Origin of the sequence: Myxococcus sp. CA051A (genome assembly GCF_013336705.1) — a bacterium.
In the GTDB taxonomy this organism is placed as follows: Bacteria; Myxococcota; Myxococcia; order Myxococcales; family Myxococcaceae; genus Myxococcus; species Myxococcus llanfairpwllgwyngyllgogerychwyrndrobwllllantysiliogogogochensis.
The window spans coordinates 1-115,343 of record NZ_JABUMS010000016.1 but is presented as its reverse complement, the minus strand read 5'-3'; the positions used below and the strand labels follow the sequence as shown (position 1 = coordinate 115,343).

88 protein-coding genes and 1 riboswitch (1 of these 89 running past the window's edge) are annotated in these 115,343 nt (G+C 67.8%); of the genes, 37 read left to right on the top strand and 51 right to left on the bottom strand.

The window, feature by feature from the left end; genetic code table 11:
- Nucleotides 1-1,065, top strand: partial view of an NBR1-Ig-like domain-containing protein gene (locus HUA74_RS35190; RefSeq protein ID WP_174458062.1) — the 3' end only. The gene continues 1,125 nt to the left of window position 1, outside the view; 1,065 of the gene's 2,190 nt are visible here — the last part of the coding sequence; its start codon lies off the left edge, out of view; it ends in the stop codon at nt 1,063-1,065.
- 160 nt (nt 1,066-1,225) lie between these two features.
- Here the strand turns inward: HUA74_RS35190 and HUA74_RS35185 are convergent, their stop codons facing one another.
- From HUA74_RS35185 to HUA74_RS35175, 3 genes are all read right to left on the bottom strand, one after another.
- Entirely contained in the window at nt 1,226-4,453 is a 3,228-nt protein-coding gene (locus tag HUA74_RS35185; RefSeq protein ID WP_174458061.1) for an RCC1 repeat-containing protein, read from the bottom strand.
- Between the two features lie 200 nt (nt 4,454-4,653).
- Nucleotides 4,654-5,604, bottom strand: a complete 951-nt coding sequence (locus HUA74_RS35180; RefSeq protein WP_174458060.1) for a hypothetical protein — start codon at nt 5,602-5,604, stop codon at nt 4,654-4,656.
- Nucleotides 5,601-5,939, bottom strand: coding sequence for a PadR family transcriptional regulator (locus HUA74_RS35175; RefSeq protein WP_141645209.1), 339 nt, complete (start codon nt 5,937-5,939; stop codon nt 5,601-5,603). Before HUA74_RS35175 ends, HUA74_RS35180 begins: the two co-directional genes overlap by 4 nt.
- 292 nt (nt 5,940-6,231) lie before the next feature.
- Between HUA74_RS35175 and HUA74_RS35170 the strand changes: the two genes are divergently transcribed.
- Nucleotides 6,232-6,918: an RICIN domain-containing protein gene (locus HUA74_RS35170; protein ID WP_174458059.1), complete on the top strand. Its 687-nt coding sequence runs from the start codon at nt 6,232-6,234 to the stop codon at nt 6,916-6,918.
- Nucleotides 6,919-6,987: 69 nt separating this feature from the next.
- On the opposite strand, the gene HUA74_RS35165 is transcribed toward HUA74_RS35170, so the two are convergent.
- Both HUA74_RS35165 and HUA74_RS35160 read right to left on the bottom strand, forming a co-directional pair.
- Nucleotides 6,988-7,497 (bottom strand): DUF6609 family protein, encoded by a 510-nt coding sequence (locus tag HUA74_RS35165; protein ID WP_174458058.1) that lies wholly within the window; start codon nt 7,495-7,497, stop codon nt 6,988-6,990.
- Nucleotides 7,498-7,593: 96 nt separating this feature from the next.
- Nucleotides 7,594-8,490, bottom strand: a complete 897-nt coding sequence (locus HUA74_RS35160; protein ID WP_174458057.1) for a type VI secretion system accessory protein TagJ — start codon at nt 8,488-8,490, stop codon at nt 7,594-7,596.
- 283 nt (nt 8,491-8,773) lie between these two features.
- On the opposite strand from HUA74_RS35160, the gene HUA74_RS35155 reads away from it, so the two are divergent.
- Nucleotides 8,774-9,415, top strand: a complete 642-nt coding sequence (locus HUA74_RS35155; protein ID WP_254624083.1) for an START domain-containing protein — start codon at nt 8,774-8,776, stop codon at nt 9,413-9,415.
- A gap of 92 nt (nt 9,416-9,507) precedes the next feature.
- Here the strand turns inward: HUA74_RS35155 and HUA74_RS35150 are convergent, their stop codons facing one another.
- The 5 genes from HUA74_RS35150 to HUA74_RS46115 all read right to left on the bottom strand — a co-directional run bounded on the left by HUA74_RS35150 (nt 9,508) and on the right by HUA74_RS46115 (nt 16,858).
- Complete coding sequence (locus tag HUA74_RS35150; protein WP_174458056.1) at nt 9,508-11,085, bottom strand: DUF1501 domain-containing protein; 1,578 nt, start codon at nt 11,083-11,085, stop codon at nt 9,508-9,510.
- A gap of 12 nt (nt 11,086-11,097) precedes the next feature.
- Nucleotides 11,098-12,135 (bottom strand): hypothetical protein, encoded by a 1,038-nt coding sequence (locus tag HUA74_RS35145; RefSeq protein ID WP_174458055.1) that lies wholly within the window; start codon nt 12,133-12,135, stop codon nt 11,098-11,100.
- The gene (locus tag HUA74_RS35140; RefSeq protein WP_254625389.1) at nt 12,135-13,835 is read right to left on the bottom strand and encodes a DUF1549 domain-containing protein; all 1,701 of its coding nucleotides are present in this window, start codon (nt 13,833-13,835) and stop codon (nt 12,135-12,137) included. The genes HUA74_RS35145 and HUA74_RS35140 overlap by 1 nt, the downstream gene beginning before the upstream one ends.
- A gap of 395 nt (nt 13,836-14,230) precedes the next feature.
- The gene (locus HUA74_RS35135; RefSeq protein WP_141645202.1) at nt 14,231-16,183 is read right to left on the bottom strand and encodes a hypothetical protein; all 1,953 of its coding nucleotides are present in this window, start codon (nt 16,181-16,183) and stop codon (nt 14,231-14,233) included.
- A gap of 21 nt (nt 16,184-16,204) precedes the next feature.
- Nucleotides 16,205-16,858 (bottom strand): peptidoglycan-binding domain-containing protein, encoded by a 654-nt coding sequence (locus HUA74_RS46115; protein ID WP_174458053.1) that lies wholly within the window; start codon nt 16,856-16,858, stop codon nt 16,205-16,207.
- A 451-nt stretch (nt 16,859-17,309) separates the two neighbouring features.
- Here HUA74_RS46115 and HUA74_RS35125 point away from each other — a divergent pair, with 451 nt between their 5' ends.
- The gene (locus tag HUA74_RS35125) at nt 17,310-18,425 is read left to right on the top strand and encodes a hypothetical protein (protein ID WP_174458052.1); all 1,116 of its coding nucleotides are present in this window, start codon (nt 17,310-17,312) and stop codon (nt 18,423-18,425) included.
- Nucleotides 18,426-18,512: 87 nt separating this feature from the next.
- Here HUA74_RS35125 and HUA74_RS35120 read toward each other — a convergent pair whose 3' ends face one another.
- The gene (locus HUA74_RS35120) at nt 18,513-21,407 is read right to left on the bottom strand and encodes a hypothetical protein (RefSeq protein ID WP_174458051.1); all 2,895 of its coding nucleotides are present in this window, start codon (nt 21,405-21,407) and stop codon (nt 18,513-18,515) included.
- A gap of 55 nt (nt 21,408-21,462) precedes the next feature.
- The gene (locus tag HUA74_RS35115) at nt 21,463-22,713 is read right to left on the bottom strand and encodes a Tat pathway signal protein (RefSeq protein WP_174458050.1); all 1,251 of its coding nucleotides are present in this window, start codon (nt 22,711-22,713) and stop codon (nt 21,463-21,465) included.
- Between the two features lie 535 nt (nt 22,714-23,248).
- On the opposite strand from HUA74_RS35115, the gene HUA74_RS35110 reads away from it, so the two are divergent.
- Nucleotides 23,249-25,069, top strand: coding sequence for a hypothetical protein (locus HUA74_RS35110; RefSeq protein WP_174458049.1), 1,821 nt, complete (start codon nt 23,249-23,251; stop codon nt 25,067-25,069).
- A 25-nt stretch (nt 25,070-25,094) separates the two neighbouring features.
- Here HUA74_RS35110 and HUA74_RS35105 read toward each other — a convergent pair whose 3' ends face one another.
- Nucleotides 25,095-25,487 (bottom strand): MazG nucleotide pyrophosphohydrolase domain-containing protein, encoded by a 393-nt coding sequence (locus tag HUA74_RS35105; protein WP_246137410.1) that lies wholly within the window; start codon nt 25,485-25,487, stop codon nt 25,095-25,097.
- Between the two features lie 103 nt (nt 25,488-25,590).
- On the opposite strand from HUA74_RS35105, the gene HUA74_RS35100 reads away from it, so the two are divergent.
- On the top strand, nt 25,591-26,124 hold the full coding sequence (locus HUA74_RS35100) for a hypothetical protein (RefSeq protein WP_174458048.1): 534 nt from the start codon (nt 25,591-25,593) through the stop codon (nt 26,122-26,124).
- Between the two features lie 147 nt (nt 26,125-26,271).
- Here the strand turns inward: HUA74_RS35100 and HUA74_RS35095 are convergent, their stop codons facing one another.
- The 5 genes from HUA74_RS35095 to HUA74_RS35075 form a co-directional block, all read right to left on the bottom strand.
- Nucleotides 26,272-27,069 (bottom strand): zinc-dependent metalloprotease, encoded by a 798-nt coding sequence (locus HUA74_RS35095; protein WP_254625388.1) that lies wholly within the window; start codon nt 27,067-27,069, stop codon nt 26,272-26,274.
- 351 nt (nt 27,070-27,420) lie between these two features.
- Nucleotides 27,421-28,077, bottom strand: coding sequence for a DUF2490 domain-containing protein (locus HUA74_RS35090; protein ID WP_254624082.1), 657 nt, complete (start codon nt 28,075-28,077; stop codon nt 27,421-27,423).
- A 207-nt stretch (nt 28,078-28,284) separates the two neighbouring features.
- Nucleotides 28,285-29,802 (bottom strand): kelch repeat-containing protein, encoded by a 1,518-nt coding sequence (locus HUA74_RS35085; protein ID WP_174458046.1) that lies wholly within the window; start codon nt 29,800-29,802, stop codon nt 28,285-28,287.
- A gap of 40 nt (nt 29,803-29,842) precedes the next feature.
- The gene (locus HUA74_RS35080; RefSeq protein ID WP_174458045.1) at nt 29,843-30,709 is read right to left on the bottom strand and encodes a hypothetical protein; all 867 of its coding nucleotides are present in this window, start codon (nt 30,707-30,709) and stop codon (nt 29,843-29,845) included.
- 75 nt (nt 30,710-30,784) lie between these two features.
- Entirely contained in the window at nt 30,785-33,637 is a 2,853-nt protein-coding gene (locus HUA74_RS35075) for an SBBP repeat-containing protein (RefSeq protein ID WP_174458044.1), read from the bottom strand.
- Between the two features lie 517 nt (nt 33,638-34,154).
- Here HUA74_RS35075 and HUA74_RS35070 point away from each other — a divergent pair.
- The gene (locus tag HUA74_RS35070; RefSeq protein WP_254625387.1) at nt 34,155-34,424 is read left to right on the top strand and encodes a hypothetical protein; all 270 of its coding nucleotides are present in this window, start codon (nt 34,155-34,157) and stop codon (nt 34,422-34,424) included.
- Nucleotides 34,425-34,553: 129 nt separating this feature from the next.
- Here the strand turns inward: HUA74_RS35070 and HUA74_RS35065 are convergent, their stop codons facing one another.
- Nucleotides 34,554-35,288 (bottom strand): TetR/AcrR family transcriptional regulator, encoded by a 735-nt coding sequence (locus HUA74_RS35065; protein WP_174458042.1) that lies wholly within the window; start codon nt 35,286-35,288, stop codon nt 34,554-34,556.
- An 81-nt stretch (nt 35,289-35,369) separates the two neighbouring features.
- Nucleotides 35,370-36,794, bottom strand: a complete 1,425-nt coding sequence (locus tag HUA74_RS35060) for an amidohydrolase family protein (protein WP_174458041.1) — start codon at nt 36,792-36,794, stop codon at nt 35,370-35,372.
- 298 nt (nt 36,795-37,092) lie between these two features.
- Between HUA74_RS35060 and HUA74_RS35055 the strand changes: the two genes are divergently transcribed.
- Both HUA74_RS35055 and HUA74_RS35050 read left to right on the top strand, forming a co-directional pair.
- The gene (locus tag HUA74_RS35055; protein ID WP_254614691.1) at nt 37,093-38,556 is read left to right on the top strand and encodes a hypothetical protein; all 1,464 of its coding nucleotides are present in this window, start codon (nt 37,093-37,095) and stop codon (nt 38,554-38,556) included.
- 253 nt (nt 38,557-38,809) lie between these two features.
- The gene (locus tag HUA74_RS35050) at nt 38,810-40,453 is read left to right on the top strand and encodes a serine hydrolase (RefSeq protein ID WP_174458040.1); all 1,644 of its coding nucleotides are present in this window, start codon (nt 38,810-38,812) and stop codon (nt 40,451-40,453) included.
- A gap of 33 nt (nt 40,454-40,486) precedes the next feature.
- On the opposite strand, the gene HUA74_RS35045 is transcribed toward HUA74_RS35050, so the two are convergent.
- From HUA74_RS35045 to HUA74_RS35025, 5 genes are all read right to left on the bottom strand, one after another.
- Complete coding sequence (locus HUA74_RS35045; RefSeq protein WP_174458039.1) at nt 40,487-41,269, bottom strand: hypothetical protein; 783 nt, start codon at nt 41,267-41,269, stop codon at nt 40,487-40,489.
- 69 nt (nt 41,270-41,338) lie between these two features.
- A complete protein-coding gene (locus HUA74_RS35040) occupies nt 41,339-42,292 on the bottom strand; it encodes an Ig-like domain-containing protein (RefSeq protein WP_254625386.1) in 954 nt (317 codons plus the stop codon).
- A 205-nt stretch (nt 42,293-42,497) separates the two neighbouring features.
- The gene (locus HUA74_RS35035) at nt 42,498-43,337 is read right to left on the bottom strand and encodes a hypothetical protein (protein ID WP_174458037.1); all 840 of its coding nucleotides are present in this window, start codon (nt 43,335-43,337) and stop codon (nt 42,498-42,500) included.
- On the bottom strand, nt 43,334-45,928 hold the full coding sequence (locus tag HUA74_RS35030; RefSeq protein WP_174458036.1) for a hypothetical protein: 2,595 nt from the start codon (nt 45,926-45,928) through the stop codon (nt 43,334-43,336). Before HUA74_RS35030 ends, HUA74_RS35035 begins: the two co-directional genes overlap by 4 nt.
- Before the next feature lie 71 nt (nt 45,929-45,999).
- The gene (locus HUA74_RS35025; protein WP_174458035.1) at nt 46,000-47,262 is read right to left on the bottom strand and encodes a DEAD/DEAH box helicase; all 1,263 of its coding nucleotides are present in this window, start codon (nt 47,260-47,262) and stop codon (nt 46,000-46,002) included.
- Between the two features lie 217 nt (nt 47,263-47,479).
- On the opposite strand from HUA74_RS35025, the gene HUA74_RS35020 reads away from it, so the two are divergent.
- From HUA74_RS35020 to HUA74_RS34975, 10 genes are all read left to right on the top strand, one after another.
- Nucleotides 47,480-48,004: an RNA polymerase sigma factor gene (locus HUA74_RS35020; protein WP_174458034.1), complete on the top strand. Its 525-nt coding sequence runs from the start codon at nt 47,480-47,482 to the stop codon at nt 48,002-48,004.
- A 2-nt stretch (nt 48,005-48,006) separates the two neighbouring features.
- The gene (locus tag HUA74_RS35015; protein WP_254624079.1) at nt 48,007-48,690 is read left to right on the top strand and encodes a hypothetical protein; all 684 of its coding nucleotides are present in this window, start codon (nt 48,007-48,009) and stop codon (nt 48,688-48,690) included.
- A 123-nt stretch (nt 48,691-48,813) separates the two neighbouring features.
- Nucleotides 48,814-49,464, top strand: coding sequence for a hypothetical protein (locus HUA74_RS35010; protein WP_174458033.1), 651 nt, complete (start codon nt 48,814-48,816; stop codon nt 49,462-49,464).
- Between the two features lie 140 nt (nt 49,465-49,604).
- Complete coding sequence (locus HUA74_RS35005; protein WP_174458032.1) at nt 49,605-50,678, top strand: hypothetical protein; 1,074 nt, start codon at nt 49,605-49,607, stop codon at nt 50,676-50,678.
- 107 nt (nt 50,679-50,785) lie between these two features.
- Nucleotides 50,786-57,880 (top strand): polymorphic toxin-type HINT domain-containing protein, encoded by a 7,095-nt coding sequence (locus HUA74_RS35000; protein ID WP_174458031.1) that lies wholly within the window; start codon nt 50,786-50,788, stop codon nt 57,878-57,880.
- Complete coding sequence (locus HUA74_RS34995; RefSeq protein WP_174458030.1) at nt 57,873-58,502, top strand: hypothetical protein; 630 nt, start codon at nt 57,873-57,875, stop codon at nt 58,500-58,502. The genes HUA74_RS35000 and HUA74_RS34995 overlap by 8 nt, the downstream gene beginning before the upstream one ends.
- 187 nt (nt 58,503-58,689) lie before the next feature.
- On the top strand, nt 58,690-62,379 hold the full coding sequence (locus HUA74_RS34990) for a hypothetical protein (RefSeq protein WP_174458029.1): 3,690 nt from the start codon (nt 58,690-58,692) through the stop codon (nt 62,377-62,379).
- Nucleotides 62,376-62,915 carry a DUF1318 domain-containing protein gene (locus tag HUA74_RS34985; RefSeq protein ID WP_141641522.1) on the top strand — a complete coding sequence of 180 codons (540 nt, stop codon included), beginning with the start codon at nt 62,376-62,378 and terminating at the stop codon, nt 62,913-62,915. The genes HUA74_RS34990 and HUA74_RS34985 overlap by 4 nt, the downstream gene beginning before the upstream one ends.
- Nucleotides 62,909-66,379, top strand: coding sequence for a PD40 domain-containing protein (locus HUA74_RS34980; RefSeq protein ID WP_174458028.1), 3,471 nt, complete (start codon nt 62,909-62,911; stop codon nt 66,377-66,379). The genes HUA74_RS34985 and HUA74_RS34980 overlap by 7 nt, the downstream gene beginning before the upstream one ends.
- A gap of 96 nt (nt 66,380-66,475) precedes the next feature.
- The gene (locus tag HUA74_RS34975; RefSeq protein ID WP_174458027.1) at nt 66,476-67,717 is read left to right on the top strand and encodes a hypothetical protein; all 1,242 of its coding nucleotides are present in this window, start codon (nt 66,476-66,478) and stop codon (nt 67,715-67,717) included.
- Between the two features lie 46 nt (nt 67,718-67,763).
- Here HUA74_RS34975 and HUA74_RS34970 read toward each other — a convergent pair whose 3' ends face one another.
- Both HUA74_RS34970 and HUA74_RS34965 read right to left on the bottom strand, forming a co-directional pair.
- Nucleotides 67,764-69,377, bottom strand: a complete 1,614-nt coding sequence (locus HUA74_RS34970) for a cell division protein FtsK (RefSeq protein ID WP_371817354.1) — start codon at nt 69,375-69,377, stop codon at nt 67,764-67,766.
- Nucleotides 69,378-69,625: 248 nt separating this feature from the next.
- The gene (locus HUA74_RS34965) at nt 69,626-70,696 is read right to left on the bottom strand and encodes a hypothetical protein (protein WP_254625385.1); all 1,071 of its coding nucleotides are present in this window, start codon (nt 70,694-70,696) and stop codon (nt 69,626-69,628) included.
- A gap of 178 nt (nt 70,697-70,874) precedes the next feature.
- Here HUA74_RS34965 and HUA74_RS34960 point away from each other — a divergent pair, with 178 nt between their 5' ends.
- The 5 genes from HUA74_RS34960 (at nt 70,875) to HUA74_RS34940 (ending at nt 74,911) form a co-directional block, all read left to right on the top strand.
- Nucleotides 70,875-71,651, top strand: coding sequence for a hypothetical protein (locus tag HUA74_RS34960; protein ID WP_174458025.1), 777 nt, complete (start codon nt 70,875-70,877; stop codon nt 71,649-71,651).
- Between the two features lie 20 nt (nt 71,652-71,671).
- A complete protein-coding gene (locus tag HUA74_RS34955) occupies nt 71,672-72,931 on the top strand; it encodes a PKD domain-containing protein (RefSeq protein WP_174458024.1) in 1,260 nt (419 codons plus the stop codon).
- Between the two features lie 193 nt (nt 72,932-73,124).
- Nucleotides 73,125-73,967 carry a hypothetical protein gene (locus HUA74_RS34950; protein WP_174458023.1) on the top strand — a complete coding sequence of 281 codons (843 nt, stop codon included), beginning with the start codon at nt 73,125-73,127 and terminating at the stop codon, nt 73,965-73,967.
- A 56-nt stretch (nt 73,968-74,023) separates the two neighbouring features.
- The gene (locus HUA74_RS34945) at nt 74,024-74,470 is read left to right on the top strand and encodes a lipocalin-like domain-containing protein (RefSeq protein ID WP_174458022.1); all 447 of its coding nucleotides are present in this window, start codon (nt 74,024-74,026) and stop codon (nt 74,468-74,470) included.
- Nucleotides 74,471-74,629: 159 nt separating this feature from the next.
- A complete protein-coding gene (locus tag HUA74_RS34940; protein ID WP_141641531.1) occupies nt 74,630-74,911 on the top strand; it encodes a hypothetical protein in 282 nt (93 codons plus the stop codon).
- Here HUA74_RS34940 and HUA74_RS34935 read toward each other — a convergent pair.
- Nucleotides 74,896-75,036: a hypothetical protein gene (locus tag HUA74_RS34935; RefSeq protein ID WP_174458021.1), complete on the bottom strand. Its 141-nt coding sequence runs from the start codon at nt 75,034-75,036 to the stop codon at nt 74,896-74,898. The genes HUA74_RS34940 and HUA74_RS34935 overlap by 16 nt on opposite strands.
- Nucleotides 75,037-75,069: 33 nt before the next feature.
- Here HUA74_RS34935 and HUA74_RS34930 point away from each other — a divergent pair, with 33 nt between their 5' ends.
- Entirely contained in the window at nt 75,070-75,339 is a 270-nt protein-coding gene (locus tag HUA74_RS34930; RefSeq protein WP_174458020.1) for a hypothetical protein, read from the top strand.
- Nucleotides 75,340-75,409: 70 nt separating this feature from the next.
- The gene (locus tag HUA74_RS34925; RefSeq protein WP_254625384.1) at nt 75,410-76,723 is read left to right on the top strand and encodes a M91 family zinc metallopeptidase; all 1,314 of its coding nucleotides are present in this window, start codon (nt 75,410-75,412) and stop codon (nt 76,721-76,723) included.
- Nucleotides 76,724-76,755: 32 nt separating this feature from the next.
- On the opposite strand, the gene HUA74_RS34920 is transcribed toward HUA74_RS34925, so the two are convergent.
- The 6 genes from HUA74_RS34920 to HUA74_RS34895 all read right to left on the bottom strand — a co-directional run bounded on the left by HUA74_RS34920 (nt 76,756) and on the right by HUA74_RS34895 (nt 81,977).
- Nucleotides 76,756-77,058 carry a hypothetical protein gene (locus HUA74_RS34920; protein ID WP_174458018.1) on the bottom strand — a complete coding sequence of 101 codons (303 nt, stop codon included), beginning with the start codon at nt 77,056-77,058 and terminating at the stop codon, nt 76,756-76,758.
- Nucleotides 77,059-77,322: 264 nt separating this feature from the next.
- Nucleotides 77,323-77,946, bottom strand: coding sequence for a hypothetical protein (locus tag HUA74_RS34915; RefSeq protein WP_174458017.1), 624 nt, complete (start codon nt 77,944-77,946; stop codon nt 77,323-77,325).
- Between the two features lie 68 nt (nt 77,947-78,014).
- Nucleotides 78,015-78,953 carry a helix-turn-helix transcriptional regulator gene (locus tag HUA74_RS34910; protein ID WP_254614687.1) on the bottom strand — a complete coding sequence of 313 codons (939 nt, stop codon included), beginning with the start codon at nt 78,951-78,953 and terminating at the stop codon, nt 78,015-78,017.
- Between the two features lie 34 nt (nt 78,954-78,987).
- Nucleotides 78,988-79,932, bottom strand: coding sequence for a type 1 glutamine amidotransferase domain-containing protein (locus HUA74_RS34905; RefSeq protein WP_254625383.1), 945 nt, complete (start codon nt 79,930-79,932; stop codon nt 78,988-78,990).
- 87 nt (nt 79,933-80,019) lie between these two features.
- Complete coding sequence (locus HUA74_RS34900; RefSeq protein WP_174458015.1) at nt 80,020-81,402, bottom strand: hypothetical protein; 1,383 nt, start codon at nt 81,400-81,402, stop codon at nt 80,020-80,022.
- A 416-nt stretch (nt 81,403-81,818) separates the two neighbouring features.
- Complete coding sequence (locus HUA74_RS34895; RefSeq protein WP_174458014.1) at nt 81,819-81,977, bottom strand: hypothetical protein; 159 nt, start codon at nt 81,975-81,977, stop codon at nt 81,819-81,821.
- A gap of 17 nt (nt 81,978-81,994) precedes the next feature.
- On the opposite strand from HUA74_RS34895, the gene HUA74_RS34890 reads away from it, so the two are divergent.
- Together HUA74_RS34890 and HUA74_RS46110 are read left to right on the top strand one after the other, a co-directional pair.
- Nucleotides 81,995-82,795, top strand: a complete 801-nt coding sequence (locus HUA74_RS34890; protein ID WP_174458013.1) for a hypothetical protein — start codon at nt 81,995-81,997, stop codon at nt 82,793-82,795.
- A 3-nt stretch (nt 82,796-82,798) separates the two neighbouring features.
- Nucleotides 82,799-82,900 (top strand): hypothetical protein, encoded by a 102-nt coding sequence (locus HUA74_RS46110; protein ID WP_141641538.1) that lies wholly within the window; start codon nt 82,799-82,801, stop codon nt 82,898-82,900.
- An 82-nt stretch (nt 82,901-82,982) separates the two neighbouring features.
- Here HUA74_RS46110 and HUA74_RS34880 read toward each other — a convergent pair whose 3' ends face one another.
- The 4 genes from HUA74_RS34880 to ahcY all read right to left on the bottom strand — a co-directional run bounded on the left by HUA74_RS34880 (nt 82,983) and on the right by ahcY (nt 88,625).
- Complete coding sequence (locus HUA74_RS34880; protein WP_174458012.1) at nt 82,983-83,297, bottom strand: hypothetical protein; 315 nt, start codon at nt 83,295-83,297, stop codon at nt 82,983-82,985.
- Nucleotides 83,298-83,377: 80 nt separating this feature from the next.
- Nucleotides 83,378-84,586, bottom strand: a complete 1,209-nt coding sequence (locus HUA74_RS34875; protein WP_174458011.1) for an extracellular solute-binding protein — start codon at nt 84,584-84,586, stop codon at nt 83,378-83,380.
- A 34-nt stretch (nt 84,587-84,620) separates the two neighbouring features.
- A complete protein-coding gene (locus tag HUA74_RS34870; protein WP_254625382.1) occupies nt 84,621-86,978 on the bottom strand; it encodes a patatin-like phospholipase family protein in 2,358 nt (785 codons plus the stop codon).
- 216 nt (nt 86,979-87,194) lie between these two features.
- Entirely contained in the window at nt 87,195-88,625 is a 1,431-nt protein-coding gene (ahcY, locus tag HUA74_RS34865) for an adenosylhomocysteinase (RefSeq protein WP_174458010.1), read from the bottom strand.
- An 87-nt stretch (nt 88,626-88,712) separates the two neighbouring features.
- A riboswitch (S-adenosyl-L-homocysteine riboswitch) is annotated at nt 88,713-88,782 on the bottom strand.
- A gap of 228 nt (nt 88,783-89,010) precedes the next feature.
- On the opposite strand from ahcY, the gene HUA74_RS34860 reads away from it, so the two are divergent.
- The gene (locus HUA74_RS34860; RefSeq protein WP_141641543.1) at nt 89,011-89,550 is read left to right on the top strand and encodes a hypothetical protein; all 540 of its coding nucleotides are present in this window, start codon (nt 89,011-89,013) and stop codon (nt 89,548-89,550) included.
- 62 nt (nt 89,551-89,612) lie between these two features.
- Here HUA74_RS34860 and HUA74_RS34855 read toward each other — a convergent pair whose 3' ends face one another.
- The 10 genes from HUA74_RS34855 to hflX form a co-directional block, all read right to left on the bottom strand.
- Nucleotides 89,613-90,953, bottom strand: coding sequence for a hypothetical protein (locus HUA74_RS34855; RefSeq protein WP_174458009.1), 1,341 nt, complete (start codon nt 90,951-90,953; stop codon nt 89,613-89,615).
- 171 nt (nt 90,954-91,124) lie between these two features.
- Nucleotides 91,125-91,475, bottom strand: a complete 351-nt coding sequence (locus tag HUA74_RS34850; RefSeq protein WP_174458008.1) for a hypothetical protein — start codon at nt 91,473-91,475, stop codon at nt 91,125-91,127.
- Nucleotides 91,476-91,620: 145 nt separating this feature from the next.
- Nucleotides 91,621-93,000 carry a class I adenylate-forming enzyme family protein gene (locus tag HUA74_RS34845; RefSeq protein ID WP_174458007.1) on the bottom strand — a complete coding sequence of 460 codons (1,380 nt, stop codon included), beginning with the start codon at nt 92,998-93,000 and terminating at the stop codon, nt 91,621-91,623.
- An 18-nt stretch (nt 93,001-93,018) separates the two neighbouring features.
- Entirely contained in the window at nt 93,019-94,029 is a 1,011-nt protein-coding gene (locus tag HUA74_RS34840; protein ID WP_174458006.1) for a 3-oxoacyl-ACP synthase III family protein, read from the bottom strand.
- Nucleotides 94,026-94,781, bottom strand: coding sequence for an SDR family NAD(P)-dependent oxidoreductase (locus HUA74_RS34835; protein ID WP_174458005.1), 756 nt, complete (start codon nt 94,779-94,781; stop codon nt 94,026-94,028). The genes HUA74_RS34840 and HUA74_RS34835 overlap by 4 nt, the downstream gene beginning before the upstream one ends.
- The gene (locus tag HUA74_RS34830) at nt 94,778-95,014 is read right to left on the bottom strand and encodes an acyl carrier protein (protein WP_141641549.1); all 237 of its coding nucleotides are present in this window, start codon (nt 95,012-95,014) and stop codon (nt 94,778-94,780) included. The genes HUA74_RS34835 and HUA74_RS34830 overlap by 4 nt, the downstream gene beginning before the upstream one ends.
- A 17-nt stretch (nt 95,015-95,031) precedes the next feature.
- Entirely contained in the window at nt 95,032-96,090 is a 1,059-nt protein-coding gene (locus HUA74_RS34825; RefSeq protein WP_174458004.1) for a 3-oxoacyl-ACP synthase III family protein, read from the bottom strand.
- Entirely contained in the window at nt 96,087-96,878 is a 792-nt protein-coding gene (locus HUA74_RS46930; protein WP_174458003.1) for a DapH/DapD/GlmU-related protein, read from the bottom strand. The genes HUA74_RS34825 and HUA74_RS46930 overlap by 4 nt, the downstream gene beginning before the upstream one ends.
- Entirely contained in the window at nt 96,875-98,074 is a 1,200-nt protein-coding gene (locus HUA74_RS34815; RefSeq protein ID WP_174458002.1) for a zinc-binding dehydrogenase, read from the bottom strand. The genes HUA74_RS46930 and HUA74_RS34815 overlap by 4 nt, the downstream gene beginning before the upstream one ends.
- 372 nt (nt 98,075-98,446) lie before the next feature.
- A complete protein-coding gene (gene hflX, locus HUA74_RS34810; protein WP_174458001.1) occupies nt 98,447-99,937 on the bottom strand; it encodes a GTPase HflX in 1,491 nt (496 codons plus the stop codon).
- 117 nt (nt 99,938-100,054) lie between these two features.
- On the opposite strand from hflX, the gene HUA74_RS34805 reads away from it, so the two are divergent.
- Nucleotides 100,055-101,464, top strand: coding sequence for a hypothetical protein (locus tag HUA74_RS34805; RefSeq protein WP_174458000.1), 1,410 nt, complete (start codon nt 100,055-100,057; stop codon nt 101,462-101,464).
- 55 nt (nt 101,465-101,519) lie between these two features.
- Here the strand turns inward: HUA74_RS34805 and HUA74_RS34800 are convergent, their stop codons facing one another.
- Nucleotides 101,520-103,151: a peptide-N4-asparagine amidase gene (locus tag HUA74_RS34800; RefSeq protein ID WP_174457999.1), complete on the bottom strand. Its 1,632-nt coding sequence runs from the start codon at nt 103,149-103,151 to the stop codon at nt 101,520-101,522.
- Nucleotides 103,152-103,272: 121 nt separating this feature from the next.
- On the bottom strand, nt 103,273-104,310 hold the full coding sequence (locus HUA74_RS34795; protein WP_174457998.1) for a hypothetical protein: 1,038 nt from the start codon (nt 104,308-104,310) through the stop codon (nt 103,273-103,275).
- A 523-nt stretch (nt 104,311-104,833) separates the two neighbouring features.
- Here HUA74_RS34795 and HUA74_RS34790 point away from each other — a divergent pair.
- The 4 genes from HUA74_RS34790 (at nt 104,834) to HUA74_RS34775 (ending at nt 109,888) form a co-directional block, all read left to right on the top strand.
- Entirely contained in the window at nt 104,834-105,649 is an 816-nt protein-coding gene (locus HUA74_RS34790) for a DnaJ family molecular chaperone (protein ID WP_254625381.1), read from the top strand.
- A gap of 182 nt (nt 105,650-105,831) precedes the next feature.
- On the top strand, nt 105,832-107,784 hold the full coding sequence (locus HUA74_RS45235) for a DUF4157 domain-containing protein (protein ID WP_217443642.1): 1,953 nt from the start codon (nt 105,832-105,834) through the stop codon (nt 107,782-107,784).
- A 92-nt stretch (nt 107,785-107,876) separates the two neighbouring features.
- Nucleotides 107,877-108,248 (top strand): hypothetical protein, encoded by a 372-nt coding sequence (locus HUA74_RS34780; RefSeq protein ID WP_174457997.1) that lies wholly within the window; start codon nt 107,877-107,879, stop codon nt 108,246-108,248.
- Between the two features lie 56 nt (nt 108,249-108,304).
- Nucleotides 108,305-109,888 carry a tetratricopeptide repeat protein gene (locus HUA74_RS34775; RefSeq protein WP_174457996.1) on the top strand — a complete coding sequence of 528 codons (1,584 nt, stop codon included), beginning with the start codon at nt 108,305-108,307 and terminating at the stop codon, nt 109,886-109,888.
- Nucleotides 109,889-109,991: 103 nt separating this feature from the next.
- On the opposite strand, the gene HUA74_RS34770 is transcribed toward HUA74_RS34775, so the two are convergent.
- Nucleotides 109,992-112,778, bottom strand: a complete 2,787-nt coding sequence (locus HUA74_RS34770; RefSeq protein WP_254625380.1) for an FG-GAP-like repeat-containing protein — start codon at nt 112,776-112,778, stop codon at nt 109,992-109,994.
- 252 nt (nt 112,779-113,030) lie between these two features.
- Here HUA74_RS34770 and HUA74_RS34765 point away from each other — a divergent pair, with 252 nt between their 5' ends.
- From HUA74_RS34765 to HUA74_RS34755, 3 genes are all read left to right on the top strand, one after another.
- On the top strand, nt 113,031-114,152 hold the full coding sequence (locus HUA74_RS34765; protein ID WP_174457994.1) for an NAD(P)-dependent alcohol dehydrogenase: 1,122 nt from the start codon (nt 113,031-113,033) through the stop codon (nt 114,150-114,152).
- Complete coding sequence (locus HUA74_RS34760; protein ID WP_174457993.1) at nt 114,149-114,652, top strand: DUF4334 domain-containing protein; 504 nt, start codon at nt 114,149-114,151, stop codon at nt 114,650-114,652. Before HUA74_RS34765 ends, HUA74_RS34760 begins: the two co-directional genes overlap by 4 nt.
- 138 nt (nt 114,653-114,790) lie before the next feature.
- On the top strand, nt 114,791-115,343 hold a 553-nt coding region (locus HUA74_RS34755), incomplete at its 3' end, for an alpha/beta hydrolase (protein WP_174457992.1).

The window sequence follows — 115,343 nt, the reverse complement described above, 5'->3', positions numbered from 1 at the left end:
GAGTTCCTCTTCGCTCCTCCCGAAAACCGCTTCGCCACCGCCATCGCCGCGGAGCTCCAGCGCATCGGTAGCCCGCTGAGTCCCGAGCAGGTCGTCTCGCGCGCCCAGGCTCTGTCCTGTGCCGGCTGCCACAACCGCAGCAGCTTCGCGGACCTGGGAGGCGCCATCGGCACCTTCCCCCCCATCCAAACGTCCTTCGTCCACACCAACGAAGTTCCGGACCCGACCGCGCCACCCGACGAGCCGCGCTTCCTCCTCTCCAATCTGCTGACGGGAACCTTCCTCCCTTTCCGCCAACAGATTCTGGGCGGCTTCCTGGACACCCCCGCCCTCGGCGCCCTCCAGCGCGACTCCAACGGAAGGATTCCCACCGTGGTCGCCGGACAGCCCTTCAACGCCTCCGTCTCCGTCACCAACACCGGCACCACGCTCTGGAGCGCGGCCAATGGCACGCACGGCGTCTCGCTCGACGGGACGCAGAGCCTGATGCTCGCTCCAGGTGACGCCATCCTCCTGGGGCAGCACAAGACGTTCACCGTCACGCCCACCGCGCCCCTGACGCCAGGACCCTTCACCTACCGGTGGAGGATGCAGCGAAACGGCGCCGCGTTCGGCCCCGAGCTGACCCTCTCCGTCAACGTGAAGTCCCCCGCGTTCGCCTCGGAGCTCGTGGAGCAGACCCTGGTTCCCGCCACCGTGGCCCCAGGGGAGAGCTTCCAGTTCTCCGTCCGGATGAAGAACTGGGGCACCAAAAGCTGGAGCGCCCAGACGCCCGTCGAGCTCGGCTCCCAGAACCCGGTGGACAACCTGTTCTGGGGAGTGGCCCGAGTCCCGCTGCTGCCCTACGAAGTCGTGGACCCGGGCGAGGACACCACCTTCCTCTTCACCGCCGTCGCCCCCCCGCTGACGGGGACCTACCTGTTCGAGTGGCGACTCATGCAGGGCAATCAACCGTTCGGGCAGAGCACGCTCCCGCTCACCATCAGCGTCATGCCGCCGCTCTCGTGCGATAGCTGCACCTTCGGATACGACTGCCCCCACTCCTGCCCGCCGCCCATCGAGTAGCCCACGGCGCGCCCAAGGCCTCGGAGGGTGGGGGCTCGCGCAGCGAAGCGCCAGGGGCCCGCCCTCGAACGTGCGTTGTTCGAGGGCGGGCCCGGCCGATCATCCAAGAGTTCAAGTCACCACTTGATTCCAGACATGCGCGGGTGGCGGACCGCCGCGCTCACCAGAGCTGGAAGGGCTCGCTCCGCTCTCCGGTGATGCCGTTGCCCAGGGCGCCATAGGCATTGTGGCCCCAGCCCCACACCGTCCCATCCGCGGTTCGTGCCAGGGTGTGGCCGCTTCGCGCGGACGCGGCGACGATGCCCGTGGGCCCTGGCATCGGGACGGGAACGAAGCGCCGGGAAATCGTCCCGTCCTCCGTGGACTGTGTGCCCCAGACCCAGAGCGTCCCATCCGCCTTGATGGCCACGGACATCGGTCCCGCCGCCACGCTCACCACGCCCGTGAGGCCCACGACGGGGCCCGCGACGAGTCGCGGCGTCGTGCCGCCATCCCCCAGGGTGCCGTTCTGGTTGGAGCCCCAGGCCCACACCGTCCCGTCGGCCTTCCTGGCCAGCGAATGGCTGCGTCCCGCGGATATCGCCTGCGCGCCGGAGAGGCCGGACACCTGGACGGGACTCGAGCTGAACGTGGTACTGCCATCTCCCAACTGACCATTGAAGTTGTAACCCCAGCTCCACACGGTGCCATCCGCCTTCAGCGCGAGGGAGAACTCGTTCCCCGCGGACACCGCCACCACGCTCGACATCCCCAGCACCTGCACGGGCAGTTGCCGTTGGGTTCGCGTCCCATCCCCCAACTGGCCCGCGCCATTGAAGCCCCAGCTCCACACAGTCCCATCCTGCTTCAACGCCAGGGAATGGGTGCTGTTCGCCGCGATGGCCTTCACGCTCACGAGCCCCACGACCGGCGTTGGCAGCGGGCTCGAGGTGGTGGTCCCATTCCCCAGTTGGCCCAGGTGATTGGCGCCCCAGCCCCACACCGTCCCATCCGTCCTCAGCGCCAGCGAGTGTGAGTTGCCCGCGGCCACCGCCACCACGCCGTCGAGCCCCGACACCTGCACCGGCGAGGCTTGAAGCGCCGTGGTTCCATCACCCAACTGACCTGAGCTATTGGCGCCCCAGGTCAGCACCGTCCCATCGCTCCTCACGGCCAACGAGTAGAAATCTCCCACGGTGACCTCCCGAAGATGGGGAGGCAGCGTCGTCGTCGGACCGAAGTAGGTCGCGATGCCGAGCCCGAGCTGGCCAGAGCCGTTGGAACCCCATGCCCAGAGCGTCCCATCCGGCTTGAGCCCCAGCGCGTGCAGGGTGCCCAGGCTCACGGTCGTCATTCCATCCAGGGACGCCGCCCTCACGGGGGTCCGCTGACCCGAGCCCCACTTCCAGAACGTGCCGTCCGCCTTCCGCGCCACCGAGTCGTCGTTCCCCGACTCCACGGCCACCACCCCCGTCAGCCCCGCCACCTGGACGGCCAGGCGCCGCTGCGTGATGGTGCCATCGCCGAGCTGGCCCGAGCCATTGGAGCCCCAGGCCCACACCGTGCCGTCGCTCTTGAGCGCCAGGACATGGTCATACCCACCGGACAAGGCCACCACCCCCGTGAGCCCCACCAACTGCGCGGGCGTCCTCTGCAATGGATAGACGTTGCCGACGAAGCCCCAGAACCACACCGTGCCATCGCTCTTGAGCGCCACTGACCGGTTGCTTGTCGTGGCCACGGCCACCACCCCGGACAGCCCCGCCACCTGCGCGGGCACCGAACGCGCCGTGGACGTCCCATCGCCCAACTGCCCCTGTGAATTGGCTCCCCAGCTCCACACCGTCCCGTCCGACTTCACCACCAGGGAATGGCCCGAAGCCGACGCGCTGACCACCTGGGTGAGCCCTGGCACCTGGACGGGGCTCGTGCGGGACACCGTGGTTCCGTCCCCGAGCTGGCCCGCGCCATTGGCGCCCCAGGCCCACAGGGTGCCATCGCCCTTGATGGCCAGCAGATGACCCGAGCCGCACACGCTCACCACACCGGTCAGCCCTGTCACGCGCGTGGGCACCGGGCTCAGGGTGGGAATGTCGTCCCCCGACTCCCCCAGCCGATCCGAACCCCAGGTCCAGACCGTCCCTCCGTCCCGGATCGCCACCGAGTAGTACCCACCCGCGAAGATGGACTCGATGCGAGACAGGCTCAGCACTCGCTTGGGCACCAGCGCCAACAGCGTGCTCCCATCGCCCACCTGTCCCTCGCTGTTGCCACCCCACGCCCACGTCTCTCCATTGGCATTCATCGCCACGGTGTGCTGGCCACCGCCCGCCGTGATTCCCATCACTCCGCTCAGGCCCCCCAACGCCACGGGCAGCAGGCGCGACACCGTGGTGCCATCGCCCAACTGCGCACGCGTGTTGCCGCCCCACGTCCAGACCGTCCCATCCACACCCAGGGCCGCGGAGTGCTGTCCGCCCCCCACCACCGCGGTGAGGCGGGCCAGGCCGGACACGGCGACGGCCACGGGCACGTGGCGCGAGGTCGTGGTGCCGTCCCCCAACTGACCGAAGGCGTTGCTGCCCCACGCCCACGACGTGCCATCCACCTTGAGGGCCAGCGAGTGTGAGCCCCCGCCCGAGACGGCCGTCACATCCGCCACTCCCGCGACGAGCGCGGGCATCGAGCGCGACGTCGTGGTGCCATCCCCCAACTGCCCGTCCGCGTTTCCTCCCCAGGCCCACACCGTGCCGTCCGACTTCAATGCGAGGGAGTGCGCATTGCCCGCGGCGATGGCCTTCACCCCTCCGAGTCCCTGCACCTGCGCCGGCACCGGCTGGTTCGCTGTCAGCCCATTGCCGAGCTGCCCCGTGGCGTTGTTGCCCCACGCCCACATCGTGCCGTCCCACTTCACCGCCAGCGAGTGGGAGAAGCCCGCCGCGATGCCCATCACGCCCGTCAGCCCAGGCACGCGCACGGGCACCGCTCGGGAGGTGGTCGTCCCGTCCCCCAACTGGCCCCGGTCGTTGAAGCCCCAGGCCCACACCGTGCCGTCCGCCTTCAGGGCCAGCGAGTGCAGCTCCCCCGTGGCCACGGCGGCGACGTCATTCAGCCCCCAGACCCAGGCGGGCCTCGACGCCGAGCGTGTGGTGCCGTTGCCCAACTGCCCATGTGTATTGCTGCCCCAGGCCCACACCGTGCCGTCGGAGCGCAGCGCGAGCGTGTGCAGTCGCCCGGCGGCCACCGTCCCTTGACCCAACGTCCCCTCCGCGGAGTGGACGACCCCGGGACGCTCGTCCCACTCGGGTCCCTCTTCGGTGGGGCCCGCCGAGCACCCCGTGCCCCACGCGAACCACGCACACACCGCGAGCCACCCGAGCCGGCCGGCGCTTGTCGAACTGCTCTTCATGCATGTCCCTCTGAAGGGGCGCCCTCCATCGGAAGGCGCCTCCGTTCCTGACGACGAGATGGCCGAGGGCGGGCGGGAGACCCGGGCAACGACAGACGCCAGGTCGAGGAGGAACGAGTCACGTCACGCGCGCGGCGATGCGCAGCCTATGCGCCATGACAGACGTTGTAGAGGCAGGGTCATTTCCACCCTGTACGTCGTCATCCATGCATGCCGCGGAGGGATGGAGCAGGGCGAACGGTCCGGAACATCCGGATGCCGTAGTGGAGCAGCACGGAGGCGATGATGAGGACCATGCAGAACCGGACCGTCCGGTTGCTGACCTCCGTGCGGAAGACCGGGCCATCCAGGACGGTCCATGCCATCACCGCGCACGTGAGCAAACTCAGTCCCGTCTCAAGGCGCCGCATGCCCGTGGACCACCGCCCGCTCACGATGACGGCGAGCCACATGGGAACATTGAGCAGGAGGAGCACGAGCAACCAGGGCGCCTGGCGCTGACGGAAACCTTCGGCGTAGGTGAGCGCCTCGTACGCCGCGGGAGCTGCCCGGCCCCCGAAGCAGACGTCCAGCACCCAGGTCGGCTCGAGGAGCACGAACACTCCACTCAGGACGCCGACGATGCCCAGGACCATGGCCGCGCGGCCTCCCTGGATTCGATCCTCCGCACGCGGCTTCCACTTCGACGTGTCAGGCCACCGGCGGCGGACCCAGGCAGCGCCGCCGTAGCCCACGACCAGCAATCCAGGCCACCACAAGGACCCCACCACCGTGTGCACCCACCACTGACCGAGCGCCTGGGGCACGTCCCTTCCAGTCTGGAGGGGTTGCCACAGGTGCGTCAGCAGGCCGGCGCACCAGATGAGGGCCAGTCCGATGACGGTCGCCCGCAGGAAGCCGCGCGCATCCGCTGGGTCGATGATGGTCAGCGGGGGGCGGTAGCGCGCCGCCACGACCTCCGGATGGCCGAAGGAATGCAGCAGCTCCGTGGCCATGGCCGCATCGGCGTCGCGTCCATCCGCCAGGGCCCGGGCCTGAAGCTCCTCGGTGAGCAATGCACGCAGTTCGAACGCCACATCGTCGCGTTGCTTGCGTGGCAATCGCACGGCGACATCGGTGATGTAGGACTCAAGCACGTCATTCGCGTTCATTGCCCCTCCTCCAGGAGTTTCTCCATGGCGTCATTCATGCCCTGCCAGGCGTCGGTGAGCTTCTTGAGCAGCTTCCGGCCGTCCGCGTTCAGCGCGTAGTAGCGCCGCGGTGGCCCGTCTTCGATCCTCCACTCGCTCTGCAGGACACCCTGCGTCTCCAGACGCCGCAGCAAGGGGTACAGCGTGCCCTCTTCAATCGGCATTCCCTTGTCCGCCAATGCCTGTCGCAGCTCGTACCCGTAGCGAGGTGCTCTCAGCTGCGACAGGGTGGCCAACACCACCACTCCACGGCGCAGCTCGAGTTCCAGCTTGCTGAACGACTCCGCCTGACCCATGTGGAACACAGTACTGTGCGGCGCACAGTACCGCAAGGGCACCAGTCCCCGTGGGAGCTGGCGACCTCGTGAGGAAGGGTGCCGAGGGCACGTACCTCCCGGCCAGGTGAATGAAGTTCCCGGGCCTCCGTCAGGAAGGACACAGGGCGAGCGGGCGGCGAGAGCGGCCCCTCCGCTGGAGACCTCAAAAACAAGGAGAAGTCCCATGTTGGCGGTTCGGAGTGGCTCCGAGGGTGTTCGTGCGAGTGAAAACCGGTCGTCCGCGAAGGGGAGGGGATGGGCGGCGCTCGCGTTGCTGCTCCTGCCTCTGACGGCGGCGGCGGGGCCTGGGCCGGACTACCGCAGGGACGAGTCGCGCAACCACCCCGGGCCCAACCGCTGCCACGATGCCTCCCAGTGCGATGGCGCACGCACGTGCAGTCCCGCGGGCTGGTGCCAGGGCGAGGCGCGCCCCGCGCCGCCCCCGCCGCCGCCCGGGCGTTCGGTCCGAGACCACGACGGACAGGACTGGGACCATGGCCGGGGAGAGGGGCGTCCCCAGCGCAGCACCTTCATCCGCAGCAAGCTCGCGGGGCTCGTCATCGACATCGCGGGCAACAACCGCTCGCCCGGCGCGGGGCTCATCGCCCACCGGGCCAAGTCCAACCGTGAGGGCAATGACAACCAGAAGTGGGAGCTGGTGCCCACGCGCGGCGGCTACCTCATCCGCAGCCGGCTCAACGGACTCGTGCTCGACGTGGAGGGCGCCAACAAGGCCTCGGGAACACGCGTGGTCACCTGGGAGGCCCACGGACAGCCCCATCAGGTGTGGCAGCTGGTGCCCGGTCGTGTCCGCGGCACCTACTACATCCAGAGTCAGCTCAACGGCCACGTGCTCGACATCGAGGGTGGCAGGGCGGATGGCTCGGGGCGGCTCATCACCTACCCCATGAAGCGCGACAGGGCGGCGGACAACCAGCTCTGGTACCTGGACATCTGACCCGGCTCAGCCCCGGGTGCTTCGTCGAGTCACCTGGGGCGCCCCGACACATCGTGCCTGTCGTCTGGATCAAACGAATCTGTAACTGACCGCGACCATCAGCGCGCCCGCGCCGATTTTGAGCACGCCGTCGATCGCCCAGGACACGCGGAGGTCGACGGTGGTCGCGCGAAGCCCGATCCAGGCGTTCGTCATGCAGAGGACCGCGAGCAAGGCGCAGATGGGACCGTGGCTGGGTCCGAGGATGAGGAAGTGGGCGCCGACGACGAAGAGCAGCCACATCCAGAAGGGACGTGACTCGGTGTCGGGGAACTTCTGTGCGACGACGCTGACGAGGTAGACCTCGACGAGCATGGCGATGCCGAGCACTCCCCACTGCCAGATGGGCGTGCGCACACCCTCGTCGAAGATGAGCCGGGTGGCACCACCGACGGCCATGATCAGGATGCCAATGGCCGCGCCCGCGAGGAGCCCGCCGAAAGGCCATCTGCCGCGACCGAAGGACCCGACGAGGATGCCGAGCCCGATGGCGACAAGGAATGCGCCGCCGCCGCGCATGAGCGGGAACAACTCAGGCATGTTCGTGAAGAGGTCCACGAGGTCGAGCCTGACAGCCTTGCGTTGGCATGGGAAGGCCCGTCATTGACAGGCATTCGCCCGCACCGAGGTCCCGACTCAGCCGAAGAGTTTCGACCAGAAGGATTTCTTCGCCTGGGGTTGCGGCTTTCCGCTCATGGGCCTGCTCGCATCATCGAAGTCGATCCTTGCCACCTGGAGGAGCCCGACCATCCCCATGCCGCCATCCTCATGTGTCAGCTTGAAGTCTCGCTGGCCGAACGCAACGGCATACCCGTGGGGGTCGTGATGCCACGCGGTCATTTCCCCCAGGCGGATGGGAGCGTGGTCATGCAGGCCTGACCCGGGGTACAGCGAAGGCACGCGGGTTTCGACCTCGCGGCCGTCGAGAGTCTGGAACTGGGCCGGCAGCCAGACGACATCCATTGAGCTTTGCGGCTTTTCGAATTGGATGGAGCGAAGCTCGCTGAAGGGCACGTCCAGCACGGTGCCACCCTGGAAGCAGGGGAGGTGTGGCCCCGTCAGCTCATCCGAGTCGGTCAAATCGGAGAAGCGCACCCGGGCACCATTGGTCCGCGTTAGCATTCCGGATGTCTTGGGGGCCGAGCGCGCGCCCTCTTCCAGGGCACGAGCCGCGTCGGAAAACTCGCCCTTCGCATGGCTCACCGCCGCCTGGAGGTAGGCACGTGAGAAGGGCTGGGGTGCCTGCAGCGCCCCACGCTCCTTGGCCCGCTCGGCGTCCTTCCTTCGCAGGGAGTGCAGGCGTTCGAGCTCGGCACAGTGGTGCAGGAAGGTCACTGCTTCGGAGACTTCAGGCTCCAGCTTCTCCAAGTCCTCAAGCGCGCGCAGGGCCCCGTCATAGTCCTCCAGGCGCACCCTTACGTTGAATGCCATCAGCAGCCGCTCGCCCGACGGGGCCTTGGCCACCTCCGCTTCAATCAACTGGAGTGCTTCCTGGAAGGAACCTTCCGCGAGGTGTTGCTCAATCTGCTTCATGGCACATGCCCCCAAGTGCCGCGCGGCGACCCTCGCGCGTCCTCGTGACTCTAAATCGGTTCGGATGGGTTGGGGTCGGCACTTCCACTTGGAGGAAGTCGAGCGCTGTCGAGGGCCGCGAGGCCTCGTGGCTGCTCGCATGGCGGCCCCGAGCCGTCATGGCTGGCAGCTTGGAGGCTGCCCGGCCCCCTGGCCGGGTGTGCCTCCGCGAATTCGCCGGGGCGCTCGTGTGTCGGAAGCGGACGTGAAGACGCACCGGGCCCGAGTCGCCCAGGAAGAACGCATGAAGATGCTGTGGAGTGGAGCGGCACTTGCCGCCTGTGCGCTGGGGCTCGCCGCGGGGACGTCCCAGGCGGCGGAGGGCTGGAGCACGCTGGCGGAGAAGCCATACGTGGTGAAGGTCCGGGCCCGGCCGGGGACGCAGGCCAAGGACGTCTGGGCGGAGGGCGAGCTGGCGGCGAGCGCCGTGGACGTGCAGGCCGTGCTGCGGGATGTGGACGCCTACCGGCACTGGATGCCGTACGTGAAGGAGTCCCGCCTCTTGAAGGAGCTGCCGGACGAGGGGCAGCTCACCTACACGAGACTGGACCTGCCGGTGGTTTCCGCGCGGGACTACATCAGCAACGTGGTGCTGGAGTCCAAGCTGGTGGAGGACGGCTCGGGCGTGTTCGCGCAGAGGTGGCAGGCGGAGCCGGACGCCATTCCCCAGCGGCGTGGCACGGTGCGCATCCGGCTCAATGAAGGAAGCTGGCGCGTGGAGCCTCGTGGCGAGGACAAGTCCCATGCCGTGTATCGCTTCACCGTGGACCCGGCCGGCTCCATCCCTGGCTTCCTGGCGCGCATGGGACAGAAGGACGCGGTGGAGGACACGTTCCGCGCGGTGGAGAAGCGGGCGCGGCAGCACGCCGAGTCGCGCCAGCAGTGATGAGGGTGCGAGGGCACCAGGACCTGCCCGAGGGCGTGCGCGAAGCGCTGAGGGGCAGTCCCCAGGTGTGCCGTGCGGCGTCTTCACCACCGCTATCCCTTCCGGAGCCCCACCACCTCGCCGTAGCCACCGGGGATGAAGAACTCGTTCGGCTCCATGCCCATGATGCGCAGCGCGGTGGTGACGACGTCCGCGGACCGGGGGACGCGCTTCTGCGTCTGCCCCGTCTCCTCGATGATGTCCACCGGGACGCCGAGCCCGCGCGTCGTGTACGTGCCCACCTGCCGGTTCGCGGCCACGTTTCCCCCCGCGAAGAAGACCGAGGTGTAGGGGTGGTGGTCATCCGGCAGGTTGTAGCTGCCGTCATTCGCGCGGGAGGCCCAACTCCGGCCGAACTCGCTCATCACCAGCACCAGGGTGTCATCGAGCAGCGTCTTGCCCGGCTTGCCCGGAGCGGGCGTGGCCTTCATCTCGCCCAGGAAGCGCGCGACACAATCCATCAGCCCGCGACCATGCGCGCAACTGAAGGCATGGCCCGCGCCGCTGTGCGTGTCGAAGTCCATGCGCAGCGAGACATGCACTGACGTGCACAGGTCCGACTTGAGCAACCGCAGCGCCATGTCCATGCGCGGGTCCAACCCGGTGAGGTGGAAGTTCGCGTTGCCGAACGTGTAGGTGAAAGTCTCGTTCAGGTAGCTCGACAGGTACGCGGGCCGGTTCGTCTTCAGCGTGTCGATGCCCTTGGTGCCCTCCAGCAGGGACACCACGTCCGTCGCCAGCACGCGGGAGACGGACGACAGCGAGCCATGCAGGCCCTCCAGGTAGTTGTCCACCTTCGCCGTCGAGCGGCCCAGGAGCGGCTGCGCACGCGCCAGGGAGTAGCGCTCCACCGTCGTCGTCTTCAGTTGGGCCCCGGTGGGCGTGCCCCGTGCATCCAGCTCCGCGCCCTCGGTGCGCGCCTCCAGCCCCGACCACCAGGCGTTGTCCGCGGCCTTTCCGGAGAGCATCGGCTTGAGCGCATCGATGGAGGGCACACCGACCGGCGAGGCGTGAGAGGGCAACCCCATGCCAGAGGGAACGCCCCGGTCCCCAGCGACCACCACGAACGGCAGCGGACGGGTCTCCCGGTGCCGCGCATACAGGTGGTTCGCGATGACCGAGTGCATCGCCGGCGCCCGATAGTCCGCGCCCGCGACGCCGCACATCGCGGAGATGAAGGCGCTCGCGTGGTCATTGGTCCCCTGGTCGATGCCATGCAGCACGCTCAACTGCTCATGCAGCGCGAAGTGCTGGTAGCCGTACATGAGCGGGCTGAAGGTACCGCGCGCCGCCGGGTCCTGCGGATTCCAGGACTGCCACGTCCGCAGCGGCTTGTACGCGCCGTTGGCGGGCGCCAGGTTCACCACCTTGCTCGCGTCGTAGAAGACCGGCTCGCTGCTGAAGTTGGAGGACCCCGGGACGCAGAGCGGAATCTCCGAGTCCTCCATCGGCGTGAAGCAATACGCCGGTCGGAAGCCGCCCGGGACGTAGAGCACCACCAGTCGTGAAGGGACGTCGGCGTCCGCGGCGTGCGCGAGGCCAGAGCCGAGGAGCCCCGCGCGGTCGAGGAGGGCGAACTGACCGGCTCCGAGGGCCCACTTGAGCAACGTGCGTCGAGAAGTGTTCGGCATGGCGTCCTCGGCTCAGTAGGTGATCCACAGCGGGTGACGGATGAGCGCCGCGCACGTGCCAACCCAGGCCAGGCGCGCGCTCTGCGCTTCGAGCGGGAGGTAGACCTGCTCGTACAGCGCCTTCAGCTCCGCGTCGTCGGGCGGCTGGCCCAGCATGCGCAGATAGAGGTTGCGCAGGTTCTTCTGCACCGCGTCCGGGTTCTTCGTGGACGTGTCCGCGAGCGTCACGAAGCGCAGCACCGCCTTGTTGTTGGGCTTGTCCACCGCGCGCCCACACCAGGCCTGGGACACCTGGACCAGGGCCTGTCCGGCGGAGGGGCCGAAGGTCGTGTCCTTCTTGCGGTACGCCAGGGAGTTGCCGCCTCCGAGCGCCTCGAACCGCTCGACGGTGCGCAGGTCGGAGACGTACTCGCCCGAGATGCCGGGAGACCAGTCACCAGGCCAGATGAAGAACTTGCCCCAGTTCACGACGTACGCCCGGTTGCGCCAGTCGGGGTTGCTCGTGCTGACGAAGTCCTCGAGCGTGAGCCCGAGCTGGTCCATCAGGCTCACCACCATCTCCTCGGCGGACAGCCGGCGGACGCGGAACTCCTCGGGTGACGGCGTCTCCAACTGCGCGGGGGGCGCCTTCAGGTCGCGAATCCACGCCTCCACCTGGGAGATGGTCATCGTGACGCGGCCGTTGGCGACGAGCTGCTCGTAGGGCTGGCCCGGAGGCATCTGGGCGTAGCTGCCAGGGGCGGTGCCCTTGAGCATCTGGACCAGGACGCTGCCCTCCGGGTCTCCGCGCTTCACGAACCGCTCGTTGTAGACGAGCCCGCTCTCGAACGCGGCGAGCGAGGCGAAGAAGGGCTTGTTGCCGTTGACGTGGCAGCCCTCACACGCGGGAGCGAGCGCGAGGCGGACCGCGTCGTTGTCGCTCGACGCCGCGCAGGTGTCGCCCCCGTCCGGCGTCCCATCGCCCCCCTGCGGGTGCGAGACATCCCCGAAACAAGCCCCCAGGCCGAACGCGAGCGCGACGGCCCCCAGCAACGAACGCAGTGTGCGCATCACAGGCCCCTCCGCAGCTCGGACTGTTCGAAGAGATGGCGGATGAAGGGCCGCAGCTTGCGCTCCCCCGCGACGAACTCCCGCGCGAGCTTGTCGATGAAGCCCTTCTCCGTGGCCGGATTCAGCTCCCGGCCGATGAACATCGCGTAGAGCTTGCGCGCGGCGCAGCGGTCGAACTCACCGGAGCGGACCAGCAGCTTGCCGAAGCCCAGCGGGCCCATGGTGCCATCGCCATGTTCGCCCAGCAGCGTGTACGACTCCGGCATCGTGTCGAGCAGCACCGCTTCCGGATTCGCCGTGAGCTCCTCCGGAGTGACGGGGGTCAACACCGTGTTGGGCGCGAAGGCGTTCTTCCAGCGCAGGCCCGGCGCATTGCCGATGTGCGGATACTTCCCGGACAGCCACTCCGCGGTGATGCGCTGATTGCCGATGCCCCCGATGAAGGGCCACGGAACGTAGTAGCTCGGGAACGGCGTGAAGTCCCAGCGCTTGAAGGCGATGGCCGCGGGGTCCAGCGTCTTGTGGCAGTGCAGGCACGTTCCGCCCGTCGCCGGGTCTATCTCCAGCGGCGGGAAGTGCACGTCCGCGGGAGGCGGCGAGAAGTTCTGGCAGGCGAAGATCTCCAGGAAACGCGCGGCCCGGACGCGCTCACGCGGAAACGACGACATGGCCCCCATCATGGTGAGCACCCCGGCGGCGGGCAGGCCCAGGGGCGCGTCCTTCGTCTTGCGCGGGTCGAAGCGGTAGGTGCGGTCCATGCTGCCGGAGCGGGTTTTGTCGGGGGTGAGCGAGAGATGGTAGGGCTCCAGCTCCTCCACCACGAACTCCCGCCACGCCTGCGGATCATCCGGCGTCGGGTGCATCGGGTCGCGCGGGGCATTGCCCACGTCCGGCCGCCACCACGTGCTGTTCTGGTCCACCACGTCGCTGCCCATCTGCCGGCCGAAGCGGATGTACAGCGCGCGCAGCCAGTTGGTTCCGACCGAGTAGTTGCCGACGACCAGGTCCGAGAGCGGCCGGTCATGCCACGCCAGGTGCGCGAACAGGCGCGCGGGCTCCTCGTAGGGGTGGCGGCGCTGCCCATTGAGGGTGGAGGTGCTCGCGGAGCCCAGGCCGGCGAGCGGCGAGCACCACATCAGATTCGGTCCGCATCCACAGCCCCGAGGCAGCCCGGGGTCGTAGTAGCCGCCGCTCGCGATGCCACAGTCCCAGGTCTTCCCGGTGGTGGTGTCGACGACCTGCTTGATGTCGGAGCCCGCCTTGCCCAGCACCTGGACCGTGGTGCCTGGCGCCCACCAGGGCTCGACGGTGCGCGCTTCCGGCACGGCGGGGTTCCCGCCACCGTCCTTGTCGGAGCACTGCTGCCCCGGGTCCCCCGAGGCGAATTCGTTCACCGCGTAGAGCGCGCCCGGGTGCAGGGTGTTGTCGGCGCACCGGTGCAGGTGTCCGGACATGTCGCCCTGGTACGCGTCGCCCGTGGCGCCCGTGGTGTAGGCGCCCACGGCGATCCACTCGTGTCCGAAGCGCAGCATCCGCTCATAGAACTTCGGAGAGGCGAGCACCTCGTCGAGCGTCGAGCGGAGCAGTGAGGCCCGCGCCTCGGGCGAGGCCGCGGCCGCCATGGCCTCGTACTGCTCCAGGGTCGGAGTCGTCCCCGTGAGTCCGAGCACGATGCGCCGCAGCAGGCGCGTGTCGCTCATCTGGTCCTCGGGTGGATCGACCGGCGAGGTCGGCCCGGGTCCACATTGCTGCGCGTGCGCGTCGGGCACGACGAGCCCGGACATCGCGAACAGCACGACCGCGAGGGCCGCGCTCTTCAAGTGCAGGTGCCAGTGCATACATGCGACAGTAGCATCAGGCGACGTGACAAGGCACGAGAGGAAATGTCTGTCATTTCGCGAGAATGAGGGGTGGACTCCCCTCCACACCTGACTGTCTTTTGTTCAGACGGCGGCCGTGACTCGAGGCCACGGTGGGGTGGACTCCCCTCTACACCGCCTCGGTGACGGATTCTCCCGGGCGTCCGAGGGCGCCTTCAGGAGCGCCCCATGCCGCGCCGCTCCATCCCTGGCGCCGCCCCCGTGGACGCTCGGCGCTAGCCAACGATTCGGATGAGGGAAATGGCCACGAGCGGGGCGTGGGTGGGCGTGGGTTTGCCCGCCACGTGGTCCCTGACGTGCTGAATCATGGCTTGAATGGCTTGCTTCAATGGATTCGCGCGGGTCTCCACCGTCTTGTTGTAGAGGCTGTTGAGCCGATACCTCACCACCACATCCGTGAAGCGGTTGTAGAGCTCGACGAAGTTGTCGTGGGCTTCTTCCATGAAGTCTTTCACGAAGGTGGAGATGTGCGCCTTCCCGAGCGTGTGGTCCACCCGCTCGACGAAGAAGGAATGCATCTTCAGCCAATGGGCCATGGGGTCGCTGTGCGCCTTCTTCGTGTCCGCGTCCTTGATGCAAAGCGCATAGAACGCCGGGATGTCCACTCGGAGCAGCTTGCTTCCCTGCGTGACGAGCTTGAGGGCCGTGGCGAGGTCCGTGGAGGCGAGCAGTTCCTTGAAGAGGGGGGTGAGCGACTCCGTCACCTTCTGGAGGCAGGCCAGCAGGAGCGGCTCCTCGCTTGCGTCCTCGATGCCCCGGGCGAACTGCTCCTGGTAGTTCTCCACCTCCTCCTTGAGGAAGCCATGCCGCATCACGGCCTCTTGGGTCTTGAAGGCCTTGGCGCGGTGGTGGACCTCCTTCCATGCCGCCTCGTAGTCCTCGATGAGCGTGTTCAACTCGCCGTGCAGCGCCACCCGCATGGCGCTCTGGTCCGCCTTCTCCTCGGTTCCCACGGTCCAGCGGTCCTTGCAGTAGTGCGCGACGATCTGGCGGTAGTCCTGCGTCTGTCCTTCGAGCGTCGTGGACAGGCTCGCCGGAAGCCGAGGCGCCAGGCTGTGGGTGGCGCCGATGTTCGCGCTCCCTCCCGAGGCTTGCGTCGTGGCTTGCAGGGTCACCGCGGCGCGCACGCGCTCGAACTCCTGGATGCTCCAGGTGACGATGGCATCCAGGGAGAGCGCCGTGTACTCAGCCCAGGGCTGGATGCTCGCGACGAGCCTGCCGAAGGCCAGCACGGCCTCCTTGCTGGCCTTGTTGCTCCCGGCGGCCGTCGCGGCCTGCGCGAGCACGTTGGCGAGCGGGTCTGAGCGAGGAACCAGGGTGTCCTTCTGCTTGTCGCACAGGGCTCCGAACTGGACGAACTGCTGGAGTGCCGGCAGGTCGCCGAGGATGGGTATCAGGAGCAGGTGCAGGCTCAGGAGGTGCCGGGCGCGCGCCTCGACGAGCGCCGGCCGATTCAATCCCAGGACCTCGATGGTCTTGGCCGTGCGACCGTAGGCGAGCGCCTTGTCGCCCTGGAGCAGATTGATGATCGGGCTGGGCATGGCCTGCCCGTTGCGAACATCGAAGCGGATGAGGGCGCGCGGTTCGTCGACTCCAGGGTCGATGAGGATGGCCTGCTCGAGGAGGTTGGGATTCGCGGGGCTCTGTCGCTTCTCCGCGACGGTGGGAACCTTCAGGGGGCCCACGCCCAGGTACTGTTGCTCGGCGGCGGTGGCGGTGAGGCTGGGCAAGAGGCCGAAATAGTTCTTCTTGTACTGCTCGTTGCAGACGCCACAGGAGAGGAAGAGGTTGTTCCAATCGAAGGCGCGCCAGAAATACGCGTCGGCGATGGTCGCCATCTTGCCTGTCTTGTCGAAGAAGGTGACGCCCTTCTTGGGACGGAAGTGCTCCACGTCGCCGTAGTGGCTGTGGATGATGCGCGTCTCGCAATACGCGCACTTCCCGTAGTGACAGGCGACGAGCTGGGCCTTGACCTCATTGGGCGCATAGCTCTTCGAGCTGATCTCCAGTTTCGCGAGGTACTCCTCCTGGTTCTTCGAGATCTGGCTCGCGGAGAGTCCGGTGCTCGCGAACTGATTGTATTCGAGCAGCCACGCGGCGGCCTGCTTCGCGGTCTCCACCAGCTTCGCGGGTGGGGGGCCCTTCTGGGCCGCTGAGATTTGAATCATGGAGAGGGTCTCGGTGGGGGCTCAGCGCCCGTGGCGCGCGAGGAGTGTCTCGCGGGTGCGTGCGTCCAGCTCACCCGTGGTGGGAAGTCCCTGCTGCTCCTGGAAGCGGCGCAGCGCTCCCTCCAACACGTCCGCGGGAGGGTTGTCGATGGGGCCGTCATGAAGGCCCAGGTTGCGCAGGCGGGTGAGCGTCCCATGGGGAGTCTCCACGGGCGCGAGCATCCTCAGGTCCAGCTCATAGGTGAGCAGGAAGGGCTCCTCGCCCAGGTATACCGTGGCGCGGGGCGCATCAGGGCGGATGAAACACTCCACGAGCCCCCGGTCCGTGGTCTTTCCCTGGAGCTCCTTTCCCTCCACCACGACGGTGAAGGGCGTGCGAGGCATCGGTTGGCCAAAGACGAGGGGAAGAAATCGCAGCACCGAGGGCACGCCCCGGCGGGTGAACTTGTGCACGGCCCCGGTCCTGACGGTGACCTTCTTCTCGCGGAACGGAGGGATGTAGAGCACGTCTCCCGCCGCGAGCGCGTTGGGGTCACGCCCCTCCTTCCGGAGGGGCTCATTCTCGGCGTGATTCCAGAGCGTCCTGCCCACGTGCCCGGATTCGTAGGCAATGCTTTCGACGCTCTCCCCCTCGCGCACGGTGTGGTGCGTGCCCGGATTCAATCGGTTCACCATGAATCATCCAGACTGCACGTGACGTGCCTTGCTCGGGCATGTCCCCGGTGGTCTCGCGGCGAGGAGGCACGGCCTCCCGGAGGAGGCCCGGTGTGCGTGCGTGGGAGACGCGCATGCGTTTCGAGAGGACGCGCTCCGTCCAGGAGGGCTGGAACCGTCCACGCGGCTTCGGCGTCAAACACCGCCCCACGTCTCCTGCCCCCGCCATGCGCCCAATCCTGCTCCTGTTGCTGATGCTCTCCGCTTGCGCGACCTCGCCATCGACCTTGGCCGGGAAGAAGGCTGCCGCGGCTGTCGCGGAGCCTCCCTCGCCCGCTCCGAGCGGACCGTTTGGAACGGCGCATCGCTTCGGGAGGTGGCTGATGGGATGTCAGGCCCGCGAGGACACGAATGGAGACGGGGCAATCGTGGCGCTCGACAAGAAGGGCCGGGTCCTGCAACGGAGCGCACCATGTGGCCTCAGGTCCTGCTGGTACTGCTGAGCACGTCGCCATCCGAGGGGCTCGATATCGGAGAGGTCTCCTCCTTCTCCGACGTCACCGAGGGGTGGCAGGTGGACCCCGCCCTCGACCTGTCCGAGGCGATTCTCAGGGGACCCCAGGCGCCCGTCTTCAGCACCGCGGATGGCGGCGCCTGCGTGGACATCGGGAGATGGTCGGGCACCCACGGGAACCAGAACTGGGTCTGGGTCCATTGTCCCGCGCCCCCCGATGCGGGAGGGGCCTCCCGTCCCTGCCAGAAGCTCATCTCCAGCGTGACGGACCTGTCTGTGCTCGGTGAGTTTTGCCCGAAGGCCGCCGTCGCCTTCGCGGAGCTGGAGCTGGCGAGCTGTGGCCTGGGGGACTTCGAGCGCCTCCTGCGTCGGTCCTCGTCGATGAAGGTCCGCGTGCCGAAGACGAAGGACAAAGCCATCCAGGCGCTTCGGCGAATGGCCAGGTACGACCGAGGGGTGTTCCAGTCGGAGACCCTCGGGTGCGCGGAGACAGTCACCTCGCCTGACGGGCGCCTGCGGTCCTGGACCCTGCGGCGCGCCGCGCGAGGCCTGAAGGACGAACTGGAGAGAGGCCGCGCGTACCTCCAATGGCTCACACCCGAGGGGACATTCGGGTTCGCTCTCGACAGGTCGCTGGAGGAACTCCAGCTCGACGCCATCCTGGACGGACTCACCCCGATTCCTGGCAACCTCCAGGAGTATCTGCTGACGGGTTACAGCCTCCTGGGTTTCGACTATCTGCGCTTCGCGGAGGTCATCACGCTGGCGGAGGGGCGCCCGAGGCTGGCGAAGGGCCGGTTCCTCGTGGAGGGACAGAAGGAGGACGTGCTCATCGTCACCGGAGGTGTTCCTGAGACGGGCAAGCCTCGGCACAGCCCGGTCTACAACCACTTCCTCCGGTTGAAGGGCGCGCAACTGTGGGCAGAGCCCATCCCGGGGAGTTCATGTTGCAGCCGCGTGCGGAAGCCCTTCGTGCTGGGGGAATGGACGGGCGAGGCCTTCACCATGAAAGAGGGCGGCTGGGCCCGGCTGCTTCGGCTCCGGGGGACTCGGGTGCTTCACCCAGGACGTTGAGACCCGGCCCGCTCGCGCGAGGGGCCCCGGGCCGCGCGGCGGAGCCCCCTCCGAGGCGGCCGCGCGGCCAGAGACGTCGTCCTCGACTCAGAGGAAGTCGCTGCCACCCTGGTTCAGGCCATTCAGGGCCTTCTGGTGCTCCTCGCGGAGCTTGATTGCGGCGGTGCGGGGGTTCGGAGCTGGGAGGGGCAGGGCGTTCCCGGATTGTACGAGGCATCGCGACAGGTGGACAATCCAGGGGCCGCAGCTGTGCTGCCCCCCAAAGCCACCACCGTGGTTGTCATTCTGATAGGGGATGTCACACCGCTCGACTTCCAGGTCTGGGAACGCGCGTCGCAGGGGGCCGAGGTTCGGCACGCTGCTCGGGTTGAGCGGGTCGATGTAGAGCACGCGGGCCTGAGGCCTGCCTCCGAACGGTGACGGCGCCGCCTTGATGTAGATCAACCCCCAGTGGTTGCCGTTGACGTTGTAGGGCTGGACGATGATGCGGGGCTCGCGATCTTCGGCCATGCCCTGGAGGGCATCGTCAAACGCGTCGGGCCCCAGGCGACGGAGCTGGTAGGCGCCGAGTCCGGGGCGCACGACCACATTGGGCATGCGCCCGATGAAGTGCTCCATGAGCCGGAGGATCTGGCGATCCGTGTAGTAGTGCTCGTCCTCGATTTTGTCGCCGTTCGAATGGACGTCCGGGTCCTTCTTCTTCTGGGCCTTCGGCGAGGAGGGCTCCGAACTCGACGGCACCGACTCCTTGGCGAGCTGCCGCTCCACCACTCCCACCTTCGCGGCCTCGTCGTCCTGCTGGAGGAGGGAGTCGAGGTTCTCGGTCTGGGACACCTTCACCCGTTTGACCTTGCCCCGGTTGTCGTTGCTCAAGAGCGGCGGAAAGATGCCCAGGCCACTCCCTCCGCTGAAGCCGCTCAAGCCTGTTTTGCCGAAGAGCGGTGTCGACATCAGGCCCGCAAGGAGCAAGGGATTGCCTCCTCTTCCACCGAGCAGCGACGAATAGAGGCCGAGTCGGGGCCCCAGCAACGAGGGCAGCTTGGGCTTGGGCTTCTCAGGACGCGTCTTGCAACCCCCTTCGCACAGGGGATTGACACAGTGCAGTCCCGAGTAGTCCCACAGGGGCTCCCAATACGACTCGAGCATGTCCTTCACGGCGGACGCGCCCTCCACCAGGTAGTTGAACTCGGAGAGGAAGCCTGGATAGAGATTGTCGGACCCGACGACATACGACTCGTCGTCGACAATCATGATTTTCGCGTGATTGCCCGGCGCGGACGGAACCTTGGGATAGAAGGCGCCGCTGGCCTTCTTGACCGACTCCTGTGCGCTCCCGATGACGCCCTTGACCGGTGGCACCGTGGCGAGCGAGGGTTGTTTCAGGGTCGCCGTCTTTCCCTCCTCCGTGAGCTTGGGCCAGAAATAGGTCTCACCTTCGGTGGTGCTCCCCTCGGGGACCTTGTCCGTGAAATAGAGCGGCGCGATGTGCAGTCGCTCCAACGCACGCTCCCGCACGTCCGCATCTGGCAGCCGGGTGTCGGTGTCCACGGCATGCGTCGCGTAGTACTGGAACAGCTCGAACGTGCGACACGCGCCCGAGCCGAACGAATATTGGTCGCCCTCCGCGCCCGCGCCGGCGTCCAGGGGGGAAACCACGACCTGGACGACCAGCTTCTCGTTCTTGAGCAGCGCGTCCATGATCCAGTGGCAGACGACGTGGGAGGACCACTTCTTCTTCCACGCGCTCACCAGGTCCATCTGGGACAACCGCAGGATGCTCTTCGCGCCCTGGATCAACTCCTGCTTCATCAGCTCGGACGCCTTCTCGTAGTCCTCCTCCAGGTTCGAGCCCTTCCAGTACTTGCCGAGCGACAAGACGCGGGTCGCCTTCTTGTACTCACCGAGGCTGGCGTAGGAGCTGTACTTCTTCTCCTTGAACACCGGCAGCTCCAGGTCGGCGAGGGTCTGGAGGTCATCCCTCCGGATGTCGTCCTCGATGAGGTCCTCGTCCAGGTCTTCGTCCGACTCCGACAGGAGCTTCTTGCTGGAGTGGCTGGGAGAGGACTTGAAGTCCTCCACGCTCCCACCATGCAGCTGCGCGAGCGCCTCGAAACGCTCGGTCCGGTAATCAATGGCATCCTGCTCGTTCAGCGGGTCCTTGAGCTCCCAAGGCTTGCCGACGTGGTCATCGCCGTTCTTCCAGACGCCGGCATCGACATCCAGATACTCCTTCGTGAACACATCCGTTTTGCACGCCCACATCTGGTTCAAGTACAGCTGCGACCCCAGGGCCGCCTCACCATGCATGACGACCGACACGTCATGCACCGGCGGATAGCTGGTGAACAGGTCCATGTTGAGGTTGTGTCCCCCCACCAGGGATTCAATGCCATCCACGGCGATGATCTTCGAGTGATTCCACGTCATCTTCGTGAAGTCGTCATCACCCTCCGACACCATCCAGCTCGGCAGCGACTCCGCGAGGCGCGCGAGGAGCCCTGACTGGAGTCCTTCCCGGAGCCGGTAGAACTGGCCCATCCAGATCTCCGGCTTCATCTTCCAGTGGCGCGTCCGCGCCCTCACCAGTCGAATCAGCGCGCCCTGGAAGTCGATGAGCGGGGGCGCCGTGCCGTTCATGAGGAGCATGGGCGTCTGCCCGAACAGGAACCGGAACTGGGTCCGCTTCGTCCTGCCCATGTCCTCGCTCAGCGCGGCATCCATGGCCCCCAGAATCACCTTGGCCCATTCGGGGTCCGGGCTGTTGAGCGAGGCCACGTCACAGCGGAACTTCGACTTCTGGATGACCTCGACGAGCGCTCGTTCGAACTCCTTCGTGCGCTTCCGGGCCTGGTCCATGATGCCGGGACCAAAGTCCAGTCCCCAGATGCGAGGCGTGTCCATGATTCGCACATAGCTCGCACCGCTCAGGTGATTGAAATAGCGGGGTTCGACCTTGCTTCGCACCGCGTTGATCTGACTCATCTGCTCCGCACTCCTCGCCTGAGCTGTCCCTGCCCCTCGGAAGCCACGACCTGATTCACAGGAACGTCCAGTCCACCCAGCCACCACCGGTCTGCTCGATGGTGCAGGGATAGGCGAGCCTGTAGGGAGGCGTGCCCACCACGTCCTCGAAGTAGTATTTGTTCCAGCCCAGGACGCCGTGGATGGAGGACACCCGCCGGACGGACTGCCGCGACACATAACGAGACGTCCGGGTCTGCCCGCCCGCCATGGCGTCGAAATGAGAATGCGCTGTATGGATTCTCTTTCGCAGTTGCCTGACGGTATCGCGGACCTGGCTTTTCGTGTGGAAGGTCGTTCCCCATCGGGTCAGGTAGCCCCGCGCCATCTTGTAGATGAGCCGGGGAACCGCCGCGACGTCGTCGCTGAACTTCTTCGGGTCATACAGGCCATCGGTGGTGCCGATTCCCGCGACGGTGCTGTGGCGCCCTCGGGTCGCGTAGAGCCGATACCCTTCGGGCTTGGGGAGGTCGGAGGCGAGGAGGGGGTCCGCCAACTGGCGGTTGTTGGCGAGCGTCTGCCACGTGCTCCCCAGGCCCCGGCCCTCGATGGCCTCGTGTTCGCGTTGCTGGGTCATCCTCGCATTGGGCCGGGGAATCACCGCGCTGAAGCCCACGTCCAGATGGTCCCAGGCGTAGACGCCGACGTAGTTGACGACATTGGGAGGCAGCTGGGTCTGGATGCCGTACCACTCGCCGGTGCCCGGAACGGGGTCGATGGCGAAGATGTTGATGGGGATGTTCCGACAGGCCTCGCCCCCATAGGCATACAGGAACCAGGCGGCCATGATGGATTCGACCGCGCCGCGGCTGTGCCCGACGAAGTTGTACTGTTCCGCCCCGCTGGCGGCGGCACGGCTCGCGGCATGCAGTGCGAGCGCCGCATCCGCCCAGCCCGCTATCTGGCCCCCCATGGTCCGCTGGTTGCCTTCCGAGTAGGCCCGCGCGTACTTGCGCAGCTCTTCCGGCGCGCCGGGCAGGGTGGCGTCCAGCGGGTCACACGTGTCCATCTGGTCGTACCAGTCGTTCTCGCCGACACCTCGCACGGTGACGCTCTTCTTCGTGTCCTGGAGGTGGGTGGAGATCTCCGTGTGGAGCCGTACCGGGATGTATCCGGTCCCCTTGTCGAAGATGTCTTTGTGGCTGATGAGGCGCTGGTCGTTCTTGGCGAAGAGGCCGAGAAGCTTGTAGTCCCAATATCGCGTGACTTCGCCCTCGTCTCGCGCGCAGGCGGTTCCACAGAAACACACGGTGTAGACACTCGGCATGCCGGCTTCATCCCAGTTGAATAGGTTCCTTGAGGAGACGCGTGAGCCCAGCCCATCGCGAACGGGCCATCCGGCGGACGTCACACGTGCCACCCGCCCGTAATCCACATTTCGTGCCGTGGACGCGGCGAGGACTGATTCGCCCCACTCCATGGGCCCAGGAGGAGGCCCGCCTCGGGCGGTGGACGGACGCGCGCCTCTGGCCGGGGGCCGTGACGGATGCCGGGGCTCGGACCGCGCGCCGACGTGTCCCTTCCGACCCTGGGTGGAGCGGTGGGATCGCAACCCGCGCTCAGGCGCGATGTCGGCACTGCGTTTCATGGGGACGCAGCCGCGTTCCTCCAGGCCGCGCGCGACGCTCGCCTCCCTGGTGTCTCTCCACAGATGGGCACCCGACGGTCAGCGGTGGCGCGTCGTACTGATAGTGGAAGCGCGGGTGCTCACGCACTGCCCGGGTCGTCCCGCCCTCACCGACTCCGTGGGTGGAGGACAGACCCGAGTGGCAGGCTTGGGACTCCAGCGCGAGGAGTGTGTCGTGAAGAGCTTCGAGCCGCGGCGTGACGTGCCCATGGTCGAGCAGGTCACCTCTCGGGACGAGCGGATGGAGGGAGTGGCTCATCCCCGGGTGGCTGCCCTGCAAGCGCTCGGGGAGCGGCTCAATCAGGGCCCCCGCGTGGTGGCGCAGGCGAAGCTGGCGGCGAGCCTGGGAGGCCGCTCGCCAAATGCCCCCATCCAGCGCGTGGGCGGCGCGAAGTTCGGGCTCCGTGTGGCGGATGCGGCCCGCGAATCCGCGGGGCACCAGCGGCTCCGCGAAATCCATGCGGCGTACAAAGAGGAGGTCAAGGCTGGCAAGGCCGCCGCCGTCGCCGACTTCGACGGACACGAGGATGAGATTGAAGCCCAGACAGCCTACTCCCATGCGCTGGAGAACGCCGAGCTCACCCCCCAGGGACTGGTGACGCGTCTGGGGGGCGATGAGGACTTCAGCGTGGCGGGAGATGTCATCTCCTACCAGGGCGCCCCATTGGCAAACATCCTCAGGGGGAACGCGGCGTATCTGCTCGCGACTCCGGCCGCGCATGGCGTCGCCAACATCTACAAGAAACACACCCTGGAGGGGCCCAGCGACAGGGACTACGTGCGGGTCCGAGGGCGGATGCTTCGGCGCCAGGCCTGGCGCGGCATCACCCCTCCCGAGCGCAAGGCCCTCAGGGAAGGCCGGGCGCTCACGCCCATGAATCGGGGTCACCTCACGGAAGGGCGACTCGGTTACAACTTCGATGCGAGCACGGGAGCGCCGACGCCGCGGGTCCGGAACGTGGGAGAGGGCAAGGTGAGCGACCTGGAGTGGCTCAACACTCACGCGAACACGCAGCTGGACGAAATCCCCAACGAGCCCCGGTTGCTGTCCTTCCTCCAGACTCGCAAGGGCGTTGGAAAGCTGCTGTCGGCCCGGTCCACGCCTGGAGACATCACCTCCAATCATGGCGTGGGCTTCAGCGGCTATGGCGAGGTGGAAATCGATCTGGCCAGGGTTCCCGTGGCGAACTTCGTCCACCACTACAAGGACGAACCCTTCGATGCGGGTGAGCTGGCCGAACAGGTGGGGAGGAACCACCCATCCGGGCCCCTCAGGTGGGAGACGGACCGCGCCAACGAAACGGTCCTGCGCAACCGGGAGATTGTCCTGAGCGAGATTCCCCGCGCCGCGGTGACGAACCTCACGGATACGCCCGCCCGGCAGGCCTATGAGGCGGAGTTCGCCCTCACCTATACCCGGTACTTCCAGGAGAAGTATCGGGAGGTGGTGTTCGAGGAGACAGAGCTGGATGAGCCCGCTCCCGTTCCGGCGCCCGACGCCATTCCCTATATCGAGGACCACTACACGCAGCTGCAGGCGCGGACGGATGGTGCCCACCTCATCAGAGAGGCATCAACTCGCGGGAGCGCGGACGCCGCCGAGCGTGTCGCCTATATCAATGCCTGGCGGAAGTCCTACGTCATCGCCTGGAAGCGGGCCTACGAGGAGGCTGCCTGGGAATCCGCCGTGTATGACGACGAGGGGAACACCGCCGAAATCGTGGTCCCCGAGCCCCGGTTGCCGGACCATGTGGGCGATGGGCTCGGCGAGGCCGCGGGGCTGTCCGCTGGCGGCGCGGATGGAATTCTCGACGGAGCCGCCGCGACTCGGAGCGGTCCGGCCTCCTCCAGCTCCAGCGAGCAGAAGCAACAGTCGCGCGGGGGCCAGGGGGAAGACGACAGCGATACCGACGAGCCCAAGGTGGTCGACAAGCGGTCCACGCGAAAATCGAAGGGTGGCAAGCGCGAAAAGAAGAAGTCAGTGCGCAAGACGTGAGGGGCCCTGAACCGGGGCGCCTGGCTCAGCTCCAGGTGCGCTGCTGGTTTCGCGCGTTCTTCTCTCGGAAGGCCTGCTCCAGGTCCACACCGACGCGGTTGGCGATGGCCAGCAGGTAGTTGAACACGTCCACCAGCTCCTCGCCGACATGGGCACGGGCCTGTTCGGTGGGCGTGCCGCGTCCCTCGTCATAGAGCTTCTCGTGGCGGCGCACCGCCTTGAACACCTCGCCCACCTCCTCTCCCATGAGGAAGCAGTTGTGGACCAGGTCCAGCTTCAACCAGCCATGCAGGGCCTCCAGCTCGTGGATGTAGTGCTGGTAGTCCTTCATGGAGGCACCCGGGGGCAGTTCAATCATCCCCCCGTCCTCGACCATGACGGGGTGGACGTCAACCGCCGCCACGCGCTCGCGGGCCATGACGGCGTCACGAGCCTTGTCCCCTCGATGGAGGTGTGGCCCCAGGGCCGCACGGACCTGTGCACGTGGCTTGCAATCGGGCTTCCCCAGGAGGCATCGATACGTGATTCAGCGACCTTGGACCTGCATCTGGGCGTCTGTGCTGTCAGTGGCCGTGGGGTGCGCGGAGGCGCCACTGCGCGGCGAGGAGACGCCGTCACGCGTGGAGATCGCGCTCGCGGATGAGGGCTGTGACACGGAGACGAGCACCCGGTGCTTGTGCGTGGGCACGGTCGGCGACGCGGCGCCTCGACTGGAGGAAGTGGGCGTGGACCTGGACGTCCTGCGAAAGGACGGATGGCCGTGCGTGCGGGGTGACTTCGACCAGGACGGAGCGCCGGACTACGCCTTCCCGGGCGAAGGCTACTCGTGCAACGAGTCCGTCCCCGTGCGGGTGCTCTTCACGCGCGGCGGGCACGTGCGGGAGGTCCTGGCGCTGCCGCGCGAGGTGAGCTGCCTTCAGCGCTACGTCCCCCAGGGCGCGCCCATGGGTTCGAGTCAGGGGCTGGTCGACCGGGGCGAGGGCAACGCCACCTGGTTCTACCAGTTCGACGGCAAGGGCTGGCTCGTGACGTCCCAGCGCTCCGAAGAGAACTGATTCGATACACGGGGGCCACACCGCATGAAGCCGCGAACCTCCAGCCCGGACGTGAGTCGCGGACTGGAGGCTCGGGCGGTGAGGGCGGAGCCCTCGAGGAGCACCCCCCACGGCGTCAGGATTGAATCCGTGGGGAGCGCGCCAGGACTAGTACAGGGTGGTCAGCGCGGTGCGGTCGGAGGCGGTGAAGTTGCCCGTCTCCGTCGAACGGAAGCAGGAGTTCATGAGCGAGCCACCCGTCGTCGCCGTGGTCGGCGTGCCGGCGATGTGGATGGCGCCGACGCCCGCGGCGCCCTCGTTGCCACCCGAGCCGCAGCTGATGGCGCGGTTGTAGTAGTCAGAGTGACGGAAGCCGACCGTGTGGCCCAGCTCGTGGGTGATGACGTGCTCGTTCACGCCCACGCTGTAGGTGTTGAGGCCGGTGCCGATGTTGATGGTGCCGTAGGGACGGCCGCCGGAGGGGAAGCCCGCGGAGCCGCCCGTGCCGGTCGTGGTCCGCGCGGAGATGGTCGCGCTGCACGTGCCCGTGCTGCCACGCGCCATGGTGAAGCTCAGGCCCAGCGCGTTGTAGTTCGCGATGGCCAGATCCAGGCCCTGGCTCAGCCGCGCGTAGCCGTTGAACGCGGCCGTCGGAACGATGCAGATGCGCGTGATGCTGGAGGCGACCAGGTTGGTCGTGCGGTACTGCTCCGGGCCGGCCTCGACGGGCTGCAGCATCTCGCGGGACGCCTCGAGCGTCACATGGGCGTCGCGGCCCACGTACACGTCGCCATCCGCCACCATGATGTCGTTCGCCGGGAAGCCGGCCTCGACCAGGTTGGCGATGATTTCCTGCTCGTGCTGTGCGTCATCGACCTGCGTGTCGGTGCCGCAGCCAGTCAGCAGCGCGCTACCGGTCATCGCGAGGACAGCAGCTCCCTTGAACATCTTCTGGAACACGGGCATCGGAGATTCCTCGTCCATTCAGACTACGGGGGGACGCGTCATCCGCCTGGTGTCCACCAGCTGCGGCCTGACGCGCTCCGGGCCTTGAGCAATCGATGGGCCAAGCAGTCTCGCAGGGTGAGAAACCCGCAAATGGCGTATAACATGGACTACGGGTGCTCCAGGTGTTCCGCTCCAGTGCGTAAAGGGTGTTGACGGCGCTTCGCACAGCTCCGCGTAATTGCTGCGGATTGTGGGGAAATTACGAAGTGTTTCGGAAACACACAGTGATGTCTGTTTATCGGTCATCTGCCCCCTGGGGCAAAGACACCCCAGGCACGGGGACTGGGGGCCGGAGCACCGATCGCCTTGCTACAAGTAGTTGAAGGGCATGGAGACGGAGAGCGCGTGAATGAGTTGATCCGTCTCGGAGGAGGGCCGGCGGATGAAGGCGTTGAGGTAGCCCACCTCCACGGAAGAGTGGTCTGCGTACTTCCAGCCCACGCCGAGGAACGCGCGGTTCGTGTCGAAGCCCGCGCTGGGACCGCCCTCCACCGAGTTGAGATGGTAGAAGACCTCGTCCCAGAGAATCAGTGACAGGCGCCCCTCCGCGGCCACGGGCTGGGCACCGCGGAGCATGACGCGCGCGCGGAGGGAGACCTCCGTCGTCCCGGAGAGGAAGCGCTGCTCGAAGCGCGCCCGGAGCGTCCCTCGCACGGACCCCAGCTTCGGCGTGTAGAGGTACTGCTGATAGAGGCGGCTCTCACCCCGCTGTAGCGCAGGGTCTCCATCCCAGACCCAGAGCGGAATCCAGCCCTGGCCCAGCCACAGGGACATGTCCTGGAACAGCCGCACGCCTCCCGCCGAGCGGAGGATGGCGCGGCCGTCGTCCTTGCTGAAGCGCGGCTGCGCCTCCAGGTAGTAGAGGAAGTGCTCTCCGATGTGGCCCTGTGCCGACACGGTGTACCAGAGCTGGGCTTCCGCCTGGACGGGCCGGGCCTCCACGGTGCGGAAGGGAATGACAAGCATCAGTCCGAGGAGGGACCGCAACATCTGCGAGCGCATGGTGCGGATGCCTAGACCACGACTCGGACACGGGCTCAATCCGGTGGGAGACGCGACTGCGGCTTGTGTGACGAAGCCGCAGCGGTCCTGGCGCGGCGTGGGCCTTGTCTCCCGGAGGCGCCACGTTCCGGCAGCGGGTTGGCTGATGAACAACTCCCGCCCCACGCGGCCCTACTGGATGTTGAGCGCGTAGTTGCCGCAGTGGACGCTGTATCCCTCGACCTTGACGGTGATTTTCTGTCCCGCGACGAGTGAGAGTGTCAGCGAGGACTGGGACGTCGAACTGTTCGCCTCATCGTTGCAGCCGAGCGACTGGCTCGTGGTGCTGTCGACAATCTCGAGGACGGTGTCGAAGTCGGAGCCGGCGGTGGTGAAGGTGAAGAGGCCGGTGGAGGGCGCCGTCCAGGCATAGGTGGCGTCCGGGGACACGCTGTAGGCGCAGCTCGGGGTGAAGGTGTCGGCCGCGCCGCACGTGTAGCCCTGCGCGACCCTGCCCATGGGGGCGGAGGAGAGGGTGTACAGCTCGGAGGTCCGCCCTCCATTCGTGACGAGCATGTTTCCATCGACGAGCGTGATGGCGCTGTGCCAGGAGCGGCCGGTCGCCATGGGGGCCGTGAGGGACCAGGTGTTGGTCGCGGGGTCGTACAGCTCCGCGGACTGCCGTGTGTTCCGGTTGTTGCTGGTGTGGCCGCCGGTGACCAGGACCTTGCCATCCACCAGCGCGGCGGTGTGGAACGCACGGGGCGTGCTCATCGTTCCGGCGGGGGACCAGGTGTTGGTCGTGGAGTCGTACAGCTCCGCGGCCGCCACATCTTCCCAACCGCCCACGACCAACACCTTTCCGTTGGGCAGGCGCGTCGCCGTGTGGTCCCAACGCGCCGTGGCCATGGACGCGGTCGCGGACCAGGAGTTCGTGGCGGGGTCATACAGGCGCGCCGTGGCGTGGGTCGCTCCATCCCATCCCCCGACGTGCAGCACCTTCCCGTTGGGCAACAAGGTCGACGTCGAGCCCAACCGGGTCGGGCTCTGGGCTCCCGCGAGAGACCAGGTGTTGGTCGCCGGGTCATACACTTCAGGGGTGGAGACGTAGCCGCCAGTCACCACCACCTTGCCGTTGGTGAGCAGCGTCGCGGTGCAGTCCTCCTGGGCCGTGCGCATCGCGCCGGCGGCGGACCAGGAGTTGGTCGCCGGGTCATAGACTTCCGCGGTCGCCGTCCTGCCCGTGCTGGTGTAGCCGCCCACGACGAACACCTTTCCGTTCGCGAGCAAGGTGGCCACGGGCCCGTCGCGATTGACGGCCATGGACGCGGCCATGGACCAGGTCCGGGTGGCCGGGTCATAGAGCTCCGCGCTGGCCAGGTAGTTGTTGGAGCTGCTGTTGTACGAGTACCCACCCGCCACCAGCACCTTGCCCGAGTTCAGTCGCACGCTGGCGGCCCTGTGTCGGTCGATGCTCAGGGAGCCGGTGGCCTCCCAACGGGGCGCAAGCGAGGCCAGCGAGGCCTCCGAGGCCATGGGAGAAACAACGGCCGTCAGGTCCGTGGAGGCCTCGGGTGAGCCCACTTCGTGTGAGAGGCGGGTCTGCTCCCCATCACAAGCCAGGCCCCCCACGAGCCCGACGAATGCGGCGAGAAGCGTGGGGGCGACACCTCTGGGGAACAAGCACCGGCCTTGAAAGAATGCATTCATGATGACTCCCTGACTCGATTTGGAGGGGCTGGCTTCATGGCTACGGGACGTACAGGACGGAGACTGGGGAGTAGCTGGAGTAGCTGCCATTGGGCTTGAGCCGGCCCTTCGACCTGAACTCGTAGACGCCCGCCGAGGCCACGGTCACCTCGAACGCGAGGTAGTCGCCGCGAGTGATGGTGGACCACGGGGTGGTGCCGGTGCGGCGGTACTCGAAGACGTGCTCGGGAGTGGGCCCCAAGGCCGGTTTGTGACACTCGGAACACGAGGTCACGGATGGAATGGCCACGAACTTGTGGGCCCCTGCGTTGCTGGCACTGGAGACGATGAAGGGATAGACCGCGTACGTCTTGGGAGTGAGCGAGTCGGTCTGCGGCGGGGAGCGAATCGTCGGCAGCTCGGGGCAATGGGTGGCGAGCTGGTAGGCGGCCGAGAAGGTGGCATGCCGGCAGTACTCGGACTCGACCAGGGTGTAGCTGATGGAGATCCGATAGCGTGTTATCGGCACGCCCCAGGGATTCACGAAGGTGTCGAGCTTGACGAGATGCAACGGCGCGCGCTGCGCGAGCTTGTCGTCCAGCCCGAACTTCCCGAAGCTGTTTGCCTGGAACAGGTCGAGGGTGATGCCCGCTGGGACTTCGTGAAGGAAGTTCACGAAGACGGTGGACGTCTCGCCACTGCATGCCTTGCGCTCGGTGGTGATTCCTTCGTAGAGCACCGGCGTGTTGTGGTCGGAATAGTCCTGCTCGCAGCCAGGGTAGTCGAGCGTCGTGAAGGCGGCGTCCTCGACACTCGCGGATGCGCGCGTGGTGGCAGGTCCTTCGAGGAGGGCCTCCTCGGAAGCACCACAACCCGCGGCGAGGGCCGTGCAAGTCCCCGCGAGCAACAGCCCGAGATGGTTTTTCATGGGATTGGCTCCAGGCAAGGGGCCCCTCCACCCGGAGCCACGGAGTGGAAGGGCCGCATGTTGCCTTGGTGGGGGCTACTGGAGCTGTATCTCGACGTTGTCCAGACCCCAGGCCTCTTCATTGATTCCGGAGAGGTCCGCCGCGGCAAAGGACAGCGTCAGGTTCGTGGCCGAGTGGTTGAACGTGTACTTGAGCCGGTACACCGAGTCCCCCATGGGATACAGGAGGGTGTTTCGCTCGAAAGCGCCTGCTCCGGCCGCGTTCACCGCGGGGTAGTTCCCTGGATACGACTGGCTGCTCCGCGTGTTGGAGAAGGTGGTGTCGAGCAGGAGGGGAAGTCCCGATGCCGTCAGCCGGAATCGGCTGGGGCCGAAGGCGCCGTTGCCATCCCAGCCATTGATGACATACAGGTCGAAGCTGACGGTGGCCGTGGTGTGCGGGGGCAGGGACGGGAGCGTGAGACTGACGGTCTCGTTGCTGAACTCGCCGAGGAAGGTGCGGCCTCCCGCGGGCACCGTGCTCCTGAGCTGTGAGCTCCACTCACCGGCGCCAGCGCCCGCTTCGAAGTTGACCAGGTAGACGGACTGGGGGGCGGGCTGGGGAGGAGGCGGAGTGCCCTGGGTCTGGGCACTGGTCTGGACGGCCGCGGCGCCGCTGGCGAACGAGGTGTCATTGGTGACGAACACGTCCGTGATGCAGGCCCACAACGTGGCGATCTGGGTGACCCCCGCGTTCTGGCAGACCTGCTGGGCCTGCTGCCGCTGGGCGGGGGTGGGTGACGGCGGTGCGACAGGGAAGTTGAGGTTGGTGAACGTGGCGGTGGACTCGCCCGCGGCATAGTCGAACAGTGACTCCGCCTGGGAGATTCGCCAGCTGTTCACGTAGGCCTGTGGGCCGACATACATCTGCGCGAACGAAGGAGGCGCGGCGAGTGGCGTGTTGTCGCGCAGGACGAAATCGTCGGCGCGGTTGCCATTGAAGTTGCCCAGGGGCCCCCGGACGTTGCCTCGGCGCGCCGGGGACAGCAGCACGTCGACATTCATGTAGGAGCCGACGGGAGTGATGACCAGGTGGTCTCCGGTTGGCCACTCAACGACGTATCCGCTCCCCCGAGGGATGATGCGCCCTCCGTCGCGCAGCGGGGTCTCCTTGGTGATGGGAACCGCGAGGCCGTTGATCTTGAAGGGAGGCGAAGCCCCCAGGTAGTAGGCCACGCGCTCGGTGCCAAGCCTGGCGGCGACGGCCTTGAAGACGCTGACATGGGAAGAGCCGTTCCAGGGGAGCTGGCGGGCCTGGATGTGAAGGTCGCCGACGGTCGACTCGGCGAGGATGAACTCTCCGTGCCCTTGGAAGTCATAGGCATAGCCGTCGAAGGTCACGTAGTGCGGGTCTCCCCAGCCATAGCTGAGGTGGCACTGGCCTGGCGTCGTGATGGTGCAGCCTTCCAGGTACCTGAACACGAGCAGGTCGGTGCTGCCTTGAGACGTGGCGCGGAGGGTGGGGAAGGCCGCGTCGGTGTGGCCCACGATGTACACCCCGGCCCCCGTGTCGACGGCGATGCCCGCGCCGATGTCGAACTCGGCGTTGGGAAGGGTCGGGTGGGTCGAGCCGATCTGCCGGCTCTTCAACGGGGCTCCGGTCGCGCTGAAGCTCCTCATGAAGACATCGGTTTCCGCCAGGTCGCCGCTGTCGAGCGGGGCGCCGGTCTTGATGTCGTGGTTGCTGATGCCCGTCACGTACACCGTACCGCCGCCGTCGGAGGTGACTCCGTACAGCATGTCCCGCCCGGCGGTTCCGAACTGCTGCTGCCATTGGACCGTGCCGTCCGGCCGGAACTTCAGGAGCAGGGCATCGTACTCGGCGCTGGGATTGGTTCCCGCGTAGCTCCCGATGGTGTAGCCGACCAGATAGATATCAATCTCGCCGGTGAGTCGTCGCGAGGTGGCCAGGTCCTCCATCACATCCTGGGTGGTGGTTCCAAACTGCTTCGCCCATATCTGGGTGCCCGTGGGGCCCAGCTTGACCATGAAGACGTCGCTGGTCAGGCTGCTGCTGTCCGTATTGTTTCCCCCGAGATTGCCGTGGGTGTGGCCGCCCACGTAGATGTCGCCATTGGCGTCCGTGGCGACGCCCCGGGCCTGGTCGTTCTTGTTGTTGCTGCTGACGAGTGGCTTCGACCATTGCAGGGTCCCCGCCGCATCGTATTTCACGACGAAGGCATCGGTCCCCGAAGAGGCCGTGGCTGAATACCCGACGATGTAGATGTTGCCGCTCTTGTCGGTGGCGACCGAGGTCGCGCGGTCCGCGGTCGGGGTGCCGAACAGCCGGGTCCAGATGCGGGTCCCCTTCTTGTCATACTTCGTCAGGAAGGCATCGGAGCTGCCCGAGTTCGTGTTCCCGTCGAGGTTGCCCGAGGTGTAGCCGGCGACATAGATGACGGGGTCGTTGCAGCGACCGCCGACGTCGAAGGTGGCGATGGACTCGGCGAAGTCCGCGGGGTTGGGGTTGGCGGAGGTGGCGGGCGCGCCATGCTGGCGGGCCCATTGAAACGCGCCCGCCAGATTGTACTTGGCCAGGAACCAGTCACTCCCGACGGCGGTGGTGCTCCCGTCGAAGCTGCCCGTGGTGTAGCCCACCGCATAGACGCCTTCGCAGGACGCCGCGACATCTGTTCCCTGGTCCAGGCCGCTGGTGCCGCGCATCTGGAGCCAGTTGGGCGCGTCTTCCGGAAGCATCGTGCGAGCGGGCCCGGCGGCTTCAGTCTTTGTCGCGGAGGGCGGCGCCGAGACGCGTGGAGAGACGGGGAGCAGGGAGAACGGGCTGTCTGGCGATTCGAGTTGTGGCGCCGCGGTGTCTCCAGGTGTGACGGACTTTGCTGGCAGGCTGGTGAGCAGGCATAGCGACAGCAGACTCATGCTTTGAAGCATGTCGTGTCTCCCTTGTGGTTTGCCCCCGTGCCCCTGGAGATGGACAGTCGCTGTATGGACGGAGTTCTTCGTCGCGGATGAGCGTGACGGGTGGAGCGAACTTCGGGCTGCGTGTGGACGGCTGGTTTTGGGTGGAGGGCTTCGTGGCCGTGGAGGCCGCTGTGAGACTTCGTTGGGTTTAGCACTCTTCCGCCTCGGCCCGCACCCCCTGGACTGTCACTTCATCGAAGTGGAGTTGTCACAGTCCTGCGGGTTTCCCTTAGTCGTGTGATGTCTTTTGGGACTGGATGGCCCCGTCTTCGTGGACCTGTCTCTCGGGCGACTTCGCGCTTCCCCGACAGTGAAGGAGGCGTGTAAAGGAAGCGTCGTGAGACGATTCGCCATGCCTTTCCTGTTGCTCGCCGCGCTGTCGGCCTGCGCTACACCTCCGCCACGCGCGCGGCCTTCCGGTGCCCCCTCGGTCCAGGGCGAGGCCTGCCCGACACACAAGCTCAGGTTCAGCCGAGAGACAGGGTGCATGAATGATGGCTCGGTGGAGTTCTGCCTGCCGACGGGGGACGAAGCCCTGCTCGCCCGCGTGAAAGCGCTTGCCCCCGCCATCGAGGCAAACCCCTCCCGAGGACGCGCCGGCTGCGACCTTCCGAAGGAGACGCTCTACTTCATCCCCACCGGCGAAACCGAATGCGAGGCACGCCACGGGGCGCTCACGCCCGCCGCGTGGACCATGGTTTGTGACGTCGCCGCGCTTCCGGAGGTCCGGAAGCTCGTGCCGACCTGGTACGAATGACCCGGCACCTCTCGCCCCGGTTGATGACAGGCGCTGCCCGCGAGGTGCCCACCGAATCCTCGCGGTGTTGCCTTCACGAGTCGCTGGCTTCCGCCGGGTGCGTCCAATCGCTCTCCCGTGGCGCGGCGCTCACGCCTTCCGGCGAGGCTTCTTCGCGGGCGGGCCCTCATCCTGATGACGCTGGATGCGTCGGCCGATTCCTTCCAGCATGAAGTCGAGGCTGTTCTGGAACTCCGCGTCGACATCCAGCGCTCGCATGCGTGCCAGGGTGTGCTTCACACCGGGGTAGTCCTTGGAAGGAAGGGCGAGGGCGGCGGCGTGGAAGCGTTGGAGGGGAGCAGGCGCGTCTTCGGCCCTGCTGGCCCACTGCTCCTGGCGGCGAATGGTGCCCGCGAGCCAGGAGAAGAACGTGTTGTGCAGGTCCCCGGCCTCGCTCCAGGGCACGCCCACCTCGTGGAGCTTGCTGACGGTGCGCTCCAATACGAGGAGCGCGCCGCGGACGGCCGGGCCCTCCTCTAGAAGAAAGTCCATCACTCCCCGGTGTGCCAGGCCGAGCACGCGGACGCGCAGCGCCACCTCCCGCAGCCAGTCCAGGGGCGCGAGCGAGTCATCCGGCAGCGAGAGCTGCTCGAAGACGTGCTCCACGACCCGCGATACGAGCTCCTCGCGGTCTCCGACGTGCTTGTAGACGGCCATGGGCGTTGCGCCGATTCGCTCCGCCAGCACGCGCATCGAGAGGTTCTTCAGCCCACTCTCCCGCACGAGCTTCGCGGCGGCCTCGATGACGAGAGGGAGGGACAGCCGAGGGGGGCGTCCCAATGTCTTCCGCGCCTTCTTTCCCGCAGCCCCTTCGCGACCGGCCATCCCGCTCCTCGCATCGCCGCGCGAGTCCCTCCGCGGCGGCGTCCAACCTAGTGGGCTCCGCGAGGCGCGCAAACGGGTACTTCACGCCATGTCGTCAGCGCGTCCCTGAAGTGGCGCTTGCACGCCCGTTCCCAGGTCCCAGTGCTCCTCCAGCTTCGCGTGGTCGGCGAGGAGCGCGGACAACCCTCCGACGCGCTCCAGCACCGCATCGCGCGCTCGCAGGACCTTCTGGCGGACGGCGGCCACGTCCGTCCCGATGAGGCGCCCCTGGTGCTTCACGAGCTCGCCGCGAACCATCACCGACTCGACGTTCCCCGCGTGGGCCTGCAGCACCACCGCATCGCGCGGATGGCCCAGCGGAGTCATGTTCAGGGCGTCGGCGGCGAGGACAATCAGGTCCGCCTGTTTCCCGGGACGCAGGGAGCCCGTGACGGCCCCGAGCCCGATGGCATCGGCCGCGTCCTGCGTCACCATGCGGAGCATCTGGCCCGCCCTGAGGTCGAGCCTCCTGGGCAGGCCCGCCAGTGCATTCGCGCGGCCCCGCTCGGACTGGAGCGCGAGCCGCATGGCGGTGAACAGCTCGCCTCCGTTGCTCGCCACGACATCACAGCCGAGCGTCGTCCGAACCCCCGCGCGCAGGGCGCGCCCGATGACAGGGAACCCCATGCCCATCTGAAGCTCCGACTCCGGGGTGGCGCAGATGGAGCCGCCACTGCCAGCGATTCGTGCCAGGTCGTCGTCACCGCTGAACGTGCAGTGCACGAAGAGGAGGTCCGGGCCGAGCAGACCCTCACGCTCCAGTTGCTCGACCTCGCTCGGCCCCGTCACGGGCCACGCCGAGCAATGCAGGGTGATGGGCACGCCGAGCTCACGCGCCGAGCGGACCTCCGCTCGACTCTGCTCCCACGGAATCTGCATCTCCGTGAGCGCGATGCCCAGGCGCACCCGTCCGCTGTCGGAGGAGAGCGGGCCTTCGCGGAGCCGTCGTGCATCCGCGAAGCGGTGCTCAGGGGTGGGCAAGGAGGGACTCGGCTCGGAGCCGGCAGCGTAGCCATAGGCGAAGAGTGCCTGGATGCCCGACTCCTGGAGCCCCTGGAGGGCCGCGTCCGCATGTGCCGGTGACGCGATGCAGTGGGCGTGGTCGACGAGCGTCGTGATGCCCGCGTCGAGCGCCTCGAGCGCACCCGCGAGCGTGCCCGCATGGACATCCTCCGGGCGGAAGGCGGGGGAGAGCTTCACCCGGACGGCCGCGAGGTAGTCGAGCACCGTCCAGTCACCCCCCAACCCACGCAACGGCGTCTGCCACGTGTGCCGATGGGTATCGATGAGCCCCGGCATCACGAGCTTCCCCGCGAGAGGGAGCACGCGGCAGCCCTCCACGCGCAGCTCCCGGCCCATCGCGGTGATGCGCCCGTCCTCGATGAGGATATCGCCGCACGGAAGGTCTTCGTGCTCCCGGTCTCCTGTCACCACGGTGGCGCCCTGGAGAAGCCAACGCTCCGCCATCTGTCGCTCCTTTTGTCCGGACGTGCAGTGCTCACGCTCCGCCGGAATCAAGGCCTGCCTGATTAGTGTACGGTGTATATTAAGTCAAACCAGCCGCCTCGCGCGGTGCGTCCAATCCGTGTCAGGGCGCGCGTGCCGGGGATGCGAGGTGCGTAGCCTTCGTGACAGTGATGTCGCGGTGTGCAGCGCGCTACACCCCCAGTCGTGGTGGTAACCACTGGAAACACCTGGAGTCCCGGTTGGCCCATGCATTGCTCAAGAGGGGGCACGCACTCACACCCTTTCCAAGGAGCAGCTCATGAGAAACGCCAGGTCCTGGCTTGCCGGCGTCGCGGTGTTCGCCCTGGTCGCCACCGGATGCGACAGCGAGAACCCGCCCGATGCGCAGAAGGTCGCGGATGTCACCGCCAGCCGTTCGGCGGAGATGGTGCGCGGTGTCAGCGCGAGCGTGCGGACGATGAACGGCCTGCCCGCGGTCGACAGCCTGGAGGAGGCCCTCTCCGTCTTCAGCGCGGGCTTTGACGGCGTCCCCCTGCCGGCGCTCCCGAGTCAGGAGGATGAGGAGGGCGGCTCGGCGCTTCCCGACTTCTCCGACGAGGCCAAGACGAATGCCCAGTCCGCGCGGCTGGAGAAGTACCTGCGCGAGCGCGTCTTCATCGCGGAGCACGTGGAGTCGACGGAGGGTGACTCCACCATCTTCCTGCTCAAGGGCGAGAAGGTCTGCACCGATGGCAGCGTGCTGCCGGACGCCGACTGCGTGAAGTTCGTGAACCAGTCCGAGCTGCGCGTGCGCGCGACGACCCTGGATGATGACGGGCTGGAGCTGACGTTCCTCATCGGGTCCAAGCGTGCCCAGCCCGTGTCGTTGCGCTTCCTGCCGAAGGCCACCTCCCTGGTGGTGGACCTGGGGGGCGTGAAGAGCGCGGTGCAGCAGCTCGACGCGGAGGCGGCAGCGGCGCTGCCCACGGTGATGGTGGGGCAGGTGGAGCTGAAGGTGACGAAGGCGGGGGAACAGCACTGGATTGTCAGCGGCTCCATCCTCCAGGCGCTGCGTCTGGAGCTGACGGGCGAGGATGGCACCATCGCCATCTCTTCGGAGCGCGCTGCTCCGCTGGTGGAGCTGGAGGCGGATGGCGCGGCGAAGCGCGCGCGCTTCCTGCTGGACCTGAACACCACCGAGGTGCGCCTGCCGTACGCGGGCCTGGCGCCGGCGCTGCGCGGCAAGGACTGGACGGTGTCCCTGGCGGGCCTGTCGTTCACCCTGGAGGCGACGGAGAACCAGAAGGACTTCACCGTGGGCCACGTGGGGCTCGGCGACGCGCAGAGCTTCTTGAGCCTGGGTGCCGACAAGCTCTTCACCCTGGACCTGAACAGCCAGTCCGGCCGCCACTTCGACCTGACGCTGTCGCGCGGGGATGACGGGCTGCCGCTGGTGCGCGTGCAGCCGGAGGTGGACCTGGTGGCGCGCTTCTTCCTGGCTCCGCTCAAGGCGGACGCCGAGATGGAAGTCCCGTCGGCGTACGAAGAGGCGACGTATCGCGTGCGCCTCACGGGTGGAACGGGCGGCCCGAGCCTGCGTCCGGTGCGGGCCAACGCCGCTACCGGCTTCAAGGGCGGCGTGCAGGTGGTGACGGGCGAGCTGTCGCTCACCGTGGGTGACTCGAGCGTGACCGTCGGCGCGGGCCAGTGCCTGGTGAGTCGTGAGAACTCGAGCGGCGGTGGTTCGCTGGTCGACTACCTGCAGGCGGGTGGCTGCCAGTAGCCCGCTGTCAGTGTTGATGTCCGAGAGCCGCGCCCCACTCCAAGGGTGGGCGCGGCTCTTTTTCGTGGCGCCAGGACGGTCCGCCGCGACGCGGCTGGCTCCGGCGACGACGCGGGGCCGCTGGGAAACGGGGGGGCGTTGACTCGGCGGCACAATGGGACCTGGGTCTCTTGCGCGTGCCTCCACGGGCCTCTCAGTCTGCGCTCCGCGGGTGCGTCGAAACCGTTTCGACGTGAGGCTTCCGGGGGGAGTCATGGCGCACGACGATGGGCAGGGTTCAGCACCGACGGCGGCGACGGGAATGGCACGCAGGACGCTGCTGCGGGGCCTGGGCGCGGCGGGAGTCGGGGCGGCCATCACCGGGACGGGTTCGACGGCGGCCGCGCCAGCACCGGGCCCCAGGGCCGTGGCCTCCGCGACGTCCACGGCCTCCGGGCAGATCACCGCCGAAGGCGTGACGCGAGCCCTGGCGGTGCTCGACGACATCGTCAAGAAGGACAAGGCGGCCACCTCCGTGCCCGGCATCGCGGTCGCCGTGGTGTACGAGGGCCAGGTCCGGTACCTCAAGGGCCTGGGCGAACGCCAGGCGGGCGTGGTGGGGGACGTCGATGTGGACACGGTGTTTCAGCTCGCCTCGGTCTCCAAGCCGCTGAGCTCCACGGTGATTGCCGCCGCGCTGACGCGGCGGTTGGCCAAGGTGGACTGGAACGACACGCTCCAGACCTTCCGTCCGGGCTTCACGCTCGCCGATGCGTGGGTGGGGCAGCACGTCACGGTCGCCGACATGTTCTCGCATCGCAGTGGCTTGCCCGACCATGCGGGAGACCTGCTCGAGGACCTCGGCTACACCGGTGAGCAGATCATCTCGAAGCTGGCGCTGTATCCCCTGGCGCGGTTTCGCGACAACTATGCCTATACCAACTATGGCCTGACGGCCGGAGCGCAGGCATTCGCCACGGCGACGGGACGCTCTTGGCAGGACCTGGCGCGGGAGATGATTTTCGCGCCGCTCGGCATGAGCAGCACCTCCTATTCCTTCGCGGACCTTCAGGCGAGCAAGAACCGGGCGGCGCTGCACACGCTGGTGAATGGCCAATGGAAGCCGGACCTCGGCGCCAACAATGACGGTCAGGCGCCCGCCGGTGGCGCGAACTCGTCGGTGCGCGACCTGGCCAGATGGCTGACGATGTTGATTTCGGGGGGCGGCTTCCCGGGGCTTCAGACCCCCGTGGTCGACGTGCCCGGGCTGCAGACCATCTGGCGGCCCAACAATGTCACCCATGGTCCGGAGGAGCTGGGGGGGAGGGCGAGCTTCTACGGGCTGGGCTGGAACGTCGACTACGAGGACACCGGGGAGCTGCGGCTGGGCCACTCGGGAGGCTTCGGGCGCGGAGCGTCCACGGTCATCACCGTCTATCCGTCCAAGAAGCTGGCCATCGCCGTGCTGACGAACTCGGACCCTCGGGGTGTTCCGGAGGCCATCGCCGCCGAGTTCGTGGACATCGTCCGCTACAATGCGTCGACGCGCGACTGGCTGGCCTTCCTCGCGCCCATCGTCGCCGAGCCCATCACCCCGGACCAGACGAAGTACTCCAAGCCCGCGGTGAACCCGGCCCCCGCGCGGAACCTTGGCGCCTACGTTGGAACCTATCCGAATCGCGTCTACGGTGACCTCACCGTGTCGCTTCGAGACGGTGCGCTGTCCTTCACCGTCGGCCCCGCCGGCAAGCGATTCCCGCTCACTCACTACAGCGGTGACGAGTTCTACTTCCAGACCACGGGTGAGAACGCGAGCGGGTTCTCGGGGGCGCTCTTCGCGGCTCCACGAACGAAGGTCCTTTCGCTGACCATCAATGCGTGGAACCGCGACAAGCTGGGCGTGTTCACCCGTCGTTAGTCGCTCGGAGCAGAGCGTCTTTGTCCTCTCTTCTCATCCATCCTTTCGGATGCACCCCGATTTGTCGGTGAGTGCCGTCGGGCATTTGACCCGACGGAAGGTCATCTCGGGGCTGTCCGCGTTGAGAAACCAATCGAATCGCCAGTTGCAGCCCGGCTGCAATTGCGCCGGCAATTGAGCGCATTGGGCTTTACTGGTGACACCGCCGTATTGTGCCCCCCAACCAGAGCTTGGAGCGCCCCACTGCGGCGAACAGCCGTTGAAAAGTCCCACCCCGCCGCCAGGAATCAGCAGTTCGAAAAAGTTCGAGTTGGTGGTGGACCCCTGGCCGACCACCTGGACCACGTGCGTCTTGCCCTTCACGGCCGTGTTGGTGAATTTCAACGCGTAACAGGCGCAACTCGTGTCGCTCTCCAGTTTGCCAAGCAGGCCCGCCGTGGCAAATCCATACGAAAAGGTCGAGTTCACGGCCCAGGGCTGGTTGTTATTGCAGGCGTAGCTGGCGCCACCATTGCAGCCGCTTTGCGCATTCACATCGCTCACTGTTACGCCACCCTTGTCGCAAGACCTGACCGGAGAGTTGACCGCGGCTTTCCCAGGCCAAGAACCGCTTGCCTTGCAGCAATCCCAGAAACGGACCGTTTTGCCCGGTGCTGCTGCGGACAAATAAGTCAAAACTGGCTGCGCCGAAGCATCAGCTGCGGGAATGAGCAATAGGACGAGTGCGGTCATCGCAATCGTCACTCGCCGAAGAGCAACTCCGTCATGAATGATTGGCATGTTTACAACGAGAACATGACGGCGGGTGTGCGTCAAGGCGCGGCCCACCTCATTGCACCGGGGCGGGCCACGCCCGCGCCCGTGGCCCGCCCCGGTGCGGGCGGCTCAGGGCACCGTGACTGTCGCGGCGTTGCTGCGCCGGCCGTTGCCAGCCCGGTCATAGGCGATGGCGACAATCACATGCGTGCCCGACTTGCCCGTCGTATCCCACGCCCGCGTGAACGGCGCGGTGGTTGAATAGGGCGTCTGCAGGACACCGTCGATTTCAAAGACAACATAGAGCAAGGCCTGGCTGTCGGAGGCATTGGCGGACAGCGTGACGACGCCACTGACCACCGAGCCGTTGGCCGGCGCGGAGAGGAACGACGAGGGCGGGGCGTTGTCGACGATGAGGGTCCGGGTGTTCGTCTGGACGTTGCCCGCGTGGTCTGTCGCACGCAGGGTCAGGCTGTAGGAGGTGTTGCCCAGCACCCGCGTATCCCACGTGAAGTTGTAGGTGACGCCCGAGTAGCCGGGCTGTGAGGCCACGAAGTTTCCGTTCAGGAGGAACTCCACCAGGGAGACGCCCGAGAGGTTCTGGTCCGTCACCGCCCAGCTCAGATTGACGATGCCTCGCACGTAGTTCAGGGACTGGGGCGTGTACGGGGGCGAGCTGGTCAGGATGATGGGAACGAAGTTGTCCACCAGGACGCTCACCGGACTGGAGGTACCCGACTCGTCATTCGCGTCGAAGGCCTGGGCCGTCAGCGTGCGTGGACCCGAGGCCGTCGTCGTATTCCAGCTCACACTGAAGGGGGCCTGGGTGGCGGAGCCGATGAGCGTGGCCCCATCGAAGAAGTCCACGCGCGTGACGCCCACGTCATCCGAGGCGTCCGCCGTGAGCGTGACAGTGCCACGCAGGAAGCTGCCTGGAGCCGGAGCGGTGAGCTCCACGGTGGGGGCCGTGAGGCTGGCGCACGTGTTGGAGGAGGCGCAGTCCAGGGGCGCGCGCTCCTGCTGGACCTGTGCCTGGGTATTCTCCGGCAGGTCCTGACCCTCACCACAATTGATGGAAGCCATTGCGCCCACCCCGACCAGTGCGGCGACCAGGCCCCGGCCACTTCTCGAAACGATGCCCATGTGGATTCCCCCTTCGGGGTGTGGCGCTCGCATGGATTGGGAGCAACCACGGCATCGACATATCAAACAGCCCGCCTCGAAGGGGGCCTTGACAAGGAAGGACGGGTGCTGGGGGCTCAAAGCATGCCCCCAGTCCCGGGCTCCCTCACAGCGCGGGGGCAGCCGCTTCGTTCACCAGGACATCATGGAAGTATGCATTCACATACCCCAGCGGACTGGGACTGCCGCTCGCGCAGGTGGGCAGGGCATGGGTCACCACCAACTCCTTGTTCGAGACTCCGGGAGCCTGGGTGTCCGCGACGGTGTACGCGCCATGCACCTCCGGCTGGGTGTCCCGCTGGAACACGAAGCGGTCATTTACCGCGTCCCATTGGACCCGCAGCCTCGCCTGTTCGCCCTGGTGAATCAGCCCCAGGTCCGCGGTGAAGAGCGAGTTGCGCTCCGTGCAGGACGCGTCCCTGCACCGCTCGATGGCCGCCTCCACCCGCAGCTCCTGCGAGCCCACGGGGTCTGTCGACCGGGAGACGATGCGGATGGCGGCTGTGATGTCATCGCGCGCACTGCCCCTGCCCGGAGTGGAGGCATTGAAGAAGTGACCGGACAGCTCCGCCGTGCCGTGGGCGACTCCGAATCTGGAGACCGAGCAACCCGTGCTTCTGGCGTTGTTCACGCGAACCTTCGCCTCGATGGCCGTCACCGTCGACGGCTGGGTGAAGCGCAGTCCGTACCGTCCGGTGCCCGTGTTGGCGCGGCTCATCAGCCGCAGGCGGGTGAAGGCCAGCTCACGAAGGGCCTGCTGCCGGCTTCCGCTCTCCTGGCTGACCCACCGGGCCGGGTCGATGCCGCGCACCTTCGTCGCGCGAGGCGGGTTGGACTCCGTTGGGTTGAAGTTGTCGTAGGGCACCATCGGCTCGACGGCGTGGGCGGTCGCAGTGCCCCCGAGGAGCAGCGCGAGCACCGCGGACTTCAGATTCATTGCGCTCATGGGGACTCGAGCTCCTTCAGTTGGATGTAGTGGCGGACCCGGGCGTTATCGCCCGTGTCCATGTCCTTGCCTTCGGTCTCCAGGGTCATTCCGTTCTCATAGCCATTGAGGAAGCTCCCCATCAGCTCGAGCCCCATGAACCAATCATTGGGATTCGTCTCACCCTTCACCCGGCGGACCATTCCCGACCCCGCGAAGAAGCTGAAGTGGCCGTCCCGCTCGTCCACCGCCGTCCCGGCGGCCCCCTCGGGGATGGAGTCGTAGTGGTCATTGGGGCCGACATCCTCCTCCCAGATGGCGGACGTCATGTTCACCACCCCCGTGAAGTTCGCCGGCAGGTCAGGGAACTGCGTGGGATTGTCCGGGCCGGTGTGCACCAGCCAGTTCGGGTAGATGGTCTGGTCCTCGACGACGTTCAGGAAGGCGTTCTCCCGGAAGAAGCCATTCGCCGTCATGTGTACGCGGGGCGTGAACCAGTCCGCGCAGCAGCCGCTCTCCGTCTCCAAATCCGTGACCTGCTTCACCGCGTACTCCATCCGGTGCGGCTTGGCGGGGTTGTACTTCACGACATCCTTCACCCGCGTCAACGCCACGCTCACGTCCACCATCGCGTGGTCCGACAGGCATTGCTGGAAGAACTGCTGAGGGCTCTCCAGGAGGAAGCCGGAGTCGGGGTCGAAGTGCGGCTTGACGTCCGCCGTGGGCTCCTTGAGCAGGGCATAGGCGGGAAACTCCAGCGTGTCCTCGGCGGGGAACACCAGCACGTAGTCGAGGCGGTCCTTGGAGCCCAGCTCGTCCGTCACCAGGTCCGTGCATTGGCTGCTCAGCCACGTCCCCGTCGCCATCGGGTCCGGGCCGGACGAGGTGCGGGCCAGGTCCCGGGCTTCGGAGAACAGGGTGTTTGCCTTCTCGAACTCGGTGCGCTGGTTGATGGCCAGGAAGCTGGGGCCCACCATGTCTTGATAGGCCGGGAAGTTGGAGTCGGCCTGGGTGGCCTTGGGCCCCAGGGTGTTCATGTCCCCGAGCAGGAAGGCGGGGCGGTCCAGGCCGCTCGGCCAGGTGCCCTGGGGGAAGATGTCGTCGTCGCCGAGCAGATACGGGAAGGTGTTGGCGTGCAGGGGCCCGCCCTTCCGCACCTGCTGAACGTAGGCCTTGATGTCGAAGAGCTGGTCCTCGCGGGCATCGGTGTCGGGGCCGGGGACGTTCTCTCCCGCGTTGACGTGGGTGCAGAACACGTCGACGAACTCGCCGTAGTCCGTCGCGGTGGAGACCCTGGATGCGCCGGTCTCTTCCATGACGATGACCGGCTCGGTCGCGGCGGGGGTGGCGATGCGCGCCCAGATGACGCCCTTGTCCTGGAGGCAGTCATTGCCGGTGCACATGTGCGAGGGGAAGTGGTGCACGCCTCCCTCGAGAATCTGCCGCGAGGACAACAGCACCAGGCCCGTGCTCTCCGTGGCCAGCTTGAGGACGTCGTCGTTCAGCTCCGTGACGGCCTGCATGGGTGGCAGCGACTCGATGGCGCGCAGCGTGTTGACCTTCTCGATGAGCTCGCCGCGCTCATGGGACATCCAGATTTCGGAGATGCAGGCGACCTCCTTCCTGAAAATCTTCGCGGCGACGGTGTCGATTTCTCCCGAGCCCCCGTCGCTGACCCAGAAGGTCGCATCGGGCATCTGCCCCACGTTCCACATCGTGAAGCTCAGGGGGATGGAGACGGGCTCCTTGAGCTCGAGCGTCTCCCAGGTGGAGGGCATGAAGTTGACGGGCGGCTGGTTCTTCACATTGGGGAAGGTGCCGCCTCCCACCTTCTGCGTGGCGCCGGCCACCGAGAAGACGGTGCTCTGGAGGCCGAGGCCCAGCTTGCGGACCAGCGCCGACAGCGGCTCGCTGCCGACGATGGGTGGCACGCTCGAGCGCAGCTTCACCGCGAACTCGATGTGTACGCGGGACGGCTGCGCGCCCGGGGTCGCCACCGTGACGCTGGTGGCCCAGGCCTGGTTGGGGGCCGTCAGCGCCATCCAGCCATTCGCGTTGTTGCCCATCCGCTGCGAGAGCGTGGTGTTTCCGTTCGGGCCGGTGGAGTAGCGAAGCTGGAGGTGACGGTCCTCGGAGCGGGGCATGTTCGCCCCGGCGACCTGGTTGATGGTGGCGTCGCGCTGGGCGTCGAGCCAGACGTCGATGATGCCGGAGGCGTCCAGGAAGTTCCCGTTGGCGTCCTTGGGCCGGGGCAGGCGCATGCCGATGAACAGCGTCTGCGAGTGGCAGGGGTTGGTCTGGACCGAGGGAATTCCCCCGGCATTGGGGACTCCGAAGTTGCACTCGTCCGAGGTGTATTCGGCGTTGTCGCTGACGAACAGGTAGAGCTCGCCGTTGGGGCCACCGTTCACGTAGTCCTGCAACGGGAACTTCTTGCCGTCGGCGTACTCCATCGGCGGAACCCAGCCGTCCACCGTGGGCTGGGTACACGTCGCGCCGGGAGCGCAGTGGACCGCGGCGTTCTGGGGAGGAAGCCTCGTGACGTGGGGCGCCGCCAGGGCCCATGTGGGGATGAGACTGGCGAGAGCCAACAGGAATGCACCGCGTTGCATGAAACCTCCGGGTTGTGCCCCAGAGGAACGAAGGCGTTCGCGGATCTTCCCGCCTTCGATTCACGGCCCCGTTATTTGCGGCGCGATGGCGGTCGGCTCGCGGCCTCGGCGGCGGCCTCTCGCAGCTTGTCCTTCTTGCTCTTGCGCTTTCCCTTCACGCCGCCATTCACGTCCAGGGGCGGGGTGGGGACGTCGACGGGTTCGAACCCGGGGAGCTGCTCGCGCGCGAGGCGCAGTTGGTGGCGCCGCTCGATGAGCCGGAAGTGAGCCTGCGTGTCCGCGCTGATGAAGCTGATGGCCATGCCCGGCTCGCCGGCGCGGCCCGTGCGGCCAATCCGGTGCACGTAGTCCACGGGCGAGCGCGGCAGGTCGTAGTTCACGACCGCGGGGAGCTGCACGATGTCGATGCCGCGCGCGGCGACATCCGTGGCGACGAGGACCTGCACGCGCTTCGCCTTGAAGTCCGCGAGCGCGCGCGTGCGTGCTCCCTGGCTGAGCTCCCCGTGAAGCGGCGCCGCGGTGATGCCGGCGCGGTTGAGCTTCATCGCCACGTGCTCCGACCCATAGCGGCTGGCCACGAAGGTCAGGACGTGGGACCAGGCGTGCGTTTCCAGCAGGTGACGCAGCAGCATCGTCCGCCGGCCCGCGTCGACCTCGATGGCGCGCTGGACGACGAGGTCCGCGCCGGGCAGGGCTTCTGGCTGGATGTCGATGCGGGTGGGCTCGTGCAGCAGCTGCTCGGCGAGCTTCCCCACCGCGGGCGGAAAGGTGGCGGAGAACAGTAGATTCTGGCGGCGCTTGGGGAGCAGGGCGAGCAGGCGCGTGAGCTCGTCGGCGAAGCCCAACGAGAGGAGCTGGTCGGCCTCGTCGAGGACCAGGGTCTCCACGGTGGAGAGCCGGAGCGCGTTCTGGTCCACCAGGTCCAGCGCGCGGCCCGGCGTGGCCACGATGAGGTCCGCGCCTCCGCGCAGCGCCAGCATCTGGGGGTTGATGGAGACGCCGCCGACCGCGAGGCACGTCTTCAGGCGCCGGGGCAGATGGCGACCGAGTTGCTCGACGGCATCGGCGATTTGCGCGGCGAGCTCGCGGGTGGGAACGACGATGAGGGCGCGGGTCCGCCGGGGATTGCCGCCAGGGCTCTGGGCCAGGGCCTCCAGGAGCGGCAGTACGAAGGCGGCGGTCTTCCCCGAGCCCGTCGGTGCCGACGCCCACACGTCACCGCCGCGCAGCACCGCCGGGATGGCCGCGCGTTGCACAGGGGTCGGGTCGAGGCAGTCGAGGTCGCTCATCGCGCGGACGAGCGCGTCCGAGAGACCGAGGGTGGAGAAGGTCATGGCGGCGCACCCTATCCCACCGTGGGGAACGCACCCGTCCGAAAGGGCGTCAAAGGAGGCGAGGTGGCACAGCGGCAGCCGCCCTGGCTGGCGGTGCCGGCGTGCCTGGCCCGAGCGGAAAAGAGAGGGGCCGGTGTGAGATTCCGCCTCCTGGCGCGAACCATGGGGTGAAGGCGATGGACGCGTCACTCGCGCCCTCGCAACCTCTGGACCCTCGATGGCCGAACCTGACCGACATTCCCGCTTCCTCGCCCTCCTGGAGGCGCACCGGCGGATCCTCTACAAGGTCGCCCGCGTCTACGGCGGCCCCGGGGTGGAGCCAGACGACCTGGTCCAGGAGACCATCGCCCAGCTCTGGCAGTCGTTTCCCCGCTACGACGACCGGCTCCGGTTCTCGACCTGGATGTACCGGGTGGCGCTCAATGTGGCCATCTCCTTCCAGCGGAGGGAGGGCACCCGGAAGCGGCATCTCGCGCCCGAGAGCCAGGAGATGCTGGAGGTGGCTCGGGACGTGGAGGGGCCTCCGTCGGAGGACCTCGCGCTCCTGTACCAGTGCATCTCCCAGCTGGATGACCTGAGCAAGGCCCTGGCGATGCTGTACCTGGATGGCCACGGCCACGCGGACATCGCCGAGGTGCTCGGCATCAGCACCACCAATGTCTCGACTCGCATCGGCCGCCTGAAGGACCGGCTGCGCGCGGACATGCGCAGCCTCTCAACCGACACGACGAAGGAGACCTGACGATGGAACTCGATGACTTCCAGAAGTGCTGGCAGGCGGATGACGCGCGGTTGGACGAGGTGATTCGCCTCAACCGACGGCTGCTGCGCGCGACGGAGCTGGAGGGGACGCGGACCATGATGGGGCGGCTGCGATGGTCGCTGGGATTCGAGCTGGTGATGGGGCTGGTCAGCCTGGTCGCGCTGGGGGCCTTCATCGCGGCGAACGTGCGCGAGCCCCGGTTCGTCGTCCCCGCGCTCCTGCTTGATGGCGTGGCGCTCGTCCTCACGGCCGTCGCGGCCCGCCAGTGGCTGCGCGTGGGCGCGCTCGACTACGCCGCGCCCATCACCCAGCTCCAGGCCGGCGTGGAGTCGCTGAGGGCGTCCACGGTCCGCACGACACAGTGGGTGCTGTGGCTGTCGCCGCTCCTGTGGACGCCGCTGCTCATCGTTGGGCTGCGAGGGCTTGCCGGGGTGGACGCCTATCGGGTGCTGGGGACAGGCTACCTGGCGGCGAACGTGCTCTTCGGGCTCGTGTTCCTGGCCATCATGGTGGTGGGCAGTCGATGGCTCACGAAGCGGCACACGGGGGCCGCGTGGCTCCAGCGACTGGCCCATGCCGTCGCGGGGACGAACCTGAACGTGGCGCGCGAGCAGCTCGCCCGCATCGCGGCCTTCGAGGCGTCGCCGCGAAGCATCGAGAAGTAGCCGGGTCTCCTGTGCGCGCTGCCCACAGGGGCGCCAGGTCGCATGGGGAGCGCTCCTCCTTTTCCACAGGCGCCCGGGGAGTGGATTATCGTCCCGCGCGCACGGGTCGTCGGTCGACCCGGAATGGGGGTCCTCGTGGTGCGCAAGGTGCAGATCATCGCCGTGGTGGTCGTGGTCGTCGGGTTCGTCGGCGCGGGCCTCGCGTCCGTGCTCAACCAGGCGCTCGGCGTCGGCAGGCTGCACGTCTTGACGGTGGCAGACAGCGCCGTGGAGCTCGCCGTGGAAGGGAAGCCGATGCCGGAGCTGAGCAAGGACAACGACCACCTCGTCTTCGAGGTCAGTCGCGGCCCTCACAAGGTGAAGCTGACGGACCCCACGTCCGGCACTGTCATCTACTACTCCGTCGACGTCCCCTACGGCTTCGACGAACTCCTCCTGCCGACACGCGAGGACCAGTGCTTCCTCCGCTTCGACATGACCGAGGCCGCCTACGGCCGGAGGAGCGCTGATTCCGAGCGAGTGTTGCCGCGGGTGACGGAGCGGTATCAGAACACCAACGAACCCATCCGCATCCCCAGCCACACGTACTACACCCACGGCGAGCTGCCCGAAACGGTCAGGTCCTCCGAGAAGGCCTTCCTGCTGCGCGACCTGCCCTGTGACTTCGCGGGTGAGGGCGCCAACGAGGGATTGCAGCGCCTGGCGCTGTCTGAACGGGCGGATGAGTTGTTCACGGACCCTGACGCGCTGCTCGCCAACGACGCCGAGGAATAGCGGTACGGGCTGGAAGGTCTTCGAGTGGCGCTGGAGGTGCGCCGCGCGGGAGGGACGACCAGAAAACCGGGAGCCCTTCGTATGACAGGTACACCATGCGTACCTTCCCATCTCCTGCTGTGAGCGGAGTGCTGCCTCCGTTGTCCCGTGAAGCGGTTCCCGGCCCACGCCAGTCTCCCGGGGCCGAGGGCATCCTCCGGCGGTATCTCCCTCTCCTCCTGAGCGGCTTCGCGCTCCTCCTGGGACTGGTCCCCGCCGAGGCGTGGGCCACGTGTTATCCGTCTGGAGCGACCCAGGAGTGCAGCAAGGGGACCTGCCAGGGCACCCGTACCTGTGACGACTACTGGGGGCCGTGCGAATACGACGGTTCGTCCACCACCGCCTGCTCCGTGTGTGGACGCTCGGGCACTCGTTTCTGCTCCGAAACCGGCAATGTCATCGGGACCTCCTGCACGGCCTATCGGGCCCAGGACGACATCTGCAACGGGTGTGACGACGACGGCGACGGACAGATTGACGAGGACTATGTCCCCACCATCCTCTGTGACGCCCAGCAGAACGGGTGCTTCGGCAAGCTCCACTGCGTGAGCGGACAGCTCGTCTGCAAGGTCCAGGTGGGGACCCAGTATCTCTCCTGCGCGGATGACTGCAGCGGCTACTCGGCGAAGCGGTGGTGCCGGGAGAATGGCACCGTGGGGCCCTGTACTCGTGACACGCCCACCGCGGAGCTCTGCAACGGATGTGACGATGACCAGGACGGCGTCGTCAACAATGCCCCCGGCCAGGGTACGAACACCCTCACGCGTGAATGTGTGGGCCCCGGAGGCGCGTGCCCTGGTTCCACGGAGGCCTGTGCGACGGGCTCCTGGTCCGGCGTCTGCAATGCCCCTCCCGAGGCGTGCAACGGCCTGGACGATGACTGTGATGGGACCATCGACGAGAGCAACATCTGCCGCAGTGACCTGGGCTCCTGCTCCTGCACGCCGACGAGCTGCGCGGCCCAGGGCAGGAACTGCGGCTCCATCCCGGATGGCTGCGGCGGGACGCTGAGCTGCGGTGCCTGCGGCGCCGGGCAGATCTGCAACAACAACGTGTGCGTGGGGGCGTGCGCGCCCAGGACGTGTGCTCAGCAGGCCGTGGACTGCGGCGTCATCACGGACACTTGCGGTGGGACGCTGGATTGCGGCCCCTGCGGGATGAGCCAGGGCGGGTAGCGGAACCCGCGTCGGAAGACGCGCGGATTCAGGCTGCCTTCAACGTGTTCCAGACCATTCAGGCCGTAGGTCCAATCCGGGTCCGAAGGACTCGCAAGGAAGTGGCAATGAAGCGCTTCACGTCGATGCTTGTGTTGAGCGTCTCCCTGCTCCACGGCGCGGGAGGTTGTGGGTCATCCCAGCAGAGCCCTGCCCCAGAATCCGAGCTGGGACAGTCGCGAGAGCGGGTGCTCAATGATGACCCGCTCGTCATTCCTCCCTTCTCCATGATGCACACGGAGACGAAGTCCACCGGCACCACGCCAGGGCAGGTGGACGCGAACTTCAACGTCACCTCGGACGGCGCGGCGTCCTATGGCTTCCCGCTCTGGGTGCCTCAGGGCCGCGCGGGCCTGGAGCCGAAGCTGTCGCTCGGCTACCACAGCCGCGCGGGCAATGGGCTGGTGGGCGTGGGCTGGGCGGTCAATGGCTTCTCGCAGGTCATGCGCTGCCGGAAGACCTTTGCCCAGGACGGGCTGACGGCCCCGGTGCGCTTCCTCCCGGAGGACGCCTTCTGTCTGGATGGCAAGCGACTGGTGGTTGTCGCCAGCAGCGGCTCGCTCATCGAGTACCGGACGGAGGTGGAGTCGTTCTCCAAGGTGCTCGCCCACATCGATGGCACGGGGGCTCCCGACTACTTCGAGGTGTACTCGAAGGATGGTCGCATCCTGTCCTACGGGAAGCACGCCACCACCTTCTCCCGTCTGGAGGGGCAGCGGCTGAGCTTCACGACGGACCCGGCGACCGGGGTGGTGTCTCAGGGCCCCGACACCACCGTCCGGTTGAGCTGGGCGTTGTCCGAGGTCCGTGACCGCGCCGGCAATGACCTGCGCATCCGCTACGTGCTGGATGGCAACGCGAGCAGTGGCTACGAGCATGTGCCCGACCGCATCGACTACACGGGCCACACGAGCGACACCACGGACAACCTCCGCCGTCGCAGTGTGCGCTTCGTCTATCCGGTGGCGGCCCGTCCGGACTCGGAGGTGCGCTTCGTGTCGGGCTTGAAGCTGCGCGCGTCGAAGCGGCTGTCGCGCATCGAGATGTATGGGCCTGGCCTGGCCTCGACGCCCACGACGCGCAATGACGTGCTGCTTCGCGCCTACGAGCTGAGCTACCGCGTCGCCCGCGTCACCCGCAGGAGCTTGCTTGATCGCGTGTTCGAATGTGACGGCCAGGGCATCTGCCGGGACCCGGTGGAGCTCAGCTACACGGAGGGCGTGGACTGCAGCGCCAGCCCGGACAACGACTGTGATGACCCCGTCGTCCAGCTGCGTGACTTCCAGGCCGTGACGGCCACGGAGCTCGTGGGTGGCAACTACGTCCCCATCCGCGACGTCAAGACGCTGGGGGCTCCGGACGCCACCCTGGGTGGGCAGATCATTCCGGGCGTCCAGGACTTCTGGACGCTCCACACGCTGGACATCAACGGCGACGGACGGGATGACCTGCTCTACCGCCGCAACGACCAGGCCCGCATCATCTCGGACCCCGTCTATGGCAACACGGTCAGCCTGGGTGACTCTGTCTGGTACTACCGTCTGGCCGCCAGCGCGGGCGTCTTCGGCCCCCCCATCAACGCCCAGCTCCCCCTGTCCAAGTCGGGCAATGGCGACGACGACCTGCGCATCGTCGACATGAACGGCGACGGCGTGTCGGAGGTCGTCGCGCTCCAGCGCGCGGACGCCAGCGGACAGAACGGCTACTACCAGTTGTATCGCTTCAACGGCTCGGCGTTCGAGCCGGCCAACATCCAGGCGGCGGAGACGTTCCAGTTCTGGTGGGAGGCCGCGACGTCCACGACCCCCGTCCGCGTCCCGGTGATGCAGGTCGCGGACATGAACGGTGACGGCCTGCCGGAGCTGTTCCGCTCCACCAAGTCCCCGCAGCCCTATGACTGGGGCTACCGGATGAACCAGGGCGGGTTCGTGCTGTCGGCGTACACGCAGGTGCCGCTGCGCTCGGGCGTGGACCACGCGGGCTACACCGTCGACGTGGACGGCGATGGCAGCACCGAGGTGCTGGTGCGCACCGCCGACACCCGCACGGACGACGACTTCTCCGCGCAGTACCTCGCGGTGGGCGTGGGGGCAGCGGCTGCATACCGGTACGCCGACGCCGGGCTGTCCGCGGTGCCGGTGGCGTCCTCGCCTTCGCTCAACTGGCGCTGGCACTACAACAGGACCTGGTTCGTGGACATCAACGGCGACGGTCTCGCGGATGCGGTGAGCAGCCGGAGGGACCGCGACACCGACTCGCACGGGACGCTCTACGGCGACCTGCTCATCTCCATCAACACGGGCAACGGCTTCATGCCGCCCGTGGCGCAGAACCTGGACGCGAGGCACGAGCTGAGCCCCTCGTGGATTCGCCCCAATCCTCGCGGCCTGGACCCCGGCGTGCGGGTGATGGACTTCGACCGCGATGGTCGGCAGGACCTGCTGGTGACGGACGCGGGGGACTACAGCGGCCGAACGGAGACCCGCGCGAAGGTGTGGGTGCTGCTGGGCCGGGATGACCACTTCGAGCCGCGGGAGCTGGACATCCCCGTGGGCCACTCGACGGGAGGCACCTCCGTCGCGAAGCCCTTCGGCTACGGGCAGCGCTTCTCCCAGGTCTTCGACGCGAACGGAGACGGCCTCGCCGACATCATCCAGGTGGAGGACGACCTCTCGGTCCCCGTGGCGCAGCAGAAGGCCTACGGCGTGCTCCGCGTGTACCTGCGCCAGGGCGAGCTGCCGGACGCGCTGACGGCCGTCCGGGTGGGCAAGCATGGCAAGGCCGTGACGGCGCGCTACCAGCACTTCCTGCAGCAGCCGGCCGCGTCGGGACAGCCGCGCATCCACACCCCCGGCACCTGCGTCTACCCGCAGCAGTGTCCGCGCAACATGTGGGTCGTCGTCGAATCGGGCGTCGACGACGGGACGCGCACCAGCAACTTCAACAAGTTCTTCTACGCCTATGAGGCCGCTCGCACGGACGTCCAGGGCCATGGCTGGCAGGGCTTCGGCAAGCGCACGCTCATCAACCGGCAGACGAACGCCACGACGGTGACCACCTATGACAACCAGTCGCGGACCAGCGGCCTGTACCTGCGCTCGTTCATTCCCGCGACGGAGGCGACGGCGCTGACGCTCGCCACGGGCGTCCGGCACGAGCACCAGCGCGGCCACCTCTACACGGTGGCGACCAGCGCGGGAGGCCGGCCCTTCCTCTACGCGAACCAGGTGACGGACGAGTATCGGGAAGGCACGGGGACGACGCTGCCCCTGACGCGACGCAGCCGGCAGCTGCAAGCGCAGGACGCGCACGGCAACGCCACCACGACCGACCAGTTCGATGACGAGGTGCTGGCGGGGGCGCTCACCGGGCGCTCCTGGCACACCAAGACGGAGGTGCCCATCATCGACAACCTCGTGGCGAACTGGCTCATGGGCCTGCCTCGCCGGGTGGTGGTGACGAGCACCACCGCCGACCTGCGCACCCAGACGCGGGTGCTGACACACGAGTACGACAGCCGGGGCCTGCTGCAGCAGACCGTGATGGAACCGACGGGCGGCGCGGACGTGACGTTGACCACCCTGTACGGACGGGATGCCTTCGGACTGGTGGAGCAGGTGTCGCGCACCGGTTCGGGCACGACGCGTGTGGAGCGCACGCATTACGACGCGGTGGAGCACCTGCTTCCGGCCACCACCTTCAACGCCCAGGGGCACCGCAATCGCATGGCCTATCACCCCGGGCTTGGGATTCCGCTGGTCATCGAGGACTCCAACGGGTTGCTCACCCATCACCGCTACGACGGCTTCGGACGGCTTCGCAGCACCGTCGCGCCGTCGGGTGAGACGGAGCTCGTCAACTACGGCGCGGACTCCCTGGGCTGGCTGAAGGTCACCACGCAGGTGGTGGGCGGTCAGCAGACGGCCGTCACCGCCGACAACCTCGGCCGCGAGATTCGCCGTGACACGCGGGGCTTCGACAACCGCATCGTCACCGTGCTGAGCAGCTACGACGCGCTGGGCCGCAAGGTGAACGTGTCGAGGCCGTACTCCGGGGTGGCCCCGGTGCGCTACTCGGTGGCCACGTATGACCTGATGGACCGTCCGCTGAGCCTCACCGCGCCGGAAGGGGGCGCCGTCACCTATACGTACGACGGCCGCAAGACGACGCGCCTGGACGAGCGAAACAACAAGACGACCACGGAGTCCAACGCCATCGGTCAGCTCGTGGCCAGCAGTGCCTATGAGGCCACCGGACGGGAGCTGCGGACGACGTATGCCTTCGGCCCCTTCGGCGTGCTTCGCCAGGTGACCGACTCCGCGGGCAACTCGGTCGTGCTCGAGCACGACGTGCTTGGCCGCAGGACGCAGGTGACGGACCCCGACTCGGGCGTGAGCACCACCCTCTACAACGCCTTCGGCGACCCTCGTCTGGAGACGGATGGGAAGGGCGGACAGACGGTCTATGACGAGTACGACGCGCTGGGCCGCCAGAAGCGGGTGACGACGCCGGATGGCCAGTACGCCCTGGAGTGGGACACCTCGCTCAAGGGGGCGATTACCAGCTCCACCAGCCCGGACGGTGTCACCGTCGCGCACCTCTACAACATCAAGGGCCAACTGGAGCAGAGCACCTGGAACATCGAGGGCTCCGCCTACGCCGTCAACCGCACCTATGACGCGAACGGGCGGCTGGCCACGGTGCAGTACCCGCAGGCGGGCGCCCGGCGCCTCTCCGTGGTCCATTCCTATTCGGACTACGGCTTCCTGAAGGAGGTCCGTTCCCCCACCGAGCCCAAGGCGTACTGGACGGCGCAGGGGTACGACGACCTGGGGCAGCTCACGCAGGAGCAGTTGGGCAACGACGTGGTGACGCACCTCCGTCACGACCCCAGGGGCCGGCTGCGCTTCATCGACTCGAAGCGTGGCGCCACCGCGCTCCAGGGCCTGGCCTACGAGTGGGACCTGGAGGGCAACCTCCTCAACCGCAACGACGTGCTCTCCCGGACGACGGAGGACTTCGAGTACGACACCCTGGACCGGCTCAAGAAGTGGACCGTGTTCCAGAACTGCCGCCGGTCCGCCCTGGAGTACCACTACGACGACCTGGGCAACCTGCTGGAGCGCCGCGTGCTGGAAGGCACCGGGACGGCGACCACCAGCACGTATACCGGCCCGGGAGCGGGGCCCCACGCGGTGAAGCAGACGCAGGCGGGAGCCTACGGCTACGACGCGAACGGCAACCAGGTGAGCGCGCCGAGCCGGGCGGTGACCTACACCGCGTTCGACCTGCCCCGGCGCATCACTGGCACGGGCCGCGAGGTGAGCTTCAAGTACGACGGTGGCCAGGGGCGCGTGCTCAAGCGCAGCAGCCTGGGCGGTGTCACGACGTACGTGGGGGGCCTCTACGAGAAGCGTCAGCAGGGCGGCCAGACGCAGCACGTCTTCCATGTGTCGGGCGGCCCGCGCACCGTCGCGCAGGTCGTCTGGACGGACGGCGGCGCGGACCAGACGCTGTACCTGCTGGGCGACCACCTGGGCTCCACCGAGCGCGTGGTGGATGCCCTGGGCAACGTGCTCGACGGGGAGCGGATGAAGTTCGAGCCCTTTGGCGCCGGACGGATGCCGCACGCGCTGCCCGTGGCGGCGTCGGTGGGAACCAGCTCGGTGAAGAAGGGCTTCACGGGACACGAGGCCGATGACGAGTTCGGCCTGGTGAACATGGGCGGGCGTATCTACGACCCGGAGACGGCGCGCTTCCTCACGCCGGACCCCTTCGTCCAGTTCCCGCATGACGGTCAGTCCTACAACCGCTACGCCTACACGTTGAACAACCCGCTCCGGTGGACGGACCCGACGGGCTTCCAGGCGCAGGGGGATGACCTGCCGGATGGAGGCGAGACGATTGTCCGGGCGCCGCGATACCAGCCGCCGAACCTGGAGGCGGGCGCGGGCGCGGCGGAGTGGGGGGGGCCTCCGGCGGAGCTGTCTCGCTCCGCGGACCAGAACGGCACCAGCAGCCTGGAGGCACAGCACAAGGCCCTGGTCCGGCAGCAGCCCGGCAACCTGCCGCGCTACATGGCCCAGCACGGTCTGTCCCAGCCCACGCTGGGGACGTACTACGGCACCGAGCACGAATGGCAGATGGCGCGGTTCGAGCACTACCGGCGCATGACAGGCGAGGTGGTGAAGGTCGGCCTGGAGTTCGTGGCCGTGGACCTGCTGACGCGCGGCGTGGGTCGGGTGGCGAAGTTCGCCTTCCGGGCCGCCATCGTCGACGGAGCCATGGCGCTGCGGATGGCTGGCTCCAGCACGACCTCCTATGCCCGGGCCATCATGTTGGGCGGAGGCTGCTTCGTCGCGGGCACACCGGTGCTCGCGCTCGCGGGGCCGGTGCCCATCGAGGAGGTCCGAGAGGGAGACTGGGTCTGGGCATGGGACGAGGAGACGCAGGAGCCCGGCTGGCACCAGGTGTCACGCACCTTCGTCAAGCCGGACCGGGCCGTGCTGCTGCTGGAGCTCATCTCCGAGGACGCCGGGTCGCTGGAGGCGCTGGGCGTCACCGCCGAGCACCCCTTCTGGGTCCAGGGCCGGGGCTGGACCCAGGCGCAGATGCTGGCGCCGGGGGACGCGCTGCAGACGGTGGCGGGCAATCCCATCCGGGTCCACTCGCTCCAGTCGCTGCCGGGGCCGGAGACCGTCTACAACTTCGAGGTCGAGCACGCGCACACCTACTTCGTGGGCGAGCTGTCCACCTGGGTCCACAACATCTCGTCGATTGCCGCCAGCCGGGTGGCCCTCAACGAGCTGCCCGAGAGCGTCCTGTACCGCATCTCCAAGGGCGGTTTCGGCAGTCCCAGGAATCCGCGCCCGCCCACGCTCGCGGAGTTCAATCCCCGAATCTACGAGCTGTCCGCCGGGGAGCTGTCGGGGCGCATCGCCACGCGACTGCACCCGACGAATGACATCCAGCGCGGGGGCATCCTGAAGATGAGCAACGACGACCTGATCATGTTCCGGCTCGACGACCCCATCAGCGCCAGCGGGGCGAAGGGGGGATTGAGCCTGTCGGGTGGCCACCACCGGACGGAGGAAATCATCCGGCGCGTGCAGAGTGGTGAAATGGACCCTGGAACCATGGTCAAAGTCCTGCTTCATGACTGACCTCGCCTCACTGAAGAACGGCGCGGAGGCCGAGCTGCTGGGGGCCCGTGATTCGGGCCACCTGGACGACCTCCGCGCGCGGATCGCTGATTGGCCGCCCGCGCTCAGGGCGGCCTATGGCCCGGTTCTGGTCGCACTGGGAAGCCCGCCCCTGTCCGAGGAAGGTGGGGTGCGGGGCCTTCCCGGGGCGTCGGAGCGCCAGGGCGCTTGCAGGTTGGCGTTGCTGGCGATGTACGTGGACACGGGCACTCCGCGCTGGTCCAGCGGGATGCTCGACAAGGTCCTCGACGCGGTGCTCGCCGTTCCCGGGGGCACCTGCGATGACTTCCTGCTGGCGCTGTGGCGGATGTGTGACGTGCCCTCGTTTCCGCTCACCGTGGTGGGCGTCCGGTTCATCCGTGATGTCGTCCGCGCCCTGCTGACCCGACAGCGCCGAGGGATGCCCGTCGACCTGCGGTGGCTGACGCCGCTCGGGACGGGGCTGACGCCGGCGCGGGCGTGCTTCAGCTACCTGGTGCTCGCCCTGAAGCCGGAGTGGTTCACGGATGCGCTGGAGCAGTCCTTCCGGGGCGCGCTGAAGGACCCAGAGGTCCTGGAGGAAGTCTTCCCTCCGGGGCCCTGAGGCCCTCGCGGCAGGGGCTCTTCCACGAAGGTGCGGGACCGTACGGCCGTGCACCCTCTCCGCGCTCTGTCCGAGGGGGCCGCCAGCGGCCCTCCCTGCCTCCCCGCGCCCGCTCGCCTGCCCGCAACGGGTGCTCGACTTCGCCCAGGCTCCCCGAGATGATGGCCGCTCGCCCTCATCGAGCACCATGGAATCCCCCAGAGCTGAAAGGCCTCGTCGGCGGTGGGCTCGAATCGTCGCGGGCGCGCTCCTGCTGCTCATCGTGCTCCCCGCGCTCGCGCTGCTCACGGCGTGGGTGGTGCTGCACAACCTCGACCGCCCCTGGGTGAAGCAGCGCCTCCTCCCCAGGGTGGAAGCGGCCACGGGGTTGCAACTGGACTACCAGACGGCCCATGTCGCCATCCTGTCGGGGCTGCGACTCGAAGGGTTGGTGGTGCGGACGCCGGCGCCGTTTCAAGGCCTGGCGCCCGAGCTGCTGCGCGTCGGCACGCTGGAGGCGCGGTGGTCGCCGGGCTCGCTCCTCGGTGGGAAGACCCTGGTGGAGCGGGTGGCCCTGCGGGACGTGGCCGTCGTCCTGGTGGCTGACGACGCGGGACCCACGTCCCTCACGCTCCTGACGCAGCCCGAGGCAACCCCGGAGCCACTGCCCGCTGAAGCGCCCCTCGGAACCTCCCAACAGCTCGCTTCCTTCCTGGCTTCGGCGCCGCCCGTCGGGAAGGTCGAGGTATCGGGCGTGTCGGTGACCTATGTCCGCGTCAGGAGCGGCGAGGTCGTGGACCGCTGGTCCTTGCGCGGGCTCGCGGCCGTGCTCGACCTGAAGGAGCAGGACGGCAGATGGAAGGTCTTCGCGAAGCTGGGCGAGGCCGGTGCTCCGCTGCCCCTGGAGGTGAGCCGTGAAGGCCCCGCCGCTCCCACGGGGGTGGCCGCGCTGGAGCTGGCCCTGTCGGTGGAGGCAGGGGCCGAGGCCGCTCGCGCCCAGGTGGACCTGGATGTCACGCGGCAGACCTTCGATTCACGGTTCACCGTTCGCACCCTGCTGCATGGCGCGGTGTCGGCGCGGTTCGATGCCGAGAAGCGGCACAGCATCATCGAGCTGGAGCGCACCCGACTGACCGACAGCGCGCAGGTGGAAGTCCTGGCGGTGCTGCCGGATGCGGCGGACGTGCCCGTGGTCGTGACGCGGGCCCTGGCGGATGTGGACCTCGGACGGTTGTCGCAGGCGGTTCCCGCCGAGTGGCGACCCGCCACCCTCGAACGAGGCAAGGCGCACCTGGATGCGCGGGACGTCACGCTGGGCGCGATGCCGACCCTGGGCACCCAGGGCAAGCTCGGGCTCGATGTCGACGTCACCTCGCTCCGGATGGCCCAGGACGCGCTTCACGTGGCGCTCGGAGATGGACGCGTCTCCCTGGTCGCGACGCCCGATTCGAAGCAGGGGCTGTCCGCTCAACTCACCTTCGCGCTGCGGGGGCTGGCGGTCGACGGGCCCACCACGTTGCGAGTCCCGAAGGCCCACGGCGAGCTGAAGGGACACCAACTGCGGCCGGAGCCCTCGTCTCCGCTCATGGTCGCGGGGGACGCGACGCTGTCCGCCACGGTGGATGCGCTGGACGTCCGTGCCTCCGGTGTCCACGCGAAGGCCGAACGGATGGGCTTCCAGCTCCGAGCCCCGTTGGCCAAAGAGCCGCCCTTCGCGTTGAGCGCGGACCTGCCCGTGGGCGCGCTCCAGGTCGTCATGGCGGATGGCCGCGAGGTGCTGAACGGCCCCGTGCACCTGAAGCTGGACGCGTCGGAGGTGTTCCCGATGCCCGACGAGCCGGGGCGCAGCCGGGCCCGTGCCCGCGTGACGCTCGATGTCGGCGCGGTGCATGCGTCCCTGGATGCCACCAAGGGAACGGACGACGTGGCGTACACCCTGGCCCTCAAGACGCCGGACCTCGTCATCGCGCGGCCCTTCATCCCCAACGACATCGCCGCGCGTCTGGGCTGGAAGGACCTGGGCGTGGACCTGACGTCCAAGGGCACGGTGACGGCGCTCTTTTCTCCCTCGCCTCGCCTGGACCACCGGACGGAGCTGCGCGTGCAGCGGCCGGTCTGGGACGACGTGACGGCCAGCAACATCGCCCTCGTGCTCAACTCACGGGGAGATGCGTGGCGACACAAGGGCGAACTGGACGCGCGGGTCGAAGGGCTGCGCGCCGGTGAGCTCGAGGTGGGGACCCAGCACCAGTTCATGACCCTGGACCTGGACCGCCGGAAGCCGGCGCTCCGGTTGGTCGTCACCAGCAAGGAAGGGCTCAAGGGCGGGGCGGATGTCGCGCTGTCCTTCGACCGGAAGGCCCGTGCGCTTCGCGGCGATGTGACGGCGGACCTTCCGCCCCTGGGTCCCCTGTCAAAGCTCCTGGCCCGGTTCCATGTGCCCGCGGCGGTGGATGCCTCGAAGTTCGCGCTGAAGCTCGACGTGCACGGCACCCTGTTCGGCGTCTTCAAGGACATCACCTCCGAGGGAGAGGTGCGGCTGATGCCTCCTCCGCTGCGGGGCGTGGGCTTCGAGGGGAAGGCCGTGGTGGACGCGCTCGGCATCCGCTGGCGAGAGGATGCCCTCTCCATCAACCTTCCCGCGGCGCGCTGGGTCGTCGAGTCGCGCATCGATGGACCTCGCCGGAGCGTCCACGGCGACCTGACCGCGGAGAAGCTCACGGTCGGCCTGCGGGACCGTCGGTTCACCTTCGCGGACCTGTCCCACGACGCCACCTTCACCTTCTCCGACCAGTGGGAGGCGGACGAAATCGAGGTGAAGCAGAACCTGAAGGCGCGCACGCTCGAGCAGAAGCCGGCGCTGCCCTATCCGGTGCAGGACCTGACGTTGTCGTTCACCGCGCGCCGCAAGGCCTCGGGCGTCATCCATGTCCCCGACCTGTTCCTGTCCAATGGTGGGACGAGCACCGAGCTCAAGGTGAGAGGCAGGCTGGACCTCAGCGAGGAGCGCCGACGCCTGGCGCTGCGGGGACAACTGTCGCAGGACCTGTCCAAGCTCGCTCAGCCCGGTCGCCTGGAGAGCAGCGGCAAGGTCGCGGTCGAGTTCCGGGTGGCGTCTCCCGACCTCGTGGCCTTCCGGACCTTCTCCAGCCTGCTGTTCCAGAACGTGAATGTCCGATTGCCCGAGCAGGGAATCGCCGTCGAGGCGCTCGATGGCAACGTCCCGCTCACGGAGAACTTCCAGTTCACCGAGGGCCAGGTGCGGCTCCTGGACGACATCGACGTGAACCCGTACCCGATGCTGCGGTTCGCCGACCAGCACCCCTTGCTGTCGCGCAGCGGGTTCGTGTCGGTGGCCCGCATCACCACGCCGCAGGTCTCCATCTCACCGCTGGCGGGCAACCTGGCCATCAACCAGCACGTGGTCTCCATGACCCAATTGGAGATGGGCGTGCGCGGCGGGCGCATCACCGGACAGTGGCTCCTGGACTGGCAGGGAAAGCAGTCGACGCTGGAGGCGCGCGTGCGGGCCACCGGCGTGAAGTCCTCGCACGGCGAGCCCTTCGACGGAAATGCCGCCATGGTCATCTCCGCCAAGGACCGCAGCATCAACGGCCGCGCGGAAATCCTGCGCATCGGCAACCGGCACCTGCTCGACCTGCTCGACCTGGAGGACCCTCGCCACGTGGACCCCGCCACCAACCGGGTCCGCTATGCCTTGAGCCTGGGCTATCCGGAGCACGTGCGCGTGAGCTTCAACCACGGCTTTGGCAGCCTGAGCATCACCATGGGCGGTCTGGCCAAGCTGCTCAGCATCAACGACATCCGGGGCATTCCCATGGGGCCCATCGTCGATCAGCTCATCAAATCCGTTCCCTCCCTGGAGGCCACGCCATGAAACACCGCGGGTTGCTGCTGGTGGCCGCGCTGGCCGCTCCCGGGTGCATCAGCGCCCCGGAAATCGTCATGGTGGACCGCGCGACGGCGCTCGAGGAGCAGGCCTCGGGCTCGTTCAAGGACGTGGAGCAGCGGCTCGCGCGCGCGGGCATGAGTCCGACGCCGGTGCCGCTCACGCCCAACCAACTGGAGGAGCTGGGCATCCAGCCCACGCCCCTGGTGGAGAACCTGGGCAGGACGCAGGCGGACCGCGTGGACGAGCTGCTGCGGCGCCACTGCGTGGGCGAGGGGAAGGACGGGCTCCTCGTCGACACCCGTCGTCGCTGTCAGGCGGGGCGTCTGACGTCCGACGACGTCGCGCTGATGGAGCGGGTGAACCGGTCCCGGCTCCAGCTCTGGAAGTGGATGCGGACCGTGCGCCCGGCGGTGACAGAAGAGGCGCTGCGCCAGAGCTGGCATCAGATGCACGCGGAGGGCGTGGTCTGTGGTGGCTGGGTGGAGGCCGCTGACGGTACCTGGGGAGAGAAGAAGTGCTGACGCCCCAGGGGCGGTGCTTGCTGGTGCTGGCCCTGCTCGTCGCGAGCGGCGCGAGCGCGCAGGATGACGAGAACGACGGCGGTGTGCGCATGCCGACACGGCTCACCGTGGGCGTGGGTGACCAGTTCCTCGGGCAGTTGGGGCCCGATGAGAACACGTTGATCTTCGCGTCCAACCGCAACATCGCGACCGAGCTCTACACGCAAGACCTGGAGAAGGGCCGCGAGCGCCGCCTCTTCGACGAAGGCGCCGAGGTGACGTGGCCGCGCGTCAGCCCCGACGGGAAACAGCTGCTCTACATCTCGTTCCGGAATCAGGCCGGAGGCCAGTTGTGTGTGAGGGATTTGCCCGGCACGGAGGAGCGCCGCTGTCTCGACGAGGAGGCCAACGCGCTGCAGGCGGAGTGGATTGATTCGTCACACATCGCGCTGGTGAGCCGCGCCACCATCCAGGGAGACCTGCGGTTGTCGCGGGTGGAGCTGGGGCGCGAGTGGAGCGTGAAGACGCTGCTCGAGCGCAACCTGACCAGCCCCACGCTCACGCCCGATGGGCGCTGGTTGGTGTACGTCCCCGTCGAGCGCTCCGTGACGCAGGTGGGCCCTGGCTTCGCCGCGCGCGCCGCCACCCACCTGGAGGCGCTGCGGTTGGACGTCCCAGGCGCGACTCCCATCGCGATGGACCTGGACCTGCCGGGACAGACCGGGCAGCCGGTGTTCTCGCGCGATGGGCGCTTCCTGTACGTGGTGCAGTTCTTCACCGACTCCACCGGGGACGGGATGATTGATGCCAGCGACACCGGGGTGCTGTTCCGGGTGCCGTTCGAGGTGGAGCGCGACGACGCGCCCGCGCTGGCCGCCGCCGCCAGTCCGACCCAGCTCACCAGCGCGTCCTGGAACTGCCAGTACCCCGCGCCCGCGTCCGCGTCCCTTATCGCGACCTGTTCACGCGCGCAGTCGCTGGATGTGTATCAACTGCCACTGGATGGGCAGGTCCCCAGCACGTGGGAGGTGCCGCAGCTCAACGAGGAGCTGAAGATGGTTGGCAGGCGCGCCGACCAGCTCCTGCTCTACCGCCACCGCCTGTTGCTCGAGGCCCGGCCCAAGGTGCGCCGTTTGTTGATGATGCGCTTGAGCCGGCTCCATCTGGACTCCGAGGACTTTGGCGCGGCGGAGTTCTACGCCGACCAGATGCGGCGGGTGAGTGACCCCGCTACCACGGGCCTGGAGGAGCCGCTGCGAATCCTCATCGACCACCGGCGCGCGCTGAAGGAGCGCGAGCGCGGTCGCATGGTGGAGGAGCTGAGCGACGCGGAACGCAAACGCATGGCCGCGCTGGCGCCCGCCGTCGCGCCCAGTCCGCCCACCGAGGTCCTCCAGCACGTCGTGCGCAGTGAGCTGGCGGAGTCCGCGGGGGACTTCTCGCTGGCCCGTCAGGAGCTGGAGTCGGCCCAGGCGCGGATTGTCGACACCACGCCCCGCGGGGTGCTGGAGGCCTGGTACGCCCAGGCGGACGCGCTGTACCGCAAGCTCGATGACCGGGAGGCCCTGGTCGAAGCGGGACGCCGGCTCTCCATGCACAAGGTCTTCCCGGCGGATGACCAGCTGGACTTCGCGCGCGCCGCCGTCAGCGCCCTGTACCGGGGGCGCCCCTATGCGGAGGCGGATGCCGCCATGGCCCAGGCCCTGGCCTCCGCCCCGGCTGGCTCCGCCTACGCGTTCGCCCTGGAGCTGGGGCGACACGTCAACGCGGTGCACGACGAGCGGCCTCCTCGCCCCGTGAGGGATGCGTTGATGGCGTTCTACCGTCAGCAGCAGGACCCCTTGCGCCGACGCGCGGTGGTGCAGGACGCGGTCGAGCGTGCGTCGGGGCTCGGCGCGGACGGCGTGCTGGAGGCCCTCGCGACGGTGTACGTCGACGACGCCCCGCCCGGCACCGAGGAGCGTCGCCGGGCCGAGCGGTTGTTCCGCCGCGCGCTGATGGGCCGCGCCTATCGCCGGTTGGCGAGGCAGCGAAAGGACGAGGCCCGCGCCGACTTCGACCTCGTGACGAAGCGGACGGGCTTTCTGGAGAGCGCAGTCGAATCGGTGAGCTTGCGCCTGCGCGCCGACGTCAGCCCCGAGGTCGTGGAGAAGGAGGTCACCACCACGTCCCCAAGCATGGCCAGGCCGCTCACGCACTTCGTGAAGGCCTACGTCATGGCGCGCCAGCTCCCCAAGCTGGATGACAAGGCCCATTCCCTGGCGGTGAAGGCGGCCGTGCAGGAGCTGCGCCTGGCGTGGCCGGAGCTCAAGAACCAGCGCGCGGTGCAGGCCCTCCTGGGCGCCATTCACCACGAGGACTTCCTGCGCAGCCGCGCCCCCGCCGCCGCCGAGCGAGCCAACCGGCACTACATGGTCGCCCTGGACCTGATGCGCAACAACGTCCGCTACAAGGCGATGATTCTCGGGGCGTTGGGGATGCTGCACACCCAGGTGGGCAACTACCACATCGCCCTGGGCTACCTCGACCAGCGGGACAAGCTGCCCTACGTGGACAACTGGGCGGGGCTGGCCGTCTCCCTGGCGCGGGCGCGAGTGCTCCTGCATGTCGGGCGTGACGAGGAGGCCGCGAAGGCGGCGGACCAGGCCCTGGCCATGGTGGATGCCACCCCGAGGCTTGCCCGGTTCACCCCGCTCGCGGTGGACCGCGCGGCGCTCTACAACCTCGCTGCTGGCAAGTTCGAGCGTGCGTTGGCGCTCTATGACCGAGAGCTGCCCATCGTTGAAGCGAGCGCTCGTGACGAGGAAGGGCTGCGCAACCGGCTGGTGGTGAGGCTGGCCCGCTGCGCCTCGTCGCTGGGGATGGGCCAGCCCGAGCGGACGTTGGCGGACCTGGACCAGGTGGAGCGCGACCTGTCAGCTCCGGAGGTGAGGGCCTCGCTGAAGTGGGCACGCTCCACGCCGGAGCACGTGCTGCGCACCTATCGCATCATCGTCGCGGGCCTGCGTGCGAACGCGGAGACGCGGCTCGGGCGACTGGATGCCGCCGCCCGTTCGCTCGAACAGCGGCGAGAGCTGTTCCTGGAGCAGTTCGACCAGTTGGATCGGGATGAGGACGTCCGCGCGGTGACGCTGGCGGAGATGCGGCTGGCCGAGAATGCCGTGGACCGACAGGACCCGGCGCTGGCGGCCCGGTGGCTGGGCAAGGCGCTGGAGCACGCGGATGCGCTGGTGGCGCGCACCCATGCACCCGTCGATGCGGGTCAACTGGACGTGCTCTGGTTCGCGGCGCAGTTGCAGGCGAATGGGAGCACACGGATGCCCTTCGATGTGCCCGAGCGCCTGGGCAAGGCGCGGCGCTCCCTCATCGACCAGCGCGACCCGTCCTGGCGCGCGTATCTGGCGTGGTTCGAAATCTACATGGCGCTCAACGCCCACCCGCCCACGGAGGTCCGCGACGCACAGGTGGTGCCCGCCCAGCCGTAATCGGCGCCCCCATGCGAGACTGAAGGCATGACTCGTCATGGCACCTCTCCGGCACCGCCATCCGACAGTGAATGGAGCGAGCTCGAGCAGTCACTCGTGACGTCCTGGCGCCTGGAGACCCTGGCCGTCCATGCCGACCTCCTCCAGCAACGGGGAGACCCCCGTGGCGAGCTGATGGCCCTGGACCTGAACCCCACGCCCGAGGACCGGGGCTGGCGGCACCGACGACAGGCGCTGCTCGCGGAATGGCTGGGCGAGCCGCTCGCGGCCCGCGCGGGACACCTCGTCCAGCATGGCTTCATCCACGCGCTTCGCGATGACCGCTTCCATCCTCCGGGCCTGCTCGACAGTCCGCTGGGGGCGTTCGTGCGGCGCTACACGGTGCGCGGTGATGAACAGGCGCTGGCGCGACTGGCGAGCCGTCCACGGCCCTGGCTGGTTCAGCTCACCTTCATCCCCAGCGGCCCCGGTGTGCAGGTCAGCGACACGGTGCGGGACGCACTCATCGCCGCGACGCCCCATCTCCAGGAGCTTCACCTGCTGGGGGCACGTCCTGTGTTCGACGCCTTTCCCCATCCCTCCGTGCGCCGCGTGTCCGTGGGACAGGAGAACCTCCCCGCCCGACGAAACACCCTCGCCGTTCCGGAAGGGGTCGAAGTGCGTGGCTGTCCTCACGCGGAAGGTCGTCGCGGCCCCTGGGTGGAGGACGCGGAGGTGGAGCTCGCACTCGACGCGGTCCACGAGCAACCTGACTGCGGCCGGCTCCAGGAGTCCTATGACGGGCTCTTCACCGAGGTCGAGTCTGTGTCCGCGCTGCTTGCGCGCCTGCGCTCCGCTGGACTCGTCACGATGGACGGCCCTCTTGTCCGGCTGACGACGGCGGGGCGTGTCCAGCGCAACCTGGAGCCCCTCCGTTCTCCTCGGCTCCCCGCCGCGCAGCTCGACTTCGGCCGTTGGTTTCTCTGGGCCGAGGCGCGTCGGCGGACAGGGGAACATGACCAGGTGCTTATCGGCAGCCTGCGCAGCCATATCCCCTGGCTCGAACAGTGTCTCTCGCGCGTCCCTCTCGACAAGCGCGTCCAGGACACGCTGGTGAGCTATCGCCGCTTCCTCAGCGACACGCTGGTTCCAGCCGATGAGCACGAGGTCCGCGCGTTCGACTCACCTGATGCTCTCGCCGAGGCCGTGGAGACGCTGTTGGAGCTGGAGGACCTGGACCTGGGGTTCATCCACCAGGAGGACCCCTTCGCCGAGGAGGCGCTCCTTCCACTGGAAGCCGCGCTCGACTCCACGCGGGCTCCTCGCCAGGCTCTCTTCCACCTCGTGTGGGGCTCTTGAGGCGGACGTGACGGCGGGTTGGAGGAGCGCCTGGCGCTTTCATTGCTCAAGGCACGGAGTAGAGCCCGACGATGTTCGGGTCCAGCGTGGCGCTGGAGAGCCGCAGGCCCGTGGCGGCGCTGACGCTCGTGACGTCACTCACGCCCAGGTCCGCCAGGGAGAATGACACCGCTCCCAGCTTGGACTGCACCGTGCCGGGCGGGGTGCCGGTGATGCTGCCCACGCCGCTCGTGTACGAGACAGTCGCCAGGGCGGTGGACGTGGTGCCCGCGGCGGAGGGCGTGAAGTCGCTCGCGAGCAGCGCCAGTGAGTAGCTGCCCACGGGTTGATTGGATGCGTTGACCAGCGTGACGGTGACGCTGTCGCCCAGGGTGGTGGAAGTCGTCGTGCTGTCGACGATGAAGAAGCGCGTCTTCGCGGTGAACGCGGTGCCGAACTGGAAGTGGCCCGTGCCGACGTTGTTCGCGCCGTCGTGGATGCCCAGGCCGGAGGCGGCCACGTTGGCGTTGGCGGGCGCGGTGCCCACGGCGCTCGGCGTGTTGCCGCCGGTGATTCCCTGGGCCGTCGCACCCACGAGCTGGGTGAAGGTTCCCTCCGCCGTGGTGAGCGACGCCAACTGGGCCACGCCGGTGAGGACGGCCGGAGTGCCCGCCGTCACCGCGCCCGTGAAGGTGGCGCGGGTAGCGGGAAGGCGCGTGGGGCCTCCTCCGACGGGAGGCTCGGCCTGGGTCGTGATTTCATGGGCGATGCGGTGGAGGTTGCCCGCGTCGGTGGCGCTGATGCCCAGCTCGGCCGCCGCGCTGCCCGCGCCCGTGGCGAGACTTCGGGGGTCGTCCTGCGTCACCCTGGCGAACAGCACCGCCGCGGACAGGTAGCTGCCGTACTTGCTCGAGTGACGGCTGTCCTGCGCGCTCCACAGATTGAACATGCCCGGGGAGATGCCATCCGCGGGGTTCGGGTCGGCCAGCCCCTGGTCCACCGCGCGCAGGAAGCCTTCCCCCACGCGGGCGACCCCCGTGAAGCCCAGGTCCCGGGAGGCCTTGAAGTAGGAATCACGCAGGTCCGTCTGCATCGCCTGCAGCCCCGAGGTGCCGCTCGGGTAGCCCTGCGTGCCCACGCCCGTGGGCGAGGCCCAGGTCTCATACAGGAACAGGTTCGCGGCCGGGTTCTTGGAGAGCACCAGTGAGAGCAGGGTGCGCGCGGCGTCCGTGAAGGCCGTGGGGGCGCCGCCTCGCGCCGTGGGCAGCGGCGTCGTGCTCTGCTCCTGCAAAACGACGGCGGTCCAGATCGGCTGGCCGATGATGGCGGCCCTGTTGGAGGCATGCCAGCCGAGCGTCTGGCCACTGGCCGTTTCAAGGCTGACATTGAACGAGAGGCCCGCCTGCACGGTCAGCTTCTTGAAGATGCCAGGGATTCCTCCCACGCCGGAGCCGTTCGTGTCGGTGACCGCGGCCTTGTTGTACGAATAGGCCGGCTCCTCGTGCCCGTGGGTGAAGCTGTTGCCCACGAAGAGGATGGTGTCGCCCGCGATGGCGGCGCTGGAGTCGTCCAGGGCGCCGTCCTCCTCGGTGGCCGCGAGGGCGGAGCATCCCACGCCGATGGAGAGCAGGCTCCAGGTCATCAGTCCCAGCAAAGTCACCTCGATTGGAGAACGGCGCACGACGCCTCCCTCACGACTTCGACGAGCCCGATGCCCCTGTGAATACCTGGGCCTTACTCCGGGCCCTGCAACTTATGCTCCGATGGGTACCCGCGCATCAGGTGCCGCGACGGTGTGTGCCAGCACCGGCGCCAACGCGGCGAAGACGCCCAGGATGATGGGAATTCACGAGGCGCGGCCATGAGGGCAGTGCAGGGAACAGCGGTCCTCCTGTCAAGTCGCCGGGACCCGGTGCTCGGGGCGGCGACTCAGGGGATGCGTGCGTCGAGCCACGTCAGGTGCGCGTCGATGGTCTCCGATACGACTTGTGCTTGCTCGGATGCACCAGGCTCGGTGTATGGGTTGCCAATCTCCTTGTGCTTCCACTTCACCCAGGTCTGCTTGTACCAACCCCAATCGAGGTTCGTTCCCGTTGACGGCGGCGTGGCGCCGGCGTACCCGGAGAAGGCTCGGATGCCCGTGGCGGGGGCGACCTCCTGGCCTCCCACCACATGGAAGATGTGGAGCCGGTCGCGACGGGGGAACTGGGCGGTCAGGTTCGTGGCCCACGCTCCATAGAAGGTGCCCCAGGGCCGCACGGGGTTGTTGATCTTGCTGTCGAAGGTCCCCAGTTCGTCCTGGCTGTTGCGACACACTCCGTCGAACGACGACACATAGATGTTGATGCCGTCGAGCGTCGTGTTCGCTCGAAGCGCCTGGGCCAGGCGCATCACCAGACATCCGCCCCGCGAGCTGCCCGCGAGATAGATGGAGCGCGTCTCCGGACGGACCTGGGCCAGCAGCCAGCCCACGAACCCGTTGACGATGCGCTGCTTCGTGTCGCTGTCGTCCAGGTGGTTGAAGTTGCTGTCATTGACCAGGGCCAGCCAGGTCTTCCCTCGAGGAAACCATCCCAGGGTGTCCAGCTTCATCGCCAGTGAGCGGCCGTCCAGACTCACGTTGGGGCAGGAGACGCTGTCGCAGGACGCGTCCCAGTTCGACGACTGCCCCGTGACGCCACTGGAGTGGCCGCTGCTCGAAATCTTCTGGCCCGCCGACATGACGACGAGCGCTTCTCGCACGCCAGGTGCATCCGCCTCCGCGATGCGGATGTCGTGGAGCGTGCTGTCGGAGGCGCCCGCCGCTCGGAAGTGCTCGAAGCCGGCCGCCGCCTGATAGGCGCCCGAGGCGTTCTTGTAGACGACGCGCCGCGATACCACCGTCCTGCCGGCGCCGCTGGGATAGGCCAGTGCCTGGGCCTGGGCCTCCAATGCGCCATCGGATTCCAGAGGGCCGCCACAGCCCGTGAGGATGCCTCCGAGCAGCAGGACCCGATTCATCCATGAGAAGACACGACGAGAAATCCCTGGGGTGAGAACCATGTGTTGCACCGCCTCCTGGAAGGGTATGAAGTGAGTCTTTCATATCTTTCCAGGTGGACAGAGAATGCTTCGAAGTCCTTCGAGAGAACGACGTGGGGCAGGCCGCCCGGGTGCTCGTGCAGCACGCTGCGTCGCCGTGTCGTTGGGCCTGTTGCTCGCCTTCGCGTCCACGGGGGCGCGCGCGGATGGGTTGTCCGTCATCCCCTACGGCGACAACTGCTGGGGCACGGGGACGGACTCGGACCGGGATGGCCTGAATGACGACTGTGAGCAGCAGGTCGCGCGCTGGTTCATGCCGCTGTTCTGGTTCGACACGGGAGAGAGTGGCTACGAGCGCCATCCCTACTTCGCGGTGAAGAGCGAGGGCTTCGCGACGCGGACGCTGCGCATCTTCTATCTGGACACCTTCTTCGAGGACACGGGTGTCACCACCGGCCACGACGGCGACCCCGAGTTCCAGATCTTCGAGGTCCATTACTCCGGGGGCCGCTGGTATCTCGACTGGGTCTATCTGTCGGCGCACCGCAAGAGCGTGTGTGAGTCGTCCGCCTGGTATTCGTACGAGCAGCTCGAATACGACACGCGCGACGCGCGCAATGCCTACCGTGGCTGGCCCGTGCTGTACGTCGCCGAGGACAAACACGCGACGTACAACAACCTCGCCACCTGTGACAGTGGGTGCTTCGCCCAGGATTACTGCAGTCGCCATGTGGCCCAGTACCTGGACACGGCGTCCGCGCCACTGGTGTCCCGCAACGTGGGGTCGACAGGGGTTCCTCTCATCAACTCCGTGGTGTTGAACGGAAAGACGGAGCGGTTGCTCGACGACGTCGACTTCAAGGGCTGGGATGACCAGTGGTACCGGCCGAACTCGAAGGGGTACTTCCGGCACCTCAACGACTTCGGTTTCTAGCGCCACCCGGAAGCCGACGTATGTCGCTCGAACCTCTTCGAGTCCGCTCTCGGACGCGCGTGGCCGTCGTCACGGGCGTCGCCGTGCTGCTGCTGGCCCTGGCGGTGGTGCTCCCCGCGCGTGACGGTGGGGTGGGGGAAGTCCGGCGCCCGGAGACGGCGGTGCCGGAGGTTCCGAGCGCGCCGGTGGTGGCACCTCGGTCTCCCGAGGTCCGTGAAGCGCGTGCGGCTTCGGCGCCCATTCCCGCCAATGTCTCCGGACAGGCCCTGTCGGCGGCGCTGAACGAGGAGCGGGTGGTGCTCGCCTCCAGCACCTTCATCGAGCACCTGGAGATGGACCGGCCCTGGGCTTGTGCGGGTGGGCAGGTCTCCCTTGCGGGCAGGGTGGGGGGAGCGCCGGAGTCAGGTGCCCTCTACCGCTGGGTGTGGCCGGGAAGGGATGCGGCGGCGGAGCTGCATCCAGGGGCTCGACTCCAGTGGCGCGCGCCCGCCGAGCCGGGCACCTATTTCGTACGCTTCCAGGTGTGCAAGGACCTGGGCGGACGGCGTGTGGGCGTCCTGGCCGAGGAGCTGCTCCGAATCGAGGTCCGTGACTGTGACGACGACGGCGCCGCGCGAGAGGAGGGCCAGCTGCGGGTCGACGTCATCCAGCGCGCCAATGGGGCCTTCCTCTTTCGTGCCGTCTCGGCGGAGTCCGAGTCGCTGTCAGGTCATGCCTGGGACTTCGGTGACGGCAGCACCGCGTTCACGTCGGGGCCCGAAGTCACGCATGCCTATGACACCCGTGCGCAGGACGTCCGGACCTTCACGGTGAGGCTCCTGGCCGGGCGGGGCGAAGGGGCCGCGCTGAGCGCCACCGCCTTCGTGAGTGTGCGCGGGCAGCCGCCTTCCGATGAGCCGCTGCCGGCGACGCTCGCGTTGTCACGCGCTCGTGCGGACGCGGAGGAGTGGCGGAGCGAGGTGTCCGTCGAAGTCCCGGAGCCAGGCGTCGTCACCTGGGAGCGTGTGGAGCGCTCGATGATTCACTGGAACGACCAGGTGGATGCCTACACGCTCCCGTGGCGAGAGGTCATCACGGTGGAGGCGGAGACGGGCCGTGGCGGCCTCCGGGGCTTCGTCATGGTGCGCCCATCCGAGCTGGCGGTGACCGTGAAACGGGTCGTCGATGTCCTTCACGGACGCGACGAAGGTGGCAGGGCGGTCTCCTTGTCGTGGGCCTCCTTCAAACGAGAGGCCGCGCCCGTGACGTCCCCCGTCGAGGCCCAACTCCCCCTCAAGTAGCGGACAGCATACGCGTTGTCCCGTAGGCGTGTTTGTCGATGCGGGCCAATGCATGGCATTCGCTTGCCCGCAGAGTGCGGGTGGTGGGCTTGTCTGGGGATGATGTCGCATTCGACCTGAGTCCAATTGGCTTGAGATGCACCTCCTGGACATGTTGCCAATGACAGGGTGTGAACACGAAAGGCTGGACTCGATGGCGAATCTACTCGACCTCATTGGGGAATCCGCGCCGTATGTCCATGTCTACGACCTGGTCGTGGACAATGGCGTGCTGCACAGTCGCTTCAAGCCGGAGCAGCAGCGATACGGCGAAACGACGTTGATGAGCTGTTCGGAGGCGCTTCGCACTCTGGCGGTCCACGGGGTGCTGACCTGTGCCGCGGCGAATCCCAGTCAGGGCAGGCACTACTATCTCGCCGCCAGGGCGGACCTCCAGGTGCTCCCCATCCAGGCGACCACGTCGGGCTCCTTTCACTGTGTGGGGCGCGTGGAGCGGATTGAACAGCGCAAGCAGTTTCCCTACTTCAAGGCGACCACGACGTGTTTCACGGAGGATGGCGAGCGCTACGCGGTCATGGATGGGGAGTGCATTGCCCTCCCCGAGGCGGCGTTCGTGGCCATCAAGGGGGCTGATGCCTCACCAGTGGGCGTGCGGGCTCCTGGCCAGCCCAGCCCCTACAGGGACCCCGTGAGACCGATGAAGCTGGAATGGACGAAGCCCGGTGAGGTGCTGCGGGCCGAACTGGAGGGGTTTCCCCGCGAGGACTTCGTTGGCCACTTCGATGTGCGGGCGCTGTGTCCCTTGTCCCTCCTGGCGGGGAATGCGTTCTCACTGCTGCGTCATTTCCCTGGCTTCGATGCCTATCGAATCAGCAAGTGTCTGGCCACCTGCAAGGACGTGCCGCTCCCGGGGGAGCCCATGCTGTTCAACTGCATCGCCGAAGCGGCCGGCCAATTCAAACTCATCGCGGAGAATGGCCAGGGCAAGCACCTGGCTGCATTTCATCTCGAGGCGCGACCCGACTCGCATGGATGAGGCGCCGCTGAATCAGCCCGCATGGCCGTTCAACCTTCCCCGCAGGAGATGAACCGATGCTCAAGGATGGACTTGTCGGCACCTGGCAGCTCGTATCCCTGGCGAGCCTCCTCCCCGATGGCAGCAGGGCCCATCCTTTCGGGCATCAGCTCTTGGGGATGTTGATGTATGACAAACATGGAAGCATGTCGGTGCAGTTGATGCGGGGCGCCCGCGCCCGCTTCCAGTCCGCGGACCTGCTGGGGAGCCAGGAGAAGGAAGCGAAGGCCGCGCTGGACGGAGCCGCCGTGTACTTCGGGACCTACGAGGTCGACGAGGAGACGGACACGGTCTCTCACCACATCCAGGGCAGCCTCTTTCCGAACTGGATGGGGACTGTGCAGCGACGCAAGGCCGTCCTGGATGGCCATCGGCTCTTCCTGCGCACCGAGCCTCTCGCGTTTGGGGGCAGCCAGGCCGTGGTCGTCCTGGAATGGCGCAGGTTGACGCCCTCGTCCACCTGAGCCCCGTGGCGGCGGAGCCCCAGGGGTTCCTGCCCTGGCGGCTTTGTCGTCGAGTGAGCCTGGATATGTTTCACGCGGGGAGAACAAGACTGGCTCGAAATCCAGTTGCTCCTGTGATAGATGCGTTCGGCGATACCTTCACTGGATGGGAGCCGAAAAATGTTCAAGCAGCCCGCGAAGTTGGCTTGTGTCGTCGCGCTGGTCCTGAGTGGTTGTGGTGGTGCACCCGAGGAGTTGTCCGTGGACGGGTCGGAGGTCATCGAGTCGACCGAGCAGGCCCTCATCTGGGCGTGTGACGGGACGCGCGCCTTCAACCGCTACTGGTACGTGAACAACATCGAGGTCGGCCGCGAGTACTGCGACTGCCCCGATATCCTCAACAAGTTCGGCGAGCAGCGGGGCCGTTACACCCAGGAGCGCATCGCCTACTGCGCTCCTTGAGCCGGCGCGCCGCGCTCCTTCCGCTGTGCCTGCTCCTGCTCGCGTGTCACGCCGAGCAGGAGCCCGTCACGCCGCCCCTCGTGGGAGACTCCTGCTACGAGCACGTCCGGCGTCTCGCCGCGCATGACCCGTGCTCTCCAGCCGGGTACGCTTGCGGGATGACTCGCGCCTGGGTCACCGAGGTGTTTGAGGGCCTCGAACGACAGTCTTCCGGATACAAGTTCGACGACGGTATCGACGGCTCCAGGGCCGGCTACCGGGTCGTCCATGGCGACGAACTCCAAGGGGTCTTCCAGCACCACGCGGGACGCGACGAGACGGTCATCTACCGCGTGCGTCACACGGGCACGGAGGACCATGTCGTCACCATCGAGCAGCTTCCGCGCGGGCAGGGCTATCGCATCTACCCCTGGACCCGCCACCCCTGAAGTGCGTGGGTGTAACCGCTTTCATGCTCGCGCCGTAGGAGAGGTCTCTCCGTCCCTGAGGAGCACCTCCATGTCCGGTACCAAGGTCGCCGCGAAGGTCCTCGCCAAGCCGTTCTTGTCCTCGCCGAAGGCCGAGTTGGCGAAGCCGAAGCCGGTCCTCCCTCAGGCCGCGAAGCCGGCGAGTTCCTTCGCGCGAGACTCCTTTGATGCGGCGCAGCGGAGGCCTGGCCCGGACCTGACGGGCGCGCCTCGCGCGAAATCGAGCGCGACCCCGCCGACCGTCAGCGAGGACAGGTCCGGACGGACGGTGGTGAACCTTGGCGCGGGGGACGACACGGCGACCGTCTCCCAGGGCCCCAAGGGCGGGCTGACCATCACCAGCGGGAGCTCGACCATCCAGCTCACGGCGGAGCAGGCCGAGAATGTGGTCATCAAGGGCGGCGACGGAAACGACAAGATTACCGTGGACGTCAACGTGACGACGGGCGTGGCCATCCATGGCGGAAAGGGAGATGACTATCTCCAGGGTGGCTCGGGTGATGACTCCATCCGGGGCGGAGATGGCCGGGACGTGGTGTATGGCCTGGGCGGCAATGATGCCGTGAGCGGCGGGGCGGGGCGGGACTACCTGGATGGCGGCCGTGGCGATGACAGCCTCAAGGGCGACTCTGGCAAGGACCAGGTGATTGGCGGGCGGGGCAATGACACGCTGGCCGGCGGTTCGGGGAGCGATGTGCTCGCGGGAGGGGCCGGCAAGGATGCCATTGACGGCGGCTCCGGGCGCGATGAGGTCTATTCGCAGAAGAACGACACCGTGGCGCGCTCGCGCCAGGACACCGTCACCACGGTGGACCTGAGCGAGGACGTGGGCACGTCGGTGACGGTGAAGGGGGATGCGAACTTCCAGGCGCGTGTGCAGTCGGACCTGGAGGCGTTGGAATCCCTCCCGGTGGGACGGGAGCTGCTCTCGGGGCTGGATGCCAGTGGCAGGTCGACCACCATCCGGGAGACCTCGGGTGGAGACTCGGCCTCTCCGACCAACGACGACGACTCGTGGTTGAGGCCCGATGGGACGCCGGGGCCGGGCTCGGACGCGACCATCAAATACAATCCCACCGACACGGAGTACTACGAGGGGGACGAGTCCTGGCAGGTGAAGCCCCCCGTCACCACGCTCTTCCACGAGCTGGTGCATGGCTACAACTACGCCACGGGGACGCGCGCACCGGGAGAGACGGACGGCGTGAACAACCGCGAGCTGGCCGCGGTGGGGCTGCCCTATGACCACGACGGCGACGCCAGCACGCCCGACATCCGGCCCTCGCACCCCACCGAGAACAAGCTCAGGGAGCAGCTCGGGCTGACGCCCCGCCCGGAGTACTGACGGGGGAGGCGTCACGCGGAGGAGGCCGTGGCTCAGGGCACGAGGCTGACCTCGTAGCCCACGTCCACGTTGAAGATCTCCGGTTGGCACGAGAAGTTCGGACTGCGAACCGTCGCCTTCCAGCAGAGCTGAGCTCCTCTGGAGGGTGAGAGGTCCACCACCGCCTCGCTCTGCCCGACCGCGAATGGCACGCCCAGCCAGGTGGGCGCGGGATTCGATTGGCAGCCCCCTTCACCGCACAGCCTGCGGTCCGAGGCGACGGAGTAGGAGATCTCCGCTCCCGATGGAGAGGACTGGCGCTCCGTGGGGAAGCGGTCGTCCTTGCGAACGCGCACGCGTGAAATGGCGCAGTGGGGCGCCGCGGTCTCGCTGATGACCGTCGAGCGTGGCGGGGAGCACGGGGCCGGGCTCGGGGACCGGCCCGGAGCAACTCATCAGCAACACCAGACACAACAGCCCATTTCAAGGACGCAACGCACCTGGCTGCCACGCATCATGGACTCCCCCTGTGGGGCGCACGGGCGACCCGGGCCGCAACGAATCATCATTGGGCCATCCCTGACAACTGGCCCCAGGGGCCTGTCCGTTCAACCGCCTCCTTATCCCCGCGCCGGGCCCCCAAAGGCATCCTCGGATTCGAACCGTTGGAGCAGGTCGGCGCTCTCTTCAATGAGCGCGTCGGCGATGCTCGCGCGCTGTTCCTCGGGCCCCCGCGCGTAGCGCGTCAGCTTCTCTCCGATGTCGACCAGTCCCGCCATGCGGGAGGCGGGCGGCGGGCTCCAGGTCCGTCCGGTCAAGCTCCCCACCCCGCGGCAGAAAGCGCCGAGGTGGTAGCTGGTTCCGTCCAGATAGACATGGGCCTTGGGCGGGAAGCGCGTCCTGAGGAGCGCGGCGTTCCAGAGTCGCTTCAGGGCCTCGAGCAGTGGAGGCTCGATGGGAGCGCTGACCACCTCGACCGAAGGCAAGGCCCGCGTTCCTCCCGTGTCTCGCGAAGCGTCTCTCACGATGGGCCAGAGCATCGACTCCATCCGGGTCGCGATGACGCGAGGACCGGGCCACTTCTCGTGGATGTAGACCGCCTCCTCGGGAGTAAACGAAGGCATCCTCACCAGGAGCAGCGTCCAGGAGGTGTTCGGAATCAGGAGGCGCGCGAGCTCCGATTCATAGGACGATGATGAAATCTGGGAGAAGGACCCGGGTTCAGGTCGCAGATGGTCGGTCATGGCGTGGCTCCTTGGGTGTCGGTGGGGAATGCGCCCGTCCGGACGCATCCCTGGACGTACCCATGACATCAGCGCGGTGAGCGCTGGCGCGCGAGGACCTGGGCCTTGCCTCGTGCCGTGGAGCCCGTGGAGCGCACCAGCTCGCGCAGCGCCGAGGGAGGAATGTCGTTGTACTTGCGAAACGTCCGCGAGAAGTGCGCCTGGTCGGAGAAGCCCGTACAGAACGCGACGTCCGTGAGCGTCAGCCCCGAATCTCCCAGCAGCGCATGCGCGGCGTCGACCCGGGAGCGTTGCAGCATCTCCGAGAACGTCGTGCCTTCCTGCCGCAAGGCGCGTTGAAGCGTGCGACGGGACAGGGTGAGGCGCCGCGCGCTCTCCTCGAGTGTCCAGGGATGCAGCAGGTCTTCGCCCATGAGCTTCTGGAGCCGGCCGCGAACCTCCTGTGGCTCCGCCGTCCCCGGCGCCTCGCTGGCGGGTGGGGGGGCCTGTCGGGTGGGCTTCCACGAGAAGGTCGCCAGGTCCGTCACCTCCGGCAGCGTCCTGGGGCCGGCGCGTGAGGCCCCGCCGTGGATGACGACGGACTCGAGGGACACGGTCAGCCCCGTGAAGCCCGCGGTCTCCAGGATGGCGACGAGGACGCCCCAGATGAACAGGTCGTTGACGACGCGAATCTTCCCGCCGTCGATGGCCACGTGTCGCAGCGTCATTCGCGCACGGGCCTGGTCATGCTCGACGAGCCGCGTACGGTGCCGGGAGTGCATGAAGCGCTCGAGCGTGCTCCATCGTTCCACGGTGTGTCGGGGCGTCTGCCCCGCGCCCAGGGCTCGCAAGACGGGGTGCGATGAGAGCGTCCGAAGCTCGCGGCCCAGCTCCAACACCGGGCGCCACCCATGGGCATCCATGACGGCCTGGAGGATGTCGACCTTGTCCCGCCCCTGCGTGGCGATCTCCGGGTAGTCACGAGCGACGGCCGCCTTCAGCACGGCGCTCAGGGCCGGGCTCGTCATGACGCCTTGGTCCTCCATCGTCAGCCGCCCCAAGTCATGGAGAAGTGTCCGGAGCCGCGCTCGACGCCAGCTCGCACCGCCCCGCGTTGCGCCAGTCACTGAGCGCGGCGAGGAAGAGCGTGTTGAAGTCCGCGCCGGAGAAGGGGTTCTGGCTGGTCACCAGGTTGCAATCGCGCACGGCGCGCGAGCGGCCCGGGAACGCCGTCTCATGGTGATAGCCGGCGTCGTCGAGTTGCTCTCCGATGCCTCGGACCTGTGCGCGTGCGCCCATGACGAAGGTCTCGATGTACCACTCTTCGAAGCCGGACACGGAGGTGACGCGCCGCCCCGCGAAGGGGCTCTGCCCGGCCGGCAGGCGCGAGAGGAGCGCGGGCGCATGGCAGACGAGCCCCACGGGACGGGCGGTGGCCCCGAAGTCGACGAGCAGTCCGTGCAGGTCCGTGTCGTGGAGCAGGTCCACCATGACGCCCTGTCCTCCCGGGACGAGGATGGCCTGAAACGCCTCCGCGCGCGTGCGGACCTCGGACAGCGGGAGCGGTGCGACCAGTTCGGGGAGCTTCGCCACCAGGGCCTGCGCTTCGGCGAGCGCCTCGGGTCGTTCCTTCCAGTACGACGGCTTCTGTCCCTCCGGGTCGAACGCGGGCGTCCGTCCCCCCGGCGTCGCGAGCACCACCGTGTAGCCCGCGTCGACGAGCGCCCGATAGGGTTCGTAGAACTCGTTCAAGAACACCCCTGTCTGACGCCTGGAGCCGTCCGCGAGCTGCTGCTCGGACGCGGCGGAGAGGACCATCAGCACCGTCCCAGGTGCGCGGACCTCTGCTTGAGAGAGTGGGGTGGAGGGAAAGACGAGGTGGCGGGTGGGCGTCGTCGCGCAGCCACACGCACCGCCGACGACCGCGAGCGAGAGGATTGCGAGCCACCACGTCGAGGTCCTTCCAACGCGGAAGGCGGGAGTCTGGATTGGGCCGGGCGCTGCCATGCGGGTCCTCCTGGTGACAACTTCATCGCCAGGGTAGGAGCGCGAGCGCGAGCGGGCTTGAACGAATGCGCCAATCCGCGGCCTGCCTCAGCCGTGGAAGGACTTGAAGTAGTTCGCCATGATGGCCGGGTGGTCTGAATAGAACTTCCCATCCAGCGTTCGGGACAGCGACACCGTGTCTTCGCCTCTCAGGTTCATGGCTTCGGTTTCAACCTGGTCGGTGTTGGCGATCAACCCACCCATGTAGTTGTTCTGTGAATTGGTATTGGAATGCGACAGGGTGTAGGTGGGCTTGACGGTGTTGTCCGCGAGCGTCGTGAAGTTGAACTGATTCGGGAAGAACCCTCCGTTCAGCTCGAATGAGTCCATGTTCAGGTCACCCAGCAGCGCGTCGATATCGTTCTGGCGCGCGAACTCGCCTACCGCCGCAAGGGCCTGCTGCTTCTTGGTGTCGGACGTGAAGCCCGTGTATCCGGCATCCAGGTGGACGCCCGCGATATCGATATGGACCTGGAACTCGGGACTGATCTTCTGGACGCAGAGCCACTTCTCCTTGTGTTTGACGCCTTGTCGGAAGAGGACCTTCGCGTCGTACAGGACATGTGACATGAACTTCTCGTCCACCAGGGCGTAGGCGGCAATCTCGTTCTTCGCGTCGACGCCGGCGTCGGGACCGAGGATGTCCTTGATGCTGCCGATCTTCCGGTACCTGAGCTCCGGGCAGGGCTGAAGGACCTTGGGGAATGGGGCGTCCTTGAGCTCCTCCGAGAGGAAGATGACCTCGGGACAGAGCCTGCTCAACTGGACATGCAGGTCGATGGGACTGGCGGCATGGACCCGCTTCCATTCCGACGAGTTCGTGCAGGCCATGATGTGCTTGAGGACGATGTTGTCGTAGCTGCCCTCGATCTGCGTGGGCGTCATGGGAGTCGACCTGGCCTCGAACACCTGCTGACCGGGATAGACACTGGTGTTGAGGGAGGAGAGGGCCCTGGAGGTCGTCGGAGCCGACGTCGATGCGAAGTGGTTGTCTCGCTGGGGGATGAAGTCCGCCTGGAAGGTCCCTTTCTTCGCATTGGTTTTGTAGAAGTTGTTCCCCGCGTCGAAGGGGATGAAGAGCGTCATGCATTGCAGTCGCATGACGCTGGGCGGGATATACGGCGCCGTGTCGTCGACGGTGGTGGGCTCCTCAATCATCCCCTGCCCGGAGCCCGACCCCGAGACCTCTGACAACGTCATGGCGGACTGGGTGCGCCGGAGCGTGTGCCGGGTCTTCGAGATGCCGCTGACCCGCATGTCGACCTTCTGGACCCGTTGCTTGTGGTGATCGAGCTTGTTGTCCCCGTATTTGAACTTGCCCTTCGTGGGTTGGCCCCGGGCGACGAGGCGGATGCATCTCCTGCACATCTTCTTGCTCTCGAACTCGAAGACGAAGGTGTTCTCATGACACCTTTTGCACTTGATGATCATGCGGGCTCACAATCGTCGAGCGTGGGGGAGCCCCGTGCCCGGGTGGGTGCGTCACGGAAGCTTCGATTGCAGCCACCGTGCCGGGAGTCCGCCAGGGCCACGCTCCGCGCGGTGTCGCTCGTGGGGTGTCGGCAAGACCCCCGTGTCCCGGCAGGCCGCGTTCAACTTGGACGCGGACGCGTCCTGGAGGTACGCGAGTCAGGACGTGGAGGGGCGCGGCCGTTCTCCTCGGGGGGAAGTGCCCCATTTCGGGCGCCTTCCCCCGAAGGAGCTCCGACCATGCCGCCGCTCTCGTTCCGGCGTCTCGTGTTGTCCTGTCTGACGCTGCTGGCCACCTCGGGCTGTATGACGGGCCCTCACAATGGAACCACCACCGGGGACTCGGTGATTGGAGAGACGTTCCTGTTCGAGGGCTACTACCCCGAGCCGAGCACGCCCATCTCGCTCCAGGTCTTGAGGGCCCCGGACCTGGACCCGGCGGTGGAGTCCCACTGGCAGCAGTTCGCCACGGCCATCACCACCACCACGCCCACCCACGTCAACCGGCCCGAGCCCCTCTTCCACTGGAGTGTCACGGCCGCGCCCCCCGTCCATGGTGGGCCTTGCCTGCTATGTGAAGAACTACGGGGTGCTCAATGGCCAGCCGGTCTTCGGCGGCAGCTCCGCGTCCGCCCTTCAGGACGCCGTGGCCCGGACGAACTCGTTCGCCACCGTGGCCATGACCTTCACGCCTCCGGCTGGCTCCCCCAACAGCGTGAAGTTCATGGTCTACGACGCCGCGGGCTTCCTGACGCCCGCGGCGCAGCTCGACAACACCGGGTTCAACACCTTCGTGCCCGGCAACTGTTTGTCCTGCCATGGCATCAAGGCGAACTACAACGCGGCCACCAACTCCGTGGTGGGACAGGCGCAGTTCCTCCCGTTCGATGTCTTCAGCTTCCGCTACTCCACGGCCGCGGGTTTCACCCACGCGGCCCAGGCGGATGCCCTGCGGCGCCTCAACCATCTGGTGACCCTGACGGGGCCCACCGACGGCATCCGCGAGTTCATCGAGGGCACCTACGCGCCCAAGCCCGTCTGGGATGTGACGGCCGTGGCCAATGACACCTACGTGCCTCCGAACTGGAAGAACAGCAAGCAGAAGGGGCTGGGGCTCTATCGGGGCGTCGTGAAGCCCTACTGCCGCACCTGCCACATGTCCTCCACGGACCCCAACCTGGACTTCCTGGACCAGGCTGACTTCACTTCCAACTCAGGGGCCATCAAGGTGGATGTGTGTGGAGTGGGCCACTCCATGCCCAACGCGGAGCACGTCATGAAGAAGTTCTGGAACAGCGGTGCCCGCGCCTATCTGGACATGGGATTGGACATGCAATCTCCCTGCGGTCCCTGAGGGGTGGGGCGCTGGAGCGGCTACCTCCTCGCCACGAACCTCAACGACTCCATCGAGCGGTACAACCCCGCCACCAACACCTGGACGAACCTCGGCCAGCCCTGAGCGGCCGTGAGCAGTCGAGGGGCTGGGGACCTGAGTCCTCAGCCCCTCAACTGCTCACAAAAGCAAGACGTCGCGCCTCCTGCTATTTGATGCAGAGGGTGGTGTCGGTCAGTATGTCCGTCCGCTGGACCCAGCGGACCGTCTCGCAGGACTCGCCGGACCCGCAGGCGTCATCGTCCTGGCAGCGGCGGTGACACTTGCGGTCGCCCGTCTCCTGCTGGCGCAGCGACTCCCCGTTCGAGGCGGGCGGGCCACAGACCTGGCTGACGTAGCAAACCTCCTCGGCGCTCGTGCACTTGTCGGTGAACGAGCAGGCCGCGAGCGAGGACTTCGGGACGTCGGACCCGCAGCCAGGGGTGAACATGAGGCAGAGCAAGCTCAGAACAGTCAGTCGCATGGGGGATTCGGAGAAGAAGGGGGCCACGAGAATACGAGAGGCGAAGGTGAAACGGGCACCTTCTCCTCCCGTTTCGCGTGCTACTGCAAGTCTTCCAGCAACGCTGTCTGAAGCGCCTTCCTGTTCTCCGGGAAGCCCTGGTTGGGGTAGGGCCGGGCCCCGCTGAGGAGCGGCTCGAACTTCTGATACATGGGGTCGGAGCGCGCGGGCTCCTGCTGGTAGAAGGCGCGGTTGGCCTGGAGCAGGTAGCGCGGCGAGGTGCCCGCGGGAGCGTCCTCGCTGAAGGCAATCAGCCGGCGAACCTCGGGGTCGCTCATGAACTCGGTGAAGGCGTGGGCATCCTGTGCGCAAGTCCCGGTGCAGTTCGCGTTGAGCACCAGCGCGTCCACGAAGACCGCCGGAGCCGAGCCGGTGCCGAGCGGCACGGAGATGACCTGCGGGAGCGGCTGGGAGGGCCGGGCCTGGCGAATGAAGAACAGCCGCTCGGTGTAGCCCATGAAGCCATTGGCCTGCTCCGTCGCGAAGGCCTCTTCCGCCACGGTGTTCGAGTCGTAGGTGCCATCCAGACACGGATTGACACCCTGCTCGAGCGCGCAGCTGTCGACGACTGTCTTGAAGGACGCCACGGAGGGCGAGTCCAGCGGCAGGGTGATGGCGCTCGCGAGCGCTGAGCCAGGATGCGTGTCCGCCCAGGCGTCCAGGTACGAGGAGGGCAGCGTCCAGCTCCCGTCGAAGTTCACGGCGAGCGGGCGCTTGCCGGGGGACACCTCGCCCAGAATCTGGACGAGCGACGCTCCATCCGTGGCCGTCTGGAGTTGGGGGCTGCGCGAATAGACGACGTAGGTGCACAGATAGGTGGGGACGCCATAGTCCTCACCGGAGATGCGCACGGCCTCCTCGGCGGCGGGATGTGAGACGCCCGGCTGCACGGGGACTGGCTGAATCCAGCCCTTCGACGCGAGCGAGCCGAGAATCAACGTGTCCACCTCCACCACCTGGGCGGCGCCCGTGCCCTGACCGAGGAGCTGGTTCAGCGCGCCGCCTTCATCCAGGTCATAGAGGTCCAGTTGTGAGTCGAACACGATGTCCAGGTCGATGTCCGAGTTCGCCCGCTCGAAGTCGGCTTCGAGCCGCTGCTTGAGGCTCGCGAAGCCATCTCCAGCGGCGTCTGGGATGTAGGGGAAGAGGACAGCCTTCAGCGGACGAGGCGGGGTGGGCGTGGGGTCGGGTGATTCCGAGCACGCACCGAGGACGAGGACGACAGGGCAGAGCAGGGCTCTCCAATGCATGGCGTGGCTTCCTTTGGGCGCTGTGAGGGAGAGATCAGAGCGCGACTTCCACACCGAGGCCAGGGGCTATCGACCAGAGCGTCTTCCGGTTGGTGGACCCCGGGTACCACTCACCGACGAGCTGGACGCGGAACCGCTCCAGGAAGGCCATACCCGCCAGGGCCTGGACGACGGGGCGCGAGCAGGCCGTCACCCGGCTGGCACCGCGGTCCTCGCAGTCGGTGGTCCCATAGTTGTCATTGGCGCTGAACATCCACCCGCCACGCAGTCCGAAGCGGCTCTGCGCGAGGAAGGACTGGTCCGTGCGGGGCCGGTACTCGAGTCCTCCCACGAGGGCCACCGAGAAGGACTCGCCTCCTCCCGACGAGAAGACGTCCTCGAGGCCCCGGAAGCCGACGGCGCTCGCGAACCGGAGACCCGTGGGGAGCCTCGACGCGAAGGCCCCCAGGCTCAGGCCGACCTCGCTCTGCGTGGGGCCCATGGTGAAATGCATCACGGTGTCCGGCGGAGCGAAGGCCACGCTGTCCGCGGCGAGCTTGCCCGCGAAGCCGACCACCTGCTTGTCGGCGCCGGGCTGCGCGGACGTGAGCCGGTGGAGGGCCCGCCCGATGGACTCCCGGATGCGCACGATGGCGAGGTCTCCACGCCCCGGCTCCACGCCGAGGTCGCGAAACTGGAACCCATAGGCACCCAGCAGCCGCATCGAGTAGTCCAGCTCCGGCTCCGTGGCGCCCTTCTTCCAGTCCGGCCAGCGGCTCGGCGCGATGCCGGGGACGTGGGGCGGAGGCTGTCCCGCCATGGCGCGGTCGCAGTGCGGGTTGCGCCAGGGGGTACCCTCGGCTTGCTTCCGGGCGGTGCTACACGCGAAGTAGAGCTGGTCCAGGGACACCTGCAAAAGCGCGCGGAAGTCCGCCATGGCGTCACCCTGGCAGGCCCGCGTGGCGTCCGAGGCTCCGTCATAGACGGCGCGCATGCAGGTGAACGGCGCCCACCCGCCGGGCTCCTCCGTCGGTTCGCCAAGAGGGTCCGCGAAGCGCGCCGTGCCGGCGCTCACGTCCTCCAGCATCCTGCGGGCGTCGTACATGCCCAGGTAGAAGTCGAACGTGCGGAACTCGGTCTCGAAGAAGCCGAGGAAGGCGAAGAGGGGCGCGCTCGCGGCGGGGAAGTGCCGACGTGGCACGACGAGGTGCCTGGCGATTTCGGGCTCCTCTTCGAGCAGCATGGAGAGTTCTTTCGAGCGCGCCGTGTCCACGAGGGCGGCGACGAGCCCGGCCACCTCGGCCGGCAGGGACTCCGCCTCGGCCTGGGACTCGGCGGGAAGCTGGACGGGGTACTCGGTGGCATCGGGGTCGACGAACGCGAAGGCGATGCCCTTCGGGGTGTCGCGCACCCCCGGCGTGGGGACATCGCGCCACTTCAGCTTGCCGTCGACAGGCCGCAGCCCGTCGCGCGCGAGCCCCACGGCCAGCCGCAGCGGCGCATTGTCGAAGATGCCTCCGTCGATGAACCGGGCGGTCTTCGCCTCCGACAGCGGGCAGACCGCGGGCGTGGTGGTGGACGAGCTCGACTCGCAGGTGGGCAGTGAGTGCGGAGGGAAGGCCACCGGGAACGACATGGAGGCGAGGATGAGGTTTCGCAGGTGCTCGAAGGGGATTTCGCCCTGGGCATCGGTGACGAGCAGCGGCTCCAGGCGACGACTGCCGGGCGTCGTGTAGTTGGTGGCGCGGGGGGCCTTTCCGGGGCCTCGGCCCTGGATGCGGATGGCGAACTTTTCCTCGATGCGTGGCAGCGACAGGCGCCCATTCGCGGCCCAGAGGACCCGAGGCTCCGCGCGCGTGGTGGACACGCCGAGCACCACGTCGCACGAGGGACTCACTCCCTGGTTCCAGGCCACTTCGATGCCGGCTGCTCCGCGCTCCAGCCACTCCCGCGAGAACATCCCGAGCGGCGTCGTCGAGGACGGGAGGAAGAGGCGGTCGAACCCGATGGGAATCCAGGTGCGCCAGAACAGCGACTTCTCGGGGGAGGGCGCCTCGACGCCACAGGCGGCCAGCACCGCCAGCAGCGAGTTCAGGCTGCCAGCGGACGCGCCCGTGAGCAGCCGGAGGTCCACGCGCTGACTGCCCCGGGACGAGGCGAGCGCGTAGTACAGGAAGCCCGCTTCATACACACCCAGGGACACGCCTCCGCTCACGGTGAGGGAGACGGCCGAAGGGGGCGCGGCCTCCGGGTCCATCGGCTGTGACTTCGCCGGCGCGGTGGCGAGGAACAGCGCGCACGCGAGGGCGAGCGGAGACAAAGAGAGCGGGAAGCGCATGGAAGGGCGGATGGGCGGGGAGGGCCTGGCGACGGCTGGTGCGGCGCGTGCCTCGCTGGCTGCGACGGAACCCATGGCCCGGCAACGTAGACCCGCCCTGTCCCGGGCGCATCTGGCTTCCTGACGGGGTGCCACATCGTCGACTCCACTGGCGCGAAGGGATGTTGCGCCAGCGGAGGTCGTTCCATCAGCGGCGGCTCATGACCGCTCACGTGTTCGACGGGACACCGGCCTGCCGGAGCTCAAACCCGGACGGGTTCGCGCTCCAGCAGGAGTCCTCCGGTCGGAGGATTAGTAGCGGTAGGTGTCCTGCTTGTACGGACCGCTCTTCTCCACGCCGATGTACGAGGCCTGCTCCGGGGTCAGCTCGGTGAGCTGCGCGTTGAGCTTCCGGAGCTGCAGCCGGGCGACCTTCTCATCCAGGTGCTTGGGCAGCACGTACACCTTGCCCACCTGGTACTTGTCGCTGTGCGAGTACAGCTCGATCTGCGCGATGGTCTGGTTCGCGAACGAGCTGGACATCACGTAGCTGGGGTGACCGGTGCCGCAGCCCAGGTTCACCAACCGGCCCTTGGCGAGCAGGATGATGCGCTTGTTGTTCGGGAAGATGACGTGGTCGACCTGCGGCTTGATCTCCTCCCACTGGTACTTCTCCAGGGAGGCGACCTCGATTTCATTGTCGAAGTGGCCGATGTTGCAGACGATGGCCTGGTCCTTCATCTTGGCCATGTGGTCGTGGGTGATGACGCTCTTGTTGCCCGTCGCGGTGACGAAGATGTCCGCCTTGTCCGCGGCGTAGTCCATGGTGACGACGCGGTAGCCTTCCATGGCGGCCTGGAGCGCGCAGATGGGGTCGATTTCGGTGACCCACACCTGGGCGGACAGCGCGCGCAGCGCCTGCGCGGAGCCCTTGCCCACGTCTCCGTAGCCGGCGACGACGGCGATCTTCCCGGCGACCATCACGTCCGTGGCGCGCTTGATGCCGTCCACCAGCGACTCGCGGCAGCCGTACAGGTTGTCGAACTTGCTCTTCGTCACGCTGTCGTTGACGTTGATGGCGCGGAACAGGAGGGTGCCCTTCACGGACATCTCCTGGAGGCGGTGCACGCCCGTCGTCGTCTCCTCGGTCACGCCGAGGATCTTCGCCGCCTTGCGCGAGTACCAGGTCGAGTCCTGGGCCAGCTTCGCCTTGATGGAGGCGTACAGCTCGCGCTCCTCCTCGCTCTGGGGCGAGGCGAGGACGCTCGCGTCCTTCTCCGCGCGCTTGCCCAGGTGCATCAGCAGCGTCGCGTCACCACCGTCGTCCAGAATCATGTTCGGACCCTCGTGGTCGCTGCCCGCGGGGCCGAACTCGAAGATGCGGTGGGTGAAGTCCCAGTACTCCTTCAGCGTCTCGCCCTTGTGGGCGAACACGGGCGTGCCCGCGGCGACGAGCGCGGCGGCGGCGTGGTCCTGCGTGGAGAAGATGTTGCACGACGCCCAGCGCACCTCGGCGCCCAGCGCCTGCAGCGTCTCCACCAGCACCGCCGTCTGGATGGTCATGTGCAACGAGCCAGTGACGCGAGCGCCCTTGAGCGGCTGCTGCCTGGCGTACTCCTCGCGGATGGCCATGAGGGCGGGCATCTCGCTCTCGGCGATCCGGATTTCCTTGCGGCCCCACGCGGCGAGCGACAGGTCGGCGACGGCGTGGTCCTGCTTCTGGGTCTGGGGAATGGCGGTCATGAGAATGGCTCCTGCTGATGGTTGCGAATCGTGCTGGCGAGGACCTGCCGAGCCGCTGAAAGCGGACCCACCCTCGCAAGCAACGCGTCCAGGTGAGTGCCGTTGGGTATTCCGCTTCGAGCCTGGGGCCAGAGGCCTCGCAACACTCCTCGAAGTCGCGGGGAAACTACGAGAAGCCGCCGCGAATTTCAAAGGGAGATTGCCGCCCCGGTGGGCAGGCCGGCGACCTCCTCGCGGCCGCCTTCACTGGAGGGCTCCAGGGGGCTTGAAGGGGCGGGCCCCGCTTCCATGTGGGTGCGTGGACCTCCTGGAATCGTGAGATTCTGGACAGGGCCGCCAGCAGGGAGGCACCATCGCCGCCTCCCAACAACCCCGAGGGGCCGCAATGCCGTCGAAAAGCGCTGGAGCATCTCTGAAGGCCATCAACGAGAACATCCGGGCCGCCTATGCCCGACGCGACCGCTGGGCGGCCCTCGCTCCCGAGGTCTTCGAGGCCCTGAAGGGGCAGATCCAGAAGGCGAACCAGGACGCCGGCCCCAAGTCCGAGGGCACCCTGACGCTCGTCATCGAGCAGGTCCCCCACTGGGATGACTCGCGGGCGTACGAGGTCCGGTTCCTGGGGCACGACATCGGCCTCGTCAAGGGCAACGGCGTTCCCGCCGGGCCGGTGCATGCCCACGGCGCGTCGCTGAAGATCGCCCCGCTGGTGAGCGGCCTGATTGGCGCGAGCTACACCCCGAGCTTCCTCACCGTGGGCGAGGAGCACTACGGCGACGCCAAGCCGGAGCTGGCGCTGCTGGGTGTCTTCGAGCCGGACGAAATCGCGCGCCCCAAGCTGCTCGAGGAGCTGCTCGACAAGACCGCCGCGCGCGCCGCCGTGGACCACTGGGCGAGCGGTGGCACGGTGCGGGCGACGGGGGACTGACCCTCGTCAGCCGTCCTCACGGGCTCCAGGACCGACACGAGGTCCTGGGCGCCCGCGGGGCTTCAGGGCGAGACGACGGGGTAGTGCTTCACCAGGTCCTTCCAGGCGGGCTCGGAGAGCCCCCAGGGACCGCAGATCAGCTGCGTCAGGTGCGGGAAATGGACCCGGTTGCGCGTGAGCGCTTCGGCGCCCCCGTCGGTCAGGATGGCTCCCGTCAGGTCGAGCACCTCGAGCGACTGGACGTGCTTCATGCGGACCAGCTCGCGGCACAACACATCGCCGAAGTGGCAGTTGTGCAGCTCGAGCCGACGGAGGGCGGCAAGTCCCTTCGCCTCGAAGAGGGGCGCCAGGTCCTCGGGGGTCCACGCGATGTACCACTCGTACTGGAAATCGATGTGCAGTCGCTCGAGCTTCGGGAGTCGTGCCTCCCGCAGGAACTGGAGCCCGGTGCCCTTGGGAACGGGCGCGTGCTTCCACTGCGACAGGTCCGAGGGGCCACAGGGTGTGTGCCCCAGCCAGTGAAGTGAGAGCTCACGCAGCTCGGGATGCTCGACGTGCTCGGCGTGAAGCTCCGTCATGGGCAGCACGAGGGTCTGGAGCCTCGGGTACAGGGCCAGCAGGCGCGCGAGCGAGTGCAGCTGGACCCAGCGAATGCGCTCCTTCCCGTTGGGACTGGAGAACTCCAGGGACCACTCACGCAGCGACGGTCGAGGGCCCGCGCGCTCCAAGGCATCGAGGAGCTCTTCCAGCGGATTCGCCCCGAGGCCCGTGAGCTTGATGCCGAGTGACTCGAGCGACGCTGTGTCAGGGGAGGTGAGGGCGATGCTCAGCAGCGCGAGCCCCGCGTCGGGGCGGGTGAAGTCGTGGAGGTCCAACGAGAGCCCGAGCGTCCGCGTGTCCTGGCGTCGACGCTCGAGCGCATCGTCATGGATGTCCTCCCAGGAGTTCTTCCGGTCGATGGTGAGCTGCTCCAGCGACGGAGGGAGGCCGGCTCGACGGATTTCCTCGAGGACGAGGGAGAGTTCTGCTTCAGAGCCTCCAAGGTCCACGCGCAGACTCAAGGCTCGAACGGGCTCCATCCGGATGAGCCGTGCGTAGACGCCACGGGCGCGGCTTGCGTCCACGGTGACGCGGTCCACGAACCCGCGCACGAACACGGCGTCCCCCGGCAGGAGTCCGAGCTCCGCGAGCCACGTCGCCTCATGTGCCGCGAGCAACGAGGCCTCGCGCTCCCGAAGCGTCGGCGCGGCGGCCTTCGTCCCGGCCTTGGCGAGCGCGCACTGCACCTGGATGAACTCGCCCCGTGGGTCGCCCTGGTGTCGTAGCGCCTCGGCGAGTCGCAGGCGAAAGGTGTCCGTCGCATCGGCTGCGAGCGCCGCCAGGTCGTTCGGTGAATGCGTCACGCGCCGGACTGTACGGTGCGGCGAGGTTCTCGCCCACTGTCCGGCCTGGCGCCGCTGCCCCCTCGGCGCGCTTCCTCGCGGTGCGTGATTGGCTTCTGGAGGGGCAGGGGACGGCAAGCCAGGGGCCTGCTGTCCCCAGACCGAGGTCCGGCTCAGGTGCTCATCGGTGAACTACCCGCAGGCGTCACTGCACTGGGTGAGCTGACAGCCATAGCTCGCCGCCTTCGCATCGGCGTCCTGTCGCGCGAACCGACACGCCTTCTTGCAACCGCCGAGGAAGGTGGTGGAGCCAAAGCCAACGACACCACAGGTGCCTCCGCTGGCGGTGATGCCCGAGCAGGTCGTCTTGCAGTTGCGCGCGAACTGCTCGACGTTGTTCTCCTCGGACGAGGTCTCCTCCCCAGGCAGTTGCTCGGTCGTCTCCTCCGAGGGGGATTCCTGCTGCTCCTCCCCAGGCCCGCAGCCCGCGCCACCGAAACCCAGGATGCCGAGGACGGCCAGCAACATCACATGTCTCTTCATGACAACTCCTTCGCGCCTGTCTGGTGAAAGTGAAGTCCCAGGAGGCGGTGAGTTGTCTAGGTTTTCGTGGATATCCTGTCAATTTGGTGGATTTGGATGTGTTTGTTGTTGATGCGCGTTTGTGAGAGGGCGAGAGGAAGGGTGCTCAGCCGAGGCGCTGTTCGGGGTGCAGGCACGCCGCCAGTCGGCCCCGTTGCAGTTTGCCATTCGACGTCCGGGGGAGCTCTTCCACCCGGTAGAACTCGGTGGGGACCTTGTGCGGGGACAGGCGCTCACGCAGGGCCTGCCGCAGCTCGCGCTTGAGAGGGTTGGGCGCGCCGGGTTCGAATTGCAGGAAGGCCGTCAGTGTCATTCCATACAAGGCATCGTCGCGGCCCGACACGGCGGCGTCCGTCACTCCTGGCAGGGCACGCAGGGCCGCCTCGATTTCGAGCGGGCTCAGTCGTTCCCCGCCGACCTTGAGCAGGTCATCGTTGCGCCCCAGGAGCGTCACCAGCCCCTCGGGACTCCGTTCCGCCACGTCGCCGGTGTGCAGCCAGCCCTCCTCGCGGACCTTCTCGCGGGTGGCCTCGGGTGCTCCCAGATACCCCAACATCACCTGTTCGCCGCGCACGCACAGCTCGCCCTCCGGGGTGAGCTTCACGGTGAGCGAGCCGACCGGGAAGCCGGTGGCGGTGGAGAGAAACGCGGGGTGGTCGCTGCGCAGGCAGAGCACCCGGGGCGCCAGCTCCGTCTGGCCGTAGCAGGTGTAGACGCGGCTGGAGGGAAAGGCCCGCATCAGGCGTTGGCGCAGCTCCAGGTTCAGCGCCGCGCCAGCGGAGACGACGTGGGTGACGTCTTTCGTGAGCGCGGGTGCGTCGCCGAGCAGTCGCAGCAAGGTCTCGTGATGGGAGGGGACTCCGCTGATCATCCCATGTAGTCGCCCTTCGTCGAGCAGCCGCTTGAGTTCGACCAGGTTGCCGAGCAGGGACGTGGGGACACCCGCCGCCAGCGCGGGGAGCAGTTGTCCGAGCAGTCCGAAGGAGTAGGAGAGCGGAAGGAACAGCGTCTGCTGGGACACCGACGCGAAGTCGAGGGACGCGAGGACCGCGGCCACGTTCGCCTCGATGTTCCTCCGGGAGAGCTGCACCGCCCGAGGCGCCCCCGTGCTTCCGGAGGTGAACAGGACGACGGCTGTCTCCGGGTGGTGGGGCGGCTCGCTTCGGCCGCTTCGCCAGGAGACGGACAGGGACTCGTCCAGCTCGAAGCAGTCCCCCAGGCCGCTTCTCCGCGCCTTGACTTCCGAGTCCGTCCACTCCGGCGCGAACACGGCCAGCGGAACACCCGCCTCGTAGAAGGCCAGGAAGCGGGTGATGAACCCGAGGCTCCGATGGGCCCGCAGGATGGCGAGACCGCGCGGCCTGTCGACGAGGCCCGCCTTGAGGGTCTCGACCTCTCGGCGGAGTGCGGCGAAGGAGCAGGTCTCCTCTCCGAGGATGAGGGCAGGGGTGTCATCCGCGCGGAAGAAGGCGTGTGCGGTGCTCATGAGGCGTCCGCTCCGTGGCTAGAGGCGCTTGAGCAGCGCGCAGGCGGACGCGCCTCCCGCACCCGCGGAGATGAGCAGGACGCTCTGCCCCGCGCGCAGTGGGAGCTTCTCCTGGAGGTGCGCGAGCGCGATGCCCACGCTGGCTCCCGACGTGTTGCCTGTGAACTGGACCGTCTCCACCACCTTCGCGGGGTCCGCCCCCAGCTTGTCGGTGATGGCCCGGATGAGGTGCAGGTTGGCCTGATGGGGGACGAACCAGTCCACGTCGGCCACGCTCATGCCCAGCCGCCGCAGCAGCGACGCCGCGCCCGCCGACATGTTGTCCACACCCTTCATGAACAGCGTGGCCCCGTGCTCCATCTTCAGGAAGACCTTGGTCGGGTCATCGTTCAGGTGGTGGGGCAGGCGGGAGCCTCCGGCACGGATGGCGATGATGTCCGCCATGGAGGCGTCCGCACCCAGCTCGCTCGCCACGAGCTGATAGTCGGCCTGCTCGGGGCGCGGAGTTACCAGACAACTGGCGGCCCCGTCACCGAACAGGGCCGTGGTCGCCAGGTCCTCGCGGTTGAGGAACTTGGAGCGGATATCCGCGGCGATGACCAGATGGTCGCTCCCCGTGGCCAGCGCGAGTCCTGCTCCCACATGGACGGCGCTGGTGAAGCCCGCGCAGGCGGCCACCAGGTCCAGCACGCCAATGCCATCCAGTCCCAGCTTGGGGAGGACCAGTGGCGAGGTCGGCGGGGTGGGGAAGTCACCCGACACGGTGGCCAGCAAGAGCTGGGAGATTCGCCGGCGGTCGATGGCGCAGTCCTCCAGCAGCCGCAGGGCCGCCGCCGCCGCGATGTCGCTGCACGCCTGCTCCGGCTCCACCCAGTGCCGCTTCTCGACGCCGGTCCTGTGGGTAATCCAACTGGGGCGCGCCCGAGTCCCCATCCAGTCGAGCACGTCCTGATTGGTCATCACCTTCGCGGGCAGCCACGAGCGGGGCCCGAGCAGGTACACCGGTGCGGTGGGCTTCAAGAAGCTCATGGCTTCAACACTCCTTCCAATCGGAACATGGGGAGGCCCCCGGTGACGTCCAACACCGCGCCGTTGATGTACTGGTGCGCGGACAACAGGGAGTCGAGCGCTTCGCCGAAGTGCTCGGGCTCACCCAGCCCCCCCTGCGGGATGACGCCGCCCATCCGCTCCACGTAGAGGGGCCTGGACCAGTACTTCTTCGTCCGCGTCGTCTTGAAGAGCCCCAGCCGCACGGTGTTGCTCAGGACGTTGAACGCGCCGTAGTCCACCGCGAGGTTGCGCATCAGTCCTTCCAGCGCGGACTTGCACAGGATGTATGCGCCATAGCGCCCCGTGCCGCTGACGGTGGAGATGCTGGAGATGAAGACGATGCGGCCCCAGCGGGCTTCGACCATGGACGGCAGCAGGCGGCGCAGCAGCCAGACGTTGCCCATCAGGTTCGCGGTGACATCCTCTTCGAGCGCCGCCTGGGGAAGTTCATGGAAGCGGTGCAGGGGAGGGCGCCGCGTCCAGGCATTCAGCACCAGTCCCTGGAGGCCTTGGGCGAGCAGTCCCTCCAGGGCCGCGTCGCTGCGTCCGGGCGCCGCGAGGTCCAGCACCAGCCCCTGGGCCTTCAGTCCGTCGTCTCGATACCGCGCCCGCAGCTTCTCCAGCGAGGCTTCCGAGGACGCCGTCACGAACACCTCGTCACCCAGGGCGAGCCGTCGGCGAGCAATGGAGCGTCCGATGTCGGAGCCGCCTCCCGTGATGAGGACCCTCATGTGGCGCCCAGCTTTCGCAGCCACGCGGTCAGGGAGTCGAGGCTGTGGAACGCCTGCTCGGAGAAGTCCCGCCCGGAGATGCGCAGCGACAGTTCCTTCTCCAGCGCCGCGACGCCGAGCACCATCAGCAAGCTGTCCATTCCGTACGCGGCCAGGGGCTCGGAGGTGTCCGAGGGAAGCTCCTCCATGCCGGCGATGCGCAGGGCCTTCTTGATGCGTTCGAGCAGGTCCATGTCTGGGCTCCCCCGGTTCACTGCTTCACCCAGTGCTGCATGGCGAAGGACAGTCCTCCGCCCACGCTCATCAGCAGCACCGAGTCCCCCGGCGCGAACAGTCCCTGCTCCAGCGCCTCCGACAGCGAGAAGAGGACGGAGGCGCCGCCGATGTTGCCGACGCGGTCCGCGCTCCAGACGAGGCGGGCCTCAAGTCCTCCCTCCGCGCAGACCTGCTCGATGAGCTTGCGGTTGATTTGGTGGGCCACCACCCAGCGGACTCGCGCCAGGCCCTGGCCGCCAGGGAACATCGCGCGGAGCATCTCCAGGTAGCGTCGCAGCGCCTCCTCGCGAAGCCGGGTGCCATCTCCCGCCATCGCATAGCCTCCCTGCTCCAGGACGTTCCTGTCGGGAGGCAGTCTCCCCGGCGTCGTGTACAGGTCCACCAGCGTTCCGTCGGTGGCGTAGAGGCACTGGCGAACCTCGAAGTCGGGCGAGGTCGGCTCACGGCGAAGCCACAGGGCCGCGCCCCCATCCGCGAGGATGAACCAGGTCTCCTTGAGGGCCGGGTTCATCACCTTGGAGAGCGTCTCCGCGCAGCTCACCATCACGTTGTCGTAGCCGCTGCCCAGCAAGGACATCGCGAGGTGCAGGCTGGCCAGGGACGTGGAGCACCCCGCCTTGAGCTCATAGGCCGCGGCGTGACTGTCGAGCCGTCCCAGGATGGCCGCGGCCTGCGAGCCCGTGTAGCGGCTCGTCGTGGTGGTGCCATGAATCAGCGCTTCGATGTCGGCGCCGCCGTGGCCACCCAGTGCGCGCCGGGTCGCCGTCAGCGCGAGGGACTCGCTGGTCTCCTCGTCTCCTGGGGCGAGGGGCGGTTCTCCCGGGAGCGCTCCGGGCAGTCTCGCGAGGTAGCGCTGGCCGAAGCCCAGTCGCGCTCGCAGCTTCCGGCCGAGCGCCTCCAGCGTCTGGGCGGAGCGGCCGTGTTGCTCGGTGTCCCGGGCGAGCAGCTCCGCGTTGGACACGGTCCGCGTTCCAGGCCACGAACGGCCATGGCCCAGTACCTGGATGCCCAGGCGTGGCTCCAGCACCTTCATGGCGCGCTCGCTTCGACGGGAGCCTGGGGAGCCGGCGTCACCTGCGCACGGGCCGGGTTGAAGTGCTCCCACTCGAAGTTCTCGAGACGAGAGTCCTCCGGCAGCGTGTCCTTCAAGAGCTTGTTGTTGATGCCAATCCAGCTCCTCGCGCCGATGGTCGTCCGGGGCCCCACCATGGCGCCGGCTCCGAGGAACACGTTGTCGCCGATGTTCACCTCGCCCAACTGCACCTTGTCGCCGAGGAACACGTGGCCGAGGACGAAGACATTCGCGCCCATCGTGCAGCCCTTGCCGATGGTGAGCAGCGGGTAGTCCGCGAGGATGGCGAAGAGGGACGAGTTCACCCCGTACGCGATGCGGGCCCCCATGGCCCGCCAGTACAGATACTTGGTGACGTAGAACGTGAAGAAGAACGGCTGGAGTCCGCAGATGCGCACCGCGTGACCCAGACAAAGGACCGAGTACCAGGCGAGGTAGTCCCGGGACAGCTCCATCGCGTAGGTGCCCGGCCGCATGCGAGGGATGCACAGGCGCATGAGCCAGCACGTCGCCAGGAAGACTCCCGCGAGGACTCCGGGCGCCAGCAGCGCCCACGCGGCGAACCCGGGCCTGTCCCAGCGCCAGCGCAGGAAGAGCAGACATGACCACCACGCCACGAGGCCCGGCGGCAGGGCGAACGCCATCGTGACGAGGTCCACGAGGAGCACTCGCGTGAGGCCGAAGGCACGGGACTGGTGCTTGAACCGCTGCCTCGCGGTGGCGAGCGCGTCCGTCGCGTCCTGGGTCACGCGGCCTCCTGGTGGACGGGGCTCGGCGCTTCGGGGTTGACCTGGAAGAGGGGGAAGTAGGAAGCGACGCGGGCCTCCTCGACGTCACGCGCGAGCTGGGGAATCTCCTCCCAGGTGTAGACGCGCTCGCCGTCCACGGGGGGCAGCCAGCCCATCTCCTCCGCGAAGCCCACCGCCGCCACGGCCTCCGAGTAGCGCGCGTAGTGGGTGTGGATGTGCTGGTGCCTCTTGGTGCACTCGGTGGAGCGCGAGAGGTCGATGAGCTCCGCGCCGAGCTTCCAGCCCGCGGTGGCAATCACGCCCTGGCGGCCGAGCGCCTTCAGCGTGGCCTGGAAGAGGGGCGCGCCGATGTGGTCGAGGAAGATGGAGACATCCTGGCCACGTCCTGCCTCCTTCACCTTCGCGAGGAAGCGCTTCTCCGACTGGGTGTAGCGCTGGCGGTAGCCGGAGTCCGAAGCGAAGAGGGCCGGGTCCAGCATCAGGTCGGGGAACTCGCGCCGGTCGATGGGGATGATGTCCACGGAGGCGAGGTGTCGCAGGCGCTCGTCCTGGGAGGCGACCATGGCCACCCGGCACCCGGCGTACCGGGCCAGTCGGAGCTGCGCATAGGAGACGCCGCCGCCCCAGCCGACGACGAAGGGCGCGGGGCAGTCCGACTCGCTGACCTGCAGGCGCCAGCAGCCATAGGCGAGTCGCCAGTTGGACCAGGCGGTGATGTAGCGCAGGGAGAACGCGGCCCACTGCTTCAGCGAGTGACGGGTGTCGCGAGGAATGGGGACGAGCACGCGCTCGGGGAGCCGCGTCTTCCGGGCCAGCAGGCCCATGGTGTGGCTGGCGTCGTAGGCGAGCACCTTGACCGGGTAGCCGTGCTCGTCCTGCTCCGCGTTGCAGAACACGAGGCAGAGGTCTCCCGGGCGGACTCGCGTGACGGCGCTGCCCGTCTCGAGGACGCGCACGACGCCCGCGTTGCCGATGACGACCTTGTCTTCCCGACGCAGCCGACAGATGTCCACGGGCACGCGCTGGAGGGCGTGCCCCATGTTTCCCTCCCAGCAGCCATAGAGGGGCTCGGCGAGCACGTGCTCGGGACCGAGGTCCGGGATGATGAAGGACTCCTGGACCAGCTCACCCGGGACGCTCTTGCCGTCCCGCTGCTTCTCTCCGCGATGAAGGACCCAGGCCTGCGCCTCTTGCATGACCGCTCCAGTGATGCGCCGGGGGAGAGTCGCCGAGCGCGTCGAAGTGGAGGGATGATGTTGAATCCTGATTCATGTCTCAAGAATGCCCGGGGTGCGCCTCCTCCTGCCGCGAGTCCCCGTTGTCGTGGGGAATGTCGCCGCGGGGCGAAAACGCAGGTGGGGCGTCGGATGCCACCCCGATGACGTGCTCACGGAGCGACGGGAGGCCGGGGATCCGACGGGTCGTGACGCCGGCCTGCTCAGCGGGTTGTGCGCGGTGCTCATCGACCGCGAAGGAGCTGGGGGCGAGCGTGGCCTGCACCAGGCGCTTGGGACCGTTGCCAGTGACAGTCGCCGCTGACTGTCACCGGCGACAGGTCATCGCCAGCGTCACGCCTGGAATGCTTGCGTGAGTCTGGCGATCGCCGCGGGGAGGCCGCGCACGCGGAGCTTCCGGCCGTGCTCGTCGTACTCCTCGTTGAGCACCGTGGTGTGCTCGTACACCTCGCCGATGCGTCCCTGACTGGCGTATGGAATCACCAGGTGGGCTTCCACCATCGACGCCTCGAAGAACTGGATGATGACCTGGCGGAGCTTCGCCACGTCGTCCGGCCGATGGGCCGAGAGCAGCACGGCCTCCGGATGCTCCGCGCGCAGTGCATCCTGCGCCGCCTGGTCCAGCCGGTCGGTCTTGTTCAGCAGGAGCTTGCTCGGCACGGTGTGCGCGCCAATCTCTCGCAGCACGGACCGGGTGACTTCCAACTGCAACTTCCAGGTCGGGTCCGACGCATCCACCACGTAGAGCAGCAGCGACGCTTCCAGCGCCTCATCCAGCGTGGAGCGGAAGGACGCCACGAGGTCGTGCGGCAGCTTCTGGATGAAGCCCACCGTGTCGGAGACGAGCACGCGAGGACGGGTCTCTGGATGCAGCGCGCGCACCGTGGTGTCCAGCGTGGCGAAGAGCTGGTCGGCGACCAGGACCTCGCTCCCGGTGAGGGCGCGCATCAGGGAGGACTTGCCCGCGTTGGTGTAGCCGACGAGCGCCACCCGGAGCTGCTCCCTGCGGGCATACCTGCGATGGTCCTGCTCCTTCTGGATGACGGCGAGCCCCGCGCGCAGCTCCGCGAGGCGGTCCCGGATCTTCCGCCGGTCGAGCTCCACGGCGGAGTCTCCCGCGCCACGCCCCTGCTGCCGCTCCCGGCCTCCAGAGGACTCCCGCAACCGGGGCGCGAGGTAGGTGAGCCGGGCAATCTCGACCTGCATGCGCGCCTCGTGGCTGCGCGCGTGCCGGTGGAAGATGTCGACAATCACGCCCGTGCGGTCCATCACCTGGGCGCCGGTGGCCTTCTCCAGATTGCGCAACTGGCTCGGCGACAGCTCGTGGTCGACGACCACCACCGTGGGACGTGGCCCACTGACGTCTTCCTCGGGCTCGGAGGCGTCGTCATCCTCGTCGACGTCCTCGGCCTCGGAGTCGTCCGTCTCGGAGTCCTCCGACTCGGTGCCCTCAGTCTCAGTGTCCTCCGACTCGGAGTCGGTCGCCTCGGTGCCTTCCTCGGAGGTCTCCTCGGCCTCGGAGTCCTCCTCGGCGGCCTCCCACTGCGCTCGGGCCTTGGAGGTCCGGTCCCGGGCGCCCGAGGTGATGACTCCCGGCCCTCCGGTGAGCGCGGCCAGGTCCTTGAGCTTTCCCTTGCCGAGCACCGTTCCCGTGGCCAGCGCTCCTCGGCGCTGGGACACCGTCGCCACGGCGTCGTAGCCCAGGGTGTGCACCAGCCTCTTGAGCTCCGCGAGGTCCGCGGCGTGCTCCGTGTCCGTCACGCTGGGAAACTGGACGCCCACGAGGACGGCACGGGGGCGAACAACTGGCGGGGTCTTCGACATGGGCATGCTCGTAACACGGTGAGGCCCCAGGTGGGGTAAAGCTGGCCTGCCTCCCCGGTTCCAGGCGACTGTCGCCTGGGGGAGCAGGCGACTGGCGACCTCCGTCCGACAAATGCCATGAGAGACCTCATCCAGACGGTTGGCGACCTGCTGAGCCGTGCGCCCGCGAGCGATGACGAGTCGCCTGCCTTTCGCCCAGCCTCCGCGTGGCTCCTCGTCTGCCTCATGCGCCAGCTCGTCCGTCAGCGCTGGCTCGTCCGTATCATCGACGAGCGACTCACCCCGAAGTGGGACGAAGGCGAAGAGGACGGGGATGTCCCGGGTCTCGAGGGCTGGACGTACGACTTCCATGGACGCGGCTGTTGCCTCTCCAGCGCCGGCGAAATCCTGGACGTCGATTTCCACGGAGACGAGGGGACCACCATCGACCCCTACTTCTTCGCGACCCGCCTCCACTCCCTCTCCGCGCCAGGGGTTCCCGAGGTCCGTCTCATGGCCCTGCTTCCGGGCCGAGACCTGGTGGTGAGCGCCATCCGGGAGCTCCAGAACCAGGGGCTCCTGCGGCACCCGACCAGTGAGCATGTCTTCCGGCTCCCGCCGGAGCTGGAGGCCCTGGCCGAGGCAGCCGAAACCCTGGACCTCGGCTCGCGGCAGGCACGCGAGCAGAGCTTCGTCCTGCTCGGAGACTTCGAGGCGCTGGACGACAGCACGTTCGCGGCGAGGGCGCGGGAAGCACGGGAGGCACGCAAGCAGTGGCTCCTGGCGCGGACGACCGCCCCCACCTCGGCGGGTGATGCCCTGGCCGCGCTTCAGGAACTCTTGCCTCCCGACGCGTTCGTCCAGGCTTGCGCGCGAGTCCTCTCCGGCCCCATCTCCTCGGCCATGGGAGATGCGATTGAGCGGTTGGACACGCTGCCGGGCGTCGCGGGAGGCCCCGCGGTGTTCGCGCTGCTCCAGCGCTTGTCTCCGGAAGAGCATCACCCCTATTCACTCCATGCCGCCGCCAGCTACCTGCTTCGCCGTCAGTTCGAGCGGGAGAGAGTGCTCGCGGCGGTGCTCGCCTTCGCTCGGGTGGACAAGGTGAAGGGCTACGGAGGCAATCCCTTCGACGGAGACTTCGCGCTCCTGGCCCTGGAGCATGCGCCTGAAAACGCCCTGGAGCTGGTGCGGCGCGCGCTGCGCTCCTCCGTGCCCTATTGCCGGATGCGAATCGCCACCGTCCTCTGTGTCCTGGACACACCGTGGAGTCAGCGGGAGTTGAGCGCGGCCCTCCAGGAGCGAGCCGCGTCGGACGCGGGAGATTCCAAGTACCTCCAGCTCGCGCTCGCACGGAGCCAGTCCCCATGGGCCCGAGCCATCGCCGCGAGGTGGGGACGCCAGCAGCCGCCTCCCGCCACCGCGGAGATCGGCTTCACCCATGAAGAGGTGATGGCGGCCAACGCGGACAGCTGGTTCGACGCCGAACTCGAGAAGGCCCGCGCCTGGGTCCAGCGGACGCGGATTCAAACACCGCACGAGCCAGGGTGAGACGCCCCCGGGCTCCAGGGGCGTCCCGTCCCGAGCGACACTGCTGGAGGACGGCTCAATCGCAGCGCTGGACGTCCTCGGTGATGAAGCCGTTGCGGCTGGAGATGCTCCGGTCGTAGCAGTCGCCGGGGAAGCCGCTCACCCGGTAGCGATGCGTGGAGGTCCCCACCGCGTTGCGCTGCGCCCGGGGGACGCCCAGCGTGTACGCGGCCTCTCCGGTGAAGACGTCACTGCTCTCGCGGTGCGCCAGCGTCTGGAGACCTCGGAGGTCGAACGCGTCCTCCGCGTCGTTCATGGTGATGGTCGTGGTGAGCCGGTTCTCGGGCGTCACGCTGATGAGCCCGTCGAGCACGAAGCGCTTGTCGGAGCGGCTCACCGTCGGAAAGAGGTCGCGACCCACGACGGTGACGGTGTTGGTGTCATTCCACGTGGCGGTGAGCTCGTCCGGGTTCTCCATGTCACCCAGCCAGCGGTGCATGCTCGCGTTGGACACCTTCTGCTCGACCGTCGTCAGCTCCCAGCCGCGCGAGGTCTTCACGTAACCAGACACGCGCAGGTGCTGGCCGCCTTGCGTGTCCACCTGGTGCCAGCCGTCCACCAGCGCGTACGTCGAGTCATTCGTCAGCGCCCCCAGCGAGTGCTGGAGCAGTCCGCCCGTGACGCGCGCGGCGTGCGAATCCCGCCAGACGAGGACGTTGGTGGGCAAGTCCCACCCGGGGCGTCCCTCGGGGACCCCCAGCACGCTCACCCGGAGTTGGTGCGGCTGGCCGTCCGTCAGCAGGCCCACGAAGGGGGTGAGGTCATACGCGATGGGGCGGATGTTGAAGGCGCGCGGCGCCGGCAGCACGTACCAGAGGAACGGGTTGGACCAGCCGCCCGTGTACACATGCGGGAAGGGCATGGCGATGCCCGCCACCTTTCCATCCACTTGAATCTGCACCTCGCGGTACGGGCCTGCGTCGGCGGGGCACGAGTACGGCACGACGGTGGGCGCGGTGATGTACCAGAACTCCTCGCAGCCACCGCCCGAGCCCGTCGCGTAGACCTCCGCGATGAGCCGCGCGGTGTTCTGGGGCACCGTCACCTCGCCCACCAGCGCGCTTCCCTCTCGGCGCGGGTTGACGAGCGGAAGCACGTCGCTGGCGGTGCTGGCCGGGGGCAACCGCCGTCCCTGCGCCGGGTAGAACGTCAGGTACACCTGCACGTCCAGCACGCCCGTGTACGTGTCGTTGACCACGTTGCCAATCAGCATCCACACGGGCTGGGACTGGCGCAGCAGCGGCGCGTAGGCGGTGACATCCTTCTCCACCGACCACGCGATTCCCTCGCGAGACGGCTCGGGCGTGGATGTCTTGAAGAGGGTGACGCCGCCCACCTCCAGGTGGCCCAGGCGGTCGTACTGGACGCCCTGGACCTTGCCTTCCATGCGCAGCACCACCTTGTGCCACGGCCCCGGGCAATCCGCGGGCGGCGTGAAGGTGCCGGTGAAGGGCGTGAAGTCGTCGAACTTCTCGTCGACGATTCGGACGGTGCACGACGCCGTCGCCGGCCGCTCCACCGTGGGGACGGCCGTGCGAGGGTCATCCCAATCCGTACCGAACTCAGGGGGCGGCTCGACGGCCAGCGCGGGCAGCGCCGCGCCGAGGGCGAGGACTGCCGCGGCGAATGCTCCGGGGAAAGGTCGCACGGCTTTTCCTTGGTAGGCGGTTAGTCCGTGGAGACTAGGCCTCGCCGGTGCCGTGGGCAATCGAGCCGTGACTGAAACCCCAGGCCCGGTGAGGTGGGCCTGGGGGGACTTCAGGGGTGAATCACTCCACCCAGTGCTGGACGGTCAGGATGCGGAAGCCCGTGGCGACGTTGACGAAGAAGTGGACCTGGATGCCGGCCCAGGGGCCGTCGTCGTAGCCGAGGTGGCAGCCCTTGAAGGTGCCGCCCGCGATGCGGGAGTCGAGGTCCGACAGGCCGTTGGTGACGATGCTGGCCGGAATCTGCCCCTGGTACTGGGCGGTGCTGGCGGCGCTCGCGACGTAGCTGTGGACCTCGGCGGCGTTGGCCAGGTTCGGGCGGTTGGTGAAGCGCGAGTTCGGGAAGGTGGCGGGGTCGATGCCGAAGCACGTGGCGTAGTCCAGCCGGTCATTTCCGTGCGCGCCCGCCATCACGTCCTCGATGTCGAACGAGAGGTCCATCTTCACCGTCCAGTTGCTCTCCGGCACGGCGTTCACCGTGGAGACGAGGACCTCCAGGTCGTAGCCCTGGGTGGCGGCGTTGCGCAGGGTGCGCAGGCTCGCCGCGCCGATGCCGGACGCGTTGGAGATGGCCTGCACCGAGGTGAACGGGCGCAGGGCGAGCAGGGTCGTGGCGCCATTCCACGCGTAGGGGAGGATGGCGTACAGCGTGCCGGCGTTCACGGTGTTGACCAGGGAGACCACCGCCGCGGCGTCATCGGTGGAGAGCGCGAGCTCGTCCAGGATGCCCACGCAGCTGCTGGTGATGTAGCCCAGCGAGCGCGCGCCGCTTTCGATTTGCGTCAGGCGGACCGGGCCGACCAGGTGGACGCCGGAGACCTCTGCCAGCGTCACGAAGGGCGCCGTCGAGCGGCGGCTGACGAGGTTGAGGACGACGTCGCTGGGCAGATACGCGTCCAGCGTCGCGGGCGCGGCGGTGTTCACGAAGGTGAGCAGGCCCTGGCACTCGGGCGCGAGGTCCACATTCGTCGTCGTGAGGGGGGCGACCTGGTCCTTCGGCGCCTCCGTCGACGACGGTTCGGAAGAAGGCTCGGGGGACGTGGTGGGACCGCAGCCGACCAGCAGGCTGGCGGAAAGCAAGGCTGAACCGAGACGACGCATGGATGACTCCTCAGGGGTGTGGTGTGACGCGTCCCCCATACACCAGTCGCATGGGTCACTGACAATCCAAGCTTTTGTGACATGTCGGAGTGAGGGGTTGCTTTCTGGACCTCGTCTCTGGACTCGGGCATGCAGGAGGGCCGTCCACTTACGGGCTCCATGTAGGGGCCTCTCCCGGTGAAGGAAGTGCATGCGAGCCTGTCCGTGCTGCATGGAGACGCTGACGGCCGGGTTGCTGGGCTTCGGCAGCCGGCGCCTGGCGGGACGCTGTGAGTCATGTGGCGACGCTGTGTGTGAGACCTGTCTCAGCACGCAAGTCCTTGACGCGACGGACTTCCGGGCACGCGCGGGCACTTCGGCTCAGGCGGGTGTGCAGGTGAAGGGGCGGGTGTGTCGTTCCTGCCTGTGGGATGTGTTGATGGACCGGGGTGAGACACCGCCCTTTCCCGCGCCGCGCGGACAGCGTGAGCGCGCGAGACGAACCGCACGGGAAAGTTGCACCCACGGTGACGTGAAGCCATGCATGGCGTTCTGTCCGACGTGTGGCGACGAGGTCTCCTGGAAGAGTGAGCACGGCAACCCCTCTTGCGAGGCCTGTGGCGCGCCCTCCCACCGGGACTTCAACTGTTGCTGGGCGTGTGGCGAGTCGTTCGAGGAAGAGAACGCGCCGAGGCCCGTTGCCCGTGGGTATCGGCTCGACTTCGACTGTGATGCTCCGGAGTGCACGGGCAAGCTGGCGTGGCTGATGCCCTTCTGTCCCTGGTGCGGTGAGGAGAAGCACTGGGAGCATGAGGGGAGCCTGGAGTGCGACGAGTGTGAGGTGCGGCTCGACCAGGGCTGGGCGTTCTGCGTGCGCTGCGGAGAAGAGGCCCCGCTCCCCGACGACTGTCCCAGGTGCGGAGTCGGGCTGGAGGAGGCCGCGTCGGCCGCGCGCTGTGAGCGGTGTCACCACGTGGTGTGCGGCGACTGCTGTGACGTCCGCGTCGTCACCCAGGACGGTGGTGAGGCTCAGGAGCGGTTGTTGTGCGCGGGTTGCGCCGAGGGCTTCGACCCGGTGGGTGAGGCGGAGGCGCCTCGACCTCAAGACGAGGCGCGCGAGGGTCCTCCCGAGGAGCCCGCCGAGCCACCCGCCGAGACACCTCCCACCGCGTGGGAAGTGCTCGGGGTCTCACCCGGCGCTCCGCTGCCCGACGTGAAGCGGGCGTACCTCGCGCTGGTGGCGCAATACCATCCGGACAAGGTCGCCCAGTTGGGGCCGAAGCTTCAGGCCCTGGCCCAGGAAGAAACGCGCCGCATCATCGAGGCCTGGGAGCAGGTGCGGAAGCAGTCGCGCCCCTGAAGCCGCGCCGTGGCATGTCTGACATTGGAGTTCGTTCGGCTCGACCTCCAGGGTGATTGATTTGCGCCTGAATCCATCCGGGTGTCACAGTCTTTGGCATGGCACGCCAGTCAAAGAGGACCTGGGAGGGTTCGACGGCTTCTTCGTCGAAAGTGTCCGGGGGCACTTCCTGGGCGAGCGTGGTGCCACCCGCGCCACGCACGGAGCTGGAGCCGGTGAGTGGCACGCCCTCCGGACTGGGACACGACTTTGGCAAGCTGAGCCTCCTTCCTCCCGTCGGTGGGAGCGGCTGTGAGGCGAGGGCGCCCACGGGGCTGGAGAGCGCGCTCCGGGGGCATCAGGGACAGCCGCTGCCTCCGGCCCTGCGGGCTGATGCGGAGCGGCGCTTCGGTGGCTCGCTGGCTTCGGTGAAGCTGCACGACGGCCCGGAAGCGCACCGCCTCGCACGGGCCGCGGGCGCGCGCGCGTTCACCTCTGGCAGGGACGTCGTCTTCCGTGCGGGGCAGTACGCGCCCCAGACTCCCGCGGGGAGGGAGCTGCTGTGGCATGAGCTGGCCCACGCAGCGGGGGCTCCTCGGAGCCCGGCCGTGGTGCTTCGCGCGCCCCTCTTTGATTTGACGGAGTACACCTCCAGTCCGCTTCCTCCGGGGCACACCGTCGCCAGCACCCGGGCACTGCTCGACGCGCGCATCAAGAAGGGAGACATCCTCAGTGCCACCGTGTCGGGTGCTGGCACGAGCGTCGATGCGCTCATCTTCCTTCAGTACTTCTTGTGGCAGATGAGCCGCAGGGACCGCTGGGACACGGTGCTGACCCAGTCCGTCCCGCTGGGGTGGCCACCGCCGCCGGGCAGCACGACTCCTTCACCCAGGGGACTGGTGCGCGTCGCCATCGACGCCACGGGCAATGCCCGGATCGAACTGCTCTCCAGGGCCGCTGTCCCACCGTCCCCACAGCTCGCCGACCCCGTGGTGAATGCGCACCTCACCACGACCTTTGGCCTCAAGGTCGTCAATGGTGACAGCACCTGGACCGCCGCCCATCTGAGCGATGTGGCCGCGGCCCTCGCCCTGTTGCCCGCGACGGATGTCGCGGCCTTGAAGGACGTCGACCTGGTGCGCATGCAGGCGCTCCCCAACGGACGCGCGGGCGAGTTCTCCAGGGGAGGCGCGGTGCCGCAGGGCTCCACGGCACCACCGAGCCGGGCCACGCTCAAGCTGGCGGATGGTGCGTTCGCCGCGAACACCCGCTTCCTGGGAGAGGCCGCGACCCCCCGGCCCGCCAGCTATGGAACCATCCTTCACGAGGTCGGTCACGCCGTGGAGGTCCAGGTCGCGCGTCCGCTGCATGCGCGGCACGCGGAGGCCGTCGTGGACCAGAACAAAGCCGTCGCGGCGCTGAATCCAACCGTGGAGCGCTACGAGCGTGCACGGGTCGCGGGTCGCCAGTCGGAGACGCAGTCGCTCCGGCCGACGGTGGTTGCGCAGCGGGCGACCTATGACCGGGCCCTCCGGACCGTCCGCACACGCCAGACCGCGCTGGATGCCGTCCAGGTCCCAGCCGCGACCATCGCCTTGCTCAAGACCGCGTTGAGCACGCAGCGCACGCAGGCCCAGGCCGAGCTCACCACCGCGACGACCGCCGCGGCGGCCTTCGCCCCCGCGGACCAGACGGAGAGTGCCGCGTTCCGCTCCGCCATCACCGCCACCGTCGCCGCCCTGGATGCCTACGTGGCGCAGGCCCCGGCGAGCAGCGACCTGGATGCGCTGGACAAGACCCTGCTCGCCGCGTTCTCCGCGCGGACCGCCGCACGTGACGCGCTGCGGACCGCGAACGCGGCGAACCCCGCGCTCGTGACCTACGCGTCGGTGCTCACCTCGCAGGATGCCTGGAGGGAAGCGGCCCGAGAGCTCGCCCATACCCGAGGGCGCTCGTTGAGACTGCAGCGCTTCGTGGACGTGGTGAAGGCGCACAACATCGTTCCCTTCACGAAGTACGCCCGCGACAACTGGCCCCACAGTCCGGAGGAGTTCTACGCGGAGGCCTACTCGCTGTGGCTCACGAATCCGGCCTTCCTCCAGACGAACTACCTGCCCATCCACGACTTCTTCCAGAACGGCGACTACACGAAGTGAGTCGCGCGCTCTTGCTGGCCCTGATGGGTGTCGTGTTCTGCCCGGTCGTGGCGTGCCAGGGGCACCGAGCCACTTGGACGAAGGAGGAAGACATGGGGCCGCCCCTGCTGGAAGAGCGCCTGGGTTATCCCACCGGCACGGATGCGGATGCCTCCGAGCGCGCGGCGCGCCAGGAGGCCTCCGAGCGAGTCTACGAGCAGGCCGTCGCCGCATACGAGTCGGGCGACTACGCCAGCGCGGCCCGGGACTTCCTGCGCGCCTCGGAGCCGCTGCTCCAGGAAGAGGGCGCGCCCGCCTGGGACGTCATGGCCTACAACCGGCGTGTCTGTTACGCGAATGCCTGGAGTGCCTGGCGCCTGGCCGGAGACGAGGAGCAGGGCCGCGCGGCGCTCGAGGCCGCGCGGGGCAGGGACCCCGTCAATGCCTCACGCATCCAGGAGCTGCTCGGCGCGCCCGCTGAGTGAGGGTGGTCTTGGAAAGGAGTGAGGGATTGCATGAAGCCGCCCTAGGATGCCAGTTCATGCCCTTCTCCCTTTCCTCTCGCTGGTTGCCGCGCTCGCTGCGGGCCCTCCTGACGTCGCTCATACTTGGCGGGGCCGCAGGGGTGGCTGCCGCACCGCCGGAGCGTGGTACCGGTTCTCCAACTTCAACCCAGACCTCGGATGAACTCGCGACCGCACTGATGAAGAAAGTGGTGTCGCCGACCGACAACGAAGATGCGGCGCTCGGGCTCATCGCCCTCTTTCCCAAGCTTTCATCCGAGCGTCAGGCGGAAATCGCGTCCCTGGGCACGTCGACCCAGGCAGCCCTGCAGGTTGCGCATATGGGGGTTGCGAATAGCTGGCTGACGGGGGTGGTGTGCCGGGGACAACCCATCAACGCACTCCGCCGAAGGCGCTTAATCAAAGAGGACCTCCGTATCTACGACCTGGAGTGTCCGCCGGGAAAGCCACATCAGGTTCGCTTCCGCTTCACGGAGGCGAAGCCGGAGGCGCCTTCGACCGTGCCGTTGACGACGTCCGCCGTGGAGATGGTGCTTCCTCGACTCCAGCGCAAGTTTGGCATCGAGACCCTGGAGGAGCTGCGTACGGCTGTCGAAGAGCCAATGGCTCCAAATCTTTCGAGCGGGTGGCTGCTGGGCCACTTGATGGACGGGCCGGCGGGGGTTCGTGTCTACGAGGCGATACTGAAGCACGACCCGGACAACCTCGACGCGATTGTAGGCCTCGTGACCATCCAGCTCGGGTTCGGGGACGCACAGGGGGCGCTGAAAACGCTCGACGCGGCCTCGCTCGCGACGGTGACGCTTACGGACGTCCGGGGTGACGTCACGAACAAGAGCGCGCTGCTGACGAATCGCTGCGCCGCACTGCACATGCTGGGGAAGCAGGAGGATGCGCTCGCGGCTTGCAAGCAGTCCGTGGCGATGGGGTCGAGGAAGGCCGGTCCCTATTACCTCGCCATGCTGCTCTACCTCCAAGGTGACGATGTCCAGGCCCTGGCGCACGTTCGCACGAGCATCGCCAACGACTCGCGGATCCCGCAAGGTCACTTCCTCGAAGGACTCATCCTTCAGTCCCTGGGGCGGCCCGGGGAGGCGATACAGTCCTGGGGGCGGGTCCCGCAATTCGGACCGGTGGCGACGTCATCGCTCGAGCAAGCCCGTTCCCGGGCGGCGTGGATCAAGCTCATGAAGGACTTCGAGCGAGAGCAGGGTGCAGCGAGCCTCGCGCTCTGCGGGCACTATTTCCTGGACTTGAAAATGCCGGAGCGCGCGGAGTCATGCTTCTCGCGGTCCCGTGCGGTGAACCCCATCCATGCCACGGTGGAAAGGCTGGACCACGAGGTCGAGTCCGCTCCGGCGCGTGCTTTCGAAAAGCTCCAGACCGAGCTGCGAAAGCAACGACACCCGGGCCTCCTTCGAGTCATGGCGGCCTACCATGCGCGGGCCGGACGGAGTCAGGAGGCGCTTCGTTGGCTCGACGAGTCCCTTCGAGCGAATCCGAGCCAGGAACGAGGGCTGACCCTGCTCAGTCAGATTTGCGCGAGCCTCGAGGATAAGGACTGCCTCAAGCACTATCGCGAGGGACAGGCGCCGCGCTAGGGACCTCGCGAGAGCGATAGGGCGCCCCCTCCCGCCTGTGCCGAGGGGGGGCGGACTCAGGCGCTCCGTGGCCCACTTTCTCCACGGAGCGCCCGGGACAGCACTACTCGACCAGCACCTGGATGACCCGCTCCGCCGTGTTGCCCGCGGCGTCGGTGGCTCTAATCAGGACCAGATGCGAGCCGGGGCCGGAGAACGTCACCGGGATGGTCGCGAGGTTCGTCCCCGCGCCCACCGTGGTGGAGTTGACCCAGTTGGCCGTCACCTGGACCGACGTGAGGTCCGTCACCTCGGTGATGACGTTCACCGTCCGCGGCTGCGCCTCCCCGGGATTCGGCGCGACGACGCGAAGCAGGGGCGCGGTGCGGTCCACCGTCACCTGCCGGCTCGCGATGGCGATGCGTCCATCGGTGGCGATGACCGTGAGCGTGAGCGTGTGGTGTCCTTCCGCCAGGCTCAACCACTGGACGACGTGTCCGCCTCCGGCGTCAGGCGTGAGGCGCACCGGCGCGCCCCCGTCGATGGAGAGCAGCACCACGCTGATGGGGGCACCACCAGGGCTGGCGGTGGCCCAGCCGCACGCCTTCACCTGCGCGGCGGACGTGTAGCGCGGCACATCGCACATGATGAGGCTGGGCGGCGTGCCCGCGGAGTCGACCACGTGGATGGCCGTGGTGCAGGACGCGCTGTTGCCCGCGGCGTCGGTGGCCGTGTACGTCACCGCCGTCGTTCCAAGCGGATAGGTGCCGGCGGCCGGACCGCTGGCCTGCGCACCGCAGGCGTCGGAAACGGTGGCAGCCCCGGGCGTGACGAAGGCTCCGCCAGGCCCGGTGGCCTCGACGATTCGCTCGGGCGGACAGGCGATGACCGGCGGGGTGACGTCGACCACGGTGACGGTGCCCGTACACGTGTCGGTGTCCTGCCCGTCGGAGACCGTCAACGTCACGGAGTGTGTTCCAAGGCCGAAGGGGCCCGCTGGCGACTGCGACACGGAGAAGGGCCCGGGGTGCTGGTTCGGGTCATAGCTTCCGTTGTCCACATTCGCCGGTGCGGAGCAGGTGGTGGCGCTCGCGTTGACGGATACGTGGCGGCAGATGGCCACGGGCGGAATGATGGCGATGCAGGTGAGGTTGACGGGCGCGCTGCCCGCGTTGTTGGTCTCGATGCACTCCGTCTCACGGCCCGTGCCGGTGCCGTCATCGTCCGCCCGGGCGAAGACCACCGTGTTTCCTCCAGGGGCCGAGGCGAGCGTCGCGCTCACCATCGCGCTGTTACCAGCGGAGAGCACGGTGGGAAGGATGCCCACGCCCAGCAGCGTGCCGCCGGAGGTGGGGTCACCCTGGTAGAAGGCCACGCGCAGGCCCGCGGAGGTCGCAGCGTCACCCTGGTTGGTGACGCGGGCATGCAGGGTCAGCGCCCCGTTGGTCGTGTCACACGACGAGGTGATTTCCGTCACCGTCACGTCGGCCGCGGCGTAGGGGCTGGTGGTGCCCGTGCCCTGGCTGTTGGCGCGGAACGTGTTGAGCCCCGGCGTGCGCCAGTTGGCGATGGGGTGCGCGGGGATGGTGCCGTTGTCGTTCACGTTCGTGACCGAGTACGCGTGCTGGTTCCAGATGCGACGCGTGTTCACCCAGCCGTCCTTGCGGTCTCTGAACACGCGGATGCCGGCGGGCCCCGGGAAGCCGTAGTTGTTCGACGCGACGACGATTTCCGCGTTGTCGTCCGCGTCCACGTCGACGATGAGGGGGTTCTCGTATGTCGTCCCGGAGGCGTGCGCGACCTCGAAGCGCACCGTGCCCGTGGCGCCGTCGTAGATGCGCAGGCGGACCTCGTCGGCGTAGACGACCTCGGCGCGGCCGTCGCCCTCGAAGTCGAAGGTGGACGAGCCCGTCACGTTCGAGCTGTTGTCCTGGGTGGGGCTGGCCCACTTGACGGTGCCGTCGGACTCGAAGACGGCATAGCGGCTGGCGCCCGCCACGCCGATTTCCGGCAGCCCGTCCGCGTCGAAGTCCGCGATGTTGGGCGCGCCACCGCTGCCGCCCCCGGGAATCGTCTGACTCCAGAGCAGGGTGCAGTCGTCATCCATCAGATGGACGCTGCCGCCGCTGACCACGACGATTTCCCCGTTCGAGTCCGCGTCGAAGTTGCCCACCCCCGAAAGCCCGTTGCCGATGGTGGTGTTCCGGCACTTGAGGACGCCGGTGTGGCGATAGATGGACCGACCGTTGACCACCTCCTGCAGTCCGTCACCGTCGATGTCCGCCGCGAACGAGATGGGACCCTGGGGGCCGTTGTTGGTGTCCGTGCCCGCCCACCTCAGCGCCCCGGTGTTGCGGAAGACGTGGTGGCCGTTGAGGATCTCCACCGTGCCGTCGCCGTCCAGGTCCGCGAACGAGGGACCGCCCCAGCTATTCTGGGAAGCCGTCGTCCGGAACTTGTAGGCACCCGTGTTCTCGAAGCAGAGCAACCCCGCGCCGCTCTCCGGGATGGCACACAGCTCCACCAGTCCGTCCCCGTCGATGTCCGCGCCCGCCACGCTCGCGGCACCGCGCACGCGCAGGGCCGGGTCCGTCACCGTCCACAGCTCGCTGCCATCCGCGCCGCTCAGCGCTCGCAGCACGCCATTGGTGGTGTAGTTGCTGCCCTCGAAGGAGCTGAAGACGACGTCCGGGACACCGTCCCCGTTCACCTCCACGACGATGGGCGTCATCATCACCTGGACGTGGGTCGGCATGACGGTGCTCGAACTCCAGGCCCACTCGAGCTCCGGCTCGAAGTTCGGGTCGAAGGGCGGCTGGACCTCGCACTGGCCGTTCGCCGCCGGGGCGACCTCGCCTGGCGAATCGGCTTCCGGGGAGACGGGGAGCGAGGCCTCACCCCTGGCGGCCAACGCCAGAAGTCCTGTGACCGACAGCCGAGCGCACTGTCTCGCGTGCCACATCCACTTCCCTTGGGGCGTGCTTGTCATAGATATGTTCCGTCCTTGGTTTGTTTTTCCAGTGAGTCCGTTCTATAGGGGACTGTAAGAAATCACCGCAAGTGAGTCAGAACTGAACTCGGAGTAGGTGTTTCAGGGGGACGCCTGCCATTGGGCTGGGTGTCGGTGGCGCCCTCATTGGCAAAGTGCCAATAATGCGGCCCCATGGGTCTTCCGGTGCGTGCGGCGCTGGTTCAAGCGGTGGGTGGGCCGTTCATTCTCGACGAGGTCGAACTGGACAGGCCTGGCGCGGGTGAGCTGCGGGTTCGAGTGACAGCCAGTGGCATCTGTCACACGGACCTCACCTACCGGGCGGGAGCGGGGAGGTTCCCCTTTCCGGCGGTGCTCGGTCACGAGGGCGCGGGGGTGGTGGAGGCGGTGGGGGAGGGCGTCACGGACTTCGAGCCCGGGGACGCGGTGGTGCTCAGCTACTACTCCTGCCGGGCGTGTGGCACGTGCGAGCGCGGGCATCCCGCCTACTGCGAGCGCGGGTACGCGGGGAACTTCTCCGGCGCGCGGCCGGATGGCTCGTTTCCCATGCGGTGGCGCGGGGCGCCCATCCGCTCCGGCTTCTTCCACCAGTCGTCGTTCGCCACGCAGGTGCTGGCACACCGGCACAACGCGGTGAAGGTGGACCGGGCGGCGCCGCTCGAACTGCTCGCGCCGCTGGGGTGTGGGTTCCAGACGGGGGCGGGGGCGGTGCTGGAGGCGTTCCGGCTCCAGTCCGGACAGACGCTCGCCGTCTTCGGCGTGGGCGCGGTGGGGCTCGCGGCGGTCATGGCGGCGCGTGTCGCCGGCGCGGCGAGCATCCTCGCGGTGGACCTGGACGCGGGCCGACTGGAGCTGGCGCGCGAGCTGGGCGCCACCGACACGTTCCTGGCGACGGAGCCCGAGCTGACGAAGACGATGCTCAAGCGCACCCGGGGCGGGGTGGACTTCGCGCTGGAGTGCGTGGGCCTGCCCCAGGTGTTGCGCCAGGCCTTCGACGTGACACGGCCGTTGGGTACGTGCGGGCTGCTGGGGCTTCCCAGCCCCGAAGCGTCGGAGGTGACGCTGTCGATGACCCGCCTCCTCTACGGCAAGCGGCTGGTGGGCATCATCGAAGGAGACGCGGACCCGAAGACCTTCATCCCCCGGATGGTCGCGCTGCACGCGGAGGGGCGTTTCCCGCTGGAGAAGCTGAGCCGCCCCTACGACTTCGAGGCCATCAACGACGCGGTACACGACATGGAAGCGCGCACGGCCATCAAGCCCGTGCTGCGCATGCACGGAGGAAACACGCGATGACCTTCGACGAAGCGGTGAAGGCGGGGCGGCTGGACGCGCAAGAGGCGCTCGCGTTGTTCGACAGCCTGCCCACGGTGGAACTCGGCTTCATGCGAGGCACCTGGAAGGGCAGTGAGCTCCATACGGGGCACCCGATGGATGGGATGCTCGGTGCGACGGGCTGGTACGGCAAGCGGTTCGTCGACGAGGAGAGCGTGCACCCGCTGCTGTTCTACACGGAGGACCGCGCGTCGGTGTTCCCGGTCGACCCGAGGAAGTGGCCGTCGCCGACGATTCGCGGCCTCGTGGGTCCGCACCGGGCGGCGGTGGAGACAGAGAAGTTCAAGGCGCGCCTGCGCCTGACGGTGTACCGGGGCAAGGTCAGCGCGACGATGATCTACGACGACTGGCCCACGAATGACGTGTTCCGACAGGTCGATGCGAACACGCTGCTGGGGGTGATGGACGCCCGGGGAATGGCGGCGCCGTACTTCTTCGTGCTGCGCCGGGATGGCGCGTAGGGCGCCCTGGATTGTTTCCCGCGTGGAAACAGTCCTCTGCCCGGTGCCCCATTTTTCGCGGACGCCCAGGTCTCTACTGTTCCTCTTGTCAGCAACGCACACCGCGGCAGACGCGGTGAACCCAAGAGGGAGTACGCCATGAGCGCCACCGTCCAGAAGACCCAGACCCAGCCCGACACCATCGTCCTCGTCCACGGCATGTGGATGACGCCCCGTAGCTGGCAGGGCTGGATTGACCGCTTCACGAAGGCCGGCTACCGCGTCATCGCCCCGTCGTGGCCCGGCCTGGAGGTCGGCGTGGAGGCGCTCCAGAAGGACCCGACGCCGCTGGAGAATCTGCGCGTGAAGCAGATTGTCGACCACTACGAGCGCATCATCCGCGCGCTGCCCACCCCGCCCATCCTCATGGGCCACTCGTACGGCGGCGCCTTCGTGCAGATGCTGTTGGACAGGGGCGTGGGCGCGGCGGGCGTCGCCATCCACTCCGCGCCGGTGAAGGGCGTCTACACGCTGCCGTTCACCACCATCAAGTCGACCGCGTCCACGCTGCTCAACCCCGCCAATGTGAACCGCCCCGCGCCGATGACGCCCGAGCAGTTCCACTACGCCTTCACCAACACGCTGACGCAGGAGGAGTCGGACGAGGTGTACCGCACGCAGTACGTGCCGGGCTCGGGCCGCGCGCTGTTCC

Bases quoted from the DNA above. Each gene is read 5' to 3' on its own strand.
- HUA74_RS35185 (WP_174458061.1), bottom strand. From the start codon at position 4,453: ATGAAGAGCAGTTCGACAAGCGCCGGCCGGCTCGGGTGGCTCGCGGTG.
- HUA74_RS35180 (WP_174458060.1), bottom strand. From the start codon at position 5,604: ATGAACGCGAATGACGTGCTTGAGTCCTACATCACCGATGTCGCCGTG.
- HUA74_RS35175 (WP_141645209.1), bottom strand. From the start codon at position 5,939: ATGGGTCAGGCGGAGTCGTTCAGCAAGCTGGAACTCGAGCTGCGCCGT.
- HUA74_RS35165 (WP_174458058.1), bottom strand. From the start codon at position 7,497: ATGCCTGAGTTGTTCCCGCTCATGCGCGGCGGCGGCGCATTCCTTGTC.
- HUA74_RS35160 (WP_174458057.1), bottom strand. From the start codon at position 8,490: ATGAAGCAGATTGAGCAACACCTCGCGGAAGGTTCCTTCCAGGAAGCA.
- HUA74_RS35155 (WP_254624083.1), top strand. From the start codon at position 8,774: ATGAAGATGCTGTGGAGTGGAGCGGCACTTGCCGCCTGTGCGCTGGGG.
- HUA74_RS35150 (WP_174458056.1), bottom strand. From the start codon at position 11,085: ATGCCGAACACTTCTCGACGCACGTTGCTCAAGTGGGCCCTCGGAGCC.
- HUA74_RS35145 (WP_174458055.1), bottom strand. From the start codon at position 12,135: ATGCGCACACTGCGTTCGTTGCTGGGGGCCGTCGCGCTCGCGTTCGGC.
- HUA74_RS35140 (WP_254625389.1), bottom strand. From the start codon at position 13,835: ATGAGCGACACGCGCCTGCTGCGGCGCATCGTGCTCGGACTCACGGGG.
- HUA74_RS35135 (WP_141645202.1), bottom strand. From the start codon at position 16,183: ATGATTCAAATCTCAGCGGCCCAGAAGGGCCCCCCACCCGCGAAGCTG.
- HUA74_RS46115 (WP_174458053.1), bottom strand. From the start codon at position 16,858: ATGGTGAACCGATTGAATCCGGGCACGCACCACACCGTGCGCGAGGGG.
- HUA74_RS35125 (WP_174458052.1), top strand. From the start codon at position 17,310: ATGTGGCCTCAGGTCCTGCTGGTACTGCTGAGCACGTCGCCATCCGAG.
- HUA74_RS35120 (WP_174458051.1), bottom strand. From the start codon at position 21,407: ATGAGTCAGATCAACGCGGTGCGAAGCAAGGTCGAACCCCGCTATTTC.
- HUA74_RS35115 (WP_174458050.1), bottom strand. From the start codon at position 22,713: ATGCCGAGTGTCTACACCGTGTGTTTCTGTGGAACCGCCTGCGCGCGA.
- HUA74_RS35105 (WP_246137410.1), bottom strand. From the start codon at position 25,487: ATGGCCCGCGAGCGCGTGGCGGCGGTTGACGTCCACCCCGTCATGGTC.
- HUA74_RS35095 (WP_254625388.1), bottom strand. From the start codon at position 27,069: ATGCCCGTGTTCCAGAAGATGTTCAAGGGAGCTGCTGTCCTCGCGATG.
- HUA74_RS35090 (WP_254624082.1), bottom strand. From the start codon at position 28,077: ATGCTTGTCATTCCCTTCCGCACCGTGGAGGCCCGGCCCGTCCAGGCG.
- HUA74_RS35085 (WP_174458046.1), bottom strand. From the start codon at position 29,802: ATGAATGCATTCTTTCAAGGCCGGTGCTTGTTCCCCAGAGGTGTCGCC.
- HUA74_RS35080 (WP_174458045.1), bottom strand. From the start codon at position 30,709: ATGAAAAACCATCTCGGGCTGTTGCTCGCGGGGACTTGCACGGCCCTC.
- HUA74_RS35075 (WP_174458044.1), bottom strand. From the start codon at position 33,637: ATGCTTCAAAGCATGAGTCTGCTGTCGCTATGCCTGCTCACCAGCCTG.
- HUA74_RS35070 (WP_254625387.1), top strand. From the start codon at position 34,155: ATGAATGATGGCTCGGTGGAGTTCTGCCTGCCGACGGGGGACGAAGCC.
- HUA74_RS35065 (WP_174458042.1), bottom strand. From the start codon at position 35,288: ATGGCCGGTCGCGAAGGGGCTGCGGGAAAGAAGGCGCGGAAGACATTG.
- HUA74_RS35060 (WP_174458041.1), bottom strand. From the start codon at position 36,794: ATGGCGGAGCGTTGGCTTCTCCAGGGCGCCACCGTGGTGACAGGAGAC.
- HUA74_RS35055 (WP_254614691.1), top strand. From the start codon at position 37,093: ATGAGAAACGCCAGGTCCTGGCTTGCCGGCGTCGCGGTGTTCGCCCTG.
- HUA74_RS35050 (WP_174458040.1), top strand. From the start codon at position 38,810: ATGGCGCACGACGATGGGCAGGGTTCAGCACCGACGGCGGCGACGGGA.
- HUA74_RS35040 (WP_254625386.1), bottom strand. From the start codon at position 42,292: ATGGCTTCCATCAATTGTGGTGAGGGTCAGGACCTGCCGGAGAATACC.
- HUA74_RS35035 (WP_174458037.1), bottom strand. From the start codon at position 43,337: ATGAGCGCAATGAATCTGAAGTCCGCGGTGCTCGCGCTGCTCCTCGGG.
- HUA74_RS35030 (WP_174458036.1), bottom strand. From the start codon at position 45,928: ATGCAACGCGGTGCATTCCTGTTGGCTCTCGCCAGTCTCATCCCCACA.
- HUA74_RS35025 (WP_174458035.1), bottom strand. From the start codon at position 47,262: ATGACCTTCTCCACCCTCGGTCTCTCGGACGCGCTCGTCCGCGCGATG.
- HUA74_RS35020 (WP_174458034.1), top strand. From the start codon at position 47,480: ATGGCCGAACCTGACCGACATTCCCGCTTCCTCGCCCTCCTGGAGGCG.
- HUA74_RS35015 (WP_254624079.1), top strand. From the start codon at position 48,007: ATGGAACTCGATGACTTCCAGAAGTGCTGGCAGGCGGATGACGCGCGG.
- HUA74_RS35010 (WP_174458033.1), top strand. From the start codon at position 48,814: ATGGGGGTCCTCGTGGTGCGCAAGGTGCAGATCATCGCCGTGGTGGTC.
- HUA74_RS35000 (WP_174458031.1), top strand. From the start codon at position 50,786: ATGAAGCGCTTCACGTCGATGCTTGTGTTGAGCGTCTCCCTGCTCCAC.
- HUA74_RS34995 (WP_174458030.1), top strand. From the start codon at position 57,873: ATGACTGACCTCGCCTCACTGAAGAACGGCGCGGAGGCCGAGCTGCTG.
- HUA74_RS34990 (WP_174458029.1), top strand. From the start codon at position 58,690: ATGGAATCCCCCAGAGCTGAAAGGCCTCGTCGGCGGTGGGCTCGAATC.
- HUA74_RS34985 (WP_141641522.1), top strand. From the start codon at position 62,376: ATGAAACACCGCGGGTTGCTGCTGGTGGCCGCGCTGGCCGCTCCCGGG.
- HUA74_RS34965 (WP_254625385.1), bottom strand. From the start codon at position 70,696: ATGAATCGGGTCCTGCTGCTCGGAGGCATCCTCACGGGCTGTGGCGGC.
- HUA74_RS34955 (WP_174458024.1), top strand. From the start codon at position 71,672: ATGTCGCTCGAACCTCTTCGAGTCCGCTCTCGGACGCGCGTGGCCGTC.
- HUA74_RS34950 (WP_174458023.1), top strand. From the start codon at position 73,125: ATGGCGAATCTACTCGACCTCATTGGGGAATCCGCGCCGTATGTCCAT.
- HUA74_RS34945 (WP_174458022.1), top strand. From the start codon at position 74,024: ATGCTCAAGGATGGACTTGTCGGCACCTGGCAGCTCGTATCCCTGGCG.
- HUA74_RS34940 (WP_141641531.1), top strand. From the start codon at position 74,630: ATGTTCAAGCAGCCCGCGAAGTTGGCTTGTGTCGTCGCGCTGGTCCTG.
- HUA74_RS34935 (WP_174458021.1), bottom strand. From the start codon at position 75,036: ATGCGCGGCGAGACGCCGGACGTGCTCGTAGCAGGAGTCTCCCACGAG.
- HUA74_RS34930 (WP_174458020.1), top strand. From the start codon at position 75,070: ATGACTCGCGCCTGGGTCACCGAGGTGTTTGAGGGCCTCGAACGACAG.
- HUA74_RS34925 (WP_254625384.1), top strand. From the start codon at position 75,410: ATGTCCGGTACCAAGGTCGCCGCGAAGGTCCTCGCCAAGCCGTTCTTG.
- HUA74_RS34915 (WP_174458017.1), bottom strand. From the start codon at position 77,946: ATGACCGACCATCTGCGACCTGAACCCGGGTCCTTCTCCCAGATTTCA.
- HUA74_RS34910 (WP_254614687.1), bottom strand. From the start codon at position 78,953: ATGACGAGCCCGGCCCTGAGCGCCGTGCTGAAGGCGGCCGTCGCTCGT.
- HUA74_RS34905 (WP_254625383.1), bottom strand. From the start codon at position 79,932: ATGGCAGCGCCCGGCCCAATCCAGACTCCCGCCTTCCGCGTTGGAAGG.
- HUA74_RS34900 (WP_174458015.1), bottom strand. From the start codon at position 81,402: ATGATCATCAAGTGCAAAAGGTGTCATGAGAACACCTTCGTCTTCGAG.
- HUA74_RS34890 (WP_174458013.1), top strand. From the start codon at position 81,995: ATGGTGGGCCTTGCCTGCTATGTGAAGAACTACGGGGTGCTCAATGGC.
- HUA74_RS34880 (WP_174458012.1), bottom strand. From the start codon at position 83,297: ATGCGACTGACTGTTCTGAGCTTGCTCTGCCTCATGTTCACCCCTGGC.
- HUA74_RS34875 (WP_174458011.1), bottom strand. From the start codon at position 84,586: ATGCATTGGAGAGCCCTGCTCTGCCCTGTCGTCCTCGTCCTCGGTGCG.
- HUA74_RS34870 (WP_254625382.1), bottom strand. From the start codon at position 86,978: ATGGGTTCCGTCGCAGCCAGCGAGGCACGCGCCGCACCAGCCGTCGCC.
- ahcY (WP_174458010.1), bottom strand. From the start codon at position 88,625: ATGACCGCCATTCCCCAGACCCAGAAGCAGGACCACGCCGTCGCCGAC.
- HUA74_RS34860 (WP_141641543.1), top strand. From the start codon at position 89,011: ATGCCGTCGAAAAGCGCTGGAGCATCTCTGAAGGCCATCAACGAGAAC.
- HUA74_RS34850 (WP_174458008.1), bottom strand. From the start codon at position 91,475: ATGAAGAGACATGTGATGTTGCTGGCCGTCCTCGGCATCCTGGGTTTC.
- HUA74_RS34845 (WP_174458007.1), bottom strand. From the start codon at position 93,000: ATGAGCACCGCACACGCCTTCTTCCGCGCGGATGACACCCCTGCCCTC.
- HUA74_RS34840 (WP_174458006.1), bottom strand. From the start codon at position 94,029: ATGAGCTTCTTGAAGCCCACCGCACCGGTGTACCTGCTCGGGCCCCGC.
- HUA74_RS34835 (WP_174458005.1), bottom strand. From the start codon at position 94,781: ATGAGGGTCCTCATCACGGGAGGCGGCTCCGACATCGGACGCTCCATT.
- HUA74_RS34830 (WP_141641549.1), bottom strand. From the start codon at position 95,014: ATGGACCTGCTCGAACGCATCAAGAAGGCCCTGCGCATCGCCGGCATG.
- HUA74_RS34825 (WP_174458004.1), bottom strand. From the start codon at position 96,090: ATGAAGGTGCTGGAGCCACGCCTGGGCATCCAGGTACTGGGCCATGGC.
- HUA74_RS34815 (WP_174458002.1), bottom strand. From the start codon at position 98,074: ATGCAAGAGGCGCAGGCCTGGGTCCTTCATCGCGGAGAGAAGCAGCGG.
- hflX (WP_174458001.1), bottom strand. From the start codon at position 99,937: ATGTCGAAGACCCCGCCAGTTGTTCGCCCCCGTGCCGTCCTCGTGGGC.
- HUA74_RS34805 (WP_174458000.1), top strand. From the start codon at position 100,055: ATGAGAGACCTCATCCAGACGGTTGGCGACCTGCTGAGCCGTGCGCCC.
- HUA74_RS34795 (WP_174457998.1), bottom strand. From the start codon at position 104,310: ATGCGTCGTCTCGGTTCAGCCTTGCTTTCCGCCAGCCTGCTGGTCGGC.
- HUA74_RS34790 (WP_254625381.1), top strand. From the start codon at position 104,834: ATGGCGTTCTGTCCGACGTGTGGCGACGAGGTCTCCTGGAAGAGTGAG.
- HUA74_RS34780 (WP_174457997.1), top strand. From the start codon at position 107,877: ATGGGGCCGCCCCTGCTGGAAGAGCGCCTGGGTTATCCCACCGGCACG.
- HUA74_RS34775 (WP_174457996.1), top strand. From the start codon at position 108,305: ATGCCCTTCTCCCTTTCCTCTCGCTGGTTGCCGCGCTCGCTGCGGGCC.
- HUA74_RS34765 (WP_174457994.1), top strand. From the start codon at position 113,031: ATGGGTCTTCCGGTGCGTGCGGCGCTGGTTCAAGCGGTGGGTGGGCCG.
- HUA74_RS34760 (WP_174457993.1), top strand. From the start codon at position 114,149: ATGACCTTCGACGAAGCGGTGAAGGCGGGGCGGCTGGACGCGCAAGAG.